The 115343-nt window shown below is 54.5% G+C and carries 84 protein-coding genes (1 of these 84 only partly in view); 36 read left to right on the top strand and 48 right to left on the bottom strand.

The genetic code is table 11. The annotated features are described in order from the left end of the window. From QA596_11770 to QA596_11750, 5 genes are all read left to right on the top strand, one after another. Positions 1-2470, top strand: the 3' portion of a protein-coding gene (locus QA596_11770; protein ID MDG5768141.1) for an efflux RND transporter permease subunit. 1298 nt of this gene lie to the left of the window's left edge; only the last 2470 of its 3768 coding nucleotides appear in the window; the start codon falls outside the window, past its left edge; the stop codon is at positions 2468-2470. 185 nt (positions 2471-2655) lie between these two features. Next, positions 2656-3954 (top strand): TolC family protein, encoded by a 1299-nt coding sequence (locus QA596_11765; GenBank protein ID MDG5768140.1) that lies wholly within the window; start codon positions 2656-2658, stop codon positions 3952-3954. 47 nt (positions 3955-4001) lie between these two features. Then, the gene (locus QA596_11760) at positions 4002-5840 is read left to right on the top strand and encodes an efflux RND transporter periplasmic adaptor subunit (protein ID MDG5768139.1); all 1839 of its coding nucleotides are present in this window, start codon (positions 4002-4004) and stop codon (positions 5838-5840) included. 198 nt (positions 5841-6038) lie between these two features. Further along, entirely contained in the window at positions 6039-8225 is a 2187-nt protein-coding gene (locus QA596_11755) for a copper-translocating P-type ATPase (GenBank protein ID MDG5768138.1), read from the top strand. A gap of 201 nt (positions 8226-8426) precedes the next feature. Continuing rightward, a complete protein-coding gene (locus QA596_11750; protein MDG5768137.1) occupies positions 8427-9026 on the top strand; it encodes a DUF3347 domain-containing protein in 600 nt (199 codons plus the stop codon). 123 nt (positions 9027-9149) lie between these two features. On the opposite strand, the gene QA596_11745 is transcribed toward QA596_11750, so the two are convergent. Continuing rightward, positions 9150-9989 carry a hypothetical protein gene (locus QA596_11745; GenBank protein MDG5768136.1) on the bottom strand — a complete coding sequence of 280 codons (840 nt, stop codon included), beginning with the start codon at positions 9987-9989 and terminating at the stop codon, positions 9150-9152. 69 nt (positions 9990-10058) lie between these two features. Then, positions 10059-10796 carry a DUF4412 domain-containing protein gene (locus tag QA596_11740; GenBank protein ID MDG5768135.1) on the bottom strand — a complete coding sequence of 246 codons (738 nt, stop codon included), beginning with the start codon at positions 10794-10796 and terminating at the stop codon, positions 10059-10061. 171 nt (positions 10797-10967) lie between these two features. Here QA596_11740 and QA596_11735 point away from each other — a divergent pair, with 171 nt between their 5' ends. Both QA596_11735 and QA596_11730 read left to right on the top strand, forming a co-directional pair. Further along, on the top strand, positions 10968-11897 hold the full coding sequence (locus tag QA596_11735) for a 2-dehydropantoate 2-reductase (GenBank protein ID MDG5768134.1): 930 nt from the start codon (positions 10968-10970) through the stop codon (positions 11895-11897). Positions 11898-11951: 54 nt separating this feature from the next. Then, on the top strand, positions 11952-12437 hold the full coding sequence (locus QA596_11730) for a metallophosphoesterase (GenBank protein MDG5768133.1): 486 nt from the start codon (positions 11952-11954) through the stop codon (positions 12435-12437). Positions 12438-12616: 179 nt separating this feature from the next. Here the strand turns inward: QA596_11730 and QA596_11725 are convergent, their stop codons facing one another. Beyond that, entirely contained in the window at positions 12617-13621 is a 1005-nt protein-coding gene (locus tag QA596_11725; GenBank protein ID MDG5768132.1) for an isocitrate/isopropylmalate family dehydrogenase, read from the bottom strand. A gap of 329 nt (positions 13622-13950) precedes the next feature. On the opposite strand from QA596_11725, the gene QA596_11720 reads away from it, so the two are divergent. After that, on the top strand, positions 13951-14451 hold the full coding sequence (locus QA596_11720) for a fasciclin domain-containing protein (protein MDG5768131.1): 501 nt from the start codon (positions 13951-13953) through the stop codon (positions 14449-14451). 126 nt (positions 14452-14577) lie between these two features. Here the strand turns inward: QA596_11720 and QA596_11715 are convergent, their stop codons facing one another. Next, on the bottom strand, positions 14578-17109 hold the full coding sequence (locus QA596_11715; GenBank protein MDG5768130.1) for a PP2C family protein-serine/threonine phosphatase: 2532 nt from the start codon (positions 17107-17109) through the stop codon (positions 14578-14580). A 213-nt stretch (positions 17110-17322) separates the two neighbouring features. Between QA596_11715 and QA596_11710 the strand changes: the two genes are divergently transcribed. Next, the gene (locus QA596_11710; protein MDG5768129.1) at positions 17323-20157 is read left to right on the top strand and encodes a response regulator; all 2835 of its coding nucleotides are present in this window, start codon (positions 17323-17325) and stop codon (positions 20155-20157) included. A 50-nt stretch (positions 20158-20207) separates the two neighbouring features. Here the strand turns inward: QA596_11710 and mgtE are convergent, their stop codons facing one another. The 4 genes from mgtE to QA596_11690 form a co-directional block, all read right to left on the bottom strand. Continuing rightward, complete coding sequence (gene mgtE, locus QA596_11705; protein MDG5768128.1) at positions 20208-21560, bottom strand: magnesium transporter; 1353 nt, start codon at positions 21558-21560, stop codon at positions 20208-20210. A 178-nt stretch (positions 21561-21738) separates the two neighbouring features. After that, the gene (locus QA596_11700) at positions 21739-22485 is read right to left on the bottom strand and encodes an SDR family NAD(P)-dependent oxidoreductase (protein MDG5768127.1); all 747 of its coding nucleotides are present in this window, start codon (positions 22483-22485) and stop codon (positions 21739-21741) included. An 11-nt stretch (positions 22486-22496) separates the two neighbouring features. Further along, the gene (locus QA596_11695) at positions 22497-23027 is read right to left on the bottom strand and encodes a hypothetical protein (protein ID MDG5768126.1); all 531 of its coding nucleotides are present in this window, start codon (positions 23025-23027) and stop codon (positions 22497-22499) included. 268 nt (positions 23028-23295) lie between these two features. After that, the gene (locus QA596_11690; GenBank protein MDG5768125.1) at positions 23296-23940 is read right to left on the bottom strand and encodes a hypothetical protein; all 645 of its coding nucleotides are present in this window, start codon (positions 23938-23940) and stop codon (positions 23296-23298) included. A 306-nt stretch (positions 23941-24246) separates the two neighbouring features. Between QA596_11690 and QA596_11685 the strand changes: the two genes are divergently transcribed. After that, positions 24247-24762 (top strand): DUF4168 domain-containing protein, encoded by a 516-nt coding sequence (locus QA596_11685; GenBank protein MDG5768124.1) that lies wholly within the window; start codon positions 24247-24249, stop codon positions 24760-24762. Positions 24763-24842: 80 nt separating this feature from the next. Here the strand turns inward: QA596_11685 and QA596_11680 are convergent, their stop codons facing one another. After that, a complete protein-coding gene (locus tag QA596_11680; protein MDG5768123.1) occupies positions 24843-25454 on the bottom strand; it encodes a DNA-3-methyladenine glycosylase in 612 nt (203 codons plus the stop codon). Between the two features lie 258 nt (positions 25455-25712). Here QA596_11680 and mutS point away from each other — a divergent pair, with 258 nt between their 5' ends. After that, complete coding sequence (gene mutS, locus QA596_11675; protein ID MDG5768122.1) at positions 25713-28421, top strand: DNA mismatch repair protein MutS; 2709 nt, start codon at positions 25713-25715, stop codon at positions 28419-28421. 99 nt (positions 28422-28520) lie between these two features. On the opposite strand, the gene QA596_11670 is transcribed toward mutS, so the two are convergent. The 5 genes from QA596_11670 to QA596_11650 form a co-directional block, all read right to left on the bottom strand. Further along, complete coding sequence (locus QA596_11670) at positions 28521-32003, bottom strand: two-component regulator propeller domain-containing protein (GenBank protein MDG5768121.1); 3483 nt, start codon at positions 32001-32003, stop codon at positions 28521-28523. A 62-nt stretch (positions 32004-32065) separates the two neighbouring features. Next, entirely contained in the window at positions 32066-35554 is a 3489-nt protein-coding gene (locus tag QA596_11665) for a two-component regulator propeller domain-containing protein (GenBank protein MDG5768120.1), read from the bottom strand. 58 nt (positions 35555-35612) lie between these two features. After that, on the bottom strand, positions 35613-36962 hold the full coding sequence (locus tag QA596_11660; protein MDG5768119.1) for an ATP-binding protein: 1350 nt from the start codon (positions 36960-36962) through the stop codon (positions 35613-35615). Between the two features lie 346 nt (positions 36963-37308). After that, positions 37309-39144 (bottom strand): endo-1,4-beta-xylanase, encoded by a 1836-nt coding sequence (locus QA596_11655; protein ID MDG5768118.1) that lies wholly within the window; start codon positions 39142-39144, stop codon positions 37309-37311. A 525-nt stretch (positions 39145-39669) separates the two neighbouring features. Beyond that, complete coding sequence (locus tag QA596_11650) at positions 39670-40077, bottom strand: hypothetical protein (protein ID MDG5768117.1); 408 nt, start codon at positions 40075-40077, stop codon at positions 39670-39672. A gap of 269 nt (positions 40078-40346) precedes the next feature. Between QA596_11650 and QA596_11645 the strand changes: the two genes are divergently transcribed. Next, positions 40347-40811 carry a MarR family transcriptional regulator gene (locus QA596_11645; GenBank protein MDG5768116.1) on the top strand — a complete coding sequence of 155 codons (465 nt, stop codon included), beginning with the start codon at positions 40347-40349 and terminating at the stop codon, positions 40809-40811. A 133-nt stretch (positions 40812-40944) separates the two neighbouring features. Beyond that, positions 40945-41553, top strand: a complete 609-nt coding sequence (gene wrbA / locus QA596_11640) for an NAD(P)H:quinone oxidoreductase (GenBank protein MDG5768115.1) — start codon at positions 40945-40947, stop codon at positions 41551-41553. 430 nt (positions 41554-41983) lie between these two features. Here the strand turns inward: wrbA and QA596_11635 are convergent, their stop codons facing one another. After that, complete coding sequence (locus tag QA596_11635) at positions 41984-43087, bottom strand: KamA family radical SAM protein (GenBank protein MDG5768114.1); 1104 nt, start codon at positions 43085-43087, stop codon at positions 41984-41986. Between the two features lie 47 nt (positions 43088-43134). Further along, on the bottom strand, positions 43135-44022 hold the full coding sequence (locus QA596_11630) for a hypothetical protein (protein ID MDG5768113.1): 888 nt from the start codon (positions 44020-44022) through the stop codon (positions 43135-43137). A gap of 285 nt (positions 44023-44307) precedes the next feature. Between QA596_11630 and QA596_11625 the strand changes: the two genes are divergently transcribed. Both QA596_11625 and QA596_11620 read left to right on the top strand, forming a co-directional pair. Next, entirely contained in the window at positions 44308-45198 is an 891-nt protein-coding gene (locus tag QA596_11625) for a GntR family transcriptional regulator (protein MDG5768112.1), read from the top strand. A gap of 146 nt (positions 45199-45344) precedes the next feature. Further along, the gene (locus tag QA596_11620) at positions 45345-47462 is read left to right on the top strand and encodes an AAA domain-containing protein (protein ID MDG5768111.1); all 2118 of its coding nucleotides are present in this window, start codon (positions 45345-45347) and stop codon (positions 47460-47462) included. A 14-nt stretch (positions 47463-47476) separates the two neighbouring features. Here the strand turns inward: QA596_11620 and QA596_11615 are convergent, their stop codons facing one another. Genes QA596_11615 through QA596_11605 form a run of 3 tightly spaced genes read right to left on the bottom strand, consistent with a single transcriptional unit; the run spans position 47477 to position 49411 of the window. Further along, positions 47477-48343, bottom strand: a complete 867-nt coding sequence (locus tag QA596_11615; protein ID MDG5768110.1) for an MnmC family methyltransferase — start codon at positions 48341-48343, stop codon at positions 47477-47479. Beyond that, entirely contained in the window at positions 48330-49040 is a 711-nt protein-coding gene (locus QA596_11610; protein ID MDG5768109.1) for a CoA pyrophosphatase, read from the bottom strand. Before QA596_11610 ends, QA596_11615 begins: the two co-directional genes overlap by 14 nt. A gap of 8 nt (positions 49041-49048) precedes the next feature. Next, positions 49049-49411: a transcriptional regulator gene (locus QA596_11605; protein ID MDG5768108.1), complete on the bottom strand. Its 363-nt coding sequence runs from the start codon at positions 49409-49411 to the stop codon at positions 49049-49051. A gap of 94 nt (positions 49412-49505) precedes the next feature. On the opposite strand from QA596_11605, the gene QA596_11600 reads away from it, so the two are divergent. From QA596_11600 to QA596_11585, 4 genes are all read left to right on the top strand, one after another. Next, on the top strand, positions 49506-50423 hold the full coding sequence (locus QA596_11600; protein MDG5768107.1) for a PfkB family carbohydrate kinase: 918 nt from the start codon (positions 49506-49508) through the stop codon (positions 50421-50423). A 6-nt stretch (positions 50424-50429) separates the two neighbouring features. After that, positions 50430-51053, top strand: coding sequence for an RdgB/HAM1 family non-canonical purine NTP pyrophosphatase (gene rdgB / locus QA596_11595; GenBank protein ID MDG5768106.1), 624 nt, complete (start codon positions 50430-50432; stop codon positions 51051-51053). A 67-nt stretch (positions 51054-51120) separates the two neighbouring features. After that, positions 51121-53610, top strand: a complete 2490-nt coding sequence (locus tag QA596_11590) for a S49 family peptidase (GenBank protein ID MDG5768105.1) — start codon at positions 51121-51123, stop codon at positions 53608-53610. A 22-nt stretch (positions 53611-53632) separates the two neighbouring features. Then, a complete protein-coding gene (locus QA596_11585) occupies positions 53633-54607 on the top strand; it encodes a hypothetical protein (protein ID MDG5768104.1) in 975 nt (324 codons plus the stop codon). Positions 54608-54613: 6 nt separating this feature from the next. Here QA596_11585 and metH read toward each other — a convergent pair whose 3' ends face one another. The 9 genes from metH to hisG form a co-directional block, all read right to left on the bottom strand. Continuing rightward, the gene (gene metH, locus QA596_11580) at positions 54614-58315 is read right to left on the bottom strand and encodes a methionine synthase (protein ID MDG5768103.1); all 3702 of its coding nucleotides are present in this window, start codon (positions 58313-58315) and stop codon (positions 54614-54616) included. An 88-nt stretch (positions 58316-58403) separates the two neighbouring features. After that, positions 58404-59996: a phosphoglycerate dehydrogenase gene (gene serA / locus QA596_11575; protein ID MDG5768102.1), complete on the bottom strand. Its 1593-nt coding sequence runs from the start codon at positions 59994-59996 to the stop codon at positions 58404-58406. 51 nt (positions 59997-60047) lie between these two features. Further along, positions 60048-60647 carry a ribosome biogenesis GTP-binding protein YihA/YsxC gene (yihA, locus tag QA596_11570; GenBank protein MDG5768101.1) on the bottom strand — a complete coding sequence of 200 codons (600 nt, stop codon included), beginning with the start codon at positions 60645-60647 and terminating at the stop codon, positions 60048-60050. A gap of 30 nt (positions 60648-60677) precedes the next feature. Beyond that, positions 60678-62177 carry an amidophosphoribosyltransferase gene (purF, locus tag QA596_11565; protein ID MDG5768100.1) on the bottom strand — a complete coding sequence of 500 codons (1500 nt, stop codon included), beginning with the start codon at positions 62175-62177 and terminating at the stop codon, positions 60678-60680. A gap of 93 nt (positions 62178-62270) precedes the next feature. Beyond that, positions 62271-62945 (bottom strand): imidazole glycerol phosphate synthase subunit HisH, encoded by a 675-nt coding sequence (gene hisH / locus QA596_11560; GenBank protein MDG5768099.1) that lies wholly within the window; start codon positions 62943-62945, stop codon positions 62271-62273. Beyond that, positions 62942-63865 (bottom strand): imidazoleglycerol-phosphate dehydratase HisB, encoded by a 924-nt coding sequence (gene hisB / locus QA596_11555; protein ID MDG5768098.1) that lies wholly within the window; start codon positions 63863-63865, stop codon positions 62942-62944. Before hisB ends, hisH begins: the two co-directional genes overlap by 4 nt. Positions 63866-63885: 20 nt before the next feature. Next, complete coding sequence (gene hisC / locus QA596_11550; protein ID MDG5768097.1) at positions 63886-64956, bottom strand: histidinol-phosphate transaminase; 1071 nt, start codon at positions 64954-64956, stop codon at positions 63886-63888. A 174-nt stretch (positions 64957-65130) separates the two neighbouring features. Continuing rightward, positions 65131-66438, bottom strand: coding sequence for a histidinol dehydrogenase (gene hisD, locus QA596_11545; GenBank protein ID MDG5768096.1), 1308 nt, complete (start codon positions 66436-66438; stop codon positions 65131-65133). 27 nt (positions 66439-66465) lie between these two features. Further along, positions 66466-67338, bottom strand: a complete 873-nt coding sequence (gene hisG, locus QA596_11540; protein MDG5768095.1) for an ATP phosphoribosyltransferase — start codon at positions 67336-67338, stop codon at positions 66466-66468. A gap of 168 nt (positions 67339-67506) precedes the next feature. Here hisG and lepA point away from each other — a divergent pair, with 168 nt between their 5' ends. From lepA to lepB, 3 genes are all read left to right on the top strand, one after another. Then, positions 67507-69303, top strand: a complete 1797-nt coding sequence (gene lepA / locus QA596_11535; protein ID MDG5768094.1) for a translation elongation factor 4 — start codon at positions 67507-67509, stop codon at positions 69301-69303. A 67-nt stretch (positions 69304-69370) separates the two neighbouring features. After that, positions 69371-70027, top strand: a complete 657-nt coding sequence (locus tag QA596_11530; protein MDG5768093.1) for a hypothetical protein — start codon at positions 69371-69373, stop codon at positions 70025-70027. Positions 70028-70088: 61 nt separating this feature from the next. Continuing rightward, positions 70089-71189: a signal peptidase I gene (lepB, locus tag QA596_11525; GenBank protein ID MDG5768092.1), complete on the top strand. Its 1101-nt coding sequence runs from the start codon at positions 70089-70091 to the stop codon at positions 71187-71189. 25 nt (positions 71190-71214) lie between these two features. Here the strand turns inward: lepB and QA596_11520 are convergent, their stop codons facing one another. After that, positions 71215-72540: a hypothetical protein gene (locus QA596_11520; GenBank protein MDG5768091.1), complete on the bottom strand. Its 1326-nt coding sequence runs from the start codon at positions 72538-72540 to the stop codon at positions 71215-71217. A gap of 507 nt (positions 72541-73047) precedes the next feature. On the opposite strand from QA596_11520, the gene QA596_11515 reads away from it, so the two are divergent. Together QA596_11515 and QA596_11510 are read left to right on the top strand one after the other, a co-directional pair. Then, the gene (locus QA596_11515) at positions 73048-73872 is read left to right on the top strand and encodes a universal stress protein (GenBank protein ID MDG5768090.1); all 825 of its coding nucleotides are present in this window, start codon (positions 73048-73050) and stop codon (positions 73870-73872) included. A 15-nt stretch (positions 73873-73887) separates the two neighbouring features. Further along, on the top strand, positions 73888-75399 hold the full coding sequence (locus tag QA596_11510) for a BCCT family transporter (protein MDG5768089.1): 1512 nt from the start codon (positions 73888-73890) through the stop codon (positions 75397-75399). 3 nt (positions 75400-75402) lie between these two features. On the opposite strand, the gene QA596_11505 is transcribed toward QA596_11510, so the two are convergent. Continuing rightward, complete coding sequence (locus QA596_11505; GenBank protein MDG5768088.1) at positions 75403-76401, bottom strand: isoaspartyl peptidase/L-asparaginase; 999 nt, start codon at positions 76399-76401, stop codon at positions 75403-75405. A gap of 168 nt (positions 76402-76569) precedes the next feature. Between QA596_11505 and QA596_11500 the strand changes: the two genes are divergently transcribed. Further along, a complete protein-coding gene (locus tag QA596_11500) occupies positions 76570-76929 on the top strand; it encodes a hypothetical protein (GenBank protein ID MDG5768087.1) in 360 nt (119 codons plus the stop codon). Between the two features lie 133 nt (positions 76930-77062). Continuing rightward, positions 77063-77311: a hypothetical protein gene (locus QA596_11495; GenBank protein MDG5768086.1), complete on the top strand. Its 249-nt coding sequence runs from the start codon at positions 77063-77065 to the stop codon at positions 77309-77311. Here the strand turns inward: QA596_11495 and larB are convergent. The 3 genes from larB to larC are packed head-to-tail and all read right to left on the bottom strand — an operon-like array spanning position 77305 to position 80371. Further along, positions 77305-78072, bottom strand: coding sequence for a nickel pincer cofactor biosynthesis protein LarB (larB, locus tag QA596_11490; GenBank protein MDG5768085.1), 768 nt, complete (start codon positions 78070-78072; stop codon positions 77305-77307). The two genes, QA596_11495 and larB, sit on opposite strands and share 7 nt — an antisense overlap. 32 nt (positions 78073-78104) lie before the next feature. After that, complete coding sequence (gene larE, locus QA596_11485) at positions 78105-78962, bottom strand: ATP-dependent sacrificial sulfur transferase LarE (GenBank protein ID MDG5768084.1); 858 nt, start codon at positions 78960-78962, stop codon at positions 78105-78107. Positions 78963-78964: 2 nt separating this feature from the next. Further along, positions 78965-80371 carry a nickel pincer cofactor biosynthesis protein LarC gene (gene larC / locus QA596_11480; GenBank protein ID MDG5768083.1) on the bottom strand — a complete coding sequence of 469 codons (1407 nt, stop codon included), beginning with the start codon at positions 80369-80371 and terminating at the stop codon, positions 78965-78967. Positions 80372-80840: 469 nt separating this feature from the next. Here larC and QA596_11475 point away from each other — a divergent pair, with 469 nt between their 5' ends. Both QA596_11475 and QA596_11470 read left to right on the top strand, forming a co-directional pair. Then, a complete protein-coding gene (locus QA596_11475; GenBank protein MDG5768082.1) occupies positions 80841-81758 on the top strand; it encodes a DUF362 domain-containing protein in 918 nt (305 codons plus the stop codon). A gap of 12 nt (positions 81759-81770) precedes the next feature. Further along, positions 81771-83447, top strand: coding sequence for a 4Fe-4S dicluster domain-containing protein (locus QA596_11470; GenBank protein MDG5768081.1), 1677 nt, complete (start codon positions 81771-81773; stop codon positions 83445-83447). 165 nt (positions 83448-83612) lie between these two features. Here the strand turns inward: QA596_11470 and rlmN are convergent, their stop codons facing one another. The 5 genes from rlmN to QA596_11445 all read right to left on the bottom strand — a co-directional run bounded on the left by rlmN (position 83613) and on the right by QA596_11445 (position 89185). Then, entirely contained in the window at positions 83613-84752 is a 1140-nt protein-coding gene (rlmN, locus tag QA596_11465) for a 23S rRNA (adenine(2503)-C(2))-methyltransferase RlmN (GenBank protein MDG5768080.1), read from the bottom strand. Next, positions 84749-85771: a hypothetical protein gene (locus QA596_11460; protein ID MDG5768079.1), complete on the bottom strand. Its 1023-nt coding sequence runs from the start codon at positions 85769-85771 to the stop codon at positions 84749-84751. The genes rlmN and QA596_11460 overlap by 4 nt, the downstream gene beginning before the upstream one ends. A gap of 93 nt (positions 85772-85864) precedes the next feature. Beyond that, positions 85865-86293: an OsmC family protein gene (locus QA596_11455; GenBank protein ID MDG5768078.1), complete on the bottom strand. Its 429-nt coding sequence runs from the start codon at positions 86291-86293 to the stop codon at positions 85865-85867. Positions 86294-86666: 373 nt separating this feature from the next. Beyond that, positions 86667-88241 carry a DUF4301 family protein gene (locus QA596_11450; GenBank protein ID MDG5768077.1) on the bottom strand — a complete coding sequence of 525 codons (1575 nt, stop codon included), beginning with the start codon at positions 88239-88241 and terminating at the stop codon, positions 86667-86669. 20 nt (positions 88242-88261) lie between these two features. Beyond that, on the bottom strand, positions 88262-89185 hold the full coding sequence (locus tag QA596_11445; protein MDG5768076.1) for a sensor histidine kinase: 924 nt from the start codon (positions 89183-89185) through the stop codon (positions 88262-88264). 314 nt (positions 89186-89499) lie between these two features. Here QA596_11445 and QA596_11440 point away from each other — a divergent pair, with 314 nt between their 5' ends. Continuing rightward, positions 89500-90621 carry a DUF4397 domain-containing protein gene (locus tag QA596_11440; GenBank protein ID MDG5768075.1) on the top strand — a complete coding sequence of 374 codons (1122 nt, stop codon included), beginning with the start codon at positions 89500-89502 and terminating at the stop codon, positions 90619-90621. A gap of 156 nt (positions 90622-90777) precedes the next feature. Here the strand turns inward: QA596_11440 and QA596_11435 are convergent, their stop codons facing one another. From QA596_11435 to hisF, 4 genes are all read right to left on the bottom strand, one after another. Beyond that, positions 90778-94335 carry a CotH kinase family protein gene (locus QA596_11435; GenBank protein MDG5768074.1) on the bottom strand — a complete coding sequence of 1186 codons (3558 nt, stop codon included), beginning with the start codon at positions 94333-94335 and terminating at the stop codon, positions 90778-90780. Positions 94336-94431: 96 nt separating this feature from the next. Beyond that, a complete protein-coding gene (locus QA596_11430) occupies positions 94432-97227 on the bottom strand; it encodes a CotH kinase family protein (protein ID MDG5768073.1) in 2796 nt (931 codons plus the stop codon). Positions 97228-97395: 168 nt separating this feature from the next. Further along, on the bottom strand, positions 97396-98028 hold the full coding sequence (gene hisIE / locus QA596_11425) for a bifunctional phosphoribosyl-AMP cyclohydrolase/phosphoribosyl-ATP diphosphatase HisIE (GenBank protein MDG5768072.1): 633 nt from the start codon (positions 98026-98028) through the stop codon (positions 97396-97398). 114 nt (positions 98029-98142) lie between these two features. Continuing rightward, positions 98143-98898 (bottom strand): imidazole glycerol phosphate synthase subunit HisF, encoded by a 756-nt coding sequence (hisF, locus tag QA596_11420; protein ID MDG5768071.1) that lies wholly within the window; start codon positions 98896-98898, stop codon positions 98143-98145. Positions 98899-99030: 132 nt separating this feature from the next. Here hisF and QA596_11415 point away from each other — a divergent pair, with 132 nt between their 5' ends. Both QA596_11415 and QA596_11410 read left to right on the top strand, forming a co-directional pair. After that, positions 99031-99624, top strand: coding sequence for a hypothetical protein (locus QA596_11415; GenBank protein ID MDG5768070.1), 594 nt, complete (start codon positions 99031-99033; stop codon positions 99622-99624). Between the two features lie 273 nt (positions 99625-99897). Then, on the top strand, positions 99898-101319 hold the full coding sequence (locus QA596_11410) for a hypothetical protein (GenBank protein ID MDG5768069.1): 1422 nt from the start codon (positions 99898-99900) through the stop codon (positions 101317-101319). A 40-nt stretch (positions 101320-101359) separates the two neighbouring features. On the opposite strand, the gene hisA is transcribed toward QA596_11410, so the two are convergent. The 3 genes from hisA to cysS all read right to left on the bottom strand — a co-directional run bounded on the left by hisA (position 101360) and on the right by cysS (position 105120). Continuing rightward, positions 101360-102085: a 1-(5-phosphoribosyl)-5-[(5-phosphoribosylamino)methylideneamino]imidazole-4-carboxamide isomerase gene (gene hisA, locus QA596_11405; GenBank protein MDG5768068.1), complete on the bottom strand. Its 726-nt coding sequence runs from the start codon at positions 102083-102085 to the stop codon at positions 101360-101362. Between the two features lie 236 nt (positions 102086-102321). Then, complete coding sequence (lgt, locus tag QA596_11400) at positions 102322-103410, bottom strand: prolipoprotein diacylglyceryl transferase (GenBank protein ID MDG5768067.1); 1089 nt, start codon at positions 103408-103410, stop codon at positions 102322-102324. A 207-nt stretch (positions 103411-103617) separates the two neighbouring features. Continuing rightward, a complete protein-coding gene (gene cysS, locus QA596_11395) occupies positions 103618-105120 on the bottom strand; it encodes a cysteine--tRNA ligase (GenBank protein ID MDG5768066.1) in 1503 nt (500 codons plus the stop codon). 228 nt (positions 105121-105348) lie between these two features. Here cysS and QA596_11390 point away from each other — a divergent pair, with 228 nt between their 5' ends. The 3 genes from QA596_11390 (at position 105349) to QA596_11380 (ending at position 108646) form a co-directional block, all read left to right on the top strand. Then, positions 105349-106761, top strand: coding sequence for a DUF4147 domain-containing protein (locus QA596_11390; GenBank protein ID MDG5768065.1), 1413 nt, complete (start codon positions 105349-105351; stop codon positions 106759-106761). After that, positions 106758-107792: a VWA domain-containing protein gene (locus tag QA596_11385; protein MDG5768064.1), complete on the top strand. Its 1035-nt coding sequence runs from the start codon at positions 106758-106760 to the stop codon at positions 107790-107792. Before QA596_11390 ends, QA596_11385 begins: the two co-directional genes overlap by 4 nt. A gap of 89 nt (positions 107793-107881) precedes the next feature. Continuing rightward, the gene (locus QA596_11380) at positions 107882-108646 is read left to right on the top strand and encodes an HAD hydrolase family protein (GenBank protein MDG5768063.1); all 765 of its coding nucleotides are present in this window, start codon (positions 107882-107884) and stop codon (positions 108644-108646) included. Between the two features lie 46 nt (positions 108647-108692). On the opposite strand, the gene QA596_11375 is transcribed toward QA596_11380, so the two are convergent. From QA596_11375 to QA596_11365, 3 genes are all read right to left on the bottom strand, one after another. After that, positions 108693-112073, bottom strand: a complete 3381-nt coding sequence (locus QA596_11375) for a DUF4175 family protein (protein ID MDG5768062.1) — start codon at positions 112071-112073, stop codon at positions 108693-108695. Between the two features lie 77 nt (positions 112074-112150). Beyond that, entirely contained in the window at positions 112151-113029 is an 879-nt protein-coding gene (locus QA596_11370; GenBank protein MDG5768061.1) for an MBL fold metallo-hydrolase, read from the bottom strand. After that, on the bottom strand, positions 113026-113361 hold the full coding sequence (locus QA596_11365; protein ID MDG5768060.1) for a MerR family transcriptional regulator: 336 nt from the start codon (positions 113359-113361) through the stop codon (positions 113026-113028). Before QA596_11365 ends, QA596_11370 begins: the two co-directional genes overlap by 4 nt. Before the next feature lie 81 nt (positions 113362-113442). Between QA596_11365 and QA596_11360 the strand changes: the two genes are divergently transcribed. Continuing rightward, a complete protein-coding gene (locus QA596_11360; GenBank protein MDG5768059.1) occupies positions 113443-114480 on the top strand; it encodes a glycosyltransferase family 2 protein in 1038 nt (345 codons plus the stop codon). Continuing rightward, on the top strand, positions 114477-115307 hold the full coding sequence (locus QA596_11355) for a methyltransferase (protein ID MDG5768058.1): 831 nt from the start codon (positions 114477-114479) through the stop codon (positions 115305-115307). Before QA596_11360 ends, QA596_11355 begins: the two co-directional genes overlap by 4 nt. The last annotated feature ends 36 nt before the right edge of the window (positions 115308-115343 follow it).

Raw genomic sequence — 115343 nt, 5'->3', positions numbered from 1 at the left:
CATCCTCACCGAAAACATGCTCAAGCATATCGATGAGAAAGATCCGGAGGAAAACCTTCTGGAAACCATTTACCGGGCTACCGCCGAGGTGAGTCCGGCTGTGATTACCGCTCTGATGACCACGATCGTCAGCTTCCTCCCGGTCTTTATGCTGGAAGCCCAGGAAGGACGTCTGTTCGGGCCGCTGGCCTTCACCAAAACCTTCATCCTGATCGCGGCCCTGGTGATCGTCATCACCCTGATTCCCGCATTCTCCCACTGGCTGTTCTCCCGGCGGATTGACAGTCAACGGTGGCGGATAATCTGGAATGGAATACTGATTGCCGGCGGTGTGGTCATCGCCTTTGCTTATCTGGCCTGGGCGGGATTGGCCCTGATCGCCCTTGGCGCCAATAACCTGACGGGAATATGGCGGGAGGAGTACCGGCCGTGGTCACCCTGGGTCAACAACGGGATCATATTTCTGGCCGTTGCCTGGCTGCTGGCCGGAACCTGGCTGCCGCTCGGACCCGAAAATCCGGTGTCGGTCAGCCTGCTCTTCATACTGCTTATGGTGGGAGTCATTTCCGGCCTGTTCTGGCTTTTCATGAGGTACTACGAGCGTATTCTGGACTGGTCACTGAGACACAAAACCGCCTTTCTGTCCATCCCCCTGCTGATCCTGATCTTTGGAGCGATGAGTTGGCAAGGGTTTGACTCCACGTTCCGGTTTGCGGCAAAAGGGTGGAATGCGATTGGTGTGGAAATCCAGGAAACCCGTCTCTGGTCGGCCGCCGACGAACGTTTTCCGGGACTGGGACAGGAGTTTATGCCGACTCTTGACGAAGGCTCATTTCTGTTGATGCCGACGACCATGCCGCACGCCGGCATAGAAGAGACCCTGCAGATGATGCGCGAGATGGACATGCGGATCGCCTCCATTCCCGAAGTGGAGACCGTGGTCGGCAAGATAGGACGGGTGGAATCGGCCCTGGATCCGGCTCCGATCTCCATGTTCGAAAATGTGATCATATATAAAAGCGAATACAAATCGGACGAACGCGGGCGCCGGATACGATTCAAAGTGGAAAACGGTGAGTTTGTCCGCGATGATGACGGAAACCTGATTCCGGACCGCCGTGGCCGCTATTACCGGCAATGGCGCGATCATATCCAGGATCAGGACGATATCTGGACCGAGATCCTGCACGCGGGTGATCTTCCGGGGGTCACATCCGCCCCGAAACTTCAGCCGATTGAAACCAGGCTGATTATGCTGCAGACGGGTATGCGTGCTAATATGGGTGTGCGGATCAGCGGGCCCGACCTGGAGACCATCGACGAGTTTGCGACCAGCCTTGAACCGGTAATTCGGGAGGTGGACGGAGTGCGTCCCGCTTCGGTTTTTGCCGATCGTGTCGTTGGAAAACCGTACATCGAAATTGACATTGACCGCCGGGAAATTGCACGGCACGGACTGACCATCCGTAGTGTGCAGGAAGTCATCAGCACCGCGATTGGCGGCCAGATGCTGGGAATGACGGTGGAAGGCCGTGAACGGTATCCCCTCCGGGTCCGCTATGCCAGGGAATACCGGAACAATCCGGACGAAATGAAACGGATTCTGGTTCCGGCCCCGGACGGTTCCCAGATACCGCTGGGACAGCTGGCTGAGATCCGTTTCGAGACCGGACCGATGAACATTCGAAGCGAGAACACCTTCCTAAACGCCTACGTCACATTCGACAGTCAGCCGGGCGAAGCGCCGGTGGATGTGGTCAACCGGGTGAGAGATCATTTTGATCAGCAGATCAGCGAGGGCAGTCTCAATGTTCCCGACGGCATCAGTTATGTGTTCGAAGGTGAGTTCCGCAATCAGCAGCGGGCGGCCGAACGGCTGTCGGTGGTTCTGCCGATCACACTATTGATCATCTTCCTGATTATCTACTTCCAGTTCCGCTCCTCGCCGGTCACCATCATTGTGTTTTCCGGGATTGTCCTGGTCTGGGCGGGAGGATTCATTCTGCTCTGGCTCTACGGAGAAAACTGGTTTTTTAATTTCTCCGTCATGGGGGTGGAACTCCGCGAATTTTTTCAGATGGGAGCGATCAATATGAGTGTGGCGGTCTGGGTCGGATTCCTGGCCTTGTTCGGTATCGCCGTGGATAACGGCGTGGTCATGGCCACCTATCTGGAGCAGCTGTTTGAGCGGAAAAGGCCGCATGACAGGGAAACGGTGTATGCAACGGCGATCGAAGCCGGCATGCGCAGGGTGCGGCCCTGTCTGATGACCACCGGTACGACACTGCTTGCCCTGATGCCGATCCTCACTTCCCCCGGAAAAGGATCGGAAATCATGATCCCGATGGCGATCCCCATTTTTGGCGGCATGCTGATCCAGGTGCTGAGTCTGCTGCTGGTACCGCTGCTGTACGCCTTGTGGAAAGAAAAAAGCCTGAATTTTAACCCCGAAAGTCATAAAAGCTCATGATTGAAATCAATAACACTCAAGAACAAACAAGGGTGATACGGGCAGCCGGGTGGATGGCCGGTCTTACAGGCTTGTTGCAAACCCGGCCGGCCGGTTTTCGGAAGAGCGGTCCAGCCGGATGTATGCGGATCGTGCGGACCAGCTCGATATCGGTCGGTGCGTCCGGATTTTTCGGGAAATTCGGTATGACCGTTATGATAATTGCGATGGTGGCTTTGGCCGGATCATCGGCCCGGGCACAGGATCACCCGGAACAGCAAATCGGTCCGTCGCCTCATCCGCAACTTGAGGAATACCTCCGTATTGCCGCAGAAGAGAATCCGGAACTGCGCGCACTTTGGCACCGCTACCGTTCGGAACAGGAAAAAGTTTTTCAGGTAGGAGCATTGCCCGATCCCGAAGTGAGCATCGGGTACGATTTTAATCCGATGATGTCGGAAACGGTTCTCGGCCGTTTTTCGATCTCCGCCATGCAGATGTTCCCCTGGTTCGGAACCCTGGAGTCACGGCGTGAGATGCAGCGGGCGTCATCGGAGGCGGACCTGCAGCAGTTGAACAGCCGGCAACTGGAGCTGTATCGCGATATCCGGACGGTATGGTTTGAGCTTTCAGAGCTGCAGCGACAGATTGAAATCGCCGAAGAGACGATTGGTCTGGTTCGTGATCTGGAGACCCTCGTGGAAGTTCGCTATGAGACCGCACGTACCGGTCAGGCTGATTTGCTTCGCATCCAGATGGAAGAGCAGCGGCTGCAAACCATGATCGCGAACCTGACGGACCGGAAGAACCCGTTAAGAGCGCGCTTCAATTCCCTGCTAAACCGGGATTCCGATGCGGTAGTACGGACGGCATCGGAGATCGGATCACGGCCGCTTCCCTATACGGAAGAAGCATTAAAAGCAAGGCTGCTGGAGCAGAATCCCCGGTTTGACCAACTTGATGCACGGGAGCGCATGCTTCGCGAACAGCAAAATCAGGCCCGACTTGACGGTCGTCCAAGTTTTGGGCTTGGATTGGAGGTGATGGGCAGAGATTTCGGACCGATGTCCATGGATCCCGACATGAAAGAGGGTTTTGTCGGGATGGCGACCATTCGGGTACCGCTCTATCGGTCACGCTACAGCGCGCAGAACCGCCAGGCCACCGAGCAGTTGCAGGGCCTGGACTATGAACGCATCCACACAAAAAACACACTGCTTACCGAGCTGGAAGAATCGCTCGAGCGCTACCGGGAATCGGGGCGATCCATTCGGTTGCTTACGGATGAGCTGATTCCCAGGGCGGAACAGGCATATGCGATTCTGGGCGATGAATATGCCGCCGGTAATGCACGATTTGATGAAGTGCTTCAAATGCAACGCGAGCTGCTGGACCTGGAACTGCAGCGCATAGAAGCGCTGGTTCGGCAGAACAAGGCGGTCATCCGGATTGAAAGCATCACGGAAAATGAAAGAATCACCAGTTTCAACACAACATCCCAATAGGTACACAACCTGTCGATACATTTTTTTCAATACATAATCATAGCAAAATGACACTTACAAGAAATCAGATACTTATCGGAGTGGGGCTGGTCCTGGCGGGATTGCTGCTCGGCTGGATCCTGTTCTCGGGCACGGCAGATCACGATCATGATCAGGATGGCCATGTACACACGCACGACCATGAGATGGCGGGATCGGCGCAAAACGGTGAGGAAGTGTGGACCTGCTCCATGCACCCGTCCGTTCGGGAAGATGGTCCGGGTCAGTGCCCGATTTGCGGTATGGATCTCATTCCGGCCTCTTCTGAAGAACGGGAAGATGACTATTCCATGGTGATGACCGAATCGGCCATTCAGCTGGCAAATATCCAAACCGTGCCCGTCCGGTATGATACGCCGGTCAAGGAAGTAACCTTGCCGGGCCGTGTGAAGGTCGACGAACGCCGCATCACCAACATAACCACCCACTTTCCCGGCCGGATTATTGAAGCCAAAATAAATTTCACAGGGGCGGTTATCCGAAAAGGAGAACCCATGGCTACGGTCTATTCACCGGAGCTTGTGACCGCACAGCGGGAGCTGTTGGAAGCGGCACGGCAGCGTGACCGCAACCCCCGGCTCTATGAAGCGGCCCGGCAGAAATTTCGCCTGTGGGAGTTCAGCAGCGAACAGATAGACGCGATCATTGAGCACGGCGGAGTGCAGCGGGAAATGGAAATTCTGTCGCCGGTTGACGGGATTGTACTCAGGCGCAATGTGGCCGATGAGCAGTATATCGCGGAAGGAACGATCATCTACGAAGTGGCCAACCTGGAGTCACTCTGGGTTGTGCTTGAAGCATACGAAGAGGATCTCGGGTGGATTTCTATCGGAGATGAGGTTTCATTTACAAGCCGGGCAAATCCCGGAGATACGCGAACCGCGACCGTCAGTTACATCGATCCGGTAGTCAACCCATCCAGCCGTACGGTCGGAATCCGGGCAGATATCGAAAATGCCGATGGTCGCCTTAAGCCGGATATGCTGGTGTCGGGAAAGGTCCGGGCAGAGCTGGCTGAGCAGAAGTTGATGGTGCCGGCCTCCTCGGTACTCTGGACCGGTCCGCGATCCCTTGTCTACATTCGTGATCACAGCGCCGATGTGCCCCGGTTTGAAGTCCGGGAAGTTGAACTGGGTCCGCGTGCAGGTGATTATTTTGTGATTGAGGATGGTGTCGGTGAAGGTGAGGATGTTGTCTTTCACGGTGCGTTTCGTATTGACAGCGAATTCCAGCTGGCCGACCGGTTCAGTATGATGAACCGTGAGCCGGGAACCGGTGCCGTGCCGGTGCACAATCACGGGACGATGGAGAGTCGTGACGATCCGGCGACGAATCATAATGGCCACGCCGATCCGGCCGATACGGAGCAAGACGACCACGACCTGCATGAGCACGGAGATGCGGTTGACGGTGCCACCGATGATTTCCGGGATGATTTTCTGACGCTGCTGGATCATTACCTGGAAGGAAAGGAAGCGTTTGTCGCATCCGATTTCGAAGGTGCCCGTGAGGCTTTTCAGCGCACGGCCGATGCATTGGAGTCCGTCGGCCTGCACCGGATGCAAGGTGATGCACACATGCGCTGGATGGATCAGCATGAAGCAATAGAAGGACACCTGGAGCACATTTTGGGGGCCGATGACATCGAAGGGCAGCGAGAGGGATTTGCCATGCTTTCGCACATACTCATCGAGGCCGTTCATAATTATGAAATCCCCGGATTGCTCTATCATCAATACTGTCCGATGGTGGACGAGTCCTGGCTGAGTAGCGAAGAGGAAATCGCGAATCCCTATGACCCGAACATGCTGCGCTGCGGCGAGGTGGTCGAGCGAATCGAGCATTAATGATTGGGTAATGTGGCAGAAGCGCTGTTGAAATGGAACGGGTGCTTCTGCCAAAACCCTCCAATATAAAAGGTGATTGCGATGGAGAGAACCCTAACATTATCGAAGTGTTATATAAATGAAAGTACCAAATGATGCATGTTTGAAGCTCGGCAAAACGCCGGATTGATCGTAAATAAATCCAAAGCGGAGTTATCTATGGGTACAAAACATCAGAATCACGAAGATCATAAGAAGGATCACGGAGACCACAAACGCCACGCTCAGCACCGAAGTCATGGTGGACATGGACACGATCAGAAGAGTCATGGAGAACACAGCGGTCACAGTAACCACGAACATCACGATCATGGCCAACATGATCACAGTGGCCACAAAGAGCACGACCACCACGACCACGGACATGAACACCACAGCCACGACCATGGGCACGATCACCACGCGCATCACGCCGCCATGGTCGAAGATTTCAAATTCCGTTTTTGGTGGGTGCTGGCATTGACCATCCCGATTCTCGGCCTGTCACCCATGATCCAGGAGTTTCTCGGTGTGGACTGGCGTTTTTCCGGAGATACCTGGCTGCTGGCGGCATTATCGTCTGTCGTTTACTTCTTCGGCGGATGGCCGTTTCTGTCCGGCCTGGTGAGTGAGCTGCGTCAAAAACTGCCGGGGATGATGACATTGATCGGACTCGCCATCTCTGTCGCCTTCTTCTATAGCATTTTTGTGGTGTTCGGCCTGGAAGGGCACCTGCTTTTCTGGGAGCTTTCCACCCTGGTTGCGATTATGCTGCTGGGCCACTGGATCGAAATGCGTTCGGTGATGAGCGCATCGGCCGCACTGGAGAAACTGGCTGAGCTTCTGCCGGGCAAGGCACACCGGGTCAATGAGGACGGATCGACCGAAGACGTGCCCGTGGAAGATCTGAAAACCGGAGATCATATCCTCATCAAACCCGGAGAAAAAATTCCGGCCGACGGCATCGTGATCGAGGGCAGTACCAATGTCAACGAAGCGATGCTGACCGGCGAATCCCTCCCGGTTGAAAAGAAAAAAGATGACGAGGTGATTGGCGGTGCGGTGAATGAGGAAGGGTCCATTACCGTGAAAATCCACAAAACCGGCGATGAATCATTCCTTTCGCAGGTTATCGGCCTGGTGCGCCAGGCACAGGAAAGCAAATCGAAAACACAGGATCTGGCAAACCGGGCGGCTTTTTGGCTTACTCTGGTTGCGATTTTCGGGGGGGTACTGACGTTCTTCGCCTGGACACTCTTCACCGGCCAGGAGCTTAATTTCGCGATCAACCGAACCGTAACGGTCATGGTCATCGCCTGTCCACATGCATTGGGACTGGCGATTCCACTGGTGGTCTCCGTCTCCACATCACTGGCTGCGACCAACGGATTTCTGATCCGGAACCGTACCGCGTTCGAACTTGCCCGCAACCTGGATGCCGTAATTTTCGATAAAACCGGGACATTGACCGAAGGCACCTTCACCGTCACCGATATCCTGAATTTCAATGATCAGGTTAGTGACGATGAGCTTCTGAATTATGCCGCCGCGGTAGAGGCCCACTCGGAGCATCCGATAGCGCGGGGAATTGTCCAGAAAGCGGGTGATCAGTGGAAGGTGGAGAATTTCAATTCCATCACCGGAAAAGGGGTGGAAGGAGATGTGAACGGCCGGTCGGTGAAGGTAGTCAGCCCGGGGTATGTTCGCGATGAAAAGATGGACTATCCGCAAGATCAGGTCGAGGAGATTTCGTCGCAAGGCAAGACGGTTGTTTTTGTGATTCTCGACGCAAAACTGGAAGGTGCCGTGGCGCTGGGAGATGAGATTCGATCCGAGTCCCGTCAGGCCGTCAGCCGGCTGCACGACATGGGAATTCAATGTGTGATGCTCACCGGGGACAACCGTCAGACTGCGGAATATGTGGCGAAGGAGCTGGGCATCGATCAGGTGTTTGCCGAGGTGCTCCCGGATGAAAAAGCGGACAAGGTAAAAGAGGTCCAAAGCCAGGGAAAAACGGTGGCAATGACCGGTGATGGTGTAAATGACGCGCCGGCTCTGGCCAGTGCGGATGTGGGTATTGCGATCGGAGCCGGGTCTGATGTCGCCGTAGAGACCGGCGATATCGTTTTGGTGCGCAACAATCCGGAAGATGTCGCTCATGTGATACAGCTTTCGAAGGCGACCTACGGCAAGATGGTGCAGAACCTGTTCTGGGCGACCGGATACAACGTGGTAGCGATACCGCTCGCGGCTGGTGTATTGTTTGCCTGGGGTGTTGTATTGAGTCCGGCAGTAGGAGCTGTACTGATGTCTCTCAGTACCGTCATAGTCGCGATCAACGCGCGATTTATAAAGCTGGATTCGTAAACCGGCAGAGGCCGGCTTCAAACAATCAGATAATACCGGTAAAATTATCTTGAAATATATGAAGCTAAACGGACCCTGGCCGCCCAAACCACGCACGAGAAAAACAATTTTTTCAACAACATGAAAAAAATCTATTTTCCATATTTTCGTTCTCACATGGAAAGCGATCACCATAAACCAGATAAACCAGAAGGCAAGTCAATGTATAAAGTATCCATGTTAGCGGGAATCACACTGCTGGTTTTCGCCTGCGGCAACGAAGAGCATCACCATGCACATGACGCCGAAGCCCCGTCCGAAATGCAAAACCAGCAGCCGGGAAATGGAGCTGCAAATATCGGCGATTCGGAAACGGTTGTTTCCCCCGAAGCCATGGCCGTATTTGATGAAGTGCTGGAGTCCTATTTGCGTGTTTCGGAGGCACTGACAGCATCGGATCCGGAGACGGCAGCAGAACACTCGGAACAGATGAATGGTCATGTCCGCAATTTCATGCAGCAGGAGTTCGAGCCCGCCATACGTGCCGAACTGGGGTTATGGGGTGTTGATCTGCTGGAAGCAAGCGATCACATTGGTTCAGGGTCGGATGTTGAAGAGCAGCGGAAGGCGTTTCTGGATCTGTCCGATACGATGATTGCCATGGTGGATGCAATCGGGCACAGCCGAAACGCCCTTTACCATCAGCGGTGTCCGATGGTCAACGGTGGAAACGGCGACTGGCTGAGTACCGAGGAGCGGATTTGGAATCCCTACCACGGAGACCGCATGATGCACTGCGGATCAACCATCCGCAGTTTGTAGGCAGGGATCAGCCGGTCGGAGAATTTCCGTTTGCTGGCCGTTATGATTTGATTGCGGTTCCTGGTGTACAGCCGCCAGAGAGCCGTTCGCCCCTGGAACTGCCATTGGAGGCCGCAACCGGTACTACAAATCCGCCAGTAATTCCCGCATGTTTTCTTTCCAGAGCTCATCATCGCTGGTAACAATCTCCTGCTCCAGACCTTGTCGGAGCACCCGCTCTGCTTCGGCTTCTTCGCCGATGGTCAGCAGAAACTCCGCTTTATCGTGATAATAGAGGATAAAGTGGGAATCAATTTCCAGTGCTTTCCGGAAGGCTTCCCGTGCGGTGTCGTTACTGGCCCCTTCGGGAGCGCCGCCAAACAGGGCGTTTGCGGCAAGACGTTCCAGGCGCGACAGGTTGGCGGCACGGTGATGCCAGTTGCCAAGCACATTCCAGGCCCGTGAATACTCGGGATCCAGCTCCACCGCCTTCTCCGCATGTTCGCGGATTTCCGTGGAGAGGCGGAGGCGCTCTCGGGCTCCGACACTCTGTGCCTTTCGGCCAACCGCCGCAGCGTACGCGAAATGAGCGCCTGCCCGGTCGGGATGGGCATCAATCAGGCGCCTGGCATACTCAAACGCACTTTCGTAATGCGCCTCCATGTCTCTGCTCCGGCTTTGCCGGTATCCGATCGATGTGTGAAGCATCACCACATTCCAGAGGGCTTCAAAATGGGTCTCGTCCTCTTCCAGCACCAAGACAAAAGCCTCCAGCGCTTCCTCATCGCGGAATGCATCCTTCAGCTCGAATGCGTGTTCCAGTTTATCATCGACTTGCAACAGCTTGGAAGCGGCGCTCGGGGCTGCGGCAACTGCCGGAGTGGACATCCCGCCGAGGCAGAAAATAATAAGAAGGCAAGCTGACAGAAACGGTGCCGAAGAGAATCCGCTGCAGGTAAAGTGGGAGGATTCGTTGTTGGACATGGTTGGATGGATTAAGGTGTCGGGGACCCGGGTTTCAATAACGGTTCAGGCAAATTGAACCCCGGGATTTCAGTAATCAGGCATGGCCACGTTGATGTTCCGATAGGTGGCAGGAACAGAAAAAAGTCCCGGATCCAGCCTGTTCTCTTCAATATGCTGCAAAACGATTTCAACGGTGTTGCTTTCATCCTTGTAGTAAATGGCAAATGGGAAAAGCCCCTCAGAAAGATCCTGATCCAGCAATCGGGCGGGGATGTATTTTCCGAAATCGGGAAACCGGAAGTGGCCGTAGCGCCTGGAATCGGCCGGTGACCAGAAACGGATCTCACCACCGTCTTCAGTTACAAGATAGTACTCGGTGTTTTCAACGCCTGCTATCTCCTGCCGGTTCTGTGTCGGAACAAACTGCACCAGGTTCTCTACAAATGGTTCTCCGTGCTCCGCGACGGTGGCAAACTCGAGCTCGGAATAGGCCTGGATTTCATCAATCAGAACGATTACCCGTTTCTCTTCCGGAGAAATCAAAAGCTTCAGGGTCCCGCCCCACTGCCGGTCCTCTATTTCAATCCGTACCAGGCCATTTCTGATCTGGTAGGTGAAGTTTTGCTGCATGTCGTTGATATACAGCGAATAATGGAGTGTTCCCTCAAAAAGGGTATCCGGTTGTGCCGCGGGCAGGGTCAGGAAAGGGGGGGATGTGCCATGTTTGCCGGAGGACGCTCCTTTCGGCCCGGCCGCAAAACCGATACTGAATGCGGCTGTGAGCAAGAGGGTGGCGAATGCGATGAAAAACCGCTTGTCCGGCATGGGTATGGATGGTTATTATGACTCCTGCATGCGAGTTCGTATCCGGCCGGGTTCCGGAAACCGGCAAAAAACGGGCGGCTTGTCTTTCTTCCGGCCAGCCTGATGCGTCCGGGATACATTTATGGAAATCACTATAAATAAAGACACATAAGCGAGAAAAACAAACGACATATGAAGCATATTTTGATCATGGGCAGCGGTGCTGTCGGCGGTTTTTACGGCGCGCACCTGGCACGGATGGAGAAGCACGAGGTAACGTTTGTCGCGCGTGGGGACCATCTGCATGCACTGCAGCAGAATGGGATCGAAATTACCGGGCTTACAGCGTTTCGGGTGGATGGAATCGCGGCCGTCAGGGATCCCTCGGATGCCGGAGCCCCACCGGATCTGGTAGTTATATGTGTTAAAACGTTTGATACCCGTGAGGCTATTGAGCAGCTGCGTCCGGTCATTGGTCGTCACACACAGGTACTAACGCTTCAAAACGGTCTGGAAAACTTTGAACTTTTGGTGGATGTGTTCGGCCGTGACAGGGTCATCCGCGGATTCTGCAGAATCGGTGTGGAAGTAACAGAACCAGGGGTTATTGATTACCGTGGACTGTCCCATGTCTGCTTCGGTGAGGAGAACGGAGCATCCTCAAATCGTGTGCTGCAGCTTCAGAAAAATTTTGAGCATGCCGGCATCTCCTGTGAAGTGTCCAAAGATATCCGCAAACAGGCCTGGCTCAAGTTTATCTGGAACGGGATTTTCAACATGCTCACCGGCCTTGCCAACGTCACCATCGATCGGGTCTTCATGGACGAGCACGCCTACGCGACCACCTGGAAACTGTTTTACGAAATGCAGGCGGTGGCCGGAGCTTCCGGGGTGACGGTGACCGACGAAGATGGCTCCGAAATTATTGACGGGGCCGAGGAACTGGGAGCGTTCCGGACCTCTACCTTCCAGGATCGTCAGCGCGGAAAGCCGCTGGAATATGAAGCTTTTTGCGGTTATCTGGTCAGAAAGGCGGATGCCTTCAAGCTGCCGGTTCCGGCAAACCGGACGCTGCTGGCACTGTACAGAATGCTGCCGGAATCCACGGGAACCCGCGGCTGAACCGGCTCTGTTGTTGAAGTACTGCAGTATGCACTTAAGAAAATGAGGACCCTTATGATACTTGGCATTATTTCCGACACCCATGACCATGTGAAGAATATTACCAGGGCGGTTTCGCTGTTCCGCAACCGGGAAGCGGGAAGAATCCTGCATGCCGGTGATTTCTGCAGCCCGTTTACAGTCCCGCTCTTCAAGGGATATGAGATGGATGCCGTTTTGGGTAATAATGACGGAGACCACTACCGGCTGATCGGCAAGTTCCGGGAGAACAACATCCGGTTGCACAATGAGTTCTTCGAGACGGAAATTGACGGTTGCCGTATCGCACTTTATCACGGGACCCAGCCGGCGATAACCGCAGCCCTGACCCGATGCGGTTCGTATGATCTGGTTGTGAGCGGCCATACACACCAGGTGGTCGACGAAATGGTGGGCGAAACACGGCTGCTGAATCCGGGCTCCGCACATGGCTTCGAGGCAGTTGCCACGGTCGCCCTTTTCAATACGATATCCCGCGAAGCGGAAATACTGACGCTGTAATCTCCGAAGTGATCGTGCTTCGGATCCTTCTTTGTGCCGGCAAGTCGCGCCATGGTCGGCACCCGAGCCCGCAGTGTTTGGCCAGGGAGTTAGCCGCTGCAGGATGTTGCCCGCTGTTCTAATAGCATCTCGGATAGCCGGGCGAGAGGAGGTGTTTCAGGTGGCAGCCGGTTAATGCGCTATAAAAATGAGATCACCGCTTCGGTGAACACTTTGGTATTGCCTTTGCCTCCAAGGTCACCGGTAACGACATTTGGGTCGGGTAGTGCCTTAAAGAGGGCCCGGCGTATTTTTTCAGCGCCGTCAAACTCACCGATGTGCTCCAACAGCATGAGCGCCGAGAGCAGCAGAGCTGTGGGGTTGGCCTTACCCTGTCCCGCAATGTCCGGTGCGGATCCATGCACAGCCTCGAAAATGGCATGTTTGTCGCCCATGTTCGCCGATCCGGTGACACCGAGTCCGCCAACCAGTCCGGATGCCAGATCCGACAAAATATCCCCGAACAGATTCGTAGTGACAATCACATCAAAAATTTCGGGCCTCAGCACCATCTGCATGGCGGTGTTGTCCACGATCATATCGTTGAATACGATGTCCGGGTATTCTTTTGATATCTCCTGACCCACTTTCAGAAACAGCCCGCTGGTGTATTTCATGATGTTGGCCTTGTGGATCAGCGCGACACGTGTGCGCTCATGCTTTACGGCGTAGTCAAATGCGGCCCGGATGATCCGCTCACTGGCGGAACGTGTGACGACCGCCACCGATTCGGCATGATCCACACTGTCTCCCACATATCTCTCGATTCCGGAATACATCCCCTGGGTGTTTTCCCGAAATGTGACCAGGTCGACATTCCCGAAACGGGTAGGTACCCCCGGCAGTGTTTTTGCCGGACGGATATTGCTGTAGAGATCAAATTTCTGACGCAGCGCGACATTGACCGATCGGAACCCGCTCCCCACCGGGGTGGTAAGTGGGCCTTTCAGTGCCACTTTGTGCTTGTCGATCAGGTCAACCGTTTCGTCAGGCAGGGGATTTCCCTCTTCTTCGAACGCTTTCATCCCCGCACTGGCGGGAATCCAGTTGATATTGGTAATACCGGCGGCTTCAAAAATACGCAAGACCGACCGCGAAATCTCCGGGCCGATACCGTCTCCTTCTATAAGTACAATATTGTGCATATGTGGGGGATGAAGTGAAAAGGTTGGTTTCAAACGAATTACATGAAAGGTAACAGGTTTTTACGAATATTTGTTCACGGCAACGGCAACGGCAACGGTGGGCGGGCAAGGCCTACCCATGAACACTGACCTCTATCTGAGTGGGTTTTTGATGCCGGCTGAGGTGGGGCAACGCTGGCCCAAGGCTTTTTAAAGTCGCCGCCCGGCTAACCATGTCAGTGAAGTGACTCACCGGACAGGCACGGCCGAGCCCGGAACGCTCACTGTCGGAGCTTGTTGTAATAGGTAAGAGCACAAACAATATATCATCAAAATTGTGGGAGTATATTATGACTCGTATAACAGCATTCAGAAATCTGATGATAATCGGCGTATCGGTGGTACTTGTTTCAGGAATTGGGACACAGGCACGCGCACAGATGGAGACGGGCGAAAATATTGTCGAGTCGATTGGCCAGTTCGGACAAATTCAGTATTTTCACACCCTCCTGGAGGATACCGGGTTGGTTGAAAAGCTGGAAGGCGATGAGTCCTACACAGTTCTGGCGCCTACCAACCAGGCGTTTCAGGAAGTCCCATCGGAAGTGATGGAGGAGCTTGTCGGAGACGTGGACAAAATGCGGGAACTTATTCGTGCCCATATTTTCCCCGGAGCTGTTCAGGCCGGTGATTTGGCCGGACTTGACGAGCTCACATCCGTGCAGGGTGCCGAGTACGAGGTAGTACATGGAGAGCAGGGCATTTCGGTTGGAGGGGTGATGATGGTCGCGGCTGATATCATCGCCACCAACGGAGTGGTTCACGCAACAGACGCGGTGATTCTCCCCTGATATCTGATACCGGCAAGACAGCCATTTCCGCCAGATCGGATGATCGTCTGCCGCGTTCGGCGGCAGCGGTTTGTCGTTTGATTACTGAAATCACTGACCGGGTACAGACCCGACCGGCATCCGGCGTTATTTCGAAATAGCGGGCTCCTTTTTTGTACGCTGGACCACCACTACGGTCATGTCGTCGCCAACAGCCGTGCCGGCAGTGAATCTGGTGATGGAGTGGTTCAGCGTTTCTATCAGCGAATCTGGTGCAATCTGACCGGCATTTTCGATCTCGGTAATCAGCCGGTCTTCACCAAACATTTCTCCTCCCGGGCTGGTTGCTTCGGGGAAACCGTCCGTGTAGAAAATCAGGGTGTCGCCGGGGTCAAGGGTCAATTCCATTTCGGTGAGCATATCCTTGAACTTCGGGGTGTCCGTCAGGCCGATGGCCAGTCCGTCCGAACGAAGTATGGAGGCCTTGCCGTTTTCGGCATTCACCAGAATGGCAGGGTTATGGCCGGCCCTCGCATAGGTCACTTTTCCGGACCGGTTATCGATCAGACCATAACAGACCGAGATAAAGCTTCCGCGCCTTGCGTTGGCATAGAATAGTTGGTTAAGGCGTGTGAGCAGTGGCTTCGGCTGCGGCATTTCTTTCACCAGGCTGTGGAAGATGCCCTTCACCATGGTCATGTAAAAGGCTGCCTGAATACCCTTGCCGCTTACATCCCCGATGACGAAGGCCGTCCGGTGATCATCAAGCGGAATCACATCATAATAATCCCCCCCGACATCGAACGCCGCATGGCAGTTGGCTGCGATTTCAAAGCCATCCAGTCTGGGGAGGTTCACAGGCAGAAAGGATTGATGGACATGATGGGCAATTTCAAGTTCCCGCTGAACCCGTTGTTCCCGGGCGATTTCACTGATATACCGGGGGGTGAGTTCCGGAATGTGCTCCTGATCGTTTCCATAGAAAACAATATACAGGCCTGTGATTCCGGTCAGCCCCATAAGCAGGAACACGGACAAACTCAGTGGACCATCGGGCGAGCCGGAGACCAGCCAGCCTTCGGCTGTAATCCAGACCGTTACAAAGAAAAAGATGGATACAAAAAGGGTCAGCAGGTCATGTTTCAGGAATACCCGGGTAACGGCAAGCCCCGGGAAAAAGCCAAATAAGAAGATACTCAGCTGGTTGGCAGATTCGATATGGAGGGAGGAGATCAGAGAAAAGAGGATTCCACCGACCAGCAAAAGCAGTAGTTGGTGATCTTTTATGATAGCTGTCCAGGAAATCAGGTTGGAATAGAGTCCGGCCGATATCAGAAACATCCAGAACATGCCGACCACTAATACCTGCCAGTAGGAGATCAAGTAGGTTTCTGAGTAGAAAAACTGGTCGCCCAGAGGGTTGAAGTAGCTGCTGTCGAACAGGTAATAGCAAACAGAGACAATGCCCAGGTACATCATGGAGGCCAGAACACCCGTAACTATGGATCGCCCGACATTTTTTTCACGAAAGTAGCCCAGCCTCAACATGGTTAGCGTACTGAGCTTTTCCGGCCAGATCTCCCTGGTGAGCGATTCACCCAGCGCCGAAAGTACGAAGACCAGAATACCGGCAATACCGGCCAGCAGAATAGAAATCGTAGCCATCATTATAACTTGAAGAATCTGGATATCGATCTGTTCGAAGGCACTGACCTGAAACAGGGTATGGGCGATGAAAAGCAGACTGATACCAAAAGCGGTCACCCCATAAATGGTGGATGATCTCAGATCGATCAGACGCTGAAACAGACGACGGAAAAAGAGGCTGATGAGCAGGAACACACCGAAAACATAGACAATAATCCTGGATACCGACAGTGCTTCGCCCGACTCCGGTTTTTCGCTTTCCGGGATTGTGGTGTACTGATTCATTCCGAGCAGGCGGCCCTCTTCTGACAGCGCCAGGTCAACTTGTGTGCGATGGCCGAAGATATCGGCTTCCGGCCGCAAACGGACGGTTGTGGTTTGACTGTTGAAGATCTCGGAAAGGAAGACCGAGTCCATTCGCATGGCATGATTGTCCCAAACGGAGTGTTTTACAGATGTTCGTAGGATGGCATGGGATTTTGTTTCACTGAGTTGTTCGCCGGTTGTAAAGACGTCGCCAACCGATGGCTTTGTTTCCGGGATTGAGGCTGTTTTCGCTTCCAGGGCAAGCGCATCGGCTATCTCAAATTCCAATAGCGCACCGTCCGTACTGTGTCGGGTTTTGAAATAGACGATGCCGACGGGTTGTTTGTAGTTGGAGGAGGAGATGCTCAGCTCATCCGGCCTGTCCGTGTCATCGGTTTTGATCCATACCACCTGCCAATAATAACTGGGGATAAATCTCAGAAAACCATTTTTGATGAAATCGTTGAAGCGGTTTTTGCCGAAATGTGCAATCTGTTTTCGAATGAGTTCGTTATTGGACTGGAAAGTGGCAAAAGACTCCAGGTTCTCCAATTGATAGCCGGAATGTTCCAGAAACAGCCGGGATGTTTCCTTTACCTCTTCTGTGTCTGACAGTCGGGACAGAAAAGACGGGGGGTGGGTTTGGGGCATCAGGAACAGAAACAGAACCATTCCGATCAAACCGGCGGGGTACAGCCACTCGTAATTTCGTACAACAGGTATCAATGGTATGGTGTTAGGTTTCCGGTTGCTAAAAATAGATAAATACGGTATAAGGTGGAAGCGGCATTCCCCGGGGATTGATCGCAGAATACGTTACGATGCATTGGATTATCTTGTTTCACCACCGGTTTGTTGATCTTGGTGAAATGAGCGTATATTGACCTGGTGACCGTGCCGAGTTGCCGTTTTATTGCTTTGGAATGATAATCAGAATAGATGCTGGATCGAGAAAAAATTCTTGTCGTTGAGCAGGTTGAGGAGGATGCTCAAAAAATTTGCCGTGGATTGGCAGAAAAGGGATACGAGGTTTTGGGACCGACAGCAGATTTTGAACAAGCTGTCTCAATCGCCAGGGAGCAGGAACCGGGCCTCATTTTGATTAACCTGCATCTGGGAAGTGAACGCGGGGGTATTGAAGTGGTCCGGGAAATCCAGGTCCGGCAGGATATTCCTGTTATTTACATTTCTGTGCCCATTGACAAAAAAACGTGCGATGAGGCCAAAGAGAGCAGACCCTACGGGTATATTACCAAGCCATTTGAAATACAGGAACTGTATAGCAGTATCGAGGTAGCTCTGTTCAAGCATAAAAATGAACGGGAGACGGTTCGAGCCAAAAACATTCTTTCTGCGACTCTTCAAAGTATTGGTGAAGCAGTGGTTACGACCGACTCCGACTTGATGGTTACCTATGCCAATCCCATGGCCGCCTCCCTGTTCGGTGTGCCGGAAGGTGGGCTGAATGGCAGGAATATTGAATCACTCTGTTCATTTTTCCAGGGCCGGGAGCTGGATGAACTGCAACTTTCGGTTCAGGAGATTTCACATTCCGGGTCACGGAGGTTTTTACCGGATGAGGTATACGTGAAAAATATTAAAGGGGAAATGATTCCTGTTAGCGGGTCGTTTTCGCCGATAGCGGATGAAAATCGGGAGCCGGCAGGTGTTGTTTTAGTACTTCAGGACAAGACGCGACAGCATCGGGAAGAGGGGGCCGCCAGGTTGCGGGATCGTCTTGAAAAGGCCGGTAATGAAATCCGGTCACTGCTAATCCGCGATGAGCTGCCGGATTTTATCTCCATCCTTGGGATTTTGGCAAGAGCATTGAATGCCGATAGGGCGTATATCGGCCTGTACTCTCCAGGCAAGTCACTCAAGCAGAGTCAACTGGATACGATTGAGTGGGTCAGAAGCGATTCGAAGGAGGTGTTTCCACCGCTAAATGCCGCATCAAATACCTTCGGAAGCTGGTGGCATCAGGGTCTTTATGACGGCAAGATACTTTTTTTCGGTGACGTCGGGAAAATGCCGGAAGCGGCACAACCGGAGAAGGGATATTTCAAGCGTCAGGGTGTCAAGTCGCTTGCAGTTATACCGTTCCGGTCAGAAGAAACCAGATGCTACGGATTTATCGGCGTTGACTGGATTGCCGGGCAATACCGGATCAGTGAGCCCGAGACAAGCATGCTGGAAATGATGTCGGAGTTTATTACTTCGAATATGGTTCGTGTTCGGGCCGAAGAAAAACTGCGTGACAGTGAAAGCCGGTTCCGGACTCTGATTCAGCGCAGTTCCGATATCACAACGGTACTGGATGAGAACAGACGTTTTGTTTTTCTGAGCCCTTCGGTTCAAAAAATCATGGGATATGAGCCCGGCGAACTGCTGGGGAAAGATGTTTTTGACTTCGTTCATGAGGAGGACAAGGCTCATCTGCTGGGAGTTTTCAACAAGCTGCTGAAGAATCCATCCGACGATCTGGTGGTTGAATCTCGCTTCCGACACAAAAAAGGGCACTGGATTTTTCTGGAATCCATGGGAAGCAACCTGGTTGAGAATCCGGCAATTCACGGCATTGTAGTCAATTCCAGGGATGTTACGGATCGCAAGCGCGTGGAGTCGGAACTGATTCGGGCAAGGGACGCCGCCGAGGAGATGAATCGCGTGAAAACAGCCATGCTGGCCAATATGAGTCATGAAATGCGGACACCGCTCACCGGAGTGCTGGGTTTTGCCAGTATCCTTGAATCGGACCTTCCCGCAGGGGATGCACGGGAAATGGCTACAAGGATTCATACGAGCGGGCGTCGATTGCTGGAGACGATTGAGTCGATCCTGGATCTGGCCAAACTGGAATCCGAAAAACTGGATATTCAGCTTGAGGAGGTCAATATCATAGATGAAGTCAGGCGGGCCATGGAGGCGCATAATCGTTTCGCCCGTCAGAAGGGGCTGGACTTTGAATTTCGGTCAGATTTCGATGAACTCTATATTGAGATTGATCGGCAGCTGTTCAGCCGGGTAATGTACAACCTGTTTTCGAATGCCTTCAAGTACACGGATGAGGGAGAAATATCCGTCCAGGTCTCGCAGTTCAAGAAACGGAATCAGAAGTGGGTTCAGATCGATGTGCAGGACACGGGGATTGGCATCTCCCAGGAATTTCTGCCACGTGTTTTTGATGAGTTTCAACAGGAGAGTACCGGTCTTTCCCGCAAATTTGAGGGAAGCGGCCTGGGCCTGACCATCACAAGGAGGCTGGTCGAAATTATGGGCGGGGTAATTATGGCCAACAGCAAAAAGGGCGAAGGATCCATCTTTACCGTCCAGCTGCCACTAAAGGAGGATGTCCAGTATGCTCCGTCGACTCCTGCGAGCGAGGCCGTCGACCGACTGCGAGAACCATCCGACAAGCCTCAGGTTCTGGTGGTTGAAGATGATTTCGACAGCTCGGTTATCGTCAAATTCTATCTGGGAAAGGAGTACCAGGTCAAAACGGTGGAGTCCGGGGAAAAGGCACTGGAAGTGATGAGCTCCAACCACTTCCATCTGATTATTCTGGATATCAGCCTGGGTGCCGGTATGGATGGCGTGGCTACCCTCAAAGCTATCCGGGCCAACCCCCACTGGGCGGATATCCCCGTGGTGGCATTAACGGCGCATGCGCTTGGCGGCGATGCCGAGTATTATCTGAAACAAGGGTTTACAGAATATCTGGCCAAGCCGTTCAAAAAGCTGGAGCTGCTGAAAGTGGTGCAAAAGCACATCTGACCGTCCGGAATCTCTGTGTCAGCTGAAAAGCTGCTGAAAATTTGCGGGATCTACATAGTGACACCCAGCACGACACTGGCTATGCTGAAATAGATAAGCAGTCCGGCAGCATCCACAATGGTGGTGATCAGCGGGCTGCTTGCAACAGCGGGGTCGATGTTGAAGCGGGTAAGCAAGAATGGGAGGATTGTTCCGATAATATTGGCTACCAGGACAATAAGCACCATGGAAAGTCCTACGACCAGGCCGATTTCGGCTCCGCCGCGATAAATACCCAGAGCCCAGCTCGCCAGACCCATGGCCAGGCCAAGCGTGATTCCAACAAGCACCTCCTTGCCGACGGTTCGCAGCCACTCGCGCAGTTGAATATCGCCGATCGCGATCGCCCGCACCATCAGGGTAGCGGACTGCGCCCCCGCATTTCCGCCACTGTCAATGAGCAGCGGGATGAAAAAAGCCAGGGCCAGGGCAGAAGCAAGCACCTCTTCAAAAGCTTCAATCACACCCGAGGAAACCAGGTTCACAAAGACAAGGATAACCAGCCAGGAAATCCTCTTGCTGAACAGGGAGAAAATGGTGGCTTCGCGGTAGCTTGTACGCAACGGTGCAACAGCAGCCCCCTTGTGAAAGTCTTCCGTAGCCTCTTCTTCCGCGACATCGATAAGGTCGTCAATGGTTACGATTCCAAGCAGAATACCGTCCGAGTCGAGCACGGGCAGAACCGTTTTGTCGTATTTCTGGACCATTTGAACCGCCTCTTCGCGGTCTGCAAATGCCGAAACCGAGACAAAAGTGTCGTCCATGATATCTTCGACCTTTTTTTCGGGGTCAGACAGGATAAAAAGCTGGAGCTCCAGCGCATCCAGCAGTTTCCAGGCAGGGTCGGTTACATAGATGACGTTGATGGTCTCACTTTGCCGGCCCATCTTCCGGATGTGGTCAAGCGCCTGCCCAATCGTCCAGTGAGGCCTGACCGCCAGATAGTCCGGGGTCATCAGCCTTCCGGCACTCTCTTCAGGGTATCCCAGCAAGTAGCGCGCCTCCTTGAGGTCCTGGGGACTGAGAAGATTCAGCAATTGTTGTGTCGCCTGCCCAGGCAGTTCGTCCAGCAGCGCCGTCCTGTCATCCGGAGCCAGGTTGGAAAGCAGTTGCCGGGTCTCTTCGTCGGTCATTTCCAGCAACAGGGCACTCTGCTGCTCCGGTTCAAAGTGGGCAAATGTATCGGCACTCAACTCCCTGGGGAGAATCCGAAAGAAAACTACCCGGTCAGACTTGTCGAGGCTGAGCAACAAATCTGCAATTTCGGCTGCAGGCCAATCTTCAACCGATTCCCTGAGTTCGGACCACTTCTGCTTCATTATTAACTCTGAGATTTCCGGTTTGATGAGCTCTTTGTTGATCATGGGAGTTTCTCAATGTTAGGGTTCGGAAGCCGGGGCCCCCTGGCAGCGGCAAAATCACGATTTCAGGGTATCGTGTGTCTGTGCAGGCCATCTGGAATCTGCGTCGGCTACGCAGTGAATGAACAGCTTAAAAATAAGAAAAGAGGCGGGATAGTAAACAGAAAAATGGACGTGGCGCCTACAAAATCCGGTTCAAAAGGCCTCTTGGCATCAGCGACAGCAGCCAGGCGATCAGACGCCACCGGCGGGAGACGTAGCTGACTGACCGTTTTTTCTCAATGTCATCCACGATCTGGGCGGAGGCCTTTTCCACCCCCGCCACCCAGAACATCCGCTTGTTCTCGCGGGTCATGGGGGTAAGCACATATCCCGGCAGTACATCGGTGACCACGATGTTTTCATTTCGCCTCTTTATGCGCAGCCGTATGCTGTCCAGGTAATTGGAGACGAAGGCTTTGGAGGCATTGTACGCCGAGCCGTTCGGGTGGGGCAGCAGGGAGGCAATGGAAGAGATGCCGACAATGTGGCCGTGCCCCTGCTTTTGAAAAATCCGGTACGCCTCATGCAGCATCCCGGCAAAACCAAGCACATTTATCCGGATGAGCTCTTCAGCAGCCTGGCGCTCCATTCTGGAGGAACTGCCGGAAACTCCGGCGTTGATGATGATCAGGTCAATGCCGCCCATCTTCCGAACCAGCTTGCGGATAACCTGAATGGAGGCCTCAATATCAACGACATCCATATATTCGAAGTGCGACGGAGTTGCCAGCTTTGGTTTCAGCTCCTGCTCCATCAGCGCCAGGCGGCGCGCGGTGAGGCCCAGTGTGTATCCACGGGCGGAAAGGTCAATGGCAATTTGAGCTCCGATACCGGAACTGGCTCCAATAATGATGGCTTTTTTTGAGGAAGGTGTTTCAGATTTCAATGCTGCGTTGCTCAGGCCTGATGGGGAAGGTTGGTTTCGCGTATGGATGGAAGGTATCGCTCTGCAAGAAGAAACACTCCGAAGAAGACGGCACTGTAAAACAGAGTGCTGAAAATCATGTAGTGGAAGAACGGTATGGCGGCAATATAAGCTGCGGCAAGACCTTCCCAGGTTTTGGGATACATGGAGCCGGTGAACCATACCCCGAAATTGGTTATGATGAAAAAGGTTACAGCACCCGCCATGCCACCTCCGGCCACATAGCCGATGGATACGCGGGAGCGGATGGCACGCCCGAACCAGACCATGATTGCGAAAGAGCCGTAGACAAACAGTATGGTATTGTGCCATCCGAGGAACAGATCGGTGATGAGCATCACACATATCGGAGCCGCAAAAGCCCAGAAACGGTCACGGAAGAAAACACCGGAAAACAGTGCAAGCGCCGCTACAGGGGTGAAGTTGGGGGGATGAGGGAAAAAACGCAAGGCAATAGCCGCGACGATCAGGATGGAAAGCGCAACGACTCGATACTTGTTCATAAGGGGTTCTGTTTGTGGTGAACGGCCGGTATTTGTTTCCGGTGTTGCCGGCGGAGGATGTTCTGGAAAACGGTCCTGATTCCCGGTCGGCAGACTTTGTACATGGACATCAAACAACAAAAAATAATCATTAATGATACCAGAAAAAAAAGAATATCCGCCATGAGGGAATCGCCCCGTGCTGCCAATACACATTCTTTGTTATGAAACTGTGGAGTCATTGTACCCGGAAACGCCCGGCCCGGAGTGGGCGTCTCCCGTTTCATGATCACGGGTAGCCGAAAGTGTTGGTGGCCTTGAAAGCGGACTCCGTGGGGTCCCAGTATATGACAATGTCGTCGCTGGCCCCGTGTCCCTGTTCATCCAGCATCACGATTTCAATCAGTTGCACCGGATAATCGTAGAGTGCATCGTGAACGTATTCCTCCATCACCAGGGCATAGCCGTAATCCGCAGGCACCTGATCAATGAGCCGCGCACCGAGTTCATCCCGGATTTCATCCGGACTGATAACCAGCACCGGGTGCAGCGCCCGGCGTCGTTCCTCATAAACGGCAAGATATTGAAACGTGTGCGTAAACCCGAGCTCTGCGAGTTCAGGATCCAGTTCGGGTACACTGTTGTTTGTGGATACTACAACATAATTTCCGGATGTGTTGGCGGTGATATCCTCGTCCAGTATCAGCAGACGAAATGGCGCGGGCAATTTCCGGTTGATGGCCTCTATATCAAGATGTTCTTCCCGATACAGCCTGGTTATGATATGGATAACCGGCTCACCGTCATGCATGAATGCGGCTTCAGGTTCCAGACCGTCTGCATGTCTGAGAGGTGCACTGCGCTCTGATATCAGTTGATAGCCCAGCCAGCCTGCGGCGAAAAGTAACAGGATCAAAACGATCCGGTAGATCATCGGTCGCTTAGTTTTCTTCTTTGGCTTGCTCATTTTCGAGATAATTGTAATGCGTTAGGGGTAATAGCGTTAGCACGTCTGTAGTAAAAGGGAAAGGTAAGTTTTTTTGCTACAGCAGCCCATGATCTATCTTACAAAAAATCCTGGTATGTTGAGAGAATGATTATCCGTATTTCGTGCAGTACAACGTTCGAAAACTTCTGGATTCCCCGTTAAGGAATGAAAATTAGCCATTTTTGGAAAATAATTTTATGTTGAGTGAGTTGTATAGTTTTAATCATTACAAATAAAAATACCGAGGAGTATATGACTTTTACTTGGATGGCCCGGTCGATGGCGGCCTTGCTTTTTGTCTTTTTTGCGATACCGGCTCAGGCACAATTTGATCAGGCACCACAACCGCAGCAAGCACCCGATGTTTCTGACGAGGATTTGCAGACATTTGTTGATGCATCCATTTTGGCTCAGCAGATCCAGACCGAAGCGCAGATGGAGATGATCGCCATTGTTGAAGAGGAAGGCCTTGATGTGCAGACGTATAACGAAATTCTTCAGGGAATGCAGCGGGGAGAGGATCCCGAAGAGCTGGAAATAAGCTCCGATAACGTCGAAAAATTTGAAAAGGCCTCGGAGCTGATCGGTGAGATTGAACAGCAGATGGAAGTCGAACTTATCGCTGCGATCGAAGATGAAGGGCTTAGCCTGGACCGCTACCAGGAGATTTTTGCAGCCGTTCAGACCAACCCGGAACTGCAGCAAAAAATGCAGCAAATGATTCAGGAAGCCCAGATGCAACAGGGCGGCCAGCCCGGCGGGTTCTAAACTGGTCCGGAAAGGCAGTAACCTGAAAAGATTTTTCAGATAACTTTCAGCCCGTGCGCCTGCATGCGTCCGGGCTTTTTTTATTTCGCGGGGCTGGTCCATGGAGATGAAGCCACCCGAAAGCGCCATGGCAAACGGGCATCCTCTCCGGCATAACCGATGCCGACCCTGGGGGTGGCCAGTATCTCGTCCTGACCAGGCTTTTCCCCGTCAACAGGGTGGGTAAGCCAGATGTTTTCACCGGTAACCGGAATTCCGTTGTGCTCCCTGGTGATGCCAAGCGCCTGACTGACCAGCCCCGGGCCACCTGCCGTATTACGCTTCAGCCGGTCGTGTCCGCGGCGCGCCAGAATGGTTTCGATACCCTCGCAGGGAGCTACCGCACGAATAAGCACGGCATGAGGGATCCCGGCCGGACCCGTAATGATATTGAACAGCGTATGGATCCCGTAGCAAAGATAGGTGTAGGCAATACCACCCTGTGAATAAAAGATGCGGGTTCGGGGAGTTTTTTTTCCGCCAAATGCATGCGATGCCCGATCGGTAAGGCCGTCGTACGCTTCGGTCTCGACAATGACGCCTGCCGTTGTCGCCGTTCCTGTGGCGGTCCACAGACGGTAACCCAGAAGCTGACGGGCAACTGCGGTGACGTCATCGCCCTGGAAGAAATCGGGTGTAACTCTGGTAAACATAGGACTGCTGTTTATGATGTGCGCTGCAATCGCAGCGCTTGGCGGGTCTTCCCGTACCGGGCGCCGTCTTTTCATTCTGAATTTATCCGATGCTGATTTATCTTGTCAGGCAGTTACTCTATTTTGAAGGTTCCGATAAATGTGGATTCACCCCGCCAGACGGATGCCACTTCCGGTTCCTGCCGGCAGGCCGGGCGATTACCCGTCCATCGGTAAAACTTACTCAGCAGTTGGAAAAGATCAAAACAGCGTGGATTTGTGGCCGGATCTGATATAAAAAAGAGCAGTGACAAACGCAGGGAGAAAACTCCTCTCATGAGACAATATCATGAGATTAAGGAGCAGTATCCCGGGACATTGCTGCTGTTTCGGGTGGGGGATTTCTACGAGACATTTTCCGAGGATGCGGTCACTATCAGCCGGGAGCTCGGCATAACGCTAACACGCCGGAACAATGCCGGCGATCAGACACCGCTTGCCGGCTTTCCCTATCATGCCCTGGACAGCTACCTGCCCAGGCTGGTCAAGAAGGGGCATCGGGTGGCGGTATGCGATCAGGCCGAGGATCCGGCCCAGGCAAAGGCGGCCGGCCGCAAGCTGGTCAATCGTGAAATTTCAGAGATCGTTACCCCTGGGGTCACTCTTTCCGACAAGGTGCTCGAGCGAAACCGGAACAACTACATCGCTTCCCTGCACGCCGCCGGAGAGCGATACGGAGTTGCTTTCGCCGATATTTCAACCGGAGAGTTTGCCGTTACCGAAGTCTCGGCCGACGAACTTGCCGAAGTGCTGGCGTCGATCTCCCCTTCTGAAATTCTGCTGTCGAAGAGGGCGAAAGCATCGATGCCCGAGTCGCTTGGCGGATATACTACCACCTGGATGGAGGAGTGGATCTACGAAGGGAAGTACGGGTATGATGTGCTGCTGGAACACTTCCGGACTCACTCGCTGAAAGGCTTCGGTGTCGAAGAGCTGGAGGCCGCGCATGTGGCGGCCGGAGCGCTGCTCCATTATGTACGTGAAAACCAGAAGGCGTCACTGGGTCACCTCCGTTCCATGTATGCATTCGAGAACTCCGGCTACATGATGCTGGATCCTTCCACCAAACGGAACCTCGAGCTTATGACCAGCCTCCAGCAGGGTGGCAAGGAGGGAACCCTCATCTCCATTCTGGATGAGACCGGTACGCCCATGGGAAGCAGGATGCTGCGAAAATGGCTCATGAGGCCGCTCAAACAGCTGGAGGAGATCCGCAACCGGATACAGGCCGTCGAAGTGCTCCATATCCGCCACGATCTGCGGCGTCGTCTCCATGAGATCCTCAGGGAAATAGGCGACCTGGAACGGCTCGTTTCCCGAATTTGTGTGAAACGCGCCAATGCGCGGGAATTGAAGCAACTGCAGGACTCGCTTTCGCGGATCCCGGAGATAAAGGAAGCGCTCGGAGAACTGGAGGAACCGCTGCTTGTGCAAATCCGCGATCAGCTGGAGCATCTGGGAGAGCTTCAGGACCGGATTGATGCCGCCCTGGTGGATGATCCACCGGCCGGACTCCGGGATGGTGGCTTCATCCGCGAGGGCTATTCACCGGAACTGGATGAAATCCGCGATATCGCCCGCAACGGCAAAGAGTATGTTGCCCGAATTCAGAAAGAGCTGGTGGAGAGCACCGGCATCCCCTCGCTGAAACTGGGGTACAACAAGGTGTTCGGGTATTATATTGAAGTCACCAACGCCCACAAGGAGAAGGTGCCGGAAGAATTTATCCGGAAGCAGACTCTGGTTAATGCCGAACGGTACATCACCCCGGAACTCAAGGAGGTTGAGGAGAAAATCCTTTCTTCGGAGGAGCGCAGCCAGACTCTCGAACAGGAGCTGTTTCAGGAGCTGTTGGAGTATGTCGCCGGGCATGCGGGTCCTGTTCAGCAGAATGCCGATGCCCTGGCCCGGATCGACTGTCTGCAGAGCCTGGCCGAGGTCGCCTACCGCTACAATTACGTAAAACCGAAGGTGAACGGCGGATCGGCCATAACGATCAGGGGCGGACGCCATCCGGTGGTGGAGCGCTCGCTTCCCCGGGGCGAACCCTTCATCCCGAACGACATCACCCTTGACACCGAAAAACAGCAAATTCTGATGATTACCGGTCCGAATATGGCCGGAAAGAGCATTATTCTCAGGCAGACCGGTTTGATCGTGCTTCTGGCGCAGGTGGGTTCGTTCGTGCCGGCAAAAGAGGCGGAAATTGGTTTGGTGGACAAGATCTTTACCAGGGTGGGGGCGTCCGACAATCTTGCCGCCGGGGAGAGTACGTTTCTGGTGGAGATGAACGAGGCTGCCAACATCCTGAACAATGCCAGTCCGAGATCCCTGATTCTGCTGGATGAAATCGGTCGCGGTACCAGTACTTTCGACGGATTGAGCATTGCCTGGTCACTGGCCGAATATTTGCACAACCAGCCGTCGGTGGCGGCTCGAACCCTTTTCGCGACCCATTATCATGAGCTGAACGAGCTCGAGGAGTTGTACGAACGAATCGTGAACTACAACGTTCAGGTGAAAGAACACAAGGGGAAAATTATTTTTCTTCGCAAACTGGTGCGGGGCGGGGCGGATCACAGCTACGGCATTCAGGTTGCGGCAATGGCGGGACTCCCCGAGCTCCTCATCCATCGGGCGCGGGAGATACTGGGCAATCTGGAATCGCATAGCCTGGATGTTACCCGCTCCTCCGGGACCATGGAAAAGGGGGCGGCCGGGAAGAAAAAGGCGGCGCAACAGGCCGTACGCAAGATCGGGAAGCAGCCGCAAATCCCCCAGATGTCACTGTTTCAGGCCGAACTGGATCCCAATCTTGAAACCGTCAAAAACAAGCTGGAAGGCGCGGACCCCAACCGCATGACTCCGGTGGAAGCGCTGATGCTTCTGGCAGAACTCAAGCGGACGCTCGAGTCACGCGACCACTAAAGGGGAGGTCTGATCAGACGGGTGTTTCCATGCCGATTGCGGTGCGAAAGCGTCCTTTTGTTCGGGGGGTACAGGCAAATCTGGTGAATAATCTCCTGCCTATGCCTTTATGGAGGCTGTATTTCTGGGAAGCCGAAGGGTGAATTCCGCGCCTTTACCCGGCCCATCGCTGCGGGCCTCAATAGAACCCTCCATTTCCTTGACGTAGTTGGCGCAGCTGTGGAGGCCGAAACCACGGCCATAGTTCTTGGTCGAAAATCCGTGAGCGAACAGTTTGTTTTTCAGGGCAGGTTCAAAGCCGCCGCCGCTGTCCGCGATCGAGATGAAGATATGCTGATCATCCTGCCTTGTCCGGATAGTGATCAGCCGGTCTGCGGGGGCGTGGTCTTTAATGGAATCCCGGGCATTTTTGAGCAGGTTGAGCAGCACATGAATCAGCTTGCTTTTTTCAACCAAGAAATCTTCCACACGGCCGAAATCCGTAACAACCGTGATATCGTGGCGTTCAAACCCGGATTGTTGAAGCGTCAGGGTGTTTTGAATCAGTTGTTCCGGAGAGCAGCGTTCCTTTAGCCGAATAGTCGACGAGTAGTTCTGCTGAGCGGAAACGACATCAATGATGAGGTCGACTTTTTCCGATAGGCGATGTATCTGGTTTTGAAGTTCCTCCTGCTCGTTGGCAAGCGGCTGCTCAAGCTTCAGGTAATAATCGAGCAGCTCCCTGCCTTTACTGCCGTCGCGCATGAAAGCTTCTATGTTGTCCATATTATTGCGCAGCAGTTTGTTGGCTTTTTTAAGGCGGCTGAGGGAGGAGGCTTTCAGGGTGCTGTCGATCAGGGAAGCCGAAGTGTTTACGCTGTTCAGGATGTTGCCGATGTCATGTAATACGTTGGTGGCCATGTCGGCCATTCCGGCCTGATGTGCCTTTTCGGTCAATTGGTCGCGGGTGCTTTGAAGTTCAACGAGGGTTTCTTTCAGGTCGCTGGTCTGTTTGGCCACCTCTTCCTCAAGCTCCCGGTTTCGCTGTGAAATATTGTAGACACGATAGCGGTATACCCCGCCCACCAGGCCAATCAAAAAAAGGAACGAAGAGGCATAAAACCAGTATGTGCGCCAGAAAGGAGGGGTCACGGTCAGACCAATAGACGCCTCCTGTTCGCTGAGATCATGATCACTGTCGGCATGCTTTACCCGAAAGCGATACTCTCCCGGTGCCAGGTTTGTATAAGTGGCTGTTCGCTGATGGCCGACAAAGTTCCAGTTATCATCGAACCCTTCCAGTTTGTAGGCATAACGGTCATTTTTCCTGGCATCATAGTTCAGGGTGACAAACTCGAACGTGATAACCGACTGGCTGTGGGAGAGTGTGAGGTGTGGAGTGCGACTGATATGTCTTGTTAGCGGAGAGTCTTCACCGCCGATGGGTACCGGTTCGTTGAACAGCCGGAAGCCGGAGAGCTTGATGGGGGCAGTATGACCGGCAACCGACAGGCTGTCCGGATGGAACCGGTTGAATCCATTTACTCCGCCGAAGTACAGATAGCCATCACGGTCTCGCATGGCCGCTCTGGGATTGAATTCGTTGCTCTGCAGACCGTCTTCTATTCCGAAATTATCGAGTTCATAGGTCTCCGGACAAAAGCGGGTTAGTCCGTTGTTACTTGAGATCCACAAGAATCCGCTATTATCCTCCATTATGGCGTGCAGGTTGTTGTTAGGCAGCCCATCGCGTTCGGTAAAGGAGGTAACGTGATGGGTATCCCGGTCAATAAGTTTGAGTCCACCGCCCCAGGTTGCCAGCCAGAGCCTTCCGGAGGAGTCCTCGAAGATCATTTGAACCACGTTGCTGTAGTAGTTCCGGTCGGTCAGCGGATGCAGTTCAAACCGGTCATTTGTGCGGTCGAACTCCACCAGAAAACCGCCGTAGTTGCCAATCCGCATGGTGGTGTCACTGTCCTGGTGAAAATGGCGGATGTCGTTCTGGTTCAATCCGTGTGGCCTGTCGGGGTGATACGCGTAATGGGTGAATGTATCGGTTCGGGTGTCGAGAATGTTCACACCGGCGCCGTTGGTCCCGATCCACAGCAGGTCAGGGTCGGTGATATCAAAATGCAATGTGAAGATGTCGTTGTGAGCAAGGCCGTTCGGCTGGTCGGGGTCATGCCGGTAGTGGCGGAAGGTTTGTATCCGGGGATTGTACCGGCTCAGTCCGTTTCGGTAGGTTGCCATCCAGATATTGCCGTGGTGGTCTTCGGCCAGTGCCAGTATAACGTTGCCGGGAATCGATTGTTCCCGGTTCGGGTCGTGCCGGTACCTTGTGAAAGAGTTTTCCTCGGGATGGAATTGATTGATACCGCCACCATCGGTTCCAATCCAGATATTGCCGTCCCGGTCTTCCAGGAAAGATGTTACCGAGTTTATGCTCAATGAGTTGTGGCGATGGGGCTCGTGGCGATAGTGTCGGAAGGGTGGCTCTTTCAGGTCGGTGATATTTACTCCGCCGTTGTAGGTTCCGACCCACAACTTTTCGTCCCTGCTCTCATAGATGGTGTAGATACTGTTGGTATTCAGACTGAAGGGATTGTCGTCACTTTGCCGAACGTGATAGAATCGTTCGCGGTTCGGATCGAAGAGGCTCAGGCCTTCGTTTTCGGTTCCAATCCACAAATCGCCGCGGCTGTCCCTCAAAATGCGGAATATGGAGTTGTCGTTCAGGCTGAAGGGATCGTGCTGGTCACGCTGATATGAGGTAAAGTTTTCAGTCTCATGGTCGAATCTGTTCAGGCCGCCGGTCTGAGTTCCGACCCAGATGGTACCGTCATAATCCTCATAGATGGTCTGAATATGGTTGCTGCTCAGGCTGTGGGGGTCATTACTATCGGAAAGGTATGTGGTAAATCTGCTTTGACCTGCAGGCAACACGTTGAGTCCGCGGCGGGTGCCTACCCAGACGTTACCCATCCGGTCGGTCAGAAGGGCGGTCACATAGCGGTTGCTCAGTCCGCCATCATCTCCCGGAGCCGGTTGGAAATAGTCCAGGTGTTCGGTTTCCAGGTCGAGCAATGCAATGCCGTTCTCGGTCCCGATCCAAAGGTTGCCGTCAGGGCCCTCTTCCAGCGCGTAAATAGCCGTTTCCACCATCCACCGCTGGTGAGCCTCCGGGAGGTAGTCGAAATCATAGTGGATGAAATGGTCGCTGTCGCGATCATACCGGTTGAGGCCGCTTCCGCCGGTGGCAATCCAGAGGTTATTACGGCTGTCTTCGAATACGTCAGAGATCTCGTTGTAGCTTATGCTGGTCGGATCGTCGGGGTGATGCCGGTAAATCGTAATATTGTAGCCGTCGTAGCGGTTCAACCCGTCAAAAGTTCCGAACCACATGTACCCCTCGTAGTCCTGAACGATCGAGCGGACAGTACGCTGAGAGAGACCGTCTCGATCGGTCAGAAAGTGAAAGGAGATATCCTCCGGCATCGTTTGGCCGGGGGATGTGCCGGGCAGCAGGAGGCACGCGTACAGCAGTGCGAATCCGAACCCGGAACCTTTGCGAATCAGTGCACTGCACAAAGTTTCTGGAAGCATCGAAATCTGAAAAGGTATACTGTCGGTATGGTAAAGTTAGGCGGAATAATCCTTTGCAGGAATTATTCGTCAGCGCCGGAGGTGCGTATTTTCTGCTTTTTACAGGGAATTTTCAGTGTAAAGATGGCTCCCTTGCCCGGACCGTCGCTGTTGGCAGCAATGGATCCGTCCATCTCCTTAATGTAGTTGGCACACCCGTGCAGGCCGTAGCCGTGTCCGCCGGGTTTGCTGCTAAAACCGTGGGTGAAGATTTTTGCTCCGGTGGAGCGGTCAAATCCCGTGCCGGTATCCCGAATTCCAAGAGTGACAGAATCGGTCTTCTGCCTGAGGGAAATGGTGATCTCTTTTTTTCCCGGATCCTGCATTGCGATTGATTCCATCGCATTCTTCAGGACATTAACGAGGATGTGGATCATTTTCGTTTTCTGAATCAGTACCGGATTTGTTTTTTTATAATCCCTGTGAACGATAATTCCGTGATGGAGAAAGTTGTGGGAAATGATTTTGAGGGCATCTTCAAGCACCTCTTCAATTTTGCACTCTTCCTCCAGACGGACGGCCATGGAATAGTTTTGCTGGGCGGAGACCACATCAATAATCAGATTGATTTTATCGGTCAGTCGCTGGTTTTGCTCCTCCAGTTTCTGATATTCCGAAGCCAGGTGGTCATCCAGGGCGATGTAATAGTGCAAGAGATCCCGTCCCTTGGGGTTTTTCAGGACAAACTCGTCCAGGGAGTCGATGTTTTCTTTGAGCAGGGCGTTGGCCTTTCGAAGCTTCAGCAGGTGAGACTGCTTAATGGTTTCGCTGATAACGGCCGTAGAGACGTTCACGCTGTTCAGAATGTTACCGACATCGTGGAGTACACTGGTAGCGACGTCGGCCATGCCGGCTTTGTGCGCTTTTTCAATGAGTTCGTCGCGGGTTGACTGGAGTTCCTCCAGGGTTTGGTTAAGTGTTTTATTGCGTTCGTCAAGTTCCAGGGTCCGGTTTTTCACCTGCTCTTCCAGTAATCGGTTTTGCTCCGAGATGCTGTAGACTCTTCTGCGATAGATGCCATAAATGAGGCCCGTAATGGAGAGTCCCGCCAGAAGATAAAACCAGAGGGTCTGCCAGAACGGCGGGATAATGGTGATTCCAAGAGAAGCACCCTGGGTACCGAGAATACCGTCGCTGTTTGAAGCAATCACATGCAGTTTGTAGTCACCGGGCCTGAGATTGGTATAGGTTGCCGATCGCTTGTCCCAGATCAGGTTCCAGTCCTGGTCGAACCCCTCCAGTATATAGGCAAAGCGGTCATTTTTTTGAATCTCGAAATTCAGGGTGACAAATTCGAAGGTGAGAACCGACTGATCGTGTGATAGAGTAATGTGGTCGGTCTGACTGATATGCTTCTGCAGCGGAGAGTCTCCGCCAATGGGTACCGGCTGATTGAAAATCATGAAATTGGTAAAGACTACCGGGGCTACGTAAGTATCCGGAGCGACATTGTCCGGATGGAACCGGTTGAAGCCGTTTACCCCACCGAAATAATTGTAGCCGTCACGATCCCTGAAGTGGGAGCGGACGTTGAACTCGTTTCCTTGCAAGCCGCTTTCCGAACGGTAATTTTCAAATTCCCCGCTGTCGGGATAAAATTTGCTGATGCCGTTATTGGTACTTAGCCAAAGGTTGCCATCATCGTCCGGTAAAATGCCGTTGATGAAATTATTGGCCAAACCGTCATCCATCGTGTAGACCTGATACGTCTCGGTTTCACGGTCGAACAGGTTTAGTCCGTTGTTTGTCCCCACCCAGAAGCGCCCCTGCCGGTCTTCGTATATGGCTGTTACGACAATACTGCTGAGCCTGTTATTGAACTCGGTGTGAATGGTGAAATTTTCGTTTTCGGGATGGTACATCGCCAATCCGCCTCCGTGTGTACCGATCCACATGGTTCCGTTCCGATCTTCGTAAATAGCCTGTATGTAGTTGTTTTCCAGACTATTCGGGTCGTTTTCGTCACGTACGTAGTGCCGGAACTTTCCGGTTTCCAAATCCATGATATTCAATCCTCCGCCATGAGTGCCGATCCAGAGCTCCTCATCGGTGAAGTGAAGACGGTAAACGTCGTTTATGTTCAGGCTGTGAATATCGTCCGGGTCACTTTGAAAATGCTTGAATTCCCCGTTTCTCCGATCGATTCGGGTTAACCCTCCCATATATGTGCCGATCCAGAGATAACCGTCGGGGCATGATGTGATATCAAGGACGGCATCATTCGGAATTGAATTGGGGTCGTCCGGATCATGTCTGAGAGCGAAGAACTCACCGGTTTGACGGTTAAAGCGGTTCAGGCCCCCGCCATCCGTTCCGACCCAGAAGGTGCCGTCGGGTTCTTCCCAGAAAGAAAGGATATTGTTGTTGCTAAGGGTATGTTCCTGGAACGGATTGAGTTCATAAAACTCAAATCTTTGAGGTTTAAGATCAATATAGTTGATGCCGCCGGAATAGGTACCTACCCACAGAATCTGATTACTGCTTTCGTACAGACTGTAAACGGCATCAAAACTGAGGCTGGTGGGGTTCCTGGGGTCGTGCTCATAATGATAAAACCGGTTGTTGTCCCGGTCGAAGGCGTGAAGCCCGTTGGTCTCGCCGCCAACCCACAACACGCCCCGGCTGTCTTCGAACAGGGAGCGTACGGAGTTGTCCCTTATGCTGTGCGGGTCGTTTTCGTCTACCTTGTATGACGTGAAGGTACCGTTTTCCGGATTGTACTTGTTCAATCCGCCACCCCTGGTACCGATCCAGATCATCCCGTCACGGCCTTCGAAAATATCCCATATATGATTTGCGCCAAGACTTCCCGGGTCATCCGGGTCATGATAGATTTGGCGAAAGCTGTCGCTGTCAGGTTCCTTCAGTGCAAGTCCGTTTCTGGTACCAATCCACAAATTGTCACGAGAGTCGACTAACAGCTTCGTAACACGGTTGTCACTTATGGCAGTGGGGTCTTCCGGATCTGCGAAATAGTGGTCAAATAACTCGGTTTCAGGACTGAATCGGTTTAATCCCTGTTCTGTGGCAATCCAAATGTAACCGTCACGATCTTTAACAAGGCTGTTTGCAGTGTTTTCGGAGGGGCCATATTGCAAAGCCGTATCAACCACGACATATCGGGTAAAGCTTTCCGTATTGCGATTGTATCTGTTAAACCCTCTGCCGGAGGTGGAGATCCAGAGATTGTCATCGCTGTCCTCAAAGATATCGGTAATTTCGTTATAGCTAATCGAGCCTGGATAATCCGGATTATTCTTGTAAACGGTTATATCATGTCCGTTATATTTATTCAAGCCGTCCTGACTCCCAAACCACATGTAGCCCTGGTGATCCTGCCAGATTGCTTCTATTGTGCTTTGAGAAAGCCCGTCTTGCGCTGTAATGTGATAAAACCGCAGGTTCTCCTTGAACAATGGTTCCTGGGCTATTACCGGAAGTGTGATGGCAAACAGCGAAAAAGCTAAAGAGGCCAGAAGGCCTAAACCGTTATATCGTAAAGCCTTTCTCATGGTTCGGATACCGGAAAACAGTAGCCTGGTTTCAAATTTCCGGCAGAAGGCGATGTTTTTAGGTGTGTCGTGCCTGTTCATCCCCCTGTTGCTGCTCCAGAGGGGGTTTGTTTTTGGAAAGGGGGATCTCCGACCAGAACGCTGATCCTTTTCCGGGACTGCTTTCAAAGCCGACGCGGCCTCCCATCAGCTCGGTGAGTTGTTTGGATATGGACAGGCCGAGGCCTGTTCCGCTTTGGGACTCGGTGTCACTGATGCCGAGCTGGGAGAATTTTTTAAACAGGAGGTTCTTTTTCTCGTCGGAAATACCGATACCGGTGTCGCGTACCAGTAATTGAATTGTGCAGGTATCGGCGCCGTTCTCAAGCAAATGGGCTTCAACACTGACGTGGCCTTTCGGTGTAAACTTGAGAGCATTGCTGCCGTAATTCAGGATTATCTGACGGAGTCGGACCGGGTCTCCATACAGTTCACCCGGGATGGATTCATCGATTTTCGTGTGAACCTCAACAGGTTTGTTTTGCTGTATTTTGGAGAGGATGTCCACCGACTCGCCAATAACATCCGAGAGGTTGAGGGGAATGGATTTGATTTCCAGCTTGCCCGCTTCGATTTTGGAAAAATCCAGAATGTCGTTGATAATACGAACCAGAGAGTTGGCGCTGCGTTGTGCCATTTCTGCATATTGTCTCTGCTCGTCGTCCATATCGGATTCAAGCAGCAGCTCGATCATTCCCATGATTCCATTCATGGGTGTGCGAATTTCATGGGTCATGTTGGCAAGAAACTCGCTTTTTGCCAAAGTTGCCCGTTCCGCTTTTTCCTTGACCGATTTGTATTGCTTTACAATGTTGTTGAGTTCACTGGTACGTTTTTCAACTTCGTCTTCCAGCTGACCTGTATAGCGAAGAGCTTCCTGCTGCAATTGCCATTTGGTAGTAAGCGTAAGGGCAGTCTGCTTGAGCGCTGTGGGATCAAACGGCTTTTTCATGAAAAGCAGCTTGTCGGAGGTGCCCAGCTTCCCGATGATCTGATCCCAGGAATAATCGGAATAGGCTGTGCAAATGACTATTTCGGTATGCGGAGCCACTTTCCACAGCTTTTTTGTGGTCTCGATGCCATCCATTCCGGGGGGCATGCGCACATCCATGTACACCAGCGCAAATGGGGAACCGCTTTTCTGTGCTTCCTCGATCTTTTCCAAAGCCTCATCACCCTGAAAAGCATGCTCAATCTGATACTGCAGATTGTCGGGTACCAGCGGCTCACTATCACTTCCAAATAGTCTGTTTTCCAGCACCTGCAATTCAGCATGTGCATTTTTTACCGAATGCAGCAATACTGTTTCAATATCCGTGTGGATGGATTCATTGTCATCCACAATGAGGATTTTTCTTTTTGGAGGCATTATCAGAGTGCCTGTTCTGTTGTGGAGTGGAGCGGAAATATTTAAAAAAATTTAAAGAAAGCCGCCGTATTATTAGGCATTTGACGGAATAATTCTAACTGACAAAAGCTTTTTTGCAATATGAAGCGAAGATAATAAAAAAAACACTGTTAAAAAAACTTAACATAGTTTTCGAGTGAATTGACCATTGCCGGCGGCGACGGAGCGTAATAAGGAGTAGACGATAAAAGTCAAAAAAGAAAAGCCCGAACCATTTGAAATGATCCGGGCTTCTATCTGAAAGCGACCTGTTGAATGAAAACGTGCAGGCATGCAACAGGTTATGTTTACATGAGGTCGAGCGGCACTATTTCACCAGCATCATTCTTCGGACATCGCTGAATGATCCAGCCTGCAGGCGGTACAGGTACACGCCGCTGGCCAGGTTGCTGCCGTCGAAGGTTACCGAATACTGCCCCGGTGCCTGCGCCGTGTTGTTTACCAGTGTCTGCACGAGACGGCCGGTGATATCGTAGACCTGCAGCGAGACATCCGCCTGCTCGGCAACCTCATACCTGATCTGCGTGGTCGGGTTGAACGGGTTGGGATAATTTTGAGAGAGTTCGAATCTCACCGGAGTCGCATCACCGCTCACATCGGTGGGCTCTGGCTCAACCCAGTTCTCCACGTACTCCCTGAGCCATGTAAGTGCCGGGCGCTCCTCGCCGTTGGGATAAATCAGCTCGGCATCATCCATCCATAATCCTGGCCTCCAGCCCCAGAAGGTGATGCCCTCCACGGCAGGATGCTCCCAGAACACCGGGAAAATGCGTTGCATGTTTTCAAGCTGAAGCTGATCCGAAGCCTCCTGCGACAAGTCCGAGTTCCCCTGGATGTCCATTTCGGTGGCCTGAATGGGCAAACCGGTTTCCGCCAACAGATCGAGTACACGTCTTATTTGAGCTTGTGACCCCGGGGTAGAGAAGGCATGGGCCTGAACACCAATCACATCAATCAGGTCCCGTTCTACAAGATCGTCGATGATCTGCTTGTAATTCCGGGCATTTCGGGTGCCCCAGGTCTCGCTGCTCACGATATTGTAGTCATTGATCATGAGCTTGCTGTTGGGGAATCGCTCACGGGCCATTTCAAAGGCGGTGATGATCCAGTCGTGGCCGGTTTCACCGGTTCCGCCAAGAGCTTCAATATAGTTGGCATCGCCGCTTTGACCGTCAGGCAGCTGGTGGTTGTTGGAACCTTCGTTCACCACCTCCACATACTCCATGTCCGGGTAGCGCACGGCCAGGGTGTCGTACCACTGGGTGATGGCTTCAAGCTGCTCTTCCGTGCTCAGGTCATTGATCCAGCCGGGCTGCTGTCCGCCCCAGGTAAGTACGTGAAACCGGTACGGGAATCCGTTATCCCTGGCGAGTTGATAGCTGGCATCCAGGTTGCTCCAGTTGTAGGTCCCTCGTGTACCTTCCACACTTCCCCATTTACCGGCGTTCTCGGCGGTAACCTGGTTCCAGTAGCTGGTGAAATTCTCAATTTGGGGTGGTGACCAGATGTTGCCAATCCACTTGTCCTGTCCATCGGCAATGGGTGTCATATCAACGGGGTCATCATCATCCTGCGAAGGGATGTGGGTTACCGTCACACTGTCGATGTATATGGTATTTCCAATGTTTGCATCAAAGCTGAAATGCAATGGGACCCGAACGGTGTCGGCATTGGCTGGAGTGACAAAATTGAAGCCAAACTCCTGCCACTCTGTTGTCAGGGATACATCACCGCTTCCCACCCGTCCGAGTTCATTGAAATTTCTGTATTGTGTTTGGCCGACGGTGAAGTTAGCTGTTGCCCCGTCTTCGGAAGCTCTTGCCCACAAGGCGAGGGTGTAGTTTTCTCCTGGTTCAACCAGAACATCTTCGTTCACGGCACCCAGACTCCAGTCATCAGGACCAACGGCTTCTACCGAAACGGCCAAGGCACGATTGCCAACTTTTGTGACGCTGTCAATGATTGCATATCGGCCTTCAGCACCGTCCTGGACAAAAAACTCCCAGCCTTCAACACTGGTAGTATCCCCCGATACAGTGACATCGGAGTTTTCAAAAGTACCGTTGACGTTCACAATATTCTCTTCCCCGGCGACGGCATCAGAAACCAGGCCGGTGATCATAATCAGCAGCAAAATTATCAAAGAAACAGGTGCAACTGCTTTGTATTCGTTTGTAAATGTGCGTTTCATAGTGCTTTTTTGTGTGATTGCTTGTTATCAGTAATTAATATCAGGTTGGTGTGGTGATTAAACGTAATATGACACTCGATGACCCGGTTCAGTTATAGGCGCAGATTTCATGACATCTTCATCCGGTACAGTACCACTTTCCGGCATACTGAAAAGGATGAGGTGTCGTGAGGAGTACTCTACATTACATTTCAGTCCGGGTAGTTGCGGACAGGTTGGAATGTGTAGCAGACGAGTTATCCTTAATGCCGAAAAAGGCTGAAATAAACACGTTTCAATTCTGGATTCCGGGCACCACACGCAATAAGTGTAGCTTGTACACTTATTATTATAGAAAGAATATGGGGCAATGACAAGCGGAAAAACGGTTCCATTACATCTTTTAACGTATTTTTAAATTCGCATGCCGACCCGGAAACAGGACGTGCTACGCCGCCCACCTATCTTATCCGATGGACATGACGGAGAGGATTTAGACTAGAGCAGATGAAACTTTTCTTCAGGAATGCGGACGAACGCGCTCCCCTCCGGATTTCTGGTATCGATGAGCACCAGTGGAATTGAGCCGCTTTGAACCTGCAACAGATAATCCCGGTTTTCCCAGCGATAACCCAAAAGGAAAGGTTTGCCGGTCTCTTCAGCGAGCCGGATTCCGGCCATCCACAGTTCTATGTCTACCGGGAATTTTTTTTGCGGAATCTCCGGCCTGCAGATAACCTCAAGCCACACCGCCACATCTCCCGTTGTGTGATCGATGAGCGCAAACTCAACTTCGTAGCTTTGCGGTGTTTGAATTAAGTACAGTTCAGCCCGTTTGGCAATGAGCTCTGCCAGGCTGCGGCCGCCTAACGGACGCTCCAATTCGTCTCGGGTTTTATGCTTCATGATCAGTGACTGTAAAACGTTGAATACTAATGGACGGGGCTTTCTTGAGCGGTTTGTGTTCTTAGCTTTCACCGCATCTGTCTTTCCTGAATGTTATCGGCATAAATCCGGTCTATTAAACTGAATTTGGCAGGAATGTTCCGGGATTTTCGCATTGTTGCCCGTGAACGTGCTTAAGCTTTGGGACACAGGGCTAAAACAATGGACCGGGTCGCCGTTTCCCAAAAATGGAATGGAACGCAATTGGCAAATAATCTATTATAAGTGGCATGAATACATTTAAAGAGGAAATCAAACAAACCAGAGAGTTTGAATCGCAGGAACAGGAAGCGATCATTGCCCTGCTGCTGACCACCGACCGCCTGAAGGGACGGTTGAGTGCGCTTGCCGGTCAGTTTGAGATAACACCGCAGCAATACAATGTACTGCGCATTCTGAACGGAGCCGGTGATGACGGCATCCAGACTCTCGAGATCATGGACAGGATGCTGGAAAGGAATCCGGGCATTACACGGCTGCTTGACCGACTTGAGACCAAAGCTTTGATTGTGAGAGAACGGTCGGCCAGCGACCGCAGATGCCAGATCTGCAGGATTACCGCCAAAGGGAAAACACTGCTCACAAATATGGATGCACCAATGCAGGATCTAACGCAATCCGTCATGCAGCTTCTGGATAAAAAACAGGTAACTACCCTTATCGATCTGCTTTCGCTGATCCGGAAGGGAATGTAATTTTTTTTCTGTTTGTTGACTAGTCAATAAATGATAGATCAATATTGCCGATGGCCGTCCGGCATGCCGGCGATTATCCTGAAGGATTATCAAATAAATCATCCCAAAAACCGAAAAAAAGAGGATTTGAACCATGAGTGAACAAAACGCAAGCGGTGTTAAGCTGGCCGTTATCTATTACAGCTCCACGGGAACCAATTATCAGACAGCCAACGCCGTAGTTGAGGCGGCAAAAAGTTTGGGGGCGGAAGTTCGCCTTCGCAAAGTCGCCGAACTGGCACCAGAGGCGGCCGTTGCTCAGAACGAGCAGTGGAAGAAGCATCTTGATGAGACGTCTGACATTGAGGTGGCCTCCAACCATGACCTCGAATGGGCCGATGCCATAATTTTCGGCTCTCCAACCAGGTATGGTAATGTGGCCGCCCAGATGAAACAGTTCCTGGACGGAACGGGTCCGCTGTGGGCTCAGGGGAAACTGGCAGACAAGGCGGTTGCCGGCTTTACAAGCGCTCAAAACCTGCACGGAGGTCAAGAGTCAACCCTTCTGGCACTTTATAACACCATGTACCACTGGGGAAGCATCATTGTTCCGCTTGGTTATACCGATCCGGCCAATTTTCAGTCGGGCGGGAACCCTTATGGCATCAGCCTTAAAGCGGGTGAGGCGATCGACGAGAACAAAAAATCCATCATCAAAACGCTTACTCAGCGGGTGCTTCGTGTGGCCGCTTCTTTGAAGTGATTCGTTTTTTCCGTTATCGGCGGCCGAGCGACGACAGCGCACCCGTATAATGTGTAAGCTGTTAAGCCTTGCTCATCCGGTATCCTGCCAGCGTTAAGGTATCACATGGTTTCTTGACGTTTAGGCTCCACCGTGTTCTTCGGCATTATGCCAGGGTTAAGATACCACCTAGATATGCCGATAATGGAGTATGACCTCGAACCGCAGTCCGTTTTGCCACAGTTTGGCAAAAACAGGGCTGCGGTTTTTTTGTGGAATGTGCCTGCCGTCATTCAATAAGGAGGCGGGCTGTGCAAAATTTAGAAATCAGGAACGGTGATCCGGACAGGATTCGTTCGTCATTGTGCCATGTGCTCCAGCAATTGATCGCCAATGCAATTCATGGCGACACCGACAGTCCGGTACGCATCAAAAGGGCTGTGCGGCAGACTCAGGAGGGATTGTATTCGCGCCACATGGTGCCGTCATAGGCTTCCACGACCACGTGATCCCCATCGCGTTTTCGGAAACCGGTTGGGGTCAGTGGGACCTTGCCGTGCGGCGTATCCAGAACATACATCGGTATCGCGAACCCCGACAACCGTCCTCTCAGCTGTTCCATCAGCGCCATTCCATGTTCGATCGTGGTACGAAAATGGCGCGTTCCGCCGATTAGCTGTGCCTGATAGAGATAATATGGCCGGACACGGCACGAGATCAGCTTGTGAAAAAGCGCATGCAATGTCTCCACGTCGTCGTTGATTCCTTTCAGCAGCACGGTCTGGTTGCCGAGGGGTACACCTGCATGGCTGAGACGATCCAGCGCTGCCACAGCCTCCCCGGTTAACTCCCGGGCATGGTTGAAATGGGTATTGAGCCAGACGGGATGATACCGTGACAGCATCCTGCAGAGGCCGTCCGTAACCCGGAACGGATTGAGCACAGGGTATCTGGTGCCGATACGGATGATGGAGATATGAGGAATGGCTCTGAGTCTGGCGATAATCCATTCAAGGTTGTCGTCGTTCAGCGAGAGCGGATCCCCGCCGGTCAGCAGCACATCGCGAATTTCCGGATGGTCGGCCAGGTAGTCGATCCCTTCCTGCAGTTCCTCCCTGTTCAGGGCCTGGGTGCCGTCACCGACCATCCGTTTGCGGAGGCAGTACCGGCAATAAACCGCGCATTCGGTGGTAACACAAAAAGCTACCCGGTCACGGTAGTTGTGGATCAGGTTCTTGACAGGACTGTGCGCCTGTTCCTCGAGCGGATCCAGTTCCAGCAGGTCCATGTCATCGTCCAGCTCGTCCGCGTGCGGAATAACCTGCCGGCGGATAGGGCAGTTCGGATCCGAGGGATCCATCAGGGAAGCGTAGTACGGCGTAATCCGCCATCGGAAGTAGCTCTTTGTGCGCCGAATGCCTTCCGCCTCCATCGGTTCCGGGGTAATCCAGCCCCTCAGCTCCTCTTCGGTGCGGATGCGGTTTTTCATCTGCCATTTCCAGTCCGTCCAGCCGGTTACCGAATGTGCAGATTGCGGAAAAGCGTCGTGATACATGGGCTAAAGGTGTCTCGGGGTTGACAGGCGGTGCGGCTCTGTCGGGGTTACATTTTGCTCGGGGAATGCTCTTCCCGTAAACGTCGTATGGCATCCGTCAGTATGTTCGACAGATACACCGGGTACGGCACCCCTTCCATTTCCGCCAGGATAGCGAAGGTGCTGTCGACGCCAAAGGTGGGAAGCGGGTTCACTTCCAGAAACATCGGTCTTCCGGATTCATCCAGTTTGAAGTCAAATCGCGCGAAGTCGCGGATGGGAAGTTCGCGGGAGAGGCGGAGCGACCAGCCGGCGATGTCGTTCTCCCGTTCCGGAGTGAGGGCATCGCTTGTAAGGGTATGCAGCGGATTCTCTTCCGGGACGGCATGGGAGCCGATACCGCTGGAATGGAGTCCGCGTTCCATAACCGGAAGTGGCCGGAGGGGATGGAACGCCACGGCACAGGTCAGTTCCGCACCCGGCAAAAACGGTTCGGCAAGCACGTCCTGGTCATAGGTCTCCAGCAAATAGCGTGAGCGGGCGAGGAAGGTATCGTCATCCCGGATAATGCTCTCTCCGGTGATGCCCTTGGCGGTGCCTTCGTAACGCGGTTTCAAAAACAGCGGGTAAGGTAATTCGGGTGGCGGGATGATGGATTCCCGCAGATAGGTATCCCGGCGGATGATCTGCCAGTCGGCGGTGGGTATTCCAAGGTTCCGCGCCCATTGCTTGGTCAGGGCCTTGTCGAGAGTGGCGGTCAGCGTATAGGCATCGCTTCCGATACACGGTATGCCGTGCATTTCGCAAAGTACGGGAGCCCAGGCCTCGCGGTTGCGGGTGCCGTATCCTTCCCCGATGTTCCATATCAGATCTGCATCCGGCGGGTTGATCAAGAGGTTGCGGGGCGATCCGATGCGAATCGGGGAGTGGCCGCTCTCCAGGATCGCCTGCTCCATCGCTTCGATGGTAGAATCGGGCTCAAATTCGGCAAAACGGTCGGGCGGTCCGATATTTGGATAATCGGAGGCGATGTCATAGACCAGTCCTATGCGCAGAATGTCACGATGGAGGCGATGGTGTGCTATTATTCCGTTATGCTTTGGATTTGCGGAGTGTTGTTCAAATCAGCAATAAAAATACAAAAAAACCCGGTGAGGATGGTATCTTGCGGGAGGAATGATAACAGTCAGGCTCGCAGCGGGTGCAGATGCGTCCGGTTTGACGCCTGTGAGTAACGCGGAATGAAAACAGCCAAACACATAGCGGATAGAATCCGGCTTTTTATCGCGACCAAACAGTTTCAGGTCGGTGACGTGATGCCCTCCACCCGGGAACTGGGCCGTCAGCTGGACGCCAGTTTTCACACCGTGCGCAAGGCGTATCACATGTTGACCGCAGAGGGGCTGCTTCGCAGTGAGCGGGGACGCGGATTTGTCGTCAACCGACAGAATATGCCCCTGGACAAGTCGCAGCGACTGGAACTGGGGGCCGAGCGCATCCGCACGGTGCTCGAGGAGCTTATCGGCAACGGACTTGATGATGAGGAGATCGAAACCCTGTTTCAGGAACAGCTCGGTTTTGTGGAGTGGCCGGCCAGGCTGGAAAGCTGTGCTTCGGTGGGAGTTACCCATGAGCACGGAGCCATGGTCGCCCGCGCGATTCTCGATGAAGTGGGCATCAGAAGCGAAACCATCACCCCCGACGAAACCGGGAAACGGGTTAATTTCGATGCGCTTTTTGTACCGGTGCAGTGGATGCGCGATTTTCGCGAGGAGTCGGAGAATACCCTGCTGCTGCCGGTGGTGTATCATCTCAAATCCGAGTTGCTGATCTCCCTGGTGGAGCGGTCGGCAATTCAGACCATCGGAATGGTTTCAAGCGATGAGCAGACCTTGAGCACGTTGATCAACGAGCTCAAGCACAGTTTGAAGTTTCCGGGATCGATTATGGCGGGCGGTGTGTACGGCAAATCCCTGCCCCTTTTTGTGAGGGAGGTGGACATTGTGCTTTATCCGCCATCGGTAGCCTCGCTTGTGGAGCGGCAGATACCGGAGAAACGCCGGATGAAAATCGAATACGCCATCGACAGCCGCACAGCGGAGATCATTCGCTCGGAGTTGTGGGATCAGTAGTTTCTTGCGCTCCATGGTTTTCGGCGGAAGCGGCCGGAGACAGCGCGGCCGGGCAGAGACATGAGCCGCGATAATTTGAAATAGCAAGTTGTGTAAGGATTGCAGGGTCCGTGTGTCCTTATTCATATCGAATGTTGTAAGAGTTTATGAGTCAGGGAATAACCATTCAGGCCGGGGCGGGTGCCGTCTCACCGGAAGAACTTGTTGATGCTGCCGAAATGGCCATTGAGGCGGAAATTGAAGCGGTACGGGAGCGGCCTTCGAACGATGTGCTCACCGGTGGAAAGAAGGTGAAGAGCCCTTCGGAAGACGAGGTGCACTATCATTTTGATACCACCAACCCGTCGCTTCGGTTTGCAGAGGAGTGCAAGGCGACGCTTCCCGGCGAAACGGTAACCATCTGTCCGGTGGAGGTGGGAGAAGAGGCGATGGTGTTCCGGTTTCCCAAAGATTTCGGCGAGACGATACCGGAAGTCGAGCTGGAGTGGGAGAATGATTTCGTGCTGAAGCGCATACGGGAGGCTCTGGCCGGAGTATTGTCGAGCGAGGAACGGCGCAGACGGATTAAGCGGATGATGCGGCCGGCGGAGTATGTGGTTTCGGCCGCCGGTTCTGCCGGTGAGGAGAGCGGTACGGGCGGCGACGCCGGCGGAAGCGACGCCGGCGGAAGCGATGCCGGCACAAGCGCCGGGCAAGCGGAGGATACCGGAAATGCGGTCCGCCACTTCGGAAAAACGCAGATCCATGAGGATGGCCTGCGTAATGAGGCACAGCGGCAATCCATGGAGAAGGCGCTGAAGCAGCCGGTGAGCTACATATGGGGTCCGCCCGGCACAGGCAAGACCGCCACCCTTGCATATATCATTACCAATTTTGTGATGGCGGGCAAATCGGTGCTCTTCGTTTCCAATACCAACCGCGCGGTTGATCACGGTATGCTGGGGGTAATGGAGGCGATGGAGACCCTCGGCCTGAAAGCGGTAAATCGCCGTATCACACGTTTCGGCGAACGGGTGCTGGAAAGCAAACGGCTCGACAGTATCCATTTCGAGCAGCAGCTGGAGGAGTCTCTGCGCGAACAGATGCAGGAAGCCGCCGACCTGCAGAACTGGCTGGATGCCCTCGACCTCCCCGACCTGACCCCCGCGCAGAAACAGCATATCTGGAAGAAAATAGAACGGCTTGGGGGAAAAGAGGCCGTTGAAGAGCAGATTCGAGAACTCAGCCAAAAGGACCGTTACGCGTTCAACCGGTTGAGGGCTTTTAAAGTTGTCGGTACCACCCTGGCGCGCGTTTGCACTTCCGATATGCTGGAACAGATGGAGTTCGATGCGGTGGTTGTGGATGAAGCATCCATGGCCGGCATCCCCTACATGCTGGTGATGGCCACCAAAGCAAAAGAGCACCTGGTAATTGTGGGCGATCCGATGCAGCTGCCTCCCATCGCCGTTACTACCGATATCCCATCCCGAAACATCCTTGAACAGGATATCTTCGCGACGGTCTCTGGTGCCGGGTCAACCGATGAGCTGTTTATGTGGCACGATCACAATCCCGCCTATACCTCATTCTTCAATATTCAATACCGGATGCAGTCGGACCTTGCCCGGGTTATCAGTGATGTGTTTTATGAAGGGCGCCTGGAATCGGCCGGAACGGGTCCGCAAGACCGGAAGGTTACCGCGCAGGGAAACGCATCGTACGACATGAGAGCCCCCGGCGATCTGTCGCCGGAACCAGGCCCGGAATCGGTTGTGCTTCTTGACACTTCCGCCATGCAGCCGGTGTTGCGTCAGGATGGCAAACGAAGGGGATTTCAGCCGGTCAATGATGTGCATACGGAGCTGCTGGCAGACCTGGTGCGCCGTCAACTGACCGAAATGTATACCGGGCTGAATGAAATCGGCATCATTGTCCCGTTCCGGTCGGCCGTATGGCACCTGCGGCGGGAACTGCGGGGCAAGAACCGCTGGTATGATCTCGAAATTGGAACCATCCACACGTTTCAGGGACGGGAAAAGAAGGTGATTATCCTGGATACAGTCATGACCGGCGAGCCGCGAAATGGTTCGGTGCAGCACTATTCGGTGCGTCCATTTGATGAGGCCAAAAACGGCCTTTCGGTCCCTCGGCTGCTGAATGTGGCGTTCTCAAGAAGCCGGGAGCGAATGATCGTACTGGCCGACATGAGTCACATCCGCCGGGTTTACGGCCGCAAGTTCCTGGGAAAACTGCTGGGTAGGCTGCCCGTTCGTTCGGTCTGATGACCGGTGTCCTGTTACGTGCCGAAACGCTCCCGCAGCCTCTCCGCGTTCACCGGCTTGTATCCCTCGAGCATGGCTTCATCCGAAGAGGCCAGTGTCATCTCCCGTTTGCCGGGCGGACCTGCAGCCCTGGCGACATGCCAGCCGGCAAGCACCATGGCGGCCCTGGCGCGGGTGGCCGAGCAGTAGGTGCCGAGCATGGCCCGTGAATCGGCAGCCTGCAACAGTTTCGAAAAGGCCTCCTTTGTCCATAGCTCCGGATTGGCATCCGGCGAAAAGGCGTCGTGCAGGAAGAAATGGGCCGGCTGATGAATTTGTGAAAGGTCCCAGTCAAAAAAATCACCCCGGTAGATGTGCGCGAAGGTTTGGCCGCCCTGACCCGTCATGGTCGAGGATACCGTAGCGCCGGAATCCGCAGCATACAGAGCCTCGGCCAGATCCGCTAACCGGCCCAGGGAGTTCGGTGTCAGTGGGGGGGATGGCACCCTGCCGGCGATCGGGGAGGCCTCCCCGGCCGGACCTTCAGCGGCTTCGTCATCGCCCTTGCCGGATACCCCGGGAAAAAGCTTTTCGAACCCCATGCCCCGGATCTGGTCGGGCGGCACCGGATGTTTTTCGACGCTGTAGTAAAATACGGTGGAACGGGAGCCGGTCAGATGCCTGAGCCACTCCATCAGGATCAGGTGAAAGCCGGAACCGAACCCCGTCTCGCAAATGGTTATGTCGCGATGGGATTTGAGCGCCTCGAAAAGTCCTGTTCGCTCAAAAAACACGTGGCGGCTTTCGGTAAGAGCCCCGGCAATATTGTGATAGTGCTGACGATACCGATCGGAGTACAGGGTCGCCGAACCGTCGTTTGTGAGAACGTTACGGGGTGTCATTTTTGGATGGACGGGATTCACATCGGCCGGCCAGGCCATCCGTGTTTCCACGCTCGTGTTGCGTGAGAAAACGGTGGTATAGCGCAACCAGTTCGGAGGTGATCATTGCGGTGGCACCCCAAAGTGGTTCGGAATGAACATCCCAATAGGGGATGCGCAGTCTATTGTTGCGAAAAGTTTCATCGCGGGTGCGGATGTTGCCGCTGTCCAACAGATCTGCAGCCGTCACCCAGAAGATGTCGCTGACCTCCTCCGGCCGGGGTATGGTTCGGGGCCGTCTGCGGCAAAAAGCAAGCCAGGGATGTATGACAAACCGGGAGGGGGGCACAAAAAGGGGACTCAGGGATCCGGTGATTTCGTATTGGTTGGGTGAAATGCCGACCTCCTCTGCGGTCTCTCGCATGGCGGTTTCCCGGAGAGCCTCGCCGGGCTGTTGGCGACCTCCCGGAAAACTGATCTGGCCGGCGTGGTTGGTCAGGGTTTTATTGCGCAGAGTGTACAAAATGGAAACCGGCTGTTCCAGGGAACAAAGCACCAGAACACTGCTCTGTCGAACGCCCGATTCCGGCAACTGTGACGTATCCGGGCGATTGTCCGGTACCGGTGCCATGGCCGCCTGTGCATCGCGGCCGGGAAGGCGCCGCTCCATCACGGCTTTACAGTAATCGGAGAAAGTAGAGTGGGTTTCGAAGGACATAACACGCGTTACATGGAATCCTGAAATTGCAGCAGAGTCATGATATGCTTTTTATAACGTATCAGAGCGCTCCGGCCTTTTGGCGTCAATGTCACCATTTTTTGAGGCCGTTTCTCACTGTGCCGGATACGGGTGGTAAGATAGCCGGATTCCTCCAGAATCTGAATTTGCCTGCCGAGGTTACCGTCCGTTGCCTTGACCGTATTCTTGAGCGTGGAGAAATCGATCTCCTCGGAGTAGGCCACCGAAGAGAGGAGGGCAAGCCGCAACCGGTTGTGGAGCAGCTTGTCGATTTTGTTGTAATCAAATATGATGTATTTGGGACGGCGCATAAGCAGAGTAGTATATACTGTAACATCGTCGTTTTGCATAGCCTCACCGAAAAGCGTACTTTAACAAAATTGTTATTTAAAAGACACACTGTCGTTTTTTGGCACCTCTAATTTAGAATAATTGTAGCGTATCATGAGTGTACTTGTTGTTGGATCCGTGGCTTATGACGGAATTGAAGCACCCGCCGGTAAAGTGGACCGCACCCTTGGCGGATCAGCTACCTATATTTCGGTATCATCCAGCTATATCACTCAGCCGGTGAGGCTGGTGGGTACCGTTGGAAGCGACTTCGACCAGAAGGATCTCAAATTTTTTAAAGACCGGGGGGTCGACCTCGAAGGGTTCAAAGTGGATGATACGGGGAATACGTTTTTCTGGAAGGGCAGGTACCATGACGACATGAACAGCCGGGATACGCTTGACACTCAGCTGAATGTGTTCGAACACTTCAACCCGGTTATTCCGGAAGCATATAAAGGCAGTCGCATCGTCTGTCTGGGAAACATTGACCCCGGCCTGCAATTGAAAGTGCTGGATCAGGTTACGCAGCCGAAGCTGATCGTCTGCGACACCATGAATTTCTGGATTTCCGGTGCCAGGGAAGCCCTTGAAGAGACGATCTCCCGTGTGGATGTCCTGATTATCAACGACGAGGAGGCGCGCGAACTGACCGGAGAACCCAACCTGCTGAAAAGCGCAAAACTGATCCGTGAAAAAGGACCCCGCTTCCTGATTATCAAAAAAGGTGAGCATGGTGCCAATCTGTATTATGACCAGTCGGTGTTTTCTGTTCCGGGCTATCCCCTCAGTAATATCGTCGATCCTACCGGCGCCGGTGACAGCTTCATGGGTGGATTTTCCGGATGGCTCTCACGCGCCGACCGTTTTACTGAAGAAAATCTGCGCCGGGCCGTTGTTTACGGTTCCGTGATGGCCAGTTTCTGTGTCGAAGCTTTTGGTACCGGTCGGTTTGAAGAACTCTCCCGTTTTGATATTGGAAAACGGTACGATGCCTTTCGAAAACTCAGTACCATCCCCGAAAGAAGCTGATATGGTATGATGTCCGGTTTGTTTACTTCCAATGAGGAGGAGCGGCAGCTTGTACTGGCCACGGGAAATCCCGCTAAGGTCACTGAACTGAATGATTTGCTCAAAGGCTCCGGTATCCGGGTACGCTCTCTTACGGAGGTTGCCGGTCCCTGTGAGATCGAAGAAACCGGCCGGACCCTCGAAGAGAACGCCGAAATCAAAGCCCGGTTCGTATTTGATAAAACGGGCCTTCCTGCTCTGGCCGATGATACCGGACTGGAAGTGGATGCTCTGGACGGCATGCCGGGAGTCTATTCGGCCCGTTACGGCGGACCTGAAACCGATTCCGCCAGAAACCGTAAGAAACTGCTGACATCACTGAAGCACCTGCCGTCGGCGCAAGACAGAAAAGCCCGGTTTCGAACCGTACTTGCCTATATCGATACGCATGGATTACGCCGGTTTGAGGGAATCTGCAACGGTGTCATACTTACAGAAGAACGGGGGGATGGCGGATTTGGTTACGATCCGCTCTTTATGCCCGAGGGATATGACCTCAGTTTTGCCGAGATGGACCCATCCGAGAAAAACAGGATTAGCCATCGCGGCCGCGCATTGCAGAAGTTCCTTCAGGAGATATCCGACAGATAGTTCTTTGTTTTTTCAACCGTGAGTTCCACCAACCGGGGACTTGTACCTGCTAACAAACGCTGCGAATATGAAACACTATTACTGCTACGGGATGGTTTTGATCCTTCTCCTTTTGGCTTTTACGCCTGTTTCCCTTGCTCAGTCAGACAACACCTCCCAGGGCATCGGTTTTGAGAGTTACTATCAGCGCACCGATTTCCTGCTGACGTCACCGGGAGTGATGAATTCCGGCCTGTATGGATACGATAACCCCGCCATGCTGCAGTTTCTGCATCAGCCGGATATCGCGTTCCACTGGTCTTCCGACGAATTCTGGACGGATGTCCGGCGCTACGGCGGCTTCTTCGGATTTCCTGGCGCGGCATTCAGCTTTGTCCGAAACGACTGGATGGATCAGGTTTACCGGGACTATCGCATCGCAATCGGTGGAGGTACGGACGCCGCCGCCGCAGGTATCGCGCTGAACTGGTATGGCGGCGATACCGATCTGTTCGATCTGAAGACCAACATCACTTTCGGAACCATCTCCCGGCCGAACCGCTATTTGTCATTCGGGATGATGGGCACCACTACCTTCGACGGCAATTATTATGAAGCCGTCGCCGATCTGGCGATTCGCCCGACGGGGACGCCTGTTCTGGCGCTTTTCGGCGATTACGCCGTTAATCATGAGACCGATGGCGTTCTGGATGGTCGCTGGTCGGCCGGGTTTGCGGCGGAAATTATGTCGGGCCTTCGACTCACCGGCCGCTATATCGACAATATCGGCTATACCGCCGGCATCCAGTTCAGCTTCGGAAGAACGGGTGTCAGCTATCAGTCACACCGCGACACCGACGCGAATCACCGGTACAACTCCTACAGTATTCGTATGGGAGCCAAAGACCGCAATCCGTTCGACCGCCACATCCGCAAGAACGACCGCTATGTGAATATGCCGCTGCGCGGCGCCCTGCCTTACCAGAACTTCAGGTTCCTGGACAACCGGCAGACCTACCTTCCCGTGCTGCGGCACATCCATGAGGCCGGAGAGGATCCTTCCGTAGCCGGTATTGTGCTCGATATTTCCACACTTGGCGTTGATCACGCCAAAACCTGGGAGATACGCGATGCCCTGGAAACATTTCAGGCCGGCGGGAAGAAGGTGATTGTCTTCATTGAGAGGGGTGGCATGAATACCCTCCATCTGGCATCGGTTGCCGACTACGTGATTCTTGACCCGCAGGGCAGCCTTTCCATTCCAGGTTATGTAACCGGCAGTACTTATCTGGCGGAGTTGCTGGAAAGCGTGGGCATCGGGTTTGACGAATTCCGGGAAATGGAGTACAAGTCGGCTTTTGAAATGATCTCAAGAAGCGACATGTCGGATGCCGACCGGGAACAGCGTCAGGTGATGATCGATGGCTTTTATGAGCTGGTCAGAGGTGATGTAACCGCCTCCCGCGGGCTGGATGACGAACAGTTCGACGCGTTGATCGACCGCGGCCTCTATCTTACAGCCGCCGACCTGGTGGAAGCCGGTATCGCGGATACGCTCGGCCGCCCTGCCGATATTCCGGATATCATCGAAAAGCTGGAGGGAAGCAGGAAGCGCAGCATCGCTCCTGGTCAGATGTACGCCTATCAGAAGCCGGGCGATGACCACTGGGGACCCGCCTCAAAAATCGCGGTGCTCTATGCCCAGGGACCGACCATGAACACCAGCGGAATCAGAGCCCGCGTACTGTCCCGGGAAATCCGTAAAATGCGAAACGACAGGGAGGTGAAAGCCATTGTGCTGAGAGCCGATTCGCCGGGCGGTGATCCGCTTGCCTCCGATCTTGTGGCCGAAGAACTCCGGAAGACAACGGAAGTGAAGCCGGTCATCGTTTCCATGGGATCGGTTGCCGCTTCCGGCGGATACTGGATCTCGATGTATGCCGACACCATCGTGGCAACACCGAATACCATCACCGGAAGCATTGGTGTGGCATCCGGCTGGATCTGGGATGACGGCATGAGCAACAAACTGAGGCTTAATGCCGATTACGTGAGCCGGGGAAAGTCGGCCGATCTCTCTTTCGGCCCAACGCTCCCTCTGATCGGCTTGAGTCTGCCGAACCGTGCCCTCACCGAAGCAGAACGTGAAGGGATGGTCAGGCGCGTGAACCATCTTTATGATGATTTCATCGAAAAAGTGGCCGAGGGCCGCGGAGCGGAGGCCGATGACATTCGGGAAGTTGCCGCCGGCAGAATCTGGACAGGCGCCGACGCGCTCGGACACAATCTGGTGGATGAGCTTGGAAGCCTCTATGCCGCTATCGGCATTGCGCGTGAGAAAGCCGGACTCAGGCCGGACGACAAAGTGATAATCGTCGAAGGTCCCGAACTCCAGCCGTTTTCCCTTTCGCTGCTGCTGGGTGGAATTTTCGGTTCCGGTGCGCCGGATATCGAACAGAAAGATCCGGTGAAGGAGTACCTGGAACTGATGATCGAATACAACGCCTCCCCATTGATCATCATGCCCTTTGAAGATTTCAGCTGGATGAAGTACCTGGACCATAAACAAATACAGTGACCTGCAACCGACAGCATTATCCATGAATCCTGATAGTAAAGACGATATTTCCCGCAATCATTTCCGCGTACCGCTGATGATAGAGATTCTCCCTCCGGAGCTCGGCAAGGAGCAGGAGGGATTGTCCCGGCACAAGGCGTACCTGGACAGCATCCGGCAGCGTGTCCCTGTCGATGTGATCAACCTGCCGGAAATTCAGGATGAAACGCAGAAAGGGGACCGGGGGAAGCGCAGGAGTGCCTTCAAAAGAAGAGTTTCACCCCGCGACTACGCCAGAATGCTGGCCGAATTTATGGATACCGAGTATGTCATCAACAGAGTGATTGTCAAGCAGCCGCCTGCCGATCAGGAGCAGTGGCTGCTGGACACTCGCAGAGAGTATGGCATCAGAAAGGTTGTATTCGTGGGTGGGGAGTCGCCGGAGATCGAATACCCCGGACCGTCGGTGACCGAGGGAAATCGTATGGCGAAGCAGTTTTTGAACCGGGGCAGACACAGGTATCTGGACGGAAGCCTGCCCTCCACCGATTTCTCCGTGGGCAATATCTGCATCCCGAACCGTGATGTGGGAGGGATTTCGGAAGCGCAAAGAGTGTTTCAAAAATGTGAATCGGGTGCCGATTTCTTCACCACGCAGATTATTACGGAGTCGGAAACCCCGGTCTCCATGCTGGATGAGCTCTCCGGTTTGCTGACGGAGAAGGCCGCAAGGCTGCCAATGATCTACTGGAGTTTTACTCCTGTATCCGCCCAAAAGGATATTGACTTCCTGCGGTGGCTGGGGGTCTTCATCCCCGAAAAGGTCGAGTGGCAAATTATGCAGAGCGGCGATCCGGCGGAGGCATCACTGGACCTGATGACAGAGGTTTGGGAAAGAATCCACTCTTTTAACAGTGCCTTGCCCGTACCGGTACCCATGGCGCTGAACATCACGGCAATGGGCCTAAGGAACTTTCCGCATGCCCGCGAATTGGCAACCCGCTTGATAAAAATCTGACCAACCTCAGGCCGGCTCCTTGCGCTCGCTGGCGGGATCGTAGGCGAGCTGCGGACCAAGCCATTTCTCGGCTTCTTCCAGCGTCATTTTTTTGCGTTGCGCGTAATCGGCGACCTGGTCCCTTACGATGGTGCCCAGTGCAAAATACGCCGCTTCGGGGTGAGCGATGTAGAGTCCGGATACCGAAGCCGCAGGATGCATGGCGTAACTTTCGGTGAGGGTGATGCCGGTTCTTTCAGTGGCTTCGATCAGGCTGAAGAGGGTCTCTTTTTCGGTATGGTCCGGATTGGCCGGGTACCCCGGTGCCGGGCGGATACCCCGGTATTTTTCCTTTATGAGCGCTTCGTTATCCAGGTTTTCGTCCGGAGCATATCCCCACAGTTCTATCCGCACCTTTTCATGGAGCCACTCGGCGGCCGCTTCGGCAAGCCGGTCGGCCAGCGCTTTAAGCATGATGGCGCTGTAGTCGTCCTGGTCTTCTTCAAAACGTGCCAGGGGCTCTTCAATACCGTGTCCGGCCGTCACGGCAAATCCGCCGATGTAATCGGCGAGGCCGCTCTCTTTGGGCGCGACAAAGTCGGACAGCGCCCGGTTGGGTTGCCCCTTCCGTTTGCGGGTCTGTTGCCGAAGCATGCAGAGCCGGGCCTTGACGCGGCTCCGGGACTCATCTTCATACACTTCAATGTCGTCGCCGACGCTGTTCGCGGGGAAAATCCCGCATACCGCTTGCGGTTGGAGCCACTGCTCCGCGATGATTCGGTCCAGCATGTGACGCGCGTCGTCAAACAGTTTGCGAGCCTGTTCACCGGCTTCGGGGTCTTGCAGGATGGCAGGATATTTGCCCGTGAGCTGCCAGGTTATGAAGAACGGGGTCCAGTCAATGTATCTGCTGAGGGTCTTGAGGTCGGGGGCTTCCAACGGAATAATTCCGGTACGCTTCGGCACCGCGACATCCTTCTCTCCCCAGATGATGGGAGTCCGGTTCTCCCGCGCCTGCTCCAGCGTGGCATAGCTCTTGGTCTGCGTCCGTTTTGAATGCTTTTCTCTGAGCTGCTGATACTCGGTCCGCACCCGGTCAACCAGCCCCTTCCGGGCGCTGTCGGAGAGCAGGTTGCTCACCACGGGCACGCTTTTGGAGGCGTCGAGTACATGGATAACCGGCGACCGGTATTCCGGCGCGATCTTGACAGCCGTGTGGATGCGGGAGGTGGTTGCACCGCCGATAAGCAGCGGGAGATCCATTCCTTGCGACTCCATTTCCCGGGCCAGGCCGACCATCTCGTCAAGCGAGGGGGTTATGAGGCCGCTGACCCCGATCACATCCACTTTCTGTGCAACGGCCTCATCCATGATTTTCCGGGAAGGCACCATCACGCCAAGGTCGATCACTTCATAGTTGTTGCACCCCAGGACCACAGCGACGATATTTTTCCCGATGTCGTGTACATCGCCCTTGACCGTGGCCAGCAGTACCTTGCCCTTGGGCCGCGTATCTTTCTGCCGCTTTTTCTCCTCTTCGATGAAGGGGATCAGATAGGCCACCGCCTTTTTCATTACTCGGGCGCTCTTTACCACCTGCGGCAGGAACATCTTGCCTTCGCCGAACAGGTCCCCCACAATATTCATCCCATCCATGAGCGGCCCCTCTATCACCTCCAGAGCCTGGTCATACTGTTTGCGGGCCTCTTCGGTATCTTCCTCAATATAATCCACGATTCCCTTGAGCAGGGCGTGTTCCAGGCGCTTGTTGACCGGACGGCTGCGCCACTCGTCCGTTTTCGCGGGTCCGGCGGCTTTTTCCCTGACCGTCTCTGCAAAATCGACCAGGCGCTCGGTGGCATCGCGGCGCCGGTTAAAAAGGACATCCTCCACCCGCTCCAGAAGATCTTTGGGGATCTCTTCGTACACCTCAAGCTGGGAGGCGTTGACAATCCCCATATCAAGTCCCGCCCTGATCGCATGGTACAGAAAGGAGGCGTGCATCGCCTCCCTTACCGGATTGTTTCCGCGGAAGGAGAAGGAGATGTTGCTCACGCCGCCGCTTACTTTCGCATGGGGCAGGTTCTTTTTAATCCATTCCGTGGCCTTCAGAAAATCGACGGCGTAATTGTTGTGCTCTTCGATACCGGTGGCAACCGTCAGGATGTTGGGGTCGAAAATGATGTCCTGGGGCGGGAATCCGATTGTATCCACCAGCAGCCGATAGGCGCGCTCACAGATTTCGATGCGCCGTTCGTAAGAGTCGGCCTGCCCCTGTTCGTCAAAAGCCATGACAATGACCGCCGCCCCGTAGTCACGTACCTTTCGGGCCTGCTCCAGGAAGATATCTTCTCCCTCCTTGAGGCTCAGAGAGTTGACGATCGACCGCCCCTGGAGGCATTTGAGCCCCGCTTCGAGAACCGACCATTTGGAGGAGTCGACCATCACCGGCACCCGGGAGATATCCGGTTCGGCCGTCATCAGGTTGAGGAAGGTGGTCATAACGCTTTCCGACTCCAGCATCCCCTCATCCATGTTTACATCGATGATCTGCGCGCCGTTCTCGATCTGTTCACGGGCAACCGATAGCGCCTCCTCGTACTGCTCCTCACGGATGAGGCGCTTGAATTTCAGAGAGCCGGTGACATTGGTTCGCTCACCGACATTGACGAAATTGGTCTCCGGGCGGACAACGAGCGGTTCCAGTCCGCTTAATCGCAGATAGGGCTCCGCTTCGGGAATGGGGCGGGGCCGGTGTCCGGCCGCGATGCTGGAAAAACGGGCGATGTGCTCCGGCGTTGTCCCGCAGCAGCCTCCGATGACATTCAGCCACCCCTCCCTGAGGTACTCTTCAAGTTGTTCGCCCATGAAGTCGGGGGATTCGTCATATCCGCCGAATTCGTTGGGCAGCCCGGCGTTCGGGTACAGGGTAACCGGCACGGTGGCGATTTCGGAGAGCTCCTTGATAAAGGGGCGCATCTGGCTGGAGCCGAGAGCGCAATTCAGACCGACACTCAGCAGGTTGGGCATGTGGGAGATGGAGATCCAGAATGCTTCGGTGGTCTGGCCCGAGAGGGTGCGCCCGCTTTGGTCCACGATCGTGCCCGAAATCATTACCGGGACATTGTTTCCGCTCTCCCGGCGATAATTCTGGATGGCGAACAGGGCGGCCTTGCAGTTCAGGGTGTCGAATACGGTTTCAACCAGCAGCACATCGGCCCCGCCGTCCATCAGGCCGGGAATCTGTGCGGCGTAACAGGCGACCATTTCGTCGAAGGTAACCGCGCGGAAACCGGGGTCGTTGACATCGGGGGAGAGGGAGAGAGTCCGGTTGGTCGGACCCATGGCGCCGGCTACGAAACGGGGTTTCTCCGGATCTTTTCGGGTGAAGTCGTCGGCGGCCTTGCGGGCGATGGAGGCCGAGGCGTAATTCAGCTCATAGACAAGCTCCTCCAGATCGTAATCTTTCTGCGAAACGGGATTCGAGCTGAAAGTATTGGTCTCCAGTATATCGGCACCGGCCTCCAGAAATGCTTCGTGGATGGAGGCAACAAGGGCGGGACGGGTGATGCTCAGCAGATCGTTGTTTCCCTGGAGCTCGCACGTGTGATCGCGGAACCGGTCGCCCCGGAAGTCCTCTTCGGAGAGCCGGTGTTCCTGGATCATGGTTCCCATGGCTCCGTCAAGTACCAGGATGCGCTTTGCAAGTGCTTGTCGAATGTCGTGCATCACGTGCCTTTTTTGAAATAGCGCAGTGGAAACAGATGCAATGACCCGTTCTCCGGACGCCAGGTTTGCAAAATGATGGTCCGATGAATCAAACCCGTATGCTCACGTATTTGACCACATTGACGCCGTCGATGCGGTGTATGTAATCCACATCTTTTTCGTCGAGCGTAGTATCTACGGTGAATGCGGTAATGGCCTGGGCGTTTTTCAGGTCACGGCCGAGGCTCAGCGAGGCGATGTTGATGTCTCTTTTGGCCAGGGCGCCGCTTGTTGCCGCCAGCATGCCGGGTTTGTCGATATTTTGGTAGAGGATGATTTCGCCTTCCAGGTGGATTTCAATACTGAAGCCGTCGATGGATACAATCCGGTAATCGTTTTCTCCGAAAGGCGTTGCGCAAAGCTTGCGGTAATCGGCCTTGGGACCGAGATCGACCGTAATCAGGTCGGAGTAGGTCTGAGTTTCACGGCTGATGGTTTCGGAAATTTTCAGCCCCCTGGTTTCGGCATGATACCGGGCGTTGATCAGATTTACCACATCATCGACACTCCCCTTCATGAAGCCGCTGAGAAGGGAATCGGTGAGGACCTGGGAGTGTTTCGCGCAGGTTCCGCTATATGTGATGGAGAGCTCTTCGGTGTGTTTCGGCGCAATCTGGGAGAGGAAGTGCCCGAACCGTTCGGCAAGCTGGAGGAACGGCTGCACCTCCTTGTTGGTGCTCAGTGCAATGGACTTGCCGTTCAGGCTGCCCTGAAACCCTTTCTGCTCAATAGCGTCCGCGATCTGCCGGGCGATCTGCTCGGCGACTTTTCCCTGGGCTTCCTGGGTGGATGCACCCAGATGCGGTGTGCAGATAACCGCGGGGTGTTGCAGCAGTTCCTTCAGATCGTCTGAGGGGGGCTCATTGCTGTACACATCCAGGGCCGCCCCGCTGACGATACCGCGTTCGATCAGTGACAGCAGGTCGCTTTCATTGTAGATGCCGCCGCGCGCGCAGTTGATCAGCTTGATGCCGGGTTTGATCCGGTCGGCATTTTTTTGACTGACGAGGTCACGCGTCTGGTCCGTGAGCGGCGTATGAACCGTCAGGTAGTCGGCGGAAGCGAGAATTTCATCCAGCCCCTTCATCTCAACCCCCATCTCTGCGGCTCGTTCGTGGGTGGTGTAGGGGTCGAAGCCGATGATATGCATGCCAAAGGATTTCATTCGCGCGGCCACACCGGAGCCGATTTTACCGAGGCCGATGATGCCCAGGGTTTTTCCATGGATCTCGGTGCCCAGGTACTTTTTACGGTCCCAGCGCCCCTCCTTCAGGGAGCTTACCGCGGCGGGAATGTTCCGGGAAAGAGCCAGGATCATGCCGCAGGTGTGTTCGGCGGTGGAGATGGTGTTGCCGTCGGGCGTGTTCATTACCAGGATGCCCATGCGGGTGGCGGCGTCGAGGTCGATATTGTCCACACCCACACCGGCCCTTCCGACCACTCGCATGTTTACCGCCTTTTCCAGAAGGGGCAGTGTGACTTTGGTCGCGCTCCGCACTACCATAGCATGATAGTCGCCGATTATCTTTTCGAGCTCATCCGACTGCATGCCGGATGCTTCGGTTACCTCAAATCCTCGTTGCTCGAAAATCTCACCGCAGACAGGGTCCACGCCATCCAGTAAAAGTGCTTTATAGGCCATTGTGTTCTATTTTGTTATCAAAAGGCTGATGCCATTTCATGTTTTGCAAGCTCAGAGATTGGAAACAGCAAGAAAATCCCCGATGAAAGCTTGAAGGGGGTCCAGTGTTTCCGGTTTTCCCGCCGACGATGTAAAGACCGGTACGTCGATATTCATCTCCTTAATCAATTTCTGTATGCTGCTCTTCTGCTGCTGTTGACGGTTCTTTGAAATCTTGTCGGCTTTGTTGGCTACCACGCAAAACGGTATCTGATGGTTCCCCAGCCAGAAAAGAAACTCCTCGTCCAGTGACGAGGGCGTATGGCGTATGTCCAGAAGTACAACCACAAGCCGCAGCGTATCCCGCTCCATCAGGTAGCGTTTCATTTCCCGGCCCCAGCGCGACTGCTCCCCTTTGGATATTTTTGCATATCCGTATCCGGGCATATCAACAAGATACCACGCATCGTCGATGATGTAATAATTGAGGCTGCGGGTCTTGCCGGGGGTGTTGCTGGTGTGGGCCAGCTTTTTGCGGCGGGTCAACGCGTTGATGACCGATGACTTCCCGACGTTGGAACGTCCGGCGAAGCAGACCTCCGGCAGCCCGCCGTCCGGACATGTCGACAGATCCGGAGCGCTCAGCACATATTCCGCTTTTTGTATGGTCATGGTGCCGTTTCCTTTAGCGATGATTCCGCCTCAATAAAATTCGTTTTCTTCTTTTAGCATGCGGGAGGTTACCGGTACCGGGTACTCGCCGGTAAAACAGGCCGTGCAGTAACCGAGTCCCTCGGGCTGCGCCTCCCTGACCGCGTTCACCAGTCCCTCCGGCGAGAGATAGCGCAGGGAATCGACTCCGATGGCCCGCCTCATGCGGTCCAGGTCTTTGTCGTGGACATTCGCAATGAGTTCATCCGGACTCGGAAAGTCCATTCCGTAAAAGCAGGGATGGATGATGGGCGGGGAGCTGACCAGAAAGTGTATTTCCCTGGGCCCGGCCTTGCGGATCATTTTAACCAGATGCGCCGAGGTGGTTCCGCGCACGATGGAATCATCCACCAGAAAAACTACCCGGTCCTGAAGAACCCCCTTCACCGTATTGAACTTGGTCCGTACCTTCAGGTCGCGTGAAGCCTGGCCCGGGGAAATGAAGGTGCGGCCCACGTAGTGGTTGCGGATCAGTCCGATTTCGTATTTGCAGTCGTAGCCGTTTTTCTGATTTTCATGCGCATAACCCAAAGCGGCCGTATTGCTGGAGTCGGGAACAGAAATGACGATCGGGTGCTTGCCGGTTTTGGTGCCGGTCACTTCGGGGATCGGATGCTCACGGGCCAGGTATTTGCCGATTTTCCGGCGGACTTTATCCGTGTTTTCGCCGAAAATGCGGCTGTCGGGGCGTGCAAAATAGACATATTCAAAAATGCACTGACTAACTCCGGTATCCTTCTTCCGCTCCAGATGCATCGAGCGCGGCTCTCCGTCTTCGATAGTTTGCCGGTCGATGATGACCACCTCTCCGGGGTTGACGTCACGGACATATGTGACATCATTGATATCGAACGCGCAGGTCTCACTGGCAACCAGCCAGCTTTCACCATTTCTGCCGAGGGCAAGCGGACGAAAGCCGTTGGGGTCACGGACCGCGATCAGCTTGTCGTCGGTAAGCAGAACCAGGCAGTAGGCGCCCTCGATCTGCTGCAACGCGTCCATGATCTGATCCAGCTGTGTCGATTTTTCACTGTGGGAGATCAAATGCAGAATCAGCTCGGTGTCGGATGTGCTCTGAAAAATGACGCCCCGGTTTTCCAGTCTCTTTCTGAGGCTGTTGGCATTGGTCAGGTTTCCGTTATGGCCGATTGCCAGGTTGCCGTTTTTGTAGTGAACACGAAACGGCTGGATGTTGGTAGCGTTGACCGCCGATCCGGAAGTTGAATACCGGTTGTGACCAATGGCCGCGTGCCCCAGCAGCTTTTCGGTAAAAATTTTCTGGTTTTCGAAAACATTCAGCACCAGCCCGAAACCCTTGTGCTGCGGCATCACAGGGATGCTTTTAGCCGGATCAAACCAGGAGGTTACGATACCGGCCGATTCCTGACCCCGGTGCTGCAGCGCGTGCAGGCCATAGTAAGTGTAGACAGCGGCTTCGGGGTGGTTGAAAATCCCGAAAATACCGCAATAGTCGTGTGGTTTGTCGGACATTCCGAACAGAAAAGATTTGAGTTACAGTCTAAACTTTCAAGATACAAAAGAGCATGGCGAAAATCAGTTTTTAATGCCTCTCTCCTGCAGCACTCAGCCCCCGTTCATGGGCTGTCTTCCATATACCAGATCCACAAAGTTTTGCAGGACCTGCTGGCCCGGAATCCCGGACTTTTCAGGGTGAAACTGTACCCCCATAAAGTTATTGAATGCGACAGCCGCTGTGAAGGGCTCGGAGTAGCGTGACTGTGCTATGGTGTGACCGGTCACTGGCGCATAGTAGCTGTGTACATGGTAAAAATGGGTGCCCGGTGTGATATTGTTGAACAGTGGATGCGTCTGACCCAGGTCCGGTGAAGGATCGCCGGATGGGGGTGGCGCTTCGACGGCAGGATCGGTGCCCGCAGGCAAAACGGTATTCCAGCCCATGTGAGGCACTTTCCCTTTCTCGGGCAGAAATCGTTTCAGTCGCCCGGGTACAATTCCAAGGGTCCGGGTAGGGCCTTCCGTGGTATCCTCGTAGAGAAGCTGCATTCCCAGGCATATTCCAAGCACGGGTTTACGGGTTTGACGCAGCCAGGTGTCCAGGCCGTTTGCCTGCAGATCCCTCATGGCAGAGCCGGCGTGGCCTACTCCAGGGAAGATTACGGCGTCGGCATCCTCCAGTACGGAAATTTTGTTGGTGATACGGTATGCAGCCTTGAGGCGGTCCATCGCATTGGACACCGATGCCAGGTTTCCCGCTTTGTAATCAATAATGGCAATCATAACAGTCCTTTTGAAGAAGGCAGAATGTCGAGATAATTTTCGTTCCGGTCAACTGCCTGACGCAACGATCTTGCCAGCGCCTTGAAACAGGCCTCGATCTGGTGATGGTCGTTCTCTCCCTTGACGGATACATGAAGCGTCGCCTTCAGCGACATGGCCAGCGAATGGAAAAAGTGGGAGGTCATCTCCGTCGGAAAATCACCGACTTTTTCCCGGCGGAAGGCACCCTCGAAAACACACCAGGGCCGTCCAGACAAATCCAGTGCCACCAGAGAACGGGTTTCGTCCATGGCTACTACAAAACCGTACCTGCCGATACCCCGTTTGTTTTCCAGGGCCAGGCCAATGGCTTCACCCAACGTTATAGCGGTGTCTTCGATTGTGTGATGCTCGTCAATGTGTAAATCTCCGTTGCAGCGTATGGAAAGATCCATATAGCCATGCCGGGATATTTGTTCCAGCATGTGATCGTAAAACGAAATACCGGTTTGGATATCTGCGATGCCGGTACCGTCCAGGTTTATAACCACCGAAATATCGGTTTCTCCCGTTTTTCTGACGTGGGATGCGGAACGGTGTCCGAGCATGAGGTGGCCGGCCAGTTCGGGCCATCCGGGGAAGGTCCGGTCGGGTTTATCTTCGGCGGACAGCACCAGGCTTCCGGTGCTGTCGCAGCGGACATGGAGGGCGGGCAGAGCCGAAATCTGCGGGTCGGAATCGGGAGTATCGCCAAAGAGGATGTCTTCCTGCGCTATCAGTATCGCTGCGTTTTTGCCATATTCAGCGGGATTGCCGGCCAGTCGAATGCCGTTGACGGAAAGTTTCTTGAGCGCGCTCAGAGATTCCGATCTCATATAGAGGTTGTCGCGATCCGGAGCGAGTGCGTCAGGATGGACATGAAGAAGCAATTTGGAGGGCATGTCAGCAGGGATTTAACGCGTCATGGCGCGTCATGATTATTGAGCTCTTCAAGCAGGCGATCATTTTCAGCGGCTGTTCCAGTGGTGATACGAAGCGTATCTTCGCAATGAATCTGGTCACCGCGATACCGCACAATGACGCCTCTGGATGCCAGATGTCGGTACCACTCCAGGGCTTTGCGGAAGCGGACGAGCAGAAAATTGGTGTCGGATGGAAATACGGTCACAACATCACGATGGCCGGCAAGGGCTTCGGCAAGCCGGGTTCGCTCGGCTTTGATTTTTTCAACATGCTCCCGCATTCGGTCAGTGTGTTCGAAAGCTTCCAACGCTAGTTCGGCTGTAAGGCTGTTCACATTGTAGGGAGCCTTGACCTTCATCATCCAGGAAATAACAGCCGGATGTGCCAGCGCGGCGCCCATGCGGATGGCTGCCATTCCGAACGCCTTGGACAGTGTCTGCAGTACCACCAGGTTCGGATATTCATCAATCAGGCTGCAAAGGCTTTCCCGGCTGCTGAAGTCGACATAGGCTTCGTCGACAACCACCAGTCGCTTGAAGTCATTGAGTATACGTCTGATTTCTTTTTCGCCAAGGCTGTTGGCGGTCGGATTGTTGGGAGAGCATAGCATAATGAGCTTCGTGCGCTGGGTGACGCGTGACAATACAATCTGCGCATCAAGCTGAAAGTCACTGGTAAGAGCCGCTTCCGAAACCCCGACGTTGTTAATGCGAGCCGAGACCTTGTACATCCCGTAGGTGGGGGGGGTTGTCACGATTTCATCCCTGCCCGGTTCGCAGAAAACGCGCATAAGAAGGTCGATGGCTTCATCACTGCCCACACCGACAAATACCTGATCCGGGGCCAGTCCCCGATAAGCCGCCCACTTTGCTCTAAGTACATTCAGATTGGTATCCGGGTACCGATGCAGCGGCCGGTCTGTGGGAATGGCGGGCCCGAAGCTGTTTTCATTGGCATCCAGCAGGATCCCCTCCTGAAAATCGTCACGTGCGGCATGATAGGGAGAGAGCGTTCGGATATTCGGACGAATCCACGGCTCGGGATTAAATGGTTTTTTGGGTTCTGCCATATTGGGTCAATAATGAGTGGTGCAGATAATAGTAAAAGTAACGGATGATGATAAAGGTTCCGCCACGAGTGTTGGCCGCTGGCGGGGTTGCGGTCTGCTTAATAATTCAAGTGCCTGGGGCATGGAGTATATTGTGCTGTATGTGCTGGAAAAGTTCATTAATGCGACGGTCCATCAGCCTGGAGTTTGGTCTTCAAGATGGGCAAGGCGAATCGTGACGGCATTCTTGTGCGCATGGAGCTGTTCGGTGTCGGCCATAGTGGCCACGGCCGGACCAATGCTTCGCAGTCCGTCCGGATCCAGTTCCTGAAATGTGATGTATTTGAGAAAACTGTCGACAGAGACGCCGCTGTACATACGAGCGTAGCCGTAGGTGGGCAGGGTGTGGTTGGTGCCGGAAGCGTAATCACCCACACTTTCGGGAGTCCATGGCCCGAGAAAAACGGAGCCGGCATGCTGGATGGCGCCAATCTGTTCCCTGGTAATGTCAAAATGGATCACCAGATGTTCAGGAGCATAGAGGTTGACCACATCAATGGCCTGACCGGCGGTCTCTGTGACGATCTCAAAGCTGTGGGACAACGCTTTACGGGCCGTTTCGGCTCGTGGCAGATTTTCCAACTGTTTTTTCAGCTCCGAGTTGACCGGCTCAGGGTCAAGGTCGCCGACGGTTACCAGTACCACCTGGCTGTCCGGACCATGTTCGGCCTGTGAAAGCAGGTCGGAGGCAACAAATGCCGGATTGCTGTTCTGTTCGGCCAGTACCATGACCTCGGAAGGGCCGGCCGGAAGATCCAGAGAGACCAGCGCGTCGCTGTTTTGCAAAAGCATTTTGGCTTCGGTCACATACTGGTTACCCGGTCCGAATATCTTGTCAACCTTGCGGATGGTACTTGTCCCGTATGCCATGGCCGCGATGGCCTGGGCTCCGCCGGCCATGTAGATCGAGGGAATACCGGTGAGAGCTGCGGCGAGTTCCACTTCCAGGGGCGGTTTACCGTCAGGGCCTGGAGGTGTCGCCAGGATGCGGTAGGGACATCCGGCCAGCAATGCGGGTACCCCCAGCATGAGAGCGGTGGAGGGAAGGGGAGCGGAGCCGCCGGGGATATAGAGTCCGACTCGTTCGACAGGCCGCGATTCTCTCCTGCAGATAACGCCCGGCATGGTCTGGACTTCAAGATCCTGCGGCAATTGAGCTTTGTGAAACGCCAGTATGTTGTTGAATGCCAATGTGAAGGCTTCAAGCGTCGAGGTGCTGACAGGAATCTCCTCCAGAGGGCGTACCGGGTAGAGCAGTGGATCGGGCCTCACACCGTCAAACGTTTCCGTGAGATCCGCTACAGCACGATCTCCGTGCTCCCGGACCTGGTCGATGATCGACGTGACACGGGGCGTTATGTCGGCACTGTCCAGCCTCGGCCGTTTGCACAGCGTTTCTAGAGCCGCGTGATCAAGGGATTTCAGGTACCGCCGTTTCAGCATGATAACAGTTTTTTTCAGGATCCGGAGTTATACGATCATGTTTTCTATCGGAAGAATGACGATACCGGAGGCACCGGCCGCTTTAAGCTCTTCCATCACTTCCCAGAACCGATGGATGGGTATGACCGAGTGGATGGCGACCATATTCTCTTCCGCAAGCGGCAGTACGGTCGGACTCTTCAGCGAGGGGATAATGCTGCAAATCTGATCGGACGCGTCGGCAGGAGCGTTCATCATAATATAACGGCTTTTCTCGGCTTTCTGACGGGCCTCCATTCGCATCAGGAACTTCTGAATAAGCTCCTGTTTGTGATCGGCAATCGGCCGGTTGGTTCGAATCAACTCGGCCTCGCTTTCGAGGATGGTTTCCAGTTCGATCAGCCCGTTTGTTTTGAGAGTTCCGCCGGTCGAAACGATATCGGAAATCGCATCGGCGACATCGAGCGTCGGGGCGATTTCAACCGCTCCCGAGATTTCAATGGTTTTTATGGAGAGACCCTGCTTTTCAAAATGCTCGCGGGTGAGTACCGGATAACTGGTGGCAATCCGGCGTCCGTTCAGATCCTTCAATGCGGAAAACCCGCCGTTCTTTGGCACGGCGACAGAGAGCCTGCACTTCCCGAAACCGAGTCCACGGAGCGGCGTGACATCCGCTTTGCTCTCCGCCCAGACATTATGTCCTACAAAGCCCAGTTCACAGATTCCGTCCTGGACATATTCCGGTATGTCATCATCGCGGATAAGCAGCAGCTCCACATCGTAGTTCCTGCAGGGTACCAGTATTCGGTTTTTGTAGTTGTCGAACTCCAGGCCGATGTTTTCCAGCAGCAGCAGTGTTTTTTCGGAAAGCCGCCCGCCTTTTTGAATGGCGATTCGCAGCGAAGAATTGTTTTGCTCCAAAATTTGTGGGGTTGGGTTCAGGATTACGGGCAAAGATAAAAATATGACCGGTGAAATTTACATGTTTTTATTGTTTTTCGTGCCACCATATGCAGGATTTGGTTACGATTGGCAGGGATATTTCGTATTTTATAAAGCTTATCACCATACAGAATTAATTAGCCTCAGATGAAGAACATCCGAAATTTTTGCATCATCGCTCACATTGATCATGGGAAATCCACGCTGGCTGACCGGCTCCTGGAAAGGACCGGCACCATCACAGAGCGGGAGATGCAGGAACAGATACTGGATGATATGGACCTGGAACGTGAGCGGGGTATCACGATCAAGAGTCATGCTATTCGTATGGACTACAAGGCGATGGACGGCGCGTTGTACCATTTTAACCTGATCGACACGCCGGGCCATGTGGATTTCGCCTATGAAGTTTCCAGGGCACTGAAAGCATGCGAAGGCGCACTGCTGATTGTGGACGCCACCCAGGGCGTCGAAGCGCAAACCATATCCAACCTTTACCAGGCCATTGACCAGAATCTGGAGATCATCCCGGTACTCAACAAGATTGATCTGCCCGGATCGGATGTGGAAAGCGCGGCCCAGCAGGTGATGGATCTGATCGGATGCCAACGCGAGGAGATCATCCCGGTATCCGGAAAAACGGGCGAAGGGGTGGATGCACTGCTTGAGGAGATTGTAAAGAGAGTTCCGCCCCCCGAGGGTGATCCCGAAAAGCCGTTGAGGGCGCTGATATTCGATTCCGTTTTCAATACCTACCGGGGTTCGGTGGTGTATGTCAGGCTCCTGGACGGCACCCTCCAGCAGGGCGAAAAAATCCGTTTTATGGCAACCGGCAAGGATTATGAGGCCGATGAAATCGGCTATCTGACCATCAAGCCCGTGCCGGGAAAGACGCTTTCGGCCGGTGAGGTGGGATACATCATCGGCAGTGTCAAATCGCTGGAAGATACCAAAGTGGGGGATACGGTCACCAAGCATGCCAACATGGCCAAGGAACAGATCCCCGGCTACAAGGAAGTCAAACCCAAGGTATTCAGCGGGCTCTATCCCACCAACAGCGAGGATTTTGAAAGCCTTCGCACGGCCCTTGAGAAGCTGCAGCTCAATGACGCTTCGCTGCAATACGTTCCCGAGACCTCCGCCGCCCTGGGTTTCGGTTTTCGTGCCGGTTTTTTGGGTATGCTCCACATGGAGATTATTCAGGAGCGCCTGGACCGGGAGTTCGACATGGATATCATAACCACCGTTCCGAACGTGGAGTATATCGTTGAAACCACCGACGGAAAGGAGGTCGTGGTGGACAATCCCACAGACATGCCTCCGCCCGGCAAAATAAACAGGGTACTTGAGCCGTATATCAAGGCGCAAATAATTACCCCGTCCGACTACATCGGTCAGGTGATGAAACTCTGCCAGGATAAGCGGGGCGTGTTTGTCAATACGATGTACCTTGATACCAAACGGGTGGATATCACTTACGAGCTTCCGCTGGCCGAAATCGTGTTTGATTTTTACGACAGGCTGAAAAGTCAGACCAGGGGATACGCCTCGCTGGATTATGATCTGATCGGCAACCGGCCGGGCCAGCTTGTCAAGCTCGACATACTGCTGAATGGCGATCCTGTCGATGCCCTATCCTGCATTGTTCATCGGGACAAAGCCTATGAATGGGGCAGGCGTTTGTGCGGCAAACTCAAAAAACTCATCCCCCGGCAGATGTATGAAGTGATTATCCAGGCGGCCATCGGTGCGAAAATCATAGCTCGTGATACGGTAAGGGCATTGCGTAAGGACGTAACTGCCAAGTGCTATGGCGGCGACATCACCCGAAAACGTAAACTGCTTGAAAAGCAGAAGGAAGGCAAGAAGAGGATGAAGCAGGTGGGATCCGTTGAAATCCCCCAGGAGGCATTCCTCGTTGTGCTATCGATGGACAATGACTGATTTCTGGACGATATCGTGTAGGGGCCGGACAGTGGACAAGCCATCGGCATGTCTCCTGCTGTTGCTGATGCCGCTGCTTTTCCTGCCGTCTGCAGGAACGGCATGGACCGGCGGTGAACGTCTGCCGGCAGCACACCGTTCTGCCCCGGAATCCGGTTATACAGCCATAGTATCACCCGATGCCGGCGGATATGGCGATGAGCAGCCTCGCGATCTGCTGGCGGAACCGGAAATCGTGAAAGTGGAAACCGGCGACCGAGTCCGTTTTGAACGCCGCTTCCGGGATGTGCAGTGGACCGGCGCGGGTTTTGAGGCCGGTACCGCCATCGACCGGATACCCACCCGGGAATTGAGAGCCCGCCTTCAGAAAGCCTATGGCGACCCGACACAGAAGCTCAAGCATCTCATGGGCGAAAGCGGATTCCGCCCCGGACATTATATTCAGTTTGAGTACTGGTTTATTATCGACGGTGACATACCGATGATGGTGCTGGATATTGACGGGCCTTTCGGAAGGGGGCTGGTTTTTGCCGGAGCCAGCCGATACGTGGATCTGATGCCCGAAGTGAAGCGGACACTGACACGAACGCTGTTGAATGTGCCCGAACTGGGAGAATATGAAGACCATTATTATGAGCTGAATGAGCAGCAGTGGTATCGTGCCGGCTATCGCGACGGTTCGTTTTTCAACGAAAAGGTTGCCCGGCCTGCGGAATTGAAATAAAAAGCGCCGTATTATACAGCGATCCTGAACTGTCCCCCTTAACGTATTAATTGAAACTGCTTTGGCCGGAAAGAAAGAAGAGAAAAATACCAGGCGAAAAGAAAGCCGCCGGGCTCTGGACAGGAAATCCAGGGAAGAGGCTAAAAACGCGAAATCCTGGGCCCGGGAGTGGCTGGACGCTATCCTGTTTGCCGCTGTCGCAGCATTGATTATCCGGGCTCTGTTTCTGGAGGCGTTCCGCATCCCCACCCCGTCGATGGAGTCGACACTGCTGACCGGCGATTTCCTTCTGGTCTCCAAACTGCATTACGGCGCCCGAAGTCCCATGACCGTCGGCATCCCGTTTACCGGCATCTATATCCGTGGCCTGGAGCTCCCCTGGTTCCGCATGCCGGGGTTCATGAGTGTGCGCCGAGGTGATATTCTGGTCTTCAATTACCCCATTGAGGACGAGGCCATCTCCCAGAAAACAAATTACATCAAGCGGACCGTCGGTATAGCCGGAGATACGCTGAGTATTCGCGACAAGGTGATCCACATCAACAGCCAGCCTGAAGAACACCTGGATACGTTCGAGCAGCACTATGACGTGCAGGTGCGTCAGCGACTGAGGCTTAGCCCAAGCAAAGTCCGGAATGCCGGTGGACAGGTTCTGCAGTCGTCCGGGGATCGCTATCGAATCAACATGACCGCCGATGTTGCCGATGCCATGGCGGAATGGCCCGAAATCGCCTCGGTTCAGCCGCTTGTGCTGCCCGAAAGTTTTAATGATTACGCACGACAGCCGTTCACCTTCGCCTCCGGCTTTTCGGGGAACTACCACAACCTGCCGGATATCATCATCCCGTTTGAAGGACAGCAGGTTATCCTGACTGATGAGAACTGGCACCTCTACGAGGATATTGTCACCCGGTATGAGCGCAACACGGTTTCAAGAGATCAGAACCTGTTTATCATCAACGGAGATACCACCGATCAGTACACCATCCGCCAGGACTACTACTTCATGGTCGGCGACAGCCGCGACAACAGTGAAGACAGCCGTTTCTGGGGATTTGTCCCGGATGACCACATTGTCGGCAGAGCCTGGGTAATATACTTCTCCTGGGATCGAGAACGGTTCCTGCCACGGGTGCGGCGCATGCTGAACCGGATCAACTGATTCGGCCCGGGTCGGCACCTGCCTGTCAAAACCGGGTGTTTACGATATTTGCGAAATCGGAACCGAAGGTGTAGGAGATGGCAATCAACCCCCTCAGATAGTAATCGGTAGCCATTTCCTGCTGTGCAAGCAGGATATCTTCAAGATTCTGTTCGCCCGCCCGCAGCGTGAGCTGGTCCTGGACAATGTTGTAATCGGTCTGAAAACTCAGGGAAAGGCCTTCGGTCAGTCGAATGGAGAGCCGCAGATAGGTATCAAGCCTTCGGAAATCGAAATCGTGGAAATAGTGTGAGCCGATCACACCCAGATTGATGTTTCCCCAGGGCTGTGTATACTGACTCCGGATCTCCACGCGCTGGTTCAGCAACTGCTGCTCCGTTTTGTCGAAGATGGTCGGTTCGTAATAGTCGATATAGGTATATCCCGCAAGATATCTCAGGGTAATCGACCTGCGAGTGGCCTCGTCGTACGGAAAAATGCTGTATTCGATACCGGGGGTTATACGGATGCGGTGTTTCGTATTCCGGTCTTTGCGGGTCAGGTAGTCGCCGAAGAGGCCAATGGACCAGTGGTCCGTTATGCTTTTAATGGCATAGGTGTCCAGTCCGTGCCGGTGGCGGTGGCTGACGGCTTTCTCCTCGTCTTCCCGGTCAATCTCCTCGTAGTGATAGTTGAAATAGGGCCGGATGCGAAACTTCCAGTCATCGGTCACGCGATCCGCCCAAACTCCCCATCGGGAGTCAAAATTTTTCTGCTGACTCTCCAGCTGAAGCTGGAAGCGGCCTGCATAAATTTCAAATACCCAGTGGTTCCAGGGGTCATCAACGGCAATATCCGGAAAAAGGTCTTCATCAACGCCATGGAACTGCAAATCAAACCGGTCACCGATGGGAGTTTGAATCATGAATGGCGCAAGCCCCATTTCGATGGCCTGTTTTACGTGCTCACGAATTTGGCTGTCTGTCATGTCCCGCCCGGTAAGCCGGGTGAAATCAAAGCGAATATCGCTGTATGTACCTCTTCCGATGAAGGAAAACTCGTACTGCCGTCCACCGTCGCCGGTGGGGGTGGTTGTGATAAACACATGAATATCCGCTTGCTGGCGATCCCTCACGTAATTGACAAAGCGGATGTGCTCCCGGATGTAGTTGTAGTCGCACTGCTGACAGTCAAGGTACAGGGATGGTTTTACTTCAAACGATGACAATGTCCGCGCAGGTTTCTCGGCCGAGGCATTCGAAAGTGGCGTATGTGCACGGGCATTATCGTTGCATGCCAGGCCCAGGATAATGATTGCGGCCACAACGGCAGGCAGGTGTTTTGAAACAGTCTGGATTGTTGAAACGGTCATTAGTGCAGTATGCTGTAAGGATATCAAAAAACTCATGTGCTCTGTACCGGAATTGGATCTGTATCGCTCCGCTGGTGTAATGCCATACGTTGCAATTGCTTCTAATAATACGGGAGAGGCCCTGTTATTTCGTGGCGCCTGACAATGTACACCCGGTGCAGACCAGGGCCGTTCATTCGCTTATCATATGGCCGGCAGCCAAATCATCCAGCCACAACAAGACCCGGTAACGAAAATTTTTTTGCGCCTTCTGTCACTTATGCAACGAATTGCATACAAAAACAGTGCCAGTGAATATAAGGAAAGCTTAATGTAAAAGCTTATAAAAAGAGGGTTCTTCCACCGGCCGATCCTGCCCCGGGACGGGAGTATAGAGAGCCAGAGAACCGATATCGATTATGAGCTGAGTTTCATGGCGATCAGGGTATGGTCTTTCCATCGGAAACTGCTACTTTTCAACATCGGCAAGGTCCGTGATGCAGTTGCAACCAAACGAAAGCCCGGCGCATGCTCAAAAAAGCCTTCATACCAGTTAGTTTGAAAGAGCCGGAGGCCAGGATGGAAGAGATGGCGGAATACCTGGGCCTTCTGGGAACCGACACTGTCTGTTTCTGCCACATTGTTGAGGGCGTCGGAGGGGCGGAACCGGATTCAAACGTGCATCATGCCCTGGCACAGCTCGAGGAGCTGTTTAAGCGTCATGATTTCCGGGTAAGCACCGCTACGGGAAGCGGCGGGATCGCTTCCAACGTGTGCCGGTTGGCTGTCGAAGAGGAGGCCGACTACATCGCTATTCCCTGGAAGAGAAAAAATGTGATTAAACGTGCGATTCTGAGTAGTCCGGATATCGACATACTGCGAATGTGCAGTTTTACAACGCTGATCCACAAAAGCCGAAGATATTCCGGCGGCGACTCCGGGCTGTCGGTTGTCCTGTATGCCACCGATTGCAAGGAGGCCGACAAAAAGGTACTACCCCTGCTGAAGCGTGCTCCCTGGCCGGGAAGTCATCTGAAATTTCTGCATGTCAGGGATCGCGCGCCTGATCCTGAAACAGATGCCAAAAGAGAGCGGGAGATGCGGATCAAGATGGAGCGGCTGGCCGAAGCCTGCCACGGCGGATTCAAATCTTCCCGAACGGAACTGGCTACAGGATCCATCCGCCGCAAGATTGCGCGTGTCGCCAAAAGCAGCGACGCCGGCCTTGTCATTGTCGGTCGCAATGAAAAAAAGAAGCCACTTGACAATATTCTTGGATCCAACGCCGAATCTCTTCCCCACCGGGTGAACAGTTCCTTGCTGATCGTCGCCGAACCACCCTCCGGTATATAACCCGATACAAGTGATATGATGGAACGGCTCAAAAATAATCTCGTTTTCGTGATTTCCCTGTTTATGGTTCTGGTATTTGCCATACCGGGGATCTTTCTGCCTGACCATCTGTTCGCATTTGCCACCTTTGTGCATGGGCAGATTCTGGAACTGTTTGGCTGGGGGTATATGGTTGCAGCGCTGCTGTTTCTGCTGTTCAATCTCTACCTGGCACTCAGCAAATACGGCAGCTTCAAGCTGGGGCAACAGCATGAAAAGCCGCAATTTTCCTATTTCGGCTGGTTCAGTATGCTTTTCGCGGCCGGAATGGGAATCGGCCTGATTTTCTGGGGAGTGGCTGAGCCAATGAGTCACTATCTGAATCCACCGGAACATATCCGCCAGGAATCGGGTGAAGCAGCGCGTTTTGCCATGCAGTACAGCTTTTTTCACTGGGGAATTCAGCCGTGGGCCATCTACATTACCATGAGTCTGTGTATCGCCTATTTTTCATTTCGCCGCGGGATGCCGCCTCTGATATCAAGCTGTTTTTACCCGCTGATCGGAAACCGGATCTACGGTCCGATCGGCTACCTGATCGATATACTCGGAGTATTTGCGACCATCTTTGGTATTGTCACTTCACTTGGACTCGGGGCAATGCAGATTACATCGGGACTCGGCGAAGTGTTTCGGTTTGAAGCCGGTTTTACCGCCACCCTCGTTGTGATTGCTGTGGTTACCGTTTTTTTCCTGATCTCTACCATGACGGGCGTCGACAAGGGCATCCAGATTCTGAGCAAGACCAACATAGTGCTGGCCATCGCCCTGCTGGCGTTTATGGTGGTGATGGGCCCCACCGTCTACATCCTCAATATTTTTACGCAGACCACAGCCGATTTCGCCACCAATTTTTTGAGCATGAGTTTGTCGACCAATCCGTTCCGCGGCTATGAATGGACACAGTCCTGGACGCTTTTCTACTGGGCCTGGTGGATTGCCTGGGCACCGTTTGTTGGTCTCTTTGTGGCCAGTATTTCGCGTGGCCGGACCATCAGTGAGTTTGTTGCCGGGGCCCTGGTTGTGCCTGTGCTACTCACTTTTGTCTGGTTCAGCGCGTTCGGAGGTGCGGCATTTGATCTTGAACTCACACACCAGGCCGGTATCGCGGAAAGTATAGCCGGAGACGTTTCGGTCGGCCTTTTTCTGCTTTACGAACATTTCCCGCTTACACACCTTCTGAGCCTCATCACGATACTGCTCCTGTCGGTGTTTTTTATCACCTCGGCCGACTCCGCAACCTTTGTGCTTTCCATGATGACTTCCGGTGGAAAACTCCATCCGCCCACTTATAAGAAACTGACCTGGGGCCTGGTAATCTCCGGAACAGCCGCAGTGCTGCTCTATGCCGGCGGACTGGAAGCTCTTCAGAAAATGGCGATCACGGCCGCATTGCCGTTTACGGTTATCATGCTGCTGATGAGCCTTGGCCTGTTGAGAGGATTGCAGTATGAAGTCAGGGTGGAAGGCTTCCGGACAGACAGGTAGCGGTTAATTCCAGATGGCGACTTCAAACCGGCCTTCGGAATCGGCGGCTCCGCGGAACATCCCGGGAGAACTGAATTCCATCGAAATGTTTCCAAACCTGTCCACGGCGATAATCCCGCCGTCGCCTTCATCCAGTTTACCGTGGATGACGGTCCGAGCGGCCTCTTCAAGGGTGGCTCCCCGGTATTCCATGATGGCGCAAATTTGATAGGCCACCGCATTGCGAATGAATTTTTCGCCGTGCCCGGTGGCGGATACCGCGCAGGAGTTATTGTCGGCATAGGTTCCGGCGGCAATAACGGGAGAGTCGCCGATCCGGCCGGGCATCTTGTTGGTCATGCCCCCTGTGGATGTGCCTGCAGCCAGGTTGCCGTCGCGGTCCAGTGCAGCCACGCCAACCGTGCTGTAGCGTCCATCGCCGGCGTTACCGGCTTTACCCCTGGCAGAGGACGATGTGGTTTCGGAAGCCCGCGCGTCTTGTTTCTCGTCGCTGTGATCCAGCCATACTTCGGCCTGCTCCTGTGCACGTTCCAGCTGCTGCCGGCGCCGTTCGGTGCTGAAAAAGCTGTTTTCAACCCGTTCAAGTCCGGTTTGATCGGCGAACTGCTCGGCTCCGTCGCCGGCAAACATGACGTGGCGGCTCTCTTCCATAACCTTACGCGCCAGTGAGATAGGATTTCGCACCGTTCGCACGCCAGTTACCGCACCGGCATCCAGATCCGCCCCCGACATAATGGAGGCGTCCAGTTCGTGCTTTCCTTCGCTTGTAAAAACGGCCCCTCGTCCCGCATTGAAACGCTCGTCGTCTTCCAGGTATCGGATGACCGTTTCGACGGCATCCAGGCTGGAAGCTCCGTTGGAGAGGAGGTCACGGCCGATGATCAGTGCCTCTTCCAGCGAAGCAAGGTAACCGTCACGGACATCGGAATCGATGTCGCGTGAGATCACACCGGCTCCGGCATGCAGGGCGATGGCGTACTCTTTTTGATCGATCGATTTCATGGCTGGTTCTGGATTTTCAGAGCTGCATCCGATTAAAGGAAGGAGTCCGGCGGCGGTAAAAAGGGCACAGCACAGGAGAAAGTATCTGCTGGAAACGTTCATGGCAGGTTTGCTTGTTTTCCGTTGACATGTCTCCGTTAAGAAACGGAATTAAACCAACAAATGTGAATGGAGAAAAGGATGCACTACACCAGATTGTATTCGGATGAGCAAGGGGATACCCGTTTTGAAGAGGTGCCGGTGCCGCTGCATGACCAGGGCATGATCGGGTATCTTTCACAGGAGTTTGATGTCGAAAGTCTGCAGTTCCGTGAAAACGCCGCTGACTACGACTGGGATTTTCATAATGCGCCGGCCAGGCAGTTTATCATTCTGCTGGATGGTGAGATTGAAATTACGACAAGCCTGGGTGAGACAAGACGCTTTGGGACGGGGGACGTGGTGCTGGTGGAGGATACCGATGGTAAAGGACACAAAACCCGCAACGTGACGAAGAAGAAACGGCGTTCCCTTTTTGTGCGGATTTAATCTGATTCGTGATTAATGTGTAAATATGTGCCTTCAGTTGGGGTATATCGGATGTCGTGGATTGTTCCCATTTCGTTTTCTCCCTGAAAAGTGTTTTATTACCGAAAAGAATCTGTACGTAAATTAACTTCTCATGGTATTATTACATCATCACTACGGCACCATGGAGTTTATTCTCCCTGCGATGCTGTCACTTCTCCTTATCTTCTTGTGGGCTGCGTCCATGGCGGCGCTTTCCAGGGCCCCATATCAAAGAAAATCCAAAATCCTGCTCGGGGTTCTGTTTGTCGTTGTGCCTTTTGCCGCGATCGTTTGGCTGGGCAAGGAGGTCTATCTCAAGTATGAGATGAGCAGGGACGCCTCACAGCACAGCAGTTACTGACGGCTGCCGCGTGTGCCGATACTGTTGATCATCGAGGCTTGGTAAGCGGCTCCGAAACCGTTATCGATGTTGACGACGCTGATGCCGCTGGCACAGCTGGTAAGCATGCCCAGCAAGGCCGATATGCCGCCGAAATTTGCTCCATATCCAATGCTGGTCGGCACGGCGATTACAGGTTTGTCTACCAGTCCGCCGACCACACTTGGCAGCGCGCCCTCCATGCCCGCAATCACAATCAAAACACGCGCCTGCCGGATGGTGTCGAGCCTTTCAAACAGCCGGTGAATACCGGCTACACCGACATCATAAATTCGATGCACCCGGTTGTCAAAAATCTCGGCGGTCACCGCGGCTTCCTCGGCTACGGGGATATCGGAGGTTCCCGCAGTAATAACGCCAATAGTGGTTTCGGTGAGTTGAGGATCGCGGTTGCGGATGGTGATGCAGCGTGCCTCGGGGTGATATTCCGCATGGGCGCAGAACTCCAGGATATCCTGATGCGGTTCGGGACCGGTGCGCGTTACCAAAACGTTGCTGCCCGATGTGTGCAGTGAACGGACGATACCGGCGATTTGCTCCCTGGTTTTACCCTGACCAAAGACAATTTCGGGATAGCCTGTGCGCAGTTCCCGGTGATGGTCAATTTTGGCATAGCCCAGTTCCCTGAAAGGCAGATCAGAGATTTTTTCAATCGCGTCTTCTATCTTAACTTCTCCTTTTCTGACGCTGTTGAGCAGTGTTTCCAGTGTTTTTCTGTTCATGATGGTTTTTCCTGGCCGGGTCGTGTTGCAGGTTACCGGGCAGCGCCGGTTTGTGATGTTTCAAGAATGGCTTTGTCCATGCTGCCTGTCATGTATCCCTCCAGGTCAAGTGACACATGGCGGAAGCCGAGTTTCTTGAAATAGGCTACCGTCGCATTCATGATTTCCGGTTTGGCAAGGCGGGCAATCAGTTCGGGCTCCACCTCAATCCGGGCAAGGTCGCCGTGCTTCCTGACACGCACAACAAGGAATCCTTTCTCTTTGAGATAGAACTCGGCCTCTTCAATCTGACGCAGATCCTCGTTGAGTACTTTCGTATTGTACGGGATGCGGGTGACCAGGCACGTATTGGAGGGTTTGTCCCAGATCGGCAGCCCCATTTCCCTGGAAAGCAGACGGATGTCGTTTTTGGTCAGGCCCGCCTCCATCAACGGACTCCGTACCCGCTGTTCCTCAATGGCCTGAAGGCCCGGCCGGTATTCGTGGGTGTCATCGGCATTGGTCCCGTCCAGCAGCGTGTCGAACCCCATGTAATCGAGCTCCTTGCGAAATTTCTTAAATGTCGCTGTCTTGCAGAGATAACACCGGTTCGGTGGATTTTCCATGATGCGGGGATCGACCGGTGCCTCGATCACACGGTGTTCCACCCCGAAGTCCTTCACAAAGGCAGCGGCTTCTTCCAGTTCACGCTGCTGGAAATAGGGCTGTTTCATGGTGAGGGCGACCAGCTTTTCGGTTGGCGCCTCACCGGCAGCGGCCAGCAGGAACGTACTGTCAACCCCTCCGGAAAAGGCGACTGCGGTTTTTCCGCAATTGCGCAGGATTTCCAATAGATCGGCGTACTTTTCGGATGTGCTGCGCCCGTTTTGAGTCGGTTGGTCGATGGCCATAATTATTTCCCTGCTTTTGTTTCCAATTGCTGAGCGGCTTCCGCTTCCACGATACGGCAGACCTCGCGAAGGGGGATTTCATGCTTGTCCGCCAATATTTTACAGTCCTCGTATTCCGGCTTCCATTTCAGGAGCCGGCCTTTGTGCCACGTTTGCTTGATGGTCACATCCCCCAGGGAAGTGCTGATTCTGGTGATTTCCCTGTCGAGTGTGACGCGCGAGACCGGGTAATTCCTGACACCCAGAGTGGTTGTGTGAAGGAGCAGGGTTTCGGTGATCTCTTCCTGCAGGGCGGCATCACACAGTACGCTCAGAACTACAGCCGGACGGCTTTTCTTCATTATGACCGGAGTCAGATATACGTCACGTGCTCCGGTTTTGAACAATTTCTCCATCACATGATCGTGGAACTCCGGGTTCATGTCGTCGATGTTGCATTCGATCATGTGCAGCAGCCCGGTATCGTCCGCTTCCTCCATTTCGCCGATATGAATCCTCAGGATGTTGGGGATGTTGGTGTCGCGCTGACCAATACCATATGCGGTGCGATGAGGTGTGAAAGCCAGAGTATCGGTGAACGCATTCACATTGGCGGCAAGGATCGCGGCGCCGGTAGGAGTGGTGGCCTCGTGCCGGGCCGTGCCGGTTCGCACGGGGATGTTCTTCAGAATCTCCGATGTCGCCGGCGCGGGGACAGGCATGATGCCATGGGCGCAACGCACCATGCCGCTGCCTAATTCGACGGTGGAGCTCAGTATGCGGTCCGGTTTCAGATACTCCAGGCATATGGCAGCCCCGGTAATGTCCACTATCGAGTCTACGGCTCCGACTTCGTGAAAGTGAATCTCATCGATGGAGACCCCGTGGATTTTCGCTTCCGCTTCGGCTATAAGCAGAAACATGCTCATGGCACGTTTTTTTGTCGCTTCGGGCAGTTCGCTGCTGTGTACGATTTCGCGGATATCGGCAAGGTTGCGATGCGGGTGATGATGATGGTCGCCGTGATCATGTCCGTGGGCAGAGTGTCCGTGAGTGTCATCGTGGCTGTGTCCGTGAGTGTCGCCGTGATGATGATCATGGGAGTGATCGTGGTCATGGCTGTGGTCATGATGATGATGGCCGCTGTGCCCATGGTTGTGATCATGGTCGTGGTGGCCGTGATTATGTCCCTCGTTGCCATCAACACTGTCCCCGTTCCCGGCGTTAAGTGGGCCATCCAGTACCACATCTACCCGGGTACCTTCAATACTTTTGCGCTGATCCCGGCAGATATTAAGCCGATAGCCGCTCAGAGGCAGTTTCTTCAGTTCGTTGATGAGGTGATCCGGATCCACCCCGGCATCAATCATCGCACCCAGGTGCATGTCGCCGGAGATACCCGCGAAACAGTCATAATAAAGTACTTTCATAATCTTGGTGTCTTCCTGTACCGATATTTAAGTCCTCAACGCAAGCCGGCCGCTTATGCTCGTGCCTGTCAGGGGATAAGAGCAGTATGATTGCTGCGCTATTTAGAGGTTGAAAAATTGAAGATTTCGTTATATGCTATTACATGCAGAAAGTATTGATTATACAAAATATTATACTCTGAATCGGCAGCAGATCGCTGTCATTAATTATTTAGAAAAACCGTTGCAGGACGGGCCGGGTCACCGGCAACGGGGTTCACCAGGAATACTGAATCACCGACCCGCAAAACAGAACATTTGGAAAACCCGGAAACTCGGCTTCGTCGGGCCGCAGCCGGCAATCCAGCCTCGCAGTTCAGATACCTGCCTGCGACCAGGGGCCGGTTCCGGAAACATCCGAAACGTCGACCATTCCAAAAGCAACCATTGTTTCAGCACATTACACCCCGGCAGTTTAAACCACATTATTATGAAACGAAGAGATTTTATTCTTAAAACCATTGGCGCCGGAGTATTTCTGGGCACATCCGCAGGTATCGGAAAGCACGCGACGGCACTGGCCTCCGACTCCAACGGTCTGCCGTATGACCTTGTTGCCATTCGTGGCGGCGGAGCTGCGGAAATGTTCGAACGCGGAATTGCGGCATTAGGCGGGATGGAAAAATTTGTACAGCCGGGTCAATCGGTGGTCATAAAACCCAATGCCAGCTTCGATCTGCCGCCGGAAAGGGCCGCCAATACCAATCCGGAACTGGTTGGCCGGATCGTCAAGCATTGCCTGGAGGCCGGGGCCAGCCGGGTGCGGGTATTTGATCACACCCTCGACAACTGGCGAGAATGCTATTCCCGAAGCGGTATCGAAAAGGCGGTGACCGAAGCCGGCGGACAAATGGTGCCGGCCAATGCCGAACGGTTTTACAGGGAGGTCGAAATTCCCAGGGGAAAGCGCCTTACCAGCACCAAAGAGCATGAGCTGCTTCAGGATTCGGATGTCTATATCAATGTTCCGGTGCTGAAGCACCATGGCGGGGCCTCGCTCAGCGTTGCCATGAAGAACATGATGGGCAATGTCTGGGATCGTGTGTACTACCACCGCAACGACCTCCATCAGTGCATCACCGACTATGCCACCTATCGCAAACCGGACCTCAATATTGTGGATGCCTATCGGGTTATGATGCGAAACGGACCCAGAGGCACTTCCGTGGAGGATGTCGTGACCATGGAGGCGCAGGTGATTTCCACCGACGTGGTCGCCGCCGACGCGGCCTCAAGCCTGCTGTTCGGTCTTCAGCCCGGGGAAGTCGGCCACATCCGTATCGGCCAGGAAATGGGGATCGGAACCCTGGATCTGGAAAATCTGAATATCAGCAGATTGCGCATTTGACAGGGTTTCACTATGCGAGCTAAAGCGCTGAAGGCAGGCCGGGTGGTCATCTCCCTGCTGTTTCTGATATTCACCGGCTTCCTGTTTCTGGATTTTGCCGGCACGTTTTCATCATCCCTGATCAACGGAATAACCTGGATTCAGTTTGTCCCGTCGCTGATCAAGTTTCTGAATCTGATCAGCTTTCTGACACTCGGCTTTCTGGTGGTGGTGGCGGCGACCCTCCTGTTTGGCAGGATTTACTGCTCCACGGTCTGCCCGCTTGGAGTGCTTCAGGATGTGGTCTCCTGGATTTCTAAACAGTACACCCGCATCAGAGGCAGGCGTGTTCGCTATCGCCCGTCACCTCCGAAGAATTTGCTTCGTTACGGTTTGCTGGCAATCACCGTGGTCACGTTTTTGTCCGGCAGTATTTTTCTTCTGAATCTTCTGGATCCGTTCAGCCTGTTCGGGAAAATATTTTCCGGACTGGTGAGGCCCGTCTATTTCTGGATGAACAACATGGCGGCCTGGGTTTTGCAGTCGCACGACATCTACACGCTGTATGATGTGGAGACACGCCGCATGACAGCCGCGCCGCTGGTGTTTCCGGCATTTATGCTCGGATTGGTCGTCTGGCTTTCGTTTACCAGGGGCCGTCTCTACTGTAATACGGTATGCCCGGTAGGTAGCTTTCTCGGACTCCTTTCGAAAAAAGCGATGTATCGCATCGAAATTGATGACGATCTTTGCAACCACTGCGCCAAGTGCTCGCTGAATTGCAAGGCGGAGTGTATTGACCTGAAAAATAACGAGGTCGATTTCAGCCGCTGCGTGGGATGTTTCAACTGTCTGAAGGTCTGCTCCCGGCAGGGAATTGACTACAAAAACCAGTGGTTTTCGTCCGGTAAGAAGAAAGGGACGGATGTTGCCCGGAATGACACGGAGGCACCTCCCGTTGTCGGGCCGGCACGTGACGGTGTCCACTACTGCGGTACCGACCGGCGCAAGTTCCTCTACCACCTTTCGGGGTGGCTCGCCGGCGGCACGGCGTTATCCAGCGTTTCGGCAACGAAAGCCGCGCAGCCAAACGACCGGCGGGATGAGGTCGATGTTGAGGTAACCCGCCCGTCTACTATCCCCGAACAGAAAAATCATCCCGTCTCACCCCCGGGATCGGTCGGCCTCGACCACTTCAGGGATAACTGCACAGCCTGCCAGCTCTGTGTGAGCGCCTGCCCGACCAGGGTGCTGCAGCCCTCGTTTCTGGAACACGGGTTTACGGGGATGATGCAGCCCCGCATGGATTTCCACGCCAGTTACTGCAGCTTTGATTGCGTGATCTGCACGGAAATTTGTCCGACCGGTGCCCTGCTTCCTCTGGGTATGGAGGAGAAGCATCTCAGCCAGCTCGGGGTGGTTCGTCTGGAACTTGACAATTGCGTGGTAAAAGCGGAGGGCACGGCTTGCGGCGCATGCGCGGAACACTGCCCCACACAGGCCGTGCGCATGGTACCCTGGCAGGACGGCCTCACCCTCCCGGAAATTCATCCGGAGCATTGTGTCGGATGCGGTGGATGTGAGTATATCTGTCCGACCCGACCCTATCGCGCAATTTATGTTGACGGCAACCAGGTCCATGCCAAAGCCACCCCGCCCGTGTTTGAAGAGCTGGATTACGAGGAGCCGGAGGAGGATTTCCCGTTCTGAGGGCATCCGAAGGTTTGAGCCGTACCGGGCATGGGTACTGTTTCACGTCGGTTCATTATCCGGCATACCGGGAGTCGAGCCCACAGGCAAAGCAACGGATTCGAAAATGTGCTGCGCCGGAAAAGAGGAGGTGCTTCAGATGAGGCCGCGGCCGGCAGGGAGGTGTCAGGCGTTGTTTTTGGCCATGGTCTTGCCGGTGCCGTCCTGCTCTTTGATGGCCAGTTGCCCGCATCCCGCATCAATATCGTCCCCGCGGCTTCGACGGACTGTCGCACGCACCCGCAGCCGGTTCAGTTCGGCCAGGAAACTGTTAAGCCGTTCCTCTTTCGCGCGTTGAAGCGTCACTCCCTCCACATCGTTGTACATGATGATGTTCACTTTGGATGGAACCCAGCGCGAAATCCGGGCCAGTTTCCGGGCATCGTCCGGCGTGTCGTTAAAGCGGTCGAACAGGAGGTACTCGTAGGTGACGCCGTTGCCCGAGATCCGGTGATAGTGTTCGAGCGACTCCCGCAGGGCCTTGAGATTCAGGCTCTCGTTGATCGGCATGATCCTGTTTCGCTTGTCATCGTCGGCGGCATGCAGAGAGATGGCAAGATTGAAGGCGTGATTCTCATCGGCATACTGCCGGATTTGGCGGGTCAGGCCGACCGTCGACAGGGTGATCCGTTTCGGCGACAGATTCAAGCCGAGCGGATCGCACAAAATGGCGGCTGATTCGACAACCGGAGCGTAGTTGTGGAACGGCTCTCCCATCCCCATATAAACCACATTGGTGATGCGCTTGCCATATTCTTCCTCCGCAATGGCATTTATGGAGAGCACCTGTCCGGTTATTTCACCGATGGTGAGATTGCGGAAGAGGCCCATCTTGCCGGTGGCGCAAAAACTGCATCCGAAAACACATCCCACCTGGGAAGAGACACAGACGGTCAGGCGGTCAGCTACGCCGTCGTCAAAAAACTCCGGGATCAGTACCGCTTCAACCAGTTTTTCGTCATGCAGGCGAAACAGACATTTCGTGGTGCCGTCTTTGGAGCGGTTGATGCTCGCCCGAACCGCGCCTTTCAATTCCGCATGTTCCGACAGTTCATCCCGCAGTGCTTTGGGGAGGTTGGTCATCTCGTCAAAAGAGGCCGCGTTCTTATGATGGATCCATTGGAAGATCTGGTCGGAGCGATAGCGCTTAAGTCCGCGTTCCCGGCAGAACCGTGAGAGCTGTTCACGGCTCAAAGCAGACAGGTTGGTGCGGCCGGAGGATGGGGTGGTATTATCTGGAATCGGCATCGAAACTACGGTTCTCATTCGTGAATCAGGATCAGCTCATTGGGATAGCTGATGGTAATGCGTGCTCCCCGGAAGGCGTCCGGGCCCAGCGCTCCAACCACACTATCGGCGGTGAATTGGGAAAACCAGTCGTCAAAGGCTTCGTCGCGCCGAACGGCAAAATAGACCGGACCCGCTTCATGAGAACCGATCCGGACAGTGGGTACCTCAATCAGGTCGCTTCCATAATGGAGATCCGCGTTCTCAATAATTCGCCAATCGGGATGCTCCTGCCGCCACCGGTTGAAAACGGAGTCCGTTATCAGTCCCGCGGGAAAAAACGAGACCGGGTGATCCAGTTCGGCGCGAACTTCCTCGTCAATGACAATGGTGCTGCCGGTTTTCAGGACCATGGAGAGGGTATCACCGGCAACGATAACGGGCAGGTTTGCAAAGTGGTATCGGCCGCTACCGTTCTCATCACGGAACGAGATGGGGATGGCGGTGCCCGCTTCGAAATTCTCCGGACGCCCGTTCAGCGCATCAGACACCGTATCCTGGTCGGTGGGGATGAGATAGATTCGCTCCCTGCGGTAGTCGATGGACCAGGTGCGTTGGGCGAACCAGGTGCTGCCGAGTATTCCGTCGGCATTTTCCAGAATCGCTTCATGGTGGGGCGGCTTGCGGTCGTCGGCCCGTACGGGAAGGAGTCCGTCGGAGAGCGATGGCGAGGGAATGAAATTGTCTTCGTCGAAGGGGGGGAGGAAGGCGGCCTGTTGTTCGCGTCCCATGATTACAGCGTTGATGGCTGTCAGCCCAAGTCGGTTTACGGCTCCCTCATAGATGATACTACCGTCGGCGGAATCGATAAAAAAGCGGAGTGTATCGCCCTCCTCGGTTACCGGCTTGAGAAAAATCAGTCCGTTCTGGAAGTGCGCCGGCAGTTTGACGGGATGATCCAGCTCATCTGCGCAGACGGGCGCGGGCATGGCGGCAATTCCGGCAATCAGAGCCAGAAGCAGCGAGAGAAGCGCAGAATGTCCGGGTAATGTGTTCATGATTTCTGTTACGATCCGGGCAGGATCAAAAAAACGGCAACAACCCCGCTGTTTCGGTGGGGATGTTGCCGCAGATCAGGATGCAGGGTAAAGTCAGTTTTTCAGTGTGGCCTTCAGGTTGATTTTCGCTCCCGCCAGTACCCTGGAAACCGGGCAGTTTTCTTTGGCACCTGTGGCAAACTGGTTAAACGTGGCCTCGTCGATCCCCGGAATATGGGCAACGCACACCAGTTCAATATCGGTAATGGTAAACCCGTCACCGTCTTTCACCAGGTTAACGACTGCTTCCGTTTTTACGCTTTGAGGCTCGTATCCGCTTTTTCCAAGCTCGGCGGACAAGGCCATGGAGTAGCATCCGGCATGGGCCGCCGCGATCAGTTCTTCGGGGTTGGTTCCGGCACCGTCTTCGAAGCGGGACGAGAATGAGTACGAACCCTGAAAGGCACCGCTTTCCAAAGCAAGCGTTCCCGTACCTTCCGGCAGTTTTCCTTTCCATTCGGCGTTGGCTTTTCTCTTGGGCATAAAATCACTCCTTGTTATCGTTTTTGGTGAGGGTGGTATGCCTTGCGGCCTGCCACCGGAATTCAAGCGAAAGGCCGAAGCAACCTCCGTTTTGAGAGTGCTCTGTACCGGCCTTTCCGGATGTAATCAGTAACAACGCTGTGGTTGTCATTCATTCCGGAGGAACAGCCAGCATTATTCAACGGCAACGGCACTGCAACCCGTTTTGCAGCCATCGCCCGGGGAATCACCGGTAAACCGGACGAGGAGCATTCCGCAGGAAGTGGCAAAATGCACGGGGCGCAGTCGTGGTGTGCTGTAGACAGCCAGGTTTCGGATGCAACCGAGTGCCGGCGGCCTGCCATCCTGTGCCGCGCAGGTCACCTGCCGGAAGCTATTCGCTTTGATGGACATCTCTGAGCAGGTCATTTACGGTCTTGACCGGGGTGAAGGTCTCGGTAGGGGTTTCCACAAAGACCGTGTTCCAAAAGGCCATACTGCCGTTCCAGAGTCCGGGCAGTTCGAGCGCCAGCAACTCCCGGCCCTGGTGCGATTTCCGGGAGATGAACCCGGTATCCGCATCCCTGAACGGCTCCAGGTCAAAGGGACGCCCTTTGTAATCGCGCAGGCCGCAGACCAGGTCGGTGGGGTTGAAGTGTGTGGATGATTCAAAGATCTCCTTTTGACGTGGATCATCGTGGTTGATCTGGGCATCTTCCACCACCTGCGGGGTGATGCTGCCGTCGCTACCCCGAACGAAAAACGGTCCGCCTCCCGGCTCCCCTTCGTTCCTGACGATACCGCACACTCGCAAAGGACGGTTCAATCGGTCGAAAAGCCATTGGTCGACCCGGGAAGTATCGGGGCTCTCCGCGGTGATTCCCTCAGGGGGCTCGATGCAGAGCACTTCCCTCACAAAATGAAGCATATTCTTGCGGTGCGATGGTTCAACCGAACCGCTCTCCAGCTCGTTAAGGAAGGAAAAGATTTCATCCTGCAGAATGATGAGACATCCGCCGATCACCTTTTTGTAGCGATAGGTGGTTTCGCGAAGTCTGTCGGGCACAATATTGTCGATGTTTTTGATAAAGACGATATCGGCCTTCAGTTGCTCCAGGTTGGCCAGCAAAGCCCCGTGTCCCCCCGGCCGGAAGACAGCTTTTCCGCTGTCATCCAGGAACGGTTTGAAATCCGGGCGGGCGGCGATGGTGTCGGTTTCCGGCTTTTGAAAGGAGGTTTCGACCAGCAGGTTTGTGCCGTCGGCCTCGTAACGGCCCCGCACCATCTCCAGCCTCTCATGAAAAAGCGATTCGTGCTCGGGTGAGATGGTGAAGTGAATGCGCACATTGCCGTTCGCCTTTTTTGTGTACTCTTTCGCTTCAACGATATGCTCTTCCATCGGGGTGCGACTGTGGTCGGAATAGCGATGGAAGGGAATCAACGCCTTGGGCAATGAGGCCAGTCCGAGGCCCTTTTCCTCCAGAACGTGGGAGATCAAAGTGTGATAATCTCCCTGCTCTCTCAATGTGACCGCATCCAGCCCCTTGTTCTGCAGCGCCTGCTGCAGGTCTTCAAAAAAGGCAAAGTTTTCAAGTTGACCCAGAAAAGTACGGGTGAAGGAGACTCCCTCATCATCGGGATGGCTGTCGAAATAGTCCGGGGTCAATTTCTCAGGGGCGTTCAGCATCGACTGAAGGGTTTTGAACATTCGGGAGGCGGCCCCGGATGCCGGAATGAATTTCATGACCCGACCTTCGCTTTGCGCCTGTTCAAAACGGTCGATATAGGTGCGGTGCTCCTTGTCAGGAAATTGTGTGATTCCGTTATCAATGGCAGCGGAACGAACCAGCTGCAGATCCGGAAACCCCTGACGGAACCGGTCAAGCTGCCCTTCCACCTGGTTGGTGGTCATCCCCCTTTCTATGATTTGTTGTTTCAGCTGATCGGTAAAAACGTGTTTGGAATCCATTGAGAAATCGGGTTATCAGTTCACGAATTTCTTTGCGAGTTGTTTCTGGGAATCTGCATGGTGATGGTGGTTCCGGAATTGACCTCCGATTCGATCCACATCCGGCCACCCAGACTCCTGGTCACAAAATACGCTTTACTGAGGCCGAATCCACCTCCCATAGTCTTCCTCTCCAAAACGTTGGATGCCCGGTAACCGAAATCCACCACTTTCTCAATTTCATCTTCCGGTATGCCGGCACCGTTATCCGATACCTGGATCGTGATGTGGCGGCCGTTGTCGGAAAGCCGTGAAACAATTTTCCCGCCGGGAGGAGTGTATTTGCGGGCGTTGGCAATCAGGTCGCGAAAGCAATCGGCCAGCACATAGGGCATAACGATCTTCTCGTTGTCCACACTGGACAGGTCCAGGGTAACCAGATAGTCGCCTTTACGTTTGTCCCGCAAATCATAGACGATATCGTAGCTTCCCTTGCTGTTTTTTGCGATAGCCGACAGAAAAGTCGTAATGCTTTTTTCAATTTGTGAGAGGTCGTGTGTAGCCCAGGTTTCCGGTTGATCGTATCTGGCAAGCAGTTCACGGACACGGATGTGAATGATTCGGAACAGCGAGCGTATGTTGTCAACCGAGGAGTATATCTCCTTGCTCTTGATGTCGGTATGGCGAATCAGCTCGAGTTCCTTCTCAATTTCCTGTTCCACAAAAACATGAAATTCCTGCATTTGATGGGATGTGATCAGAGCCGGGCTGTCGCCGCCGAGGCTTTTCCGTATGTTTCCGATCACCTGGAGACAATCGTCAAAAGCGGTGTTTGAATCAAGGTGATCCCGCAACTGCAAAATTTCCGAATGAAGGATATTAATGATATTCAGAAAACTGTGCATGTTGAGAAGGATAATCTGCTCTTCGAGCAGATCCACGTCTCGTGTGATTTCTTTTTCCATCCGGATAATTGATGATGAGGGCTGTTCCAGTGCGCTTTACAGTCCGAATTTCTCCGGTCATTCCGAAGATACTGATATCGGAACAGGTTCGGTACTCTGACGTGCCACATATTTTGCAGGGTATGTAACGCTTTGTCAGAGCTTGGTTAATGGATTTTTGAATGAATAGTGCCGACCCCGCTTTAAAAAAAAACTCCATGGTTCCGGGAATGATTTCAGGTCGGATTTGCTTTTTGGGTTGCGCAGGATGAGTTCGAAGGCAGCCTGCTAACATGGAGATTATTCCAAACAAATTCACCCAAACCAACGGAACCATGAAGTACAATAATACTGGAAAACCGGGTCTGCTACGTCTGTTTCTGACAGCTGTTCTCCCGCTGATATTACTGACATCTCATGCTATAGCCCAAGATAGCAATGCCGGTGACATCATTGCAAGCGAAGAAACCGCCCGCGCGCAAATCATCCATAACGCGGCCGACCCCGCCGCCGAAACGGTGGATATCTATGTCAACGGCGACCTGTTCGTTGAAGCGCTCTCGTTCCGCGAGGCTACCGCATTTGTGGATGTGCCCGCAGGAGTGGCCCTGACCATCGAGATCTATCCCGCCGGAGCCGATCCCGCAGGTGACGCGGCCTACACCCTGGACGGAGCCAATTTTGCCGCCGGTGAGACCTACACGGTGATCGCAAACGGAGTGCTGACCGACGGTTTCGCGCCCAACCCCGACGGCACGTCGACCGCATTTGACCTGTTTGTTGTTGAGGGATCGGCCGAGACTGCCGCCGACGGAGGAGTGGATTTCTTCATCTGGCATGGCGCGACCGACGTCCCGGCCGTGGACGTGTGGGTGCAGGATGGACCGGTACTGGTAACCGGTGCGGCTTATACCGCCCACACTGATCTCATCTCCGTGGATGCGTCCCCCTACACGATCCTGATAGGCCTGGAAGGCTCATCCGAAACGGGCGATGCGCTGTTTGAATTCATGGCTGACTTGTCAGGAGCCGACGGACTCGGGGCTGCCGTGCTCGCATCCGGGTTTTTGAGTCCGGGTGACAACCAGGGCGGCGCGTCACTGACACTGCTGGTAGCTCTTCCCGACGGCACAACGCTGGTGCTTGATCCCGAGGGCGTTTCCACAAACGCGGGCACGTTTGTGGATCAGCCGGAGCTTTTCCAGCTGGCACAGAATTACCCCAACCCCTTCAACCCGACAACACAGATAGCAATTACGCTTCCCGAAAGCTCCGACGTGACACTGGAAGTGTTCAATATCCAGGGCCAGAGAGTGGCCACTCTTGCGGAGGGAAGGCGTGAAGCGGGTGTCCATTCCGTGACATTTGACGCCTCTTCGTTGTCAAGCGGACTTTATTTGTACCGCATCCAGGCCGGGACCTTTTCCGATGTCCGGAAAATGATGCTGGTCAAGTAGCGTCATTTGACCGGCTGAAATAATTACTCCCGAGGTCGGATGACCCGGGATTTGATTAGATTGCATCACCATGTGTATCAGAAAGCGGGTGGCTGTCGTAATGGCGGCTGCCCGTTTTTTTTAACCGTTTCAGTGGACGGGAACAGCCATATTCTGTTACTTGATCAGCGTCATCCCGCGTGATCCGCGGTACAGCACCTCTCCACCATCCGAAATAACCTGTATTTGCGCGAGGTACATGCCGCTGGCCCATCCGGCCATCCGGATCGTCAGTACGTGGCTTCCCGCCTGCAGCCGCCCTTCCTCATAGCGGTTAACCAGCCTGCCGTCAATCGAATAGACCGTGACCGTCACTCTTCCGGGTTGCGCCAGCTCAAAGGGCAGCAGGGTTTGGTGGTTAAACGGGTTCGGGTAGTTTTGCAGCAGGGAGAACGCCTCGGGAACCGGGACTTCCTCCTCATCGGCGGCAAGTGGTGTGGAGGTGATGTAAATGTCATCCAGGCGCAAGATGGGTGGATTTCCGCCGGACCCGGTTTCTGAATCTGCGCCGCTTTTGCCGGGGGAGGCACTCTGACTTCCAGCCGGAACGTCGCTGTCCGCCCGTTCGTTTTGCCGGATTTCCCCGGCGCCGGATCCAGGTTCGTTTGCAGCCGTTTCATCGATTCCTGCCGCTTTTCCGCTTCCCGCATCGCTCATCTTGTAATAGCGCCACATCAACTGGACATAGGGCTGATTCTCTGCGTCACCGGGAAGTGTCACCGGTCCGACTACAGCTTTATGGCCAGGCTGATCGTTGCTCCGATAAAGTACAGGCAGGTTGCGGTGGTCGAGCACCGGACGAAACGGCTCATCCGTGTCGGTCCGGTATTCCAGCCGAAGGGCGTAATCCCGGTCATTTGGCTGGATGGTTTCGGCGGTCCAGCTTACATCGATAAAATGATGGTCGATGGTCCGCAATCCGACGAGAGCTCCACCCAAACGATGTTCATAGGGATCCATGGCATCCCCGTCCGAGTCGCTGTTGGCAAAGGCGATGCCCTGATCTCCCAGTCCCAGGAGGCGGGTTCCGGTGTCACGATTGTACGGCATATCGATGGTTCCCGCAGGCCAGGCCTCCGTTCCGGGATGTTTGCGGTCCATGTAGAGGAAATGCATATGATCGGGGAAGCTGCCGGGGGGAGCATCGCCCGGCCAGTATCCGAAATTGAAGGGGCCATCGGCGAGGTTGTGCGACGCCGGAACATGATCCGGCGACTCATCGATCTCAAACAGGGCTGTAAGTGTAATGTCACCGTCCGGAACCAGGGTCATTTGCGCGGAGCTGTGATCCGGGAATTCGGCCCATCCTGCGAACCGGTAGCCGCTGCGGGGTATGGCGGTCACTTCGACCGGAACCTCTGTAAAGTAGATGCCTGACCAAGGATAGGGCGTGTCCGAAACTCCTCTGGTGTGACCGTTTACCGCCATTTCATTTATTCTGATATGGCCGCTGCGCGGAGGGCCGTTCACATCAAGCGTCACGGTAACCGTATCTCCCAGATCAAAATAGTGCATCAGGTGTTCCCGCATATGGAACGGGCGTTTTTCGGCAAAATGGTTCATCACTTCGATGTGGCTCTCCCAGGAGCTTCTTCGCAACGGGTATCCCCAGCGGTCGATATGCTCCTCGATTACCGGATCAAGCAGTTTCCGATAGTGATCAATATGGCGCACTACATACTCCGACGCCAAAAACGAATTCAGATAGTCGGCGAACCGGGTGATGAAACGATGTCGGAATTCCGGGTTTTCCAGGAGCTTTCGCAACTCTATCGTCGACCAGGTCGGGTTGGGAGCTTCGTCGCTCGGAGTGCCGGTGGCGACGGCCAGCATGTCATGGTAGGCATCATCCCAGCGGTTTTGATGTCCGAAGCCGTAATCGGTGTCGATGAGCATATAGCGCCAGCGTCCGTCCAGTCCCGGCGGCGCGTCCGGGTCGTATTCGGTTCGTGCACGAAAATACTCGCGGTTGTTGCCTGGCCAGTCGAGATTGTTGATATATATGTTTGCGATATTATAATCCAGGAAATTGTCGATGTCGAGCAGGGTGCTTATGTGGGCGTAGTGGAGGCCGTCAGGCAGATTATGGTCTCTCAGATAGTTGCGGTACTCCTGATAGTGGATTCGGTCTCCTTCGGTGACGGTGGACAATGCCCCGAGATAGTCGACGTGATCCGGGTCGAGGCCGTAGGTACGCGCGAGATAGTGGCGGTCGTACCGCTCCCTGATATTCATGATACCCCAGTATTCTCCGTTGATGAATACAATTGCCGGCCGGTAGGCCTGCGTATCCATGTTAAGGTGGCTGACCAGCCCCTGGCTCATCGCGTCCCGAAAGAGTGTGCTTGAACGGTAGAAATCCTGACCGGAATTGCGCAGTATCAAACGGTTGTAGGAGGGAGGCTCATCTGCGGACCCACCGGAAGCCTGGTATTCGGGGTGGGAGTCCGGGTGGTCGAAGAAGGCGTATTCAAAGCGGCGCTCCCCGTATTCACTTCGCGCATAGAGGCGGAGGGATTTCATGGGCATGGCGCGCGACATCGCCCCGTGAATACGGATGCCGATATCCTGGTGGTGTAACCGCCCCTGCTCCGGGTCGAAGAACTCCATCGAAGCCGGACGCTCCCATGCCATGCCACGGTTGAAATAGTTGGCATAGGGATGTCCCCAGGGCGGCACGTACCAGTTATCTTCGTAGCGTTTGCCGGGAATGTAGATGCCGGTTTCGTGATCGAACAGGCTCAGGGAGTCGGTGGCCAGAGAGATCACCGGCAATGGATAGCGGTCGGCAAAAGGCCGGGTGTCGGCCGGATCATCACCGGATACAAAAAAGGTATGGGTTGCAATTCGCGAAGGCATGGCATCGCCATTGAAAGCGCGCATACGGAGTACCGTTGCCAGAAACGGAGTTACGGCCGGCTCTTTCCAGGCGTGCTGTTCAGAGGTTTCCGGGGGATTGGTCGGAATTTGTGACAGCAGTTTGTCGGCAGGTTCACGGACCCCGATCCGGAACGAATCCGGCATTATCGGATCACTGAGCGTGGGCTCCGATCCGTCCAGGGTATAGCGGATGGTGTCGCCGGCCGAGGCGGTTGCCTCAAGGACGATTTCGCGTTGGTAAAAACCGCCCTGGTGCGATAACACCGGATCGGCGGCCTGGCCCCGGTAGGCAGGTTTGGTATTGGGTGCGCCGGGACTCGGTTCCGTGAAAAAGTACCATTCCTGCGCACCGTCCGGGTAGCGCCCGTATGAGATGTCGGAGGGGATACGTGTCGGGGCGACCTCGTCAATACGGGTTCCCTGGAAATGGGTAAGAAGAATCGGCTCTCCCGCCTGGGCGATACTGAAGCCGGTGTGCAGCGGATTCGCGGGATCGCTCCGGTCTTTTCCGGAAGCCCAGATCAGGAGAAACTCACCGGGCGCGATTTCCGTGCCGGGAGGAAGGGTCCATCTGAAAGGCCGCCCGGGGTCGTCCGACAGCCCGAACCAGCTTACATTCACCGTATCCACACCCGTATTGTAAAGCTCGATCCAGTCTTCGTAATCCCCGTCCTCGTCGGCAAGCGTCGTATTGTTGGACGCCTGGAGCTCGTTGATGACTACCGCAGGCTGCCCGTTGACGGCGCTTGCGCCCGAAAGCGTCAGGAGCCACGCAATAATGGGTGCTATAAACAAGCGGAACGAGTACACGGTGGAACGATGATACGGTTGAAGGATGCGTTGGGTTTATACCAGTAGCATGGTAAAAAAATAACCGGGATTCTTCCGGTTTTATTTGATGAGGGTCATTCTTTTTGTTTCTGACCACTTGCCGGCTTCCATCCGGTACAGATAAATACCGCTGGCCAGTTCGGTGCCGCCGGAAGGGCCGAAAGTGATCTGGTGCCGCCCGGCACTGCGCTGTTCGTCAAGCAGCCGTGTGATGTGCCGGCCGGTGATGTCATATACGTCGATCACAACATGTTCCGCAACCGGCAGCGTGAAGGTGATATGGGTTTGCGGATTGAAGGGGTTCGGATAGTTCTGGTGCAGGGCATAGGTGTCCGGCTGTTCCTCAGGGATGCCGGTGGGTGTTTTTTCTTCTCGGAATTCTGCTGCGAGCCGAACAGGCTCCGTCATCGGCAGGGTCAGGGAAGGATCCGTGCTTATGGTGATGGGTGTTCCATATGGCTCACCATCATCCGATATCCGGCTGTTCTGTGATTTGCCGGTGCTGTCGGGAGGTTGCTCCGGAGGTATCGAGACCCACCTCGCAAATTCAAAGCCATCCTCCGGTACTGCGGACAGCTGCACGGGAATATTCCGGAAATAGGTGCCCGACCAGGGCCAGGGGGCATCACCGACCCCGGGTGTCGACGGATCAATGGCAATGGAATTGACCTGGATGTGCCCTTTGCCGGGGGTAGTAACATCAAGGAGCAGGGGGATGGTATCCCGGTTGTCATAGCGCATCAAATGCCGCATTTGGAAAGCGGGTCGGCCTTCGGCAAAGTCACGTATCTCTGCCACCTCCTGCCGCCACGCGTTTTTGCTCATGGGATACTCCCAGTTGCCCGCATGTCCGCGGCGGGCGATGTGCTCGGCAATTTCAACGGCATAGAGGGCTTCCAGCGAATCCAGGAGCCCGTGAAGCCGCTCCGGCAGAAAAGCGGTATTCAGCATGTCGGCAAACCGGTTCATGAACCGGTTACGAAACGACCGGTTGTCCATAAGCCCGTCAAAGACCAGATTTGCCCAGGGTTCACGGCCATCGCCGGTTACCCGGTCCAGGGTGTTGTTGTTGATGGAGGAGAGCCAGCCGAACCCCCAGTCGGTGTCGAACATGAGCCACCGCCAGCGACCGTCCTGTTCCGGTATGGAGCTGTCTGGACGGTATTCGCCGTGGTTCATCCGCCAGAAATCGATGTTGTTGTGTGGCCAGTCGCGGTTGTCGGAGTATATCTGAGCGATGAAGTAGTCGATGAGGTTATCGGTGTCGATGTGCTGTTTGACATACTCGTAATGTTCCGGTTCCGACATGTCCCGGCTGTTTATGTATCCGCGAAGCACCAGATAGTCCGTGTTGTCTCCCTCTTTGGGAGTCTCCGCCGAGCGGGTCAGCAAGTCCAGCTCATCTTCCCCGACATCGTAATGCGTCTCGATATAGTGGCGGTCGTACCGTTGCCGGATGTTGTAAATGCCCCAGTACTCGCCATTCAGAAACAGGATCGCCGGCCGGTAATGCTGAATGTCGAACTGCATGTGCCCGACGCTTTCCTGAATGAAGATATCCCGGAACATGGTGGAGGTCACATCCTGACCCGATTGCCGCAGTATCAGCCGGTTGAAATCGTCAAGCTCCAGGTCCGGAAAGAATCGGTACCGGAACCGGCTTTCGCCATAGTCGCTGCGGGAGTAGAGGCGGAAGCTTTTCTGAGGGAAAGCCCGGGACCATCCCCCGTGAATCCGGATGCCGATATCCTGGCTCACCACCTGGTTTCCATCCTCATCAAACATCACCATATGAGCCGGCCGCTCCCAGCCGCGCCCCCGCTGGTTATAATTGGCAGGAGCACCACCATTGAAATTCCTGCCGCCCTGCTCAATCCACTCCTCATGAACACGGCCCAGCACGTAAATCCCGTTTTCGTGGCCGAAAAGATGGTCGGGGTCGGTGGACAGGTTGATCACGGCGAAGGAGTAGCGGTCGGCCCCGTCATCATGGATAAAATAGGTTTCGGTCATCGCCGGACCCGCGATGTCGCCTTCGCGGAAGGCCCTGGCCCGCAACACTGTGCCCTTGTACACGTTCTCTTCGGGTGATGCCGCCGGCGCGTACCGGTGCGAGATGTCAAGGATTTCGGAAAGGTCGTTGGGTTCTTCGGAACGGTCGGTTATGATGACTGGGCCGTCATAGAGCGGCGAATCGGCCGTCGGCTCGGATCCGTCCAGCGTATAACGAACCTCGGCGTCCCCGGGGTAGCCGCTCAGGTTTACGGTAACCTTCCCGGCATGAAACCCGCCGGGCGGATGGGCTTCGGGCGCATTCAATATGCTGTTGTACCCGGTGGCTGCGGTGTTGCAAGCACCGGGCGTGGGTTCCTGAAAAAAGCGCCAGGTATCGGACCCGTCGGGCTGCCGGCCGAAAGAGAGATCCGACGGAATCGGTGTCGGCGGGACCTTATCTATCAGATTGCCGTCAATGTCGGTCAGCACCAAGCCCTCACCTTCACGCGCAATTGCGAAATTCGTATGCAGCGGCTTACCGGGTGTTGCCCGGTCTTTGCCGGAAGCCCAGATGAGGAGATATTCGCCCGGAGGGATTTTTGTGCCGGCCGGGAAAATCCAACGGTAAGGCTGGCTGTGGTCGTCCGACAGGCCGAAGTAGCCGATATACGCGGTGCTGGCGCCGGCGTTGTACAGCTCTATCCAGTCTTCGTAGTCACCATCATTATCGGGAAGTGTGGAGTTGTTGGATGCCTGGATTTCGTTGATCACCACGTCTTTCGCGTTTCCGCGGGCCGGGTCTTCGCTGCCGGTGCTCCGGGCAAGCAGCAGGCCGGGCAGAAGCAGCAGCAATATCGGCATGACTGGTATAACACGGTAAAACATTACAGCGCGGTGATCTTTTGCCAAAGAGGTCTTGTTTGTCCGGATGAGGCGGCCGGCATGGACTCCCGACGTGTCGTGCTTACCTGTGTTGAAGGTTCGGAATGCCGTTACATTTCCACATTAGCCCAAAAATCCGTCGGCAGACTATTTGTGCCTTTTTTTCAGCTCTTCAACAAGGTCTTCGATTTTCATGCCTTCGCCGACGAGCAGCATCATCAGGTGGAACAGCAGGTCGGAGGCTTCATAAGTGAACTCATCCCTGGAGTTCTTCACCGCAATGACGGTCTCCACGGCTTCTTCGCCCACTTTCTGTGCCAGCTTATCCCGGCCTTTCCGGAACATCTTACTGGTGTAGGATCCCTCCGGGAGTCGGGTTTTGCGTTCATAGAGCAACTCCTGAAGTTCGTTCAGGAAAGCGAGTCCGCCATCGGGGCCATCCGGCCTGGCCGGGGCATGGTAGGGAAGCTGATGAAAACAGGAGGTTTCGCCCGTGTGGCAGGTTGGTCCGACGGGACTGGCTTCCACCAGAATGGCGTCATTGTCACAATCGTGCTGGACGCTGACCACATTCAGCACATTGCCCGATTCTTCACCTTTCATCCAAAGCCGTTTCTTCGAGCGGCTGTAGAAGGTAACCTTGCCGGTTTCGATCGTTTCCTGCAGGGCTTCCCGGTTCATGTAGCCGAGCATCAGCACCTGTTTGGTGTGGCTGTCCTGAATTACGGCCGGTACCAGTCCGCCGTCTTTGTCAAAATCAATATCCTTGGCTGAAATCATGGAAAAGGGGGTTGTTGCGTCGGTAAGTTATTCGGCACCAAAACCTGTGGGCGGGGACGGCTATGGCGCCTGTCAACCCTCACGGGCATGCGTGTTGCCGGTTCGGGCAAGGGCCTACAGGCGTACGGCTATGCCGGCATCATGCATGGCCTGTTTGAGGTCGGAGATTTCGATCTCGCGAAAATGGAAAATACTCGCAGCCAGTACCGCGTCCGCTTTTCCCTTTGTGATGGCATCCAGGCAGTGGCCGATGGTTCCGGCCCCGCCACTGGCAATCAGCGGAACGGCCACAGTCGACGATACCAGGGCAAGCAGCTCGTTGTCGAACCCGATCTTGGTGCCGTCGCGATCCATGCTGGTGAGCAGGATTTCGCCGGCGCCGCGCTCGGCAGCCTCCCGGCACCAGTCGATGGTGTCGATTCCGGTATCTTTTTGTCCGGCATTTATATAGACATTCCACGATCCGTTGGTTCGCTTGGCGTCGATGGCGGCCACTACACACTGGGAGCCGAACCGGTCGGCCGCTTCGGTGATCAGGTCGGGGTTGCGGACAATGCTGCTGTTCAGCGAAACCTTGTCGGCTCCGGCATGAAGCAAAGCCTCGATTTCATCCACACTGCCGATACCACCTCCTACGGTGAACGGTATGCGGATGTGCCGAGCGATGTCGCGCACCAGCGGTACCAGGGTTTTGCGCTTTTCATTGGTGGCGGTGATATCGAGGAAAACGAGTTCGTCGGCGCCTTCGTTGGAATAGCGTCCGGCCAGCTCCACCGGATCGCCCGCGTCCCGGAGGCCTACAAAGTTAACCCCCTTGACCGTGCGCCCTTCCTTTATATCAAGACAGGGAATGATACGTTTTGCTAACAATACTTCTGCTTTTTTGGTGTAATTGTTTTACCATCCGGTTCGACAAGTTTTTTTCCGAACGGCTTTTTCCCGGTATCGCAATAGCCGGGAAACGTGGCTTTATCATCCCAAAATAATCAAATTGAACAACATATGTTTGCCTTCTCACATCGTTTGTCCCTGTTGACCCTGTTGGTCGCCCTTTCACTGTCCGGCCTGGCCTGTAACGGCGAGGAGCCGGTAGTCACCGAAGAGGAGTTTCAGCTGACCACCCACGAAGCCTTTTTCGAAACCCTCCGAAGCCTGTGCGATCAGGAATTCTATGGGGAGACTACCTATCCCGAGGATCCCGATCATGAAATGGTCGGAGCCGAGCTCTACATGCATGTCGCTGTGTGCGAAGAGAATGAGATCAGGATCCCCTTCCATGTGGACGATAACACGTCACGTACCTGGGTGCTGACTCTGCAAGACGGAGACCTGCTGCTTAAACATGATCATCGCCATGAAGACGGCACCCCGGAAGACCTCACCAACTACGGCGGATTTGCCGATCATCGCGGTGATGCGTTTCGCCAGTTTTTCCCCGCCGATGACGAAACCGCGGAGATGCTGCCGGAAGCATCCACCAATGTCTGGATGATGGAAGTTGATCTGGAAGAGATGACGTTTGTCTATTATCTCGAGCGCCACGACGAGCCGCGCTATCGTGCCGAATTCGTTCTGGCCGATGATATGATCTACTGATTTCTGTGCTTCGATACACGGCGAAGAAAGCTCACCAGGCATGAAGCCGATGATGTGATCTGTCGATGTCCGTGTCCGGCCGATAGGTATGCTCCGGTTTGGAGTGTATCTGTTGGTGGATGTGGCCGCTGCCCCGGGCCGAATTGTTCCCCCGCTCCCCGATGCGATGGCACAAAAGATCTGTTTGTAGCACGTAACGGTGCATTGCGGTACCGTCCGGCCGTGAATTCTTGTATTCACCTCATCACCACGTAAGTAACAGAGTATTCGATCATGAAAAAAATGAATGGCAGGCGAGAACGTCTTTGGCAAGGTGCTATTACGCGTGGAACCATGGCGGTTTTGATTTTTCTGATGGCGGCGCCGGTACTGCTTCTCGCGGACAGCGGAGAGCGAAAGGCACTGGAGTTGACGATCTATCCCCGTTTTGCCTGGGTCCATGACAGCCGCGAAGTGCAGCTGCCGGCAGGTGAAAGCCGGGTGGTTTTGGATCAGTTGGCCCGGCAGATGGATACCGGGTCGGTGCATCTGGTTGTGGATGGAGAGATAACCGAACTCCGGATTGACTCCGAATTTCATGGGTGGGACAGCCTGTTCCGGGAACTGACCGGCCGGCACATCCGCATGATCAGTGAGACCGATCAGCTGATTGAGGGAGAACTGGTGGATTTTTCCCAGGGGCGGCTCATCCTCAAGCTCGACAGCGGGAAATACACTCTGCTGCAGAATCCCTACCAGTATCGCCTGGAGTTTGACTCCATGCCACCCGTGAAAAGCGAGGGCGCGCGTATCCACGCCGGTATTTCTGTCGGGAAAGCCGGAACCTATGCGCTGGACTTGTACTACATTGCCAATAACCTGTCGTGGCAAGCGGATTACAGCCTGGTACTGGATCACGAATCCCGGAAAGCATCGCTGGAAGGCAGGGCCACGATACGCAACCTTACCGGCACCGATTTTTCCGGGGCAGGCCTGCGCCTGGTGGCCGGCGAGGTTTCGGTTACACCCCGCCATGCCTACGACTATTTCGGTGCGCCTCATGGCCGGGAGATGATGCGGGCTGATGCCGCCGGCACAGCGCCGGAGCCGCTGGCGGACTACTACGTCTATGAGCTGGACGGGAAACGGGATCTCCGGGAGCAGGAGACCCTCCAGATTCCCCTCATAACGGCCTTCGATATCGCCTTTGAAAAAGAGTACCGGCACACAGCCCGGCCGTTCTCCTCCGGGTTCCGGGATGCGAGAAGCGTATCGGTGACCTACCAGTTTTCCAATGAAGGGGCCAAAGGGTTGGGGAACCCCATGCCGGCAGGTGAGGTCAGGGTCTATGAAACCGGAGAAGCCGGCACCGGTCGACGTTTGGAGCTGCTGGGCCAGGACCGTATTTCAGGTAAAACCGCCGGTGAGCGGGTCCGCGTGACCACCGGCGAGGCGTTTGATATCGCGGTTACCGAACAAGTGTCCGCACGGGATCAAATAGCCGGAAGAACACAGGAGGAACAGCGTCAGATCACGGTCAGTAACGCATCCGGCGATGACGTGGTGGTGATGGTTGAAGTGCCGCTGCACGGGGTCCGCCGAATCATGAAAGAGAGCATGGAGCCTGAAGAGCAGTCGGCCGATCGCCGTGTGTACGCTGTAGCAGTTCCCGCCGGGGGCGAGCAATCGCTGGAAATTACCGTTCGGCAGGAGTAGACGGATCGGTGGCATCCGGGTTGTGGCAGGCTGATTGCCGTTAATCAGGGTTGTGGTAGGCGATCATCCTCTCGAGACTCAGTTTACCTTCGTAAAAGGCCCGGCCCACCACCACGCCGTACATCCCTTCGATGGCGAGGTGTCGCAGGTCCTCTTCATCGGCGACACCTCCCGATGCGATGATGTTCACCTGGGGGTACCGTTTCGAAATTTCGTTGTACAGGCCGGAGTTGATTCCCGTGAGCATTCCGTCGCGCGACACATCCGTACAGAGGATGGTTTTCACCCCCAGGCGGACCATTCCGCCGAGAAAATCCATCGCGCTTTCATCCGAGGTCTCCTCCCATCCACCGTAAGCCATTTTGCCGTTTTTGATGTCCAGACCGAGGATGCAGGTGTCACCGCCGTACATGTCGATCGAGGCCTGCCACTCGTCGGGATACTGGGCTGCCATCGAACTGCTTACGATCCGGGCGACACCGGCCTTGATCAGTGTTTTGATATCACCGCGACTCCTGATCCCCCCGCCGCACTGGACGCTTACGCCGGTTTCCTCAATGATCGTTTCAATCACGGGCAGGTTGACAAATCGCCCTTCCCGTGCTCCATTCAAATCCACCACATGGATATGCGTAAAACCCGCCTCACGAAACCGGTTGACGAATGAAACCGGATTGTCGGAATAGACGGTGACTTCGTTATAATCCCCCTTTTTCAATCTCACAACCTGTCCGTTCAACAGGTCGATGGCAGGAATGACTTGCATCTGTAACTTTTCCCCAGTTTTAAATGATTTGTTTGCTTCTACAGTCGTTTTAAAATAGGGAAATCACCGGTAAAATCGAGGCCCGGTTTTTCACCGGCAGACCGCTGTCTCACGCCGATACCGGAAATCAACAGGCCGCGCTGTCACACACCTTTACTCGAGATCGGCCAGCCGCTGTCACACACACTCTCTGTCCGGAAACCGGCGGGGGTTTTATCCACAGTTGTGCGATACCCTTACTCTTTTGGGGGAATGGTACCGGAAGTGGGCCACTGCACTTTTTTCCAGAGCACCCAGATCCCGAACAGGATAAACGGAATGCTGAGAAGCTGGCCCATTCCGACCATCCAGGTTTCGGTGAAGGCGGCCTGTTCCACCTTGGTGTATTCAATAAAAAAGCGGCTGGTAAACAGCAGGATCATGAACACACCGGTAAGCAGCCCTTCCGGCGGTTTTTTTCTGAAATAGTAGTACAGCGCGACCAGCACGACCAGTATTACAATGCAGATCAGGGCTTCGTACAGCATGGTCGGATGGCGCGGAAGCAGATCCTCCCTTGCGAAAATAACGGCCCAGGGCAGGTCGGAGGGAAGGCCGATGATTTCGGAATTCATGAAATTGCCGACACGGATAAAAGAGCCGCCCAGGATTACCGGAATACTCAGGCGGTCGGTCAGCCAGAAAAAGGTGATCTGCGGATACTTTCGGATGTAGAGCCAAAGCGCGATCAGGATCCCGACGGTGGCGCCGTGGCTGGCCAAACCACCCCGCCAGAGTAACAGCACCTCGTGGATGTTCCGGATGTAATAGTCGAAATCATAGAAGATGACATGGCCCAGCCGTGCGCCTAACAGGGTCGCCACCACAATGTAGGTGAGAAGGCGGTCGGCCAGCTGTACATCCACGCCGGCATCCCGGAAGAGTTTGCGGCCGATAAAGTAGCCGGTGAGAAAGGCCAGCGCGAACAGGAATCCGTACCAGCGCACGGTAATGGGTCCGATTTGCTCGAACGTCGGGCCCGGCAGTACCAGGAACAGGATCTGGCCGATCGCCAGCAGCGCGATGAACAGCCCGAACGACTGCCATCCCGTGAGCTCCTCATCCGGATCACCGGAGGCACCCTCCTTCCGTTTTTTTCGCCGCCTCTTTTTGCTTTGACTGTCATCGGCCTGGCCGGAGAGATATTTGGCCAGATAGCCGGGTAGCAGCAGAAAAGCGATCACCGCCAGAATGAGTCCGGGTATGCTGAAAGCGAACGGAAGGGAGATTTCGCCGAACTGATGCAGGATCGGCTGTCCTTCCCAGTAAAAATGATCAGAAGACATGGGGACGATAACTAGTGGGTGAGTTCAGAGAATGTGGTAAAACATTGTGCAGTGCCGTGTATTCATGATGCGATAGCTACCCGCCGCGCCGAAGCCAAAGGTTCATGCGTAACCGGCATCCTGTTGTCACAACGGCATGAGTGCGGGATTGTATGTGGTGATAGCATCGGTATTGATTCAGGAGCGGGGTAACCTGCCGGAATCCGCTCAACCGAGTTTGTATATCGAGCCTTCGGGGCCATCTTCCACCGAAATACCAAGTTCCGCAAGCCGGTCGCGGATCTGGTCGGCCGTGGTCCAATCCTTGTTCTTTCGCGCCTGCTGACGCAGATCCAGGAGCAGTTGCATCACCCCGTCAAACGGCAGGTCGCCGGAGCCGCCGGCCTGATCCTCGGGTGACCAGATCGCCAGCACATCGCGGCAAAACAAGGCGACAAAATGGAACAGGTCATCAACATTGGATGGGGCGTTGCCGTTCTGAAGTCCCGCTTTTAACGGACGCAGCTGCTCAAACAGAAACGCGATCGCTCGCGCACTGTTGAAATCGTCGTTCATCCGCTCGTGCAGCCCCTGTTTGAGCGCGCCGATGTCAAATGCGGCGGCGTGATCGTGCGTATCCGGCCCGTTCTGCCGTTCCGTCGCTGATGCCTCTGATGCCGTTGCGGCAGCGTGCAGCAGGTTCAGCACCTCCACCAGGTTGCGGTAGCCGCTTTCAGCTGCCTCCAGTGCCGTTTCTGAAAAATCGGTGGTGCTTCGGTAATGGCTCTGAAGCAGGAAGAACCGGATCACTTCCGGCGCCCATGTGCGGCTCAGGAGCTCATGGCCTCCGCTGAAAAACTGCTCGAGTGAAATGGCGTTTCCAAGGGATTTACCCATTTTCTGGCCGTTGAGCGTCACCATGTTGTTGTGCATCCAGTAACGAACAAACGGTTCGTGATGCGCCCCTTCACACTGTGCAATTTCACACTCGTGATGGGGGAACTGGTTTTCCAGTCCGCCGCCATGAATGTCGATGGTTTTGCCCAGGTATTTGGTGGCCATGGCGGAGCACTCGATATGCCATCCCGGAAACCCATCCCCCCAGGGGGAATCCCACTGCATGATGTGCGAATCGTCGGCTTTTTTCCACAAGGCGAAATCAGCCGGATTCCGTTTGGCGCTGCTGGATTCCACCCTTGAACCGGTCTCGGCCTCATCCAGCGAGCGTCCGCTCAGCTTGCCGTAGTCCGGCAGGGAGGTAACGTCGAAATAGACATTGCCGTCCACTTCATAGGCGTGCCCTTTGGCAATCAGGGTTTTGATCATGGCGATCTGCTCGGGAATATGGCCGGTTGCGCGTGGCGAGATGTCCGGCCGCATCACGTTCAGTCGGTCCATGTCACGGAAATAGCGATACGTGTACTTTTCGGCGATTTCCATCGGTTCCAGTCGCTCGATCCGTGACTGTTTGGCCATCTTGTCTTCGCCCTCATCCGCATCGTCGGTCAGATGCCCTACATCGGTGATATTCTGCACGTACCGTACCCGGTAGCCCAGATATCGGAAATAGCGCACCACCACATCAAAACTCACATAGCTTTTTGCATGCCCCAGGTGAGGGTCGCCGTAAACAGTCGGGCCGCATACATAGATTCCGACGAAACCCTCTTTCAGCGGTTTGAAGGTCTCTTTTTTTCTGGTAAGGGTGTTGAAGATCTGAAGGTTCTCCATGTGGGGTAAATGGAAGATTGTGGTTTGAGATTGGGGATGGCCGGTGTGCGTGAACCGGTCTGCAGGCTGCCGGAATGTATCCGAAGATACGAAAGGAGGGGCGAAAGGATAAATGGCGAATTTATTTTGCCGATATTCCGCAACATAGACTGCGGGATTTCTTATTTTCGGAGGGCTGTCGATCAACCGATAACGCTCAACGCCGAACCCAGGCTGCCGGATATGCCCATGACGGTCAAGAAGGAGAATAAAATTTACCAGAAACAGGCGGAGGACATCAGGCGACTGTTTCTCCACGGACTCGAAGCCGTGGCCCCCGAAAAGATCATTCGCGATAACGTGATCCCGGATGATGATATCCTGAGTGTTTGCGGGCGCTCCTACGCCCTGCCGGAGGATCGCCGGATCTGGGTGTTCGGCTCCGGAAAGGCGGCCGGACGCATGGCGCTGGAGCTCGAGCGTGTTCTGGGCAAATGGATCTACGACGGGATCGTTATTTGTCCCTACGGACTGAAAACGGATACCGAACGTATTCAGCAGTTTGAGGCGTCCCACCCGGTGCCGGACCTGAACAGCCTTACCGCCACATTTGAGCTGATGGAGGTGGCCTCCGATGTGCGAGAGACGGACCTGGTCATCTATCTGATGAGCGGCGGGAGCTCGTCCCTGCTTTGTATGCCTCATGATGATCTTGAAATGGAGGATATCCGCGGCCTGTATCGTGAATTGCTGCGATGCGGGGCCCCGATCCGGGAGATCAACCGAATCCGGAAGAGTGTTTCGAAAGTGAAGGGCGGCAAGCTCCGGCCCTGTTTTGGCGAGGCCATGGTGGAAGTGCTGGCCATTTCGGATGTGCCGGGCAATGATCCCGCAGACATTGGAAGCGGTCCGCTGGTCGATGACCCGGTCGGCCCGGAGGAAGCGCTGGAGCTGCTGAGGAAATACGATATCGACAAGAGAGTGCCGCGTGCCGTTCTGAGGCTGTTGCTGAAGCCGGAAGCTCCAAAAGCGAATGCGGCGGCGGGAACAGGGTTTTTCAGCCAAAAGCCGGCCGGCCGGTCTGATGATGGCCGAACGGATGCCGGGGAGACATCCGCCCAAAAATATCCCACGCATTTCAATGTTCTGGCCAGCGCCGAGAAAGTTGCCGAAGAGATCAAAAAAGGGGCGATTTCACTGGGGTATCATGCCCATGTGCATGAGGGGTTTATGACGGGTGAAGCCCGCAAGGTTGCCAAAACCATTTCGGGTGAGGCGGTGGATGTGCTGGTGCGCAACCGGCCGGTAGAGAAACCCGCCGCGTTGATTTACTACGGGGAATCAACCGTTACGGTGAAGGGCAACGGCAAAGGCGGCCGGAATCAGGAAATGGCGTTGAGTGCGGTTATGGCCCTGGAGGGACAGCATCATATTACGTTTCTGAGCGGGGGAACCGACGGGCGTGACGGCGAGACCAATGCCGCCGGGGCCGTTTGCAATGCACAAACCGGGCTGGATGCCAGAAAACTGGGGGTGGACCCCGAGCCGTACCTGGAAAACAACGACTCCTGGAATTTTTTCCGGAAAACAGACGGTTTGCTGCAGATCGGCGTTACAGGTAACAACCTGATGGATATTCAAATAGTGTTGATAGAGAAATGATTTGGGACTCCCCCGGCTATTTCTGGTTGTTATTGTTGATTCCTTTGCTCTATGGCGCCGGGCGCTATGCAGCCTGGCGCTTCCGGAAACGGCGGGAAAAATACTTTTCGGATACCCTGTTTTCGCGGTTGCAGCCGCATCGCGTGGAACGAGCTCTTCGCATTAAGGAAGGGCTGTTTTATGCGGGATTGCTGTTTTTGATCATGGCACTCGCCGGACCCAAAATCGGAACTGAAGTCAGGGAAGTGCATCGTGATCAGCTGGATCTGATTGTCGCCCTTGATCTTTCCCTGAGCATGCTGGCCGAGGATGTGCGCCCGAACCGTCTCGAGAAGGCGCGTTTTGAAATTAACAGGCTGCTGGAGCATTTGAGCAATGACCGCATCGGATTGCTTCTGTTCACGGGCCATGCCATGCTGCACTGCCCGCTGACCACCGACTACTCCGCGTTCCGCATGTTCCTGGATATCGCCGAACCGGATATCATGCCGTCGACCACTACCGATTTTCGGCCGATGTTTGAAGAGGCGGTAAGTGCTTTTGAGTCCTCATCGCGATCCGGGCGCGACGATCCCGCGCGGGTGCTGATGATTTTTTCCGATGGAGAGGACCACATGGACCGGTACAGCGAGCCGCTCCGGCAACTGCTTGGGATGAATGTATATATCTTCACGGTTGGCATCGGGACCGAAGAGGGGGGACGCATCCCGCATCACCATCCCGAGACCGGGGCATTTGTGGATTTTCACCGCGACCGTCAGGGCCAGGTGGTAACGACCCGGCTCGAGCCGGAGATACTGCGTGAAATGGCGTCACTTTCCGGGGGGCAGTATTTCCAGATTTCGCGGACGGCCCACAACATCGAGGGGTTCATCCGCCAGCTGGGACACCTCGACCGCAGTACATTCGCAACCGAAGAGATTACCCTGTACCGGAACCGTTTTGCGATACCGCTGACTCTCAGTCTGCTCTGTTTTACAGCCACATTGCTGATACCGGGCTACCGGAGGCCGGAGCATACCCCGCCTTGATGTCCAGCCCTGAAAATACCATCAATGCAGTGTGAAAAAGTCCGGATCTCTCTGTATCATGGGGCTTCTTTTCAACCAGTAACCATCCCATGATTCGATATTTTATTCTTGACCTTGACGGCTGTCTGACAATTCCGTTTCGTTCGCCCGACTGGCCTGCGGTAACCCGTATCCGGGAGCTGCAGCTTCAAAGCAGGGACACTGAGCACATCCCTAGTCTAACTCTCTGCACCGGGCGTCCGCTTCCCTATGCAGAGGCGGTGGCCCAGTGGCTTGGAATCCGTGATACCATCATCTTTGAAAGCGGCGGCGGGTTTTATCACCCGGAAACCAACAAACTGACCTGGTCGCCCCATTATACCGAAGAGATAGCGAAGCAGTCCGGCGAACTACGGAAGTGGTTTGAGCGGGAAGTCTTTCCCCGGTTTCCGGAGGTGATGCACGAGTATACGAAACACACCGACATCGGCATGGTGCACAACGACTACGGACAGATCCGCAAGATCTACGAAATCGCACGGGAGAAAGTGGAAGCGGAGTATCCCGCCTTAGAGGTTCATCATACCGAGATATCCGTGAATGTGATTGTCAGGGCGTGCAACAAGGAGTCGGGCCTCCGTTTTTTTGCGGATGAGTACGGCGTTTCAAGCGGGGAGATTGCCTATATCGGGGATTCATCCGGTGACCTGAAGGCGCTTGCATGGGCCGGCGCGGCGTTTGCGCCTTCGAACGCCATCCCGGAGGTGCGCCGGGTAGCTGCTGTGATGTCGGGCGAAGCGACCAGGGGCGTGCTGGAGGCGTACGAACAGCTGATAGCGCGTAACCAGAAGCCGGACGGGAAGGATCAGGGGTAAGCCGGCAATCAGTCCGAAACGTCGAGCCGTCGAGCCGGCAATGCAATTACCGCATGGAGCGCGTTTGGTCGTCTTCAAGATACTCTTCCATAAGCTGGAAGTAGCGCTCAATGAGCCGGCGGTACTCTTCGCGGAACCGGGTGTAGTCGGTTTGCTGAACCCCTGCCCGGATTCTCTCCCGGAGCTCCTCCATGGTCATTTCCGGGACATCGCGCGGGTCGTAGTCGCCGGCGGTCTCCCCGAGGCGTTCATCTTCGTCCTCGTCCCGTTTGTGGATGGATTCCTCGACTTCCAGCATTCGTGAAAGGATATTTTGCTGCCGCTCGACCATCAGGTCATCGGTTGAGCCGCCGCGCAGATCGTTGATCGCATCCTCCATTTCCCGGGCCATTCGCTCGATTTCACTCATCAGCCGGTCGCCGCCGCGGCCGCTACTCCGCTGCAGGCGCCGCATCTCTTCGCGGATTCGGTTCTGTTCCCGGGCCATTTGTTCGAGACGCTCCATATGGTCCTGCGTAAGTCGTTCCCCCTGGAGGTCGTTGATAAAGTCCTGGATCTGCTGGTTGAGCTGCTGCTGGTCCTGCGACATCTCCTGCATTTGCTCCATCATCTGGTCCATGCTCATCATGCCGCCGCCGCCATCGCCGTCGTTCTCCATCTGATAGAGCTGATCCAGCAGGTCGGCCAGCATGGTGCCGATCTCGTTGAGGCCGCCAAGTGCGGTTCTCTCCTGCGCAACGGCACTGGAGCGGTTTCGGTCGATCAGGTAGCCAAGCGCGCGGTCCATGTTGCGCTGGACATCCCTCTTCCGGTCATTGATCCTGTTCGAAAACTGAGAGATTTCGGCAGATACCTGGTAGAGCGAATCGGTGATCATGCCGAACTGGCCGCTGATGGTTCTCTGGCGCCGGGCCTGTTCGATAAATCCCGGACTGTTCGAAGCCAGATCGGAGGTACGATGCACCACATCCTCCTGTTCTTCGGAGAGGAGCAGGAGAGTGTCGAGGATGTATTCCAGGGCACGGATATTGATCGAAATGGATTCCTGCTGCATCTGCATCCTCATGCCCGACATTTGTTGTGCCATTTCCTGCATCTGACGGCTCATGTCCTGCTGCTGGTTGCGGATCTCATCCGAATCCGAACCGTTGCCGTTACCGTTGCCGCTGTCCTGCATCTGCCGGATGTTATCCTCCATCTGGTGGTCGAGCTGATCCATGCGGTCTCGCATCTCGTCACTCATTTCACGGATGCGGTCTTTGCGCCGCTCCGGACTCTTCTCCGGCATTGACTGGATCTTGTCCGACAGCTCCTGCAGTTGATCGCGGATCTGTTCCTGCTGCCGGATTTCCTCCTCGCCAAAGGACTCCTGCCCGGAGAGTTCGGATTCCTGCCGGCTGAGTTCTTCCAGCAGCTTCGAGGCCCTGTCGAGGTCGGCGTCAAGGCGAAGTGACTTGAACAGCTCCATGGTCCGTTCCAGCCGCTCCCGGTACCGATCTTCGTTGAACTCTATGTTCTCAAGCTGTTCCCGGAGCTGACGCTGATCCATATCGCCCAGGTTTTTCTGCATCTCTTCCAGCAGGCGCAGGATTTCGGGGTCGTCGATTTCGTCCATCAGGTCCTGCAGCTCCCGGTAACGGCTGAGCGTTTCCTCCGACATGAGGTCCTGCGACTCCATGTCGCGCGTCAATTCATCAAACTGCCGCCGCATCTCCTCGATCTGCTCCTCGATATCACGACGCTGATCCTGGATGTCGTCGAGAATCTGTGACTGCTCCCAGTCATCGTCCGGCTGTGTCTGAATCCGCTCCCGCAGCTCCTGCATATCCTGCTGCATCCTTTGGTAGGTCTCTTCCACTTCCGAGAGACGGCTTTCAATCGCCTCCTCCTTCTCCTCCTGCTCAAAAAACCGGGAGGCCAGCGACGGTATCTCGATGATGTGGGTGGCGGAACGGCTGGTCTGGTAGCCTTCGACCTCGTTGTTGTCGGTGATTTCAATCCAGTATTCCAGCCGGTCCATCGGTCCGAGGTTCATTCTGCTCACGTCCCAGTCGTGGTCGGCCATGCCCCGGTTGCGCTGCGGAGTTTCCAGCGTAACCATCCCTTCAACGGGCACATCCACAAAAGCTTTGTGCAATCGGTAGTGAAGTTCGGCCGCCGTAAACCCGTAATCGTCCTCATACTCATAGAGCAGTGGAACGGTTCCCTGGATGAACTCGTGAACATGCCGCTCCGGACTGAGAATCTCCACATGCGGCGGCCGGTCCGGGATCACGCTGAGCCGGAATCGGAACGGGTTGCTGTTCTCCAGGCCGAAAGAGTCGCGCATCACAAAATGGAACCGGTCATCTTCACGGGCGGCAAACTCGGCTGCGATGAGGGTATCGGGCTGGATGTGGAGGGTGTCTGCACGAGATTCGGAAACAAGCCCCAGCTCTGCAAGCGGCTTGTTTCTGCTCGAACGAATTTCGATGCGTGATCCGGCGGGGGCATCCATCCGGTTGAACGGATAGGTGTTCGAGATGCTCTCCATGCCGGTGTACGGTGGGGGATGGGCGGTCACGACGAGGTCCTGAAGCCTGGGGAGCAGTTCCACCCGGACCCGCTTCCGCTCGCTTCTGTGGCCGTCCATTTCAACAAAAAAATCGGCGTCCTCAAACAGGTCGGCTTCCCGGGAGGCAAAGGTTGCGTCGCCGGTGGAGGTCATTCCCTGGATACGGGGCCGATCCTCCCGGTCGGTCTGGAGACCGAGGCGAACCTGGCCGGGAACCGTGCCCTCGAAGTCAACCCGTACCCGAAACGGCGAGCCCTGTTCGATGATAGTGTCGCCCGGGGTGATTGTGAATTCGAAGGGGATGGGTCGGTCATAGGAGGCCCAGAAAGTGCCGGTGCGCTGGAGGGCATCACCGAATAGCAGGAATCCGGCGGCCAGCAGCAAAACGCCGCTTCCGGCGGACCACCTTGCACGCCGGTAGAGGTGGGTGAGCGGGAGGGAGGCGACATAGGCCGAAAGCTGTTGCTTCGGCTCTTTTTCGGCAGCCCGCTCCAGGTTCTGTCGTATGGCGGCTTCAAGCAGGTCGGGATCGGCCGATCCGCGTTTAAGTGAGAGGTCCATCACATGCCGCAACTCCGGCAGGTTCATGCGGTCGGAGGCTTCCCGGTAAAATGAGGTAAAGTCAGGGAGGGCGTATTCTCTGCGGATGTACAGGGCAATCAGGAGCGCCAGAGCTACAGACATGGCCCAATAGGCGGTTTTAAACCAGGGCGGCAGGAACAGAAGATGCTCCAGTAGCAGAAACAGGAACAGGAGCACAGGGACAGCCGCCAGGCCGCCGGTCAGCGCGGTCCGTTTCAGGCGCTTGCGCAGTGTCCGGTAAGCGGACCTGAACAGCGTTTCAATGGATTCATAATCAGGGTGTGATGCCATGGAAATGTTACTCGGATTGCAGCTACCTATACGTTACGAGAATCACGCCCGGTTAGTATCCGGCGAAAAGATAACAATCACAAATCATTCAGAGTGCCGTTCCAGCCTACTGCTGGTTTTTCAGGCGGACCCTCAAGGCGGATCACTTCATGATTGGGGTCATGTTCCAGGTAGAGAGAGGTGTTGTCGCGGATGCACCGGCCGAGGATACGAACTTTCTCTTCCATGGTCTGAATCGGACGCATGTCGAAGCCCATCACCCAGGGCAGCGGGAGGTGGGCGGCGGTCGGCATTAAATCGGCGGCAAAAAGGAGTTTTCTGTCGCCGTCGTTGAGCAGCGGTAGCTGCTGGCCGGAGGTGTGGCCATGGACGACCTCAGTCCCGAATCCCGGTTCGTATATATGGTGGTCATCGATGAAATGGAGCAGACCGGATGCGGCGAGAGGCTCGATATTTTCCGGCAGGAAGCTGGCTTTTTCCCTGGCATTGGGGTGCTGAACCGAGTCCCACTGCTTTTGATGCACCCAGTGGCGGGCTTCGGGGAAGTGGGGTATGGCCCGGCCGTGCTCATCCCGCGAAACAGCGCCCCCGCAGTGGTCGAAATGCATGTGTGTGAAAACGACATCGGTGACATCTGAGCGGTTGAATCCGTGAAAGGCAAGGGATTGATCCAGAGAGTAATCCGAAAAATCGAGCCCGTAGATGGCACTGAACTTTTTATCGAACTTGTGTCCGGGTCCCGTGTCGATCAGGTAGAGTCTTTGGGTTGACCGCGAGTGCACCAGCAGGCAGCGGGCCGTGAGCGGGATGCGGTTCTGTTCATCGCTCTCGAAACGCCTGGACCAGAGCACTTTGGGCACTACACCGAAAATGGCGCCGCCATCCAGGCGAAAACGTCCGGTTTCGATGGTGAACAGCCGGAAATTTCCAAAATCGGCTGACGAAAGAGATCTCATAACTTCTGCAACAGATCATTCAGAAATACACGGACCTGCTTGAGGTCGCGGGTCAATTCCACCGGCAGCTCACCGGAATCCTGCTTATCTTTCCGGTGGTTTCTAAGACGCTGCAATTCCTTGCGAGCTCCTGCCGTAGAATATTTTTTCTCTTGTATGAGGTCTTTGAGCACAAGGATGGTCTGGATATCCAGTTCTGTGTAGGTCCGCTTGCCGGCGCGGTTTTTGGCCGGAGCCAGTTCACGAAAAAGCGACTCCCAGTAACGCAGAACATGCGGCTCCACGTCGGTAAGCCGGGAAGCTTCACCTATGGAGTAGTAGAGTTTTTTCATGTGATTGCTTCCGGAGGTTTCATTTTCTGGATAATTGTATTTACTATAACGCTCATAATACCAAAATAAAAGCAAGAAATTTTGACGAATAACAGGACCGTAAACAGGGCAGAGGTATCGGTCGTTGTTCCCCTGTTGAATGAAGTGGATTCTCTCGGGGAGCTTGTCGGCCGCATCGGGGATGCGCTTTCCCCGAAGTGGACGTATGAAATCATTCTGGTGGATGACGGGTCCGATGACGGATCGTGGGAGAAAATTGCGGAGCTGACGGGCCAATCCGACCGGGTTCGTGGTATCCGGTTCCGCCGGAACTACGGCAAGAGCGCAGCGCTGCAGCAGGGTTTTCTGCTGGCGTCGGGTAAGTATGTCGCAACGATGGACGCCGATCTGCAGGATGATCCTGCCGAGATTCCGGAAATGATCCGCATGATTGAGGAGCAGAACCTGGATCTGGTGAGCGGTTGGAAAAAGAAGCGATACGACCCCATCAGCAAAACCATACCCTCCTGCTTCTTCAATTATGTGACATCGCTGACTACCGGCATCAAACTTCACGATTTCAACTGTGGCCTCAAGGTTTACCGCGCCGAGGTGGTCGGGCATCTCACCCTGTATGGAGAGCTGCACAGGTATATTCCGTATCTGGCCAAGCAGGAAGGCTTTGAGCGAATCGGGGAGAAGGTCGTTCAGCACCATCCGCGCAAATTCGGAGAGTCCAAATTCGGTTTGTCCCGGTTTATAAAGGGATTCCTCGATCTGGTTACGCTGCTGTTCCTCGGCCATTACATGAAGCGTCCCATGCATTTTTTCGGCGGAGTCGGGACGCTGTTCCTGATCATCGGCGGGGCGATCACCCTCTACCTTACGGTCATGCGCCTGTTTTTTGAAGTCTATCTTTCGGGCCGCCCGCTGTTCCTGTTCGGCATTCTCTTCCTGCTGCTTGGGGTGCAGTTTTTCTCTGTTGGTTTTCTCGGTGAAATCCTGAACCAGAACCGGGCCGGCAACAAAGGCGATCCGGTGAACATCCAGGATATCGCCGGTTTTGATGAAACCAACGAGATCGATCGATCTGTCCCGCCCGCCGGCAATTCCGATACCGAAGGTACCGGGAGGCCATGAGTAAAATCGCATACGACCCGACAAAAGACCGCTTTGCCGCCTGGATCCGTCGGTCACGTTCTCTCCGAACCCTCTTCTACCGGTTGCTGGATATGTTTTTTCTTAGGAGCTGGTATGTGCGATCGGCGGTTCGCGCGCAGTTCCGCGCCGGCCTTTCGCGCCGTGAACGGGTGGATATCCTCGACGCCGGGAGTGGTTTTGGTCAGTACGACCGGTTTCTACTCACATCATTTCCCAACGCGGTGGTCCATGCCGCAGATATCAAGGAAGATTACCTGGACGATTGCCGGTACTATTTCAGGGACGCGATTGCATCGGGCCGGATCCGGTTTGATGCCGTTGATCTGGTGACGCAGGAGCTGCCCGCCGAATCGTATGATTTGGCTCTTTGTGTGGATGTGCTTGAGCATATTGAAGATGACATCGGTGTGATGAAGCGGATTCGCAAGGCTCTGAAACCCGGCGGGATGTTTGTGATGCATTCTCCGTCCCACTACTCCGAAGAGGATGCCGGCGAGGATGAGTTCTTTGTGGATGAGCACGCCAGGGCCGGCTATTCCCGTGAGGAACTGCTGGAAAAACTAATGGCTTCGGGCCTGGAGCCGGTGTCGGTCCGGTACACCTACGGGAAGTGGGGGCACCGCGCCTGGGTGATGCTGATCAAGTATCCCATGTTGTGGTTCACCCGTTTCGGGATGAAGACCATGTTCTGGCTCCCGTTTTACTACGCGGTTACGCTGCTGCCCGGCCTGGCCATGATGGCGGTCGACGGGCGAAGGGAAAACCCCCGTGGGACCGGGATCATTGGAGTTTCGAGCAAGAGGTGATGAAACCGGGCCATGCCGCTCAGGAAATCGACCGCT

Source organism: Balneolales bacterium ANBcel1 (assembly GCA_029688905.1).
Lineage (GTDB): Bacteria > Bacteroidota > Rhodothermia > Balneolales > Natronogracilivirgulaceae > SLLW01.
The sequence above is the reverse complement of the archived record's forward strand: the minus strand, read 5'-3'. Positions and strand labels throughout refer to the sequence as shown.

Excerpts from the sequence above, each read along its gene's own strand:
- QA596_11765 (MDG5768140.1), top strand. The coding sequence starts at position 2,656 with ATGACCGTTATGATAATTGCGATGGTGGCTTTGGCCGGATCATCGGCC.
- QA596_11760 (MDG5768139.1), top strand. The coding sequence starts at position 4,002 with ATGACACTTACAAGAAATCAGATACTTATCGGAGTGGGGCTGGTCCTG.
- QA596_11755 (MDG5768138.1), top strand. The coding sequence starts at position 6,039 with ATGGGTACAAAACATCAGAATCACGAAGATCATAAGAAGGATCACGGA.
- QA596_11750 (MDG5768137.1), top strand. The coding sequence starts at position 8,427 with ATGTATAAAGTATCCATGTTAGCGGGAATCACACTGCTGGTTTTCGCC.
- QA596_11745 (MDG5768136.1), bottom strand. The coding sequence starts at position 9,989 with ATGTCCAACAACGAATCCTCCCACTTTACCTGCAGCGGATTCTCTTCG.
- QA596_11740 (MDG5768135.1), bottom strand. The coding sequence starts at position 10,796 with ATGCCGGACAAGCGGTTTTTCATCGCATTCGCCACCCTCTTGCTCACA.
- QA596_11735 (MDG5768134.1), top strand. The coding sequence starts at position 10,968 with ATGAAGCATATTTTGATCATGGGCAGCGGTGCTGTCGGCGGTTTTTAC.
- QA596_11730 (MDG5768133.1), top strand. The coding sequence starts at position 11,952 with ATGATACTTGGCATTATTTCCGACACCCATGACCATGTGAAGAATATT.
- QA596_11725 (MDG5768132.1), bottom strand. The coding sequence starts at position 13,621 with ATGCACAATATTGTACTTATAGAAGGAGACGGTATCGGCCCGGAGATT.
- QA596_11720 (MDG5768131.1), top strand. The coding sequence starts at position 13,951 with ATGACTCGTATAACAGCATTCAGAAATCTGATGATAATCGGCGTATCG.
- QA596_11710 (MDG5768129.1), top strand. The coding sequence starts at position 17,323 with ATGCTGGATCGAGAAAAAATTCTTGTCGTTGAGCAGGTTGAGGAGGAT.
- mgtE (MDG5768128.1), bottom strand. The coding sequence starts at position 21,560 with ATGATCAACAAAGAGCTCATCAAACCGGAAATCTCAGAGTTAATAATG.
- QA596_11695 (MDG5768126.1), bottom strand. The coding sequence starts at position 23,027 with ATGAACAAGTATCGAGTCGTTGCGCTTTCCATCCTGATCGTCGCGGCT.
- QA596_11690 (MDG5768125.1), bottom strand. The coding sequence starts at position 23,940 with ATGATCTACCGGATCGTTTTGATCCTGTTACTTTTCGCCGCAGGCTGG.
- QA596_11685 (MDG5768124.1), top strand. The coding sequence starts at position 24,247 with ATGACTTTTACTTGGATGGCCCGGTCGATGGCGGCCTTGCTTTTTGTC.
- QA596_11680 (MDG5768123.1), bottom strand. The coding sequence starts at position 25,454 with ATGTTTACCAGAGTTACACCCGATTTCTTCCAGGGCGATGACGTCACC.
- QA596_11670 (MDG5768121.1), bottom strand. The coding sequence starts at position 32,003 with ATGCTTCCAGAAACTTTGTGCAGTGCACTGATTCGCAAAGGTTCCGGG.
- QA596_11665 (MDG5768120.1), bottom strand. The coding sequence starts at position 35,554 with ATGAGAAAGGCTTTACGATATAACGGTTTAGGCCTTCTGGCCTCTTTA.
- QA596_11660 (MDG5768119.1), bottom strand. The coding sequence starts at position 36,962 with ATGCCTCCAAAAAGAAAAATCCTCATTGTGGATGACAATGAATCCATC.
- QA596_11650 (MDG5768117.1), bottom strand. The coding sequence starts at position 40,077 with ATGAAGCATAAAACCCGAGACGAATTGGAGCGTCCGTTAGGCGGCCGC.
- QA596_11645 (MDG5768116.1), top strand. The coding sequence starts at position 40,347 with ATGAATACATTTAAAGAGGAAATCAAACAAACCAGAGAGTTTGAATCG.
- wrbA (MDG5768115.1), top strand. The coding sequence starts at position 40,945 with ATGAGTGAACAAAACGCAAGCGGTGTTAAGCTGGCCGTTATCTATTAC.
- QA596_11635 (MDG5768114.1), bottom strand. The coding sequence starts at position 43,087 with ATGTATCACGACGCTTTTCCGCAATCTGCACATTCGGTAACCGGCTGG.
- QA596_11630 (MDG5768113.1), bottom strand. The coding sequence starts at position 44,022 with ATGGAGCAGGCGATCCTGGAGAGCGGCCACTCCCCGATTCGCATCGGA.
- QA596_11625 (MDG5768112.1), top strand. The coding sequence starts at position 44,308 with ATGAAAACAGCCAAACACATAGCGGATAGAATCCGGCTTTTTATCGCG.
- QA596_11620 (MDG5768111.1), top strand. The coding sequence starts at position 45,345 with ATGAGTCAGGGAATAACCATTCAGGCCGGGGCGGGTGCCGTCTCACCG.
- QA596_11615 (MDG5768110.1), bottom strand. The coding sequence starts at position 48,343 with ATGACACCCCGTAACGTTCTCACAAACGACGGTTCGGCGACCCTGTAC.
- QA596_11610 (MDG5768109.1), bottom strand. The coding sequence starts at position 49,040 with ATGTCCTTCGAAACCCACTCTACTTTCTCCGATTACTGTAAAGCCGTG.
- QA596_11605 (MDG5768108.1), bottom strand. The coding sequence starts at position 49,411 with ATGCAAAACGACGATGTTACAGTATATACTACTCTGCTTATGCGCCGT.
- QA596_11600 (MDG5768107.1), top strand. The coding sequence starts at position 49,506 with ATGAGTGTACTTGTTGTTGGATCCGTGGCTTATGACGGAATTGAAGCA.
- rdgB (MDG5768106.1), top strand. The coding sequence starts at position 50,430 with ATGATGTCCGGTTTGTTTACTTCCAATGAGGAGGAGCGGCAGCTTGTA.
- QA596_11590 (MDG5768105.1), top strand. The coding sequence starts at position 51,121 with ATGAAACACTATTACTGCTACGGGATGGTTTTGATCCTTCTCCTTTTG.
- QA596_11585 (MDG5768104.1), top strand. The coding sequence starts at position 53,633 with ATGAATCCTGATAGTAAAGACGATATTTCCCGCAATCATTTCCGCGTA.
- metH (MDG5768103.1), bottom strand. The coding sequence starts at position 58,315 with ATGCACGACATTCGACAAGCACTTGCAAAGCGCATCCTGGTACTTGAC.
- serA (MDG5768102.1), bottom strand. The coding sequence starts at position 59,996 with ATGGCCTATAAAGCACTTTTACTGGATGGCGTGGACCCTGTCTGCGGT.
- yihA (MDG5768101.1), bottom strand. The coding sequence starts at position 60,647 with ATGACCATACAAAAAGCGGAATATGTGCTGAGCGCTCCGGATCTGTCG.
- purF (MDG5768100.1), bottom strand. The coding sequence starts at position 62,177 with ATGTCCGACAAACCACACGACTATTGCGGTATTTTCGGGATTTTCAAC.
- hisH (MDG5768099.1), bottom strand. The coding sequence starts at position 62,945 with ATGATTGCCATTATTGATTACAAAGCGGGAAACCTGGCATCGGTGTCC.
- hisB (MDG5768098.1), bottom strand. The coding sequence starts at position 63,865 with ATGCCCTCCAAATTGCTTCTTCATGTCCATCCTGACGCACTCGCTCCG.
- hisC (MDG5768097.1), bottom strand. The coding sequence starts at position 64,956 with ATGGCAGAACCCAAAAAACCATTTAATCCCGAGCCGTGGATTCGTCCG.
- hisD (MDG5768096.1), bottom strand. The coding sequence starts at position 66,438 with ATGCTGAAACGGCGGTACCTGAAATCCCTTGATCACGCGGCTCTAGAA.
- lepA (MDG5768094.1), top strand. The coding sequence starts at position 67,507 with ATGAAGAACATCCGAAATTTTTGCATCATCGCTCACATTGATCATGGG.
- QA596_11530 (MDG5768093.1), top strand. The coding sequence starts at position 69,371 with ATGCCGCTGCTTTTCCTGCCGTCTGCAGGAACGGCATGGACCGGCGGT.
- QA596_11520 (MDG5768091.1), bottom strand. The coding sequence starts at position 72,540 with ATGACCGTTTCAACAATCCAGACTGTTTCAAAACACCTGCCTGCCGTT.
- QA596_11515 (MDG5768090.1), top strand. The coding sequence starts at position 73,048 with ATGCTCAAAAAAGCCTTCATACCAGTTAGTTTGAAAGAGCCGGAGGCC.
- QA596_11510 (MDG5768089.1), top strand. The coding sequence starts at position 73,888 with ATGATGGAACGGCTCAAAAATAATCTCGTTTTCGTGATTTCCCTGTTT.
- QA596_11505 (MDG5768088.1), bottom strand. The coding sequence starts at position 76,401 with ATGAAATCGATCGATCAAAAAGAGTACGCCATCGCCCTGCATGCCGGA.
- QA596_11500 (MDG5768087.1), top strand. The coding sequence starts at position 76,570 with ATGGAGAAAAGGATGCACTACACCAGATTGTATTCGGATGAGCAAGGG.
- QA596_11495 (MDG5768086.1), top strand. The coding sequence starts at position 77,063 with ATGGTATTATTACATCATCACTACGGCACCATGGAGTTTATTCTCCCT.
- larB (MDG5768085.1), bottom strand. The coding sequence starts at position 78,072 with ATGAACAGAAAAACACTGGAAACACTGCTCAACAGCGTCAGAAAAGGA.
- larE (MDG5768084.1), bottom strand. The coding sequence starts at position 78,962 with ATGGCCATCGACCAACCGACTCAAAACGGGCGCAGCACATCCGAAAAG.
- larC (MDG5768083.1), bottom strand. The coding sequence starts at position 80,371 with ATGAAAGTACTTTATTATGACTGTTTCGCGGGTATCTCCGGCGACATG.
- QA596_11475 (MDG5768082.1), top strand. The coding sequence starts at position 80,841 with ATGAAACGAAGAGATTTTATTCTTAAAACCATTGGCGCCGGAGTATTT.
- QA596_11470 (MDG5768081.1), top strand. The coding sequence starts at position 81,771 with ATGCGAGCTAAAGCGCTGAAGGCAGGCCGGGTGGTCATCTCCCTGCTG.
- rlmN (MDG5768080.1), bottom strand. The coding sequence starts at position 84,752 with ATGAGAACCGTAGTTTCGATGCCGATTCCAGATAATACCACCCCATCC.
- QA596_11460 (MDG5768079.1), bottom strand. The coding sequence starts at position 85,771 with ATGAACACATTACCCGGACATTCTGCGCTTCTCTCGCTGCTTCTGGCT.
- QA596_11455 (MDG5768078.1), bottom strand. The coding sequence starts at position 86,293 with ATGCCCAAGAGAAAAGCCAACGCCGAATGGAAAGGAAAACTGCCGGAA.
- QA596_11450 (MDG5768077.1), bottom strand. The coding sequence starts at position 88,241 with ATGGATTCCAAACACGTTTTTACCGATCAGCTGAAACAACAAATCATA.
- QA596_11445 (MDG5768076.1), bottom strand. The coding sequence starts at position 89,185 with ATGGAAAAAGAAATCACACGAGACGTGGATCTGCTCGAAGAGCAGATT.
- QA596_11440 (MDG5768075.1), top strand. The coding sequence starts at position 89,500 with ATGAAGTACAATAATACTGGAAAACCGGGTCTGCTACGTCTGTTTCTG.
- QA596_11430 (MDG5768073.1), bottom strand. The coding sequence starts at position 97,227 with ATGCCGATATTGCTGCTGCTTCTGCCCGGCCTGCTGCTTGCCCGGAGC.
- hisIE (MDG5768072.1), bottom strand. The coding sequence starts at position 98,028 with ATGATTTCAGCCAAGGATATTGATTTTGACAAAGACGGCGGACTGGTA.
- QA596_11415 (MDG5768070.1), top strand. The coding sequence starts at position 99,031 with ATGTTTGCCTTCTCACATCGTTTGTCCCTGTTGACCCTGTTGGTCGCC.
- QA596_11410 (MDG5768069.1), top strand. The coding sequence starts at position 99,898 with ATGAAAAAAATGAATGGCAGGCGAGAACGTCTTTGGCAAGGTGCTATT.
- hisA (MDG5768068.1), bottom strand. The coding sequence starts at position 102,085 with ATGCAAGTCATTCCTGCCATCGACCTGTTGAACGGACAGGTTGTGAGA.
- lgt (MDG5768067.1), bottom strand. The coding sequence starts at position 103,410 with ATGTCTTCTGATCATTTTTACTGGGAAGGACAGCCGATCCTGCATCAG.
- cysS (MDG5768066.1), bottom strand. The coding sequence starts at position 105,120 with ATGGAGAACCTTCAGATCTTCAACACCCTTACCAGAAAAAAAGAGACC.
- QA596_11390 (MDG5768065.1), top strand. The coding sequence starts at position 105,349 with ATGACGGTCAAGAAGGAGAATAAAATTTACCAGAAACAGGCGGAGGAC.
- QA596_11385 (MDG5768064.1), top strand. The coding sequence starts at position 106,758 with ATGATTTGGGACTCCCCCGGCTATTTCTGGTTGTTATTGTTGATTCCT.
- QA596_11380 (MDG5768063.1), top strand. The coding sequence starts at position 107,882 with ATGATTCGATATTTTATTCTTGACCTTGACGGCTGTCTGACAATTCCG.
- QA596_11375 (MDG5768062.1), bottom strand. The coding sequence starts at position 112,073 with ATGGCATCACACCCTGATTATGAATCCATTGAAACGCTGTTCAGGTCC.
- QA596_11370 (MDG5768061.1), bottom strand. The coding sequence starts at position 113,029 with ATGAGATCTCTTTCGTCAGCCGATTTTGGAAATTTCCGGCTGTTCACC.
- QA596_11365 (MDG5768060.1), bottom strand. The coding sequence starts at position 113,361 with ATGAAAAAACTCTACTACTCCATAGGTGAAGCTTCCCGGCTTACCGAC.
- QA596_11355 (MDG5768058.1), top strand. The coding sequence starts at position 114,477 with ATGAGTAAAATCGCATACGACCCGACAAAAGACCGCTTTGCCGCCTGG.